At 40.5% G+C, this 115343-nt stretch carries 109 protein-coding genes and 1 riboswitch (2 of these 110 cut by a window edge); of the genes, 16 read left to right on the forward strand and 93 right to left on the reverse strand.

What is annotated here, in order from left to right:
- The 8 genes from AWH02_RS09715 to tmk all read right to left on the reverse strand — a co-directional run.
- Positions 1-73 carry the 5' end (the start) of a hypothetical protein gene (locus AWH02_RS09715; protein WP_053794483.1) on the reverse strand. It extends 422 nt beyond the left edge of the window, so 73 of the gene's 495 nt are visible here — the first part of the coding sequence; its start codon is at positions 71-73; the stop codon falls past the left edge of the window.
- Between the two features lie 316 nt (positions 74-389).
- Complete coding sequence (locus tag AWH02_RS09720; RefSeq protein WP_060554180.1) at positions 390-845, reverse strand: hypothetical protein; 456 nt, start codon at positions 843-845, stop codon at positions 390-392.
- A gap of 487 nt (positions 846-1332) precedes the next feature.
- Positions 1333-1686, reverse strand: a complete 354-nt coding sequence (locus AWH02_RS09725) for an arsenate reductase family protein (RefSeq protein WP_060554179.1) — start codon at positions 1684-1686, stop codon at positions 1333-1335.
- Between the two features lie 9 nt (positions 1687-1695).
- A complete protein-coding gene (locus AWH02_RS09730; RefSeq protein ID WP_060554178.1) occupies positions 1696-2193 on the reverse strand; it encodes a methylated-DNA--[protein]-cysteine S-methyltransferase in 498 nt (165 codons plus the stop codon).
- A 47-nt stretch (positions 2194-2240) separates the two neighbouring features.
- Entirely contained in the window at positions 2241-3095 is an 855-nt protein-coding gene (gene rsmI, locus AWH02_RS09735) for a 16S rRNA (cytidine(1402)-2'-O)-methyltransferase (protein ID WP_060554177.1), read from the reverse strand.
- 2 nt (positions 3096-3097) lie between these two features.
- Positions 3098-3421 carry a DNA replication initiation control protein YabA gene (yabA, locus tag AWH02_RS09740; RefSeq protein WP_008809472.1) on the reverse strand — a complete coding sequence of 108 codons (324 nt, stop codon included), beginning with the start codon at positions 3419-3421 and terminating at the stop codon, positions 3098-3100.
- A gap of 14 nt (positions 3422-3435) precedes the next feature.
- Positions 3436-4335 (reverse strand): DNA polymerase III subunit delta', encoded by a 900-nt coding sequence (locus AWH02_RS09745; protein ID WP_060554176.1) that lies wholly within the window; start codon positions 4333-4335, stop codon positions 3436-3438.
- Positions 4332-4970 carry a dTMP kinase gene (gene tmk / locus AWH02_RS09750; RefSeq protein WP_060554175.1) on the reverse strand — a complete coding sequence of 213 codons (639 nt, stop codon included), beginning with the start codon at positions 4968-4970 and terminating at the stop codon, positions 4332-4334. The genes AWH02_RS09745 and tmk overlap by 4 nt, the downstream gene beginning before the upstream one ends.
- Positions 4971-5223: 253 nt before the next feature.
- Between tmk and AWH02_RS09755 the strand changes: the two genes are divergently transcribed.
- Entirely contained in the window at positions 5224-6087 is an 864-nt protein-coding gene (locus tag AWH02_RS09755; protein ID WP_045773159.1) for a YitT family protein, read from the forward strand.
- A 42-nt stretch (positions 6088-6129) separates the two neighbouring features.
- Here AWH02_RS09755 and AWH02_RS09760 read toward each other — a convergent pair whose 3' ends face one another.
- The 16 genes from AWH02_RS09760 to AWH02_RS09835 all read right to left on the reverse strand — a co-directional run bounded on the left by AWH02_RS09760 (position 6130) and on the right by AWH02_RS09835 (position 24013).
- Complete coding sequence (locus AWH02_RS09760; protein ID WP_111705876.1) at positions 6130-6549, reverse strand: F0F1 ATP synthase subunit epsilon; 420 nt, start codon at positions 6547-6549, stop codon at positions 6130-6132.
- 7 nt (positions 6550-6556) lie between these two features.
- Positions 6557-7963, reverse strand: coding sequence for a F0F1 ATP synthase subunit beta (gene atpD, locus AWH02_RS09765; RefSeq protein WP_012130613.1), 1407 nt, complete (start codon positions 7961-7963; stop codon positions 6557-6559).
- Positions 7964-8000: 37 nt separating this feature from the next.
- On the reverse strand, positions 8001-8882 hold the full coding sequence (locus tag AWH02_RS09770) for a F0F1 ATP synthase subunit gamma (protein ID WP_008809478.1): 882 nt from the start codon (positions 8880-8882) through the stop codon (positions 8001-8003).
- A gap of 15 nt (positions 8883-8897) precedes the next feature.
- Positions 8898-10403: a F0F1 ATP synthase subunit alpha gene (gene atpA, locus AWH02_RS09775; RefSeq protein WP_008809479.1), complete on the reverse strand. Its 1506-nt coding sequence runs from the start codon at positions 10401-10403 to the stop codon at positions 8898-8900.
- 14 nt (positions 10404-10417) lie between these two features.
- Entirely contained in the window at positions 10418-10954 is a 537-nt protein-coding gene (locus AWH02_RS09780) for a F0F1 ATP synthase subunit delta (protein ID WP_060554174.1), read from the reverse strand.
- Positions 10954-11448: a F0F1 ATP synthase subunit B gene (gene atpF, locus AWH02_RS09785; RefSeq protein WP_045503861.1), complete on the reverse strand. Its 495-nt coding sequence runs from the start codon at positions 11446-11448 to the stop codon at positions 10954-10956. Before atpF ends, AWH02_RS09780 begins: the two co-directional genes overlap by 1 nt.
- 18 nt (positions 11449-11466) lie before the next feature.
- Positions 11467-12183 (reverse strand): F0F1 ATP synthase subunit A, encoded by a 717-nt coding sequence (gene atpB / locus AWH02_RS09790; RefSeq protein WP_045503863.1) that lies wholly within the window; start codon positions 12181-12183, stop codon positions 11467-11469.
- Between the two features lie 35 nt (positions 12184-12218).
- On the reverse strand, positions 12219-12419 hold the full coding sequence (locus AWH02_RS09795; RefSeq protein WP_045503865.1) for a F0F1 ATP synthase subunit C: 201 nt from the start codon (positions 12417-12419) through the stop codon (positions 12219-12221).
- A gap of 305 nt (positions 12420-12724) precedes the next feature.
- Positions 12725-13225, reverse strand: a complete 501-nt coding sequence (locus AWH02_RS09800; protein ID WP_048777481.1) for a phosphatase PAP2 family protein — start codon at positions 13223-13225, stop codon at positions 12725-12727.
- Between the two features lie 152 nt (positions 13226-13377).
- Positions 13378-15774, reverse strand: coding sequence for a glycogen/starch/alpha-glucan phosphorylase (locus AWH02_RS09805; protein WP_060554173.1), 2397 nt, complete (start codon positions 15772-15774; stop codon positions 13378-13380).
- 214 nt (positions 15775-15988) lie between these two features.
- Positions 15989-17419 (reverse strand): glycogen synthase GlgA, encoded by a 1431-nt coding sequence (gene glgA / locus AWH02_RS09810; RefSeq protein ID WP_060554172.1) that lies wholly within the window; start codon positions 17417-17419, stop codon positions 15989-15991.
- Positions 17416-18555: a glucose-1-phosphate adenylyltransferase subunit GlgD gene (gene glgD, locus AWH02_RS09815; protein ID WP_060554171.1), complete on the reverse strand. Its 1140-nt coding sequence runs from the start codon at positions 18553-18555 to the stop codon at positions 17416-17418. Before glgD ends, glgA begins: the two co-directional genes overlap by 4 nt.
- Positions 18545-19687, reverse strand: coding sequence for a glucose-1-phosphate adenylyltransferase (locus AWH02_RS09820; protein ID WP_060954932.1), 1143 nt, complete (start codon positions 19685-19687; stop codon positions 18545-18547). The genes glgD and AWH02_RS09820 overlap by 11 nt, the downstream gene beginning before the upstream one ends.
- A 166-nt stretch (positions 19688-19853) precedes the next feature.
- Positions 19854-21758: a 1,4-alpha-glucan branching protein GlgB gene (gene glgB, locus AWH02_RS09825; protein ID WP_060554169.1), complete on the reverse strand. Its 1905-nt coding sequence runs from the start codon at positions 21756-21758 to the stop codon at positions 19854-19856.
- A gap of 256 nt (positions 21759-22014) precedes the next feature.
- Positions 22015-23748, reverse strand: coding sequence for a phosphoenolpyruvate--protein phosphotransferase (ptsP, locus tag AWH02_RS09830; RefSeq protein WP_060554168.1), 1734 nt, complete (start codon positions 23746-23748; stop codon positions 22015-22017).
- Position 23749: 1 nt separating this feature from the next.
- Positions 23750-24013, reverse strand: a complete 264-nt coding sequence (locus AWH02_RS09835) for a phosphocarrier protein HPr (RefSeq protein WP_006596636.1) — start codon at positions 24011-24013, stop codon at positions 23750-23752.
- A 446-nt stretch (positions 24014-24459) separates the two neighbouring features.
- On the opposite strand from AWH02_RS09835, the gene nrdH reads away from it, so the two are divergent.
- The 3 genes from nrdH to nrdF all read left to right on the forward strand — a co-directional run bounded on the left by nrdH (position 24460) and on the right by nrdF (position 28048).
- Entirely contained in the window at positions 24460-24678 is a 219-nt protein-coding gene (nrdH, locus tag AWH02_RS09840; protein WP_045503882.1) for a glutaredoxin-like protein NrdH, read from the forward strand.
- A gap of 84 nt (positions 24679-24762) precedes the next feature.
- The gene (nrdE, locus tag AWH02_RS09845; RefSeq protein ID WP_060954933.1) at positions 24763-26922 is read left to right on the forward strand and encodes a class 1b ribonucleoside-diphosphate reductase subunit alpha; all 2160 of its coding nucleotides are present in this window, start codon (positions 24763-24765) and stop codon (positions 26920-26922) included.
- Between the two features lie 166 nt (positions 26923-27088).
- Entirely contained in the window at positions 27089-28048 is a 960-nt protein-coding gene (gene nrdF / locus AWH02_RS09850; RefSeq protein WP_048777486.1) for a class 1b ribonucleoside-diphosphate reductase subunit beta, read from the forward strand.
- A 185-nt stretch (positions 28049-28233) separates the two neighbouring features.
- Here nrdF and AWH02_RS09855 read toward each other — a convergent pair whose 3' ends face one another.
- The 26 genes from AWH02_RS09855 to AWH02_RS09975 form a co-directional block, all read right to left on the reverse strand.
- Positions 28234-29151, reverse strand: a complete 918-nt coding sequence (locus AWH02_RS09855; protein WP_048777487.1) for a diacylglycerol/lipid kinase family protein — start codon at positions 29149-29151, stop codon at positions 28234-28236.
- 157 nt (positions 29152-29308) lie between these two features.
- Positions 29309-29977, reverse strand: coding sequence for a CPBP family intramembrane glutamic endopeptidase (locus AWH02_RS09860; protein WP_060554166.1), 669 nt, complete (start codon positions 29975-29977; stop codon positions 29309-29311).
- Between the two features lie 4 nt (positions 29978-29981).
- Complete coding sequence (locus AWH02_RS09865) at positions 29982-30515, reverse strand: DUF3267 domain-containing protein (protein ID WP_060554165.1); 534 nt, start codon at positions 30513-30515, stop codon at positions 29982-29984.
- Positions 30516-30533: 18 nt separating this feature from the next.
- Positions 30534-31253 (reverse strand): DUF3169 family protein, encoded by a 720-nt coding sequence (locus AWH02_RS09870; protein WP_223358743.1) that lies wholly within the window; start codon positions 31251-31253, stop codon positions 30534-30536.
- A 17-nt stretch (positions 31254-31270) separates the two neighbouring features.
- Entirely contained in the window at positions 31271-31513 is a 243-nt protein-coding gene (locus AWH02_RS11020; protein WP_060554164.1) for a hypothetical protein, read from the reverse strand.
- The gene (locus tag AWH02_RS09880; protein WP_008809497.1) at positions 31510-31713 is read right to left on the reverse strand and encodes a helix-turn-helix transcriptional regulator; all 204 of its coding nucleotides are present in this window, start codon (positions 31711-31713) and stop codon (positions 31510-31512) included. Before AWH02_RS09880 ends, AWH02_RS11020 begins: the two co-directional genes overlap by 4 nt.
- A gap of 11 nt (positions 31714-31724) precedes the next feature.
- Positions 31725-32054: a hypothetical protein gene (locus AWH02_RS09885; protein WP_060554163.1), complete on the reverse strand. Its 330-nt coding sequence runs from the start codon at positions 32052-32054 to the stop codon at positions 31725-31727.
- 146 nt (positions 32055-32200) lie between these two features.
- The gene (locus AWH02_RS09890) at positions 32201-33343 is read right to left on the reverse strand and encodes an acetylornithine transaminase (protein WP_060554195.1); all 1143 of its coding nucleotides are present in this window, start codon (positions 33341-33343) and stop codon (positions 32201-32203) included.
- A gap of 2 nt (positions 33344-33345) precedes the next feature.
- Positions 33346-34083, reverse strand: coding sequence for an acetylglutamate kinase (argB, locus tag AWH02_RS09895; RefSeq protein ID WP_060554162.1), 738 nt, complete (start codon positions 34081-34083; stop codon positions 33346-33348).
- Between the two features lie 11 nt (positions 34084-34094).
- On the reverse strand, positions 34095-35288 hold the full coding sequence (gene argJ, locus AWH02_RS09900) for a bifunctional glutamate N-acetyltransferase/amino-acid acetyltransferase ArgJ (protein ID WP_060554161.1): 1194 nt from the start codon (positions 35286-35288) through the stop codon (positions 34095-34097).
- A gap of 17 nt (positions 35289-35305) precedes the next feature.
- Positions 35306-36328 (reverse strand): N-acetyl-gamma-glutamyl-phosphate reductase, encoded by a 1023-nt coding sequence (argC, locus tag AWH02_RS09905; RefSeq protein WP_060554160.1) that lies wholly within the window; start codon positions 36326-36328, stop codon positions 35306-35308.
- Between the two features lie 228 nt (positions 36329-36556).
- Positions 36557-39175 (reverse strand): alanine--tRNA ligase, encoded by a 2619-nt coding sequence (gene alaS, locus AWH02_RS09910; RefSeq protein WP_060554159.1) that lies wholly within the window; start codon positions 39173-39175, stop codon positions 36557-36559.
- Positions 39176-39209: 34 nt separating this feature from the next.
- Positions 39210-39695, reverse strand: a complete 486-nt coding sequence (locus AWH02_RS09915) for an LURP-one-related/scramblase family protein (protein ID WP_008809505.1) — start codon at positions 39693-39695, stop codon at positions 39210-39212.
- A gap of 229 nt (positions 39696-39924) precedes the next feature.
- A complete protein-coding gene (gene prsA / locus AWH02_RS09920) occupies positions 39925-40854 on the reverse strand; it encodes a peptidylprolyl isomerase PrsA (RefSeq protein ID WP_012130637.1) in 930 nt (309 codons plus the stop codon).
- Positions 40855-41056: 202 nt separating this feature from the next.
- Positions 41057-41743: an O-methyltransferase gene (locus AWH02_RS09925; protein WP_060554158.1), complete on the reverse strand. Its 687-nt coding sequence runs from the start codon at positions 41741-41743 to the stop codon at positions 41057-41059.
- Position 41744: 1 nt separating this feature from the next.
- Positions 41745-43547 (reverse strand): oligoendopeptidase F, encoded by a 1803-nt coding sequence (gene pepF, locus AWH02_RS09930; protein ID WP_060554157.1) that lies wholly within the window; start codon positions 43545-43547, stop codon positions 41745-41747.
- Positions 43548-43735: 188 nt separating this feature from the next.
- The gene (locus tag AWH02_RS09935; RefSeq protein WP_060554156.1) at positions 43736-44122 is read right to left on the reverse strand and encodes a DUF1310 family protein; all 387 of its coding nucleotides are present in this window, start codon (positions 44120-44122) and stop codon (positions 43736-43738) included.
- Between the two features lie 201 nt (positions 44123-44323).
- Complete coding sequence (locus tag AWH02_RS09940) at positions 44324-44728, reverse strand: DUF1310 family protein (protein WP_060554155.1); 405 nt, start codon at positions 44726-44728, stop codon at positions 44324-44326.
- Between the two features lie 154 nt (positions 44729-44882).
- The gene (locus AWH02_RS09945; protein ID WP_060554154.1) at positions 44883-45869 is read right to left on the reverse strand and encodes a competence protein CoiA; all 987 of its coding nucleotides are present in this window, start codon (positions 45867-45869) and stop codon (positions 44883-44885) included.
- A gap of 92 nt (positions 45870-45961) precedes the next feature.
- Positions 45962-47317, reverse strand: a complete 1356-nt coding sequence (gene celB, locus AWH02_RS09950) for a PTS cellobiose transporter subunit IIC (RefSeq protein WP_060554153.1) — start codon at positions 47315-47317, stop codon at positions 45962-45964.
- Between the two features lie 20 nt (positions 47318-47337).
- Positions 47338-47823: a hypothetical protein gene (locus AWH02_RS09955; protein WP_060554152.1), complete on the reverse strand. Its 486-nt coding sequence runs from the start codon at positions 47821-47823 to the stop codon at positions 47338-47340.
- 27 nt (positions 47824-47850) lie between these two features.
- Entirely contained in the window at positions 47851-48168 is a 318-nt protein-coding gene (locus AWH02_RS09960; protein ID WP_060554151.1) for a PTS cellobiose transporter subunit IIA, read from the reverse strand.
- 16 nt (positions 48169-48184) lie between these two features.
- On the reverse strand, positions 48185-50137 hold the full coding sequence (locus AWH02_RS09965) for a BglG family transcription antiterminator (RefSeq protein WP_060554194.1): 1953 nt from the start codon (positions 50135-50137) through the stop codon (positions 48185-48187).
- Between the two features lie 90 nt (positions 50138-50227).
- Entirely contained in the window at positions 50228-50542 is a 315-nt protein-coding gene (locus tag AWH02_RS09970; protein WP_060554150.1) for a PTS cellobiose transporter subunit IIB, read from the reverse strand.
- 110 nt (positions 50543-50652) lie between these two features.
- Positions 50653-50892: a SemiSWEET transporter gene (locus tag AWH02_RS10805; RefSeq protein WP_061602171.1), complete on the reverse strand. Its 240-nt coding sequence runs from the start codon at positions 50890-50892 to the stop codon at positions 50653-50655.
- Between the two features lie 89 nt (positions 50893-50981).
- Positions 50982-52415, reverse strand: a complete 1434-nt coding sequence (locus tag AWH02_RS09975; protein ID WP_060554149.1) for a 6-phospho-beta-glucosidase — start codon at positions 52413-52415, stop codon at positions 50982-50984.
- A 199-nt stretch (positions 52416-52614) separates the two neighbouring features.
- Here AWH02_RS09975 and AWH02_RS09980 point away from each other — a divergent pair, with 199 nt between their 5' ends.
- Positions 52615-52980, forward strand: a complete 366-nt coding sequence (locus AWH02_RS09980) for a hypothetical protein (RefSeq protein WP_060554148.1) — start codon at positions 52615-52617, stop codon at positions 52978-52980.
- 47 nt (positions 52981-53027) lie between these two features.
- Here the strand turns inward: AWH02_RS09980 and AWH02_RS09985 are convergent, their stop codons facing one another.
- The 3 genes from AWH02_RS09985 to AWH02_RS09995 form a co-directional block, all read right to left on the reverse strand.
- On the reverse strand, positions 53028-54200 hold the full coding sequence (locus AWH02_RS09985; protein ID WP_060554147.1) for an MFS transporter: 1173 nt from the start codon (positions 54198-54200) through the stop codon (positions 53028-53030).
- A 98-nt stretch (positions 54201-54298) separates the two neighbouring features.
- A complete protein-coding gene (locus AWH02_RS09990; protein ID WP_060554146.1) occupies positions 54299-55681 on the reverse strand; it encodes a DUF1958 domain-containing protein in 1383 nt (460 codons plus the stop codon).
- A 139-nt stretch (positions 55682-55820) separates the two neighbouring features.
- On the reverse strand, positions 55821-56528 hold the full coding sequence (locus AWH02_RS09995; protein ID WP_060554145.1) for a glucosamine-6-phosphate deaminase: 708 nt from the start codon (positions 56526-56528) through the stop codon (positions 55821-55823).
- Between the two features lie 307 nt (positions 56529-56835).
- Between AWH02_RS09995 and queA the strand changes: the two genes are divergently transcribed.
- Positions 56836-57864: a tRNA preQ1(34) S-adenosylmethionine ribosyltransferase-isomerase QueA gene (queA, locus tag AWH02_RS10000; protein WP_060554144.1), complete on the forward strand. Its 1029-nt coding sequence runs from the start codon at positions 56836-56838 to the stop codon at positions 57862-57864.
- Between the two features lie 11 nt (positions 57865-57875).
- Positions 57876-58346: an arginine repressor gene (locus AWH02_RS10005; protein ID WP_012130653.1), complete on the forward strand. Its 471-nt coding sequence runs from the start codon at positions 57876-57878 to the stop codon at positions 58344-58346.
- A 34-nt stretch (positions 58347-58380) separates the two neighbouring features.
- On the opposite strand, the gene AWH02_RS10010 is transcribed toward AWH02_RS10005, so the two are convergent.
- The 16 genes from AWH02_RS10010 to AWH02_RS10085 all read right to left on the reverse strand — a co-directional run bounded on the left by AWH02_RS10010 (position 58381) and on the right by AWH02_RS10085 (position 74877).
- Complete coding sequence (locus AWH02_RS10010) at positions 58381-59715, reverse strand: dipeptidase (RefSeq protein WP_060554143.1); 1335 nt, start codon at positions 59713-59715, stop codon at positions 58381-58383.
- A gap of 18 nt (positions 59716-59733) precedes the next feature.
- Positions 59734-61248, reverse strand: a complete 1515-nt coding sequence (locus AWH02_RS10015) for a YfcC family protein (RefSeq protein ID WP_008809516.1) — start codon at positions 61246-61248, stop codon at positions 59734-59736.
- Between the two features lie 168 nt (positions 61249-61416).
- Positions 61417-62364 carry a carbamate kinase gene (arcC, locus tag AWH02_RS10020; RefSeq protein WP_060554142.1) on the reverse strand — a complete coding sequence of 316 codons (948 nt, stop codon included), beginning with the start codon at positions 62362-62364 and terminating at the stop codon, positions 61417-61419.
- 175 nt (positions 62365-62539) lie between these two features.
- Positions 62540-63556: an ornithine carbamoyltransferase gene (gene argF, locus AWH02_RS10025; RefSeq protein WP_012130656.1), complete on the reverse strand. Its 1017-nt coding sequence runs from the start codon at positions 63554-63556 to the stop codon at positions 62540-62542.
- Positions 63557-63606: 50 nt separating this feature from the next.
- Positions 63607-64836: an arginine deiminase gene (gene arcA, locus AWH02_RS10030; protein WP_060554141.1), complete on the reverse strand. Its 1230-nt coding sequence runs from the start codon at positions 64834-64836 to the stop codon at positions 63607-63609.
- Positions 64837-65094: 258 nt separating this feature from the next.
- Positions 65095-65781 (reverse strand): Crp/Fnr family transcriptional regulator, encoded by a 687-nt coding sequence (locus AWH02_RS10035; RefSeq protein WP_060554140.1) that lies wholly within the window; start codon positions 65779-65781, stop codon positions 65095-65097.
- A 76-nt stretch (positions 65782-65857) separates the two neighbouring features.
- Positions 65858-66355, reverse strand: a complete 498-nt coding sequence (locus AWH02_RS10040) for a DUF1648 domain-containing protein (protein WP_060554139.1) — start codon at positions 66353-66355, stop codon at positions 65858-65860.
- Positions 66342-66623, reverse strand: coding sequence for an autorepressor SdpR family transcription factor (locus tag AWH02_RS10045; RefSeq protein WP_012130660.1), 282 nt, complete (start codon positions 66621-66623; stop codon positions 66342-66344). Before AWH02_RS10045 ends, AWH02_RS10040 begins: the two co-directional genes overlap by 14 nt.
- Positions 66601-67389: a YhfC family intramembrane metalloprotease gene (locus tag AWH02_RS10050; protein ID WP_060554138.1), complete on the reverse strand. Its 789-nt coding sequence runs from the start codon at positions 67387-67389 to the stop codon at positions 66601-66603. The genes AWH02_RS10045 and AWH02_RS10050 overlap by 23 nt, the downstream gene beginning before the upstream one ends.
- Positions 67390-67593: 204 nt before the next feature.
- Complete coding sequence (locus tag AWH02_RS10055) at positions 67594-68667, reverse strand: serine hydrolase (RefSeq protein ID WP_081041949.1); 1074 nt, start codon at positions 68665-68667, stop codon at positions 67594-67596.
- A gap of 111 nt (positions 68668-68778) precedes the next feature.
- Positions 68779-69384, reverse strand: coding sequence for a superoxide dismutase (locus tag AWH02_RS10060; RefSeq protein WP_045503938.1), 606 nt, complete (start codon positions 69382-69384; stop codon positions 68779-68781).
- A 72-nt stretch (positions 69385-69456) separates the two neighbouring features.
- A complete protein-coding gene (gene holA / locus AWH02_RS10065) occupies positions 69457-70494 on the reverse strand; it encodes a DNA polymerase III subunit delta (protein WP_060554137.1) in 1038 nt (345 codons plus the stop codon).
- A gap of 90 nt (positions 70495-70584) precedes the next feature.
- The gene (locus tag AWH02_RS10070; protein WP_060554136.1) at positions 70585-72825 is read right to left on the reverse strand and encodes a DNA internalization-related competence protein ComEC/Rec2; all 2241 of its coding nucleotides are present in this window, start codon (positions 72823-72825) and stop codon (positions 70585-70587) included.
- Positions 72809-73474, reverse strand: coding sequence for a helix-hairpin-helix domain-containing protein (locus tag AWH02_RS10075; protein WP_060554135.1), 666 nt, complete (start codon positions 73472-73474; stop codon positions 72809-72811). Before AWH02_RS10075 ends, AWH02_RS10070 begins: the two co-directional genes overlap by 17 nt.
- A 96-nt stretch (positions 73475-73570) precedes the next feature.
- Positions 73571-74098, reverse strand: coding sequence for an HXXEE domain-containing protein (locus AWH02_RS10080; protein WP_060554134.1), 528 nt, complete (start codon positions 74096-74098; stop codon positions 73571-73573).
- 38 nt (positions 74099-74136) lie between these two features.
- Positions 74137-74877 carry a lysophospholipid acyltransferase family protein gene (locus tag AWH02_RS10085; RefSeq protein ID WP_060554133.1) on the reverse strand — a complete coding sequence of 247 codons (741 nt, stop codon included), beginning with the start codon at positions 74875-74877 and terminating at the stop codon, positions 74137-74139.
- A gap of 129 nt (positions 74878-75006) precedes the next feature.
- On the opposite strand from AWH02_RS10085, the gene AWH02_RS10090 reads away from it, so the two are divergent.
- From AWH02_RS10090 to AWH02_RS10100, 3 genes are all read left to right on the forward strand, one after another.
- Positions 75007-77376: a cation-translocating P-type ATPase gene (locus tag AWH02_RS10090; RefSeq protein ID WP_060554132.1), complete on the forward strand. Its 2370-nt coding sequence runs from the start codon at positions 75007-75009 to the stop codon at positions 77374-77376.
- Positions 77377-77480: 104 nt separating this feature from the next.
- Positions 77481-78227, forward strand: a complete 747-nt coding sequence (locus tag AWH02_RS10095; protein ID WP_060554131.1) for a tRNA1(Val) (adenine(37)-N6)-methyltransferase — start codon at positions 77481-77483, stop codon at positions 78225-78227.
- Complete coding sequence (locus AWH02_RS10100; protein WP_045503955.1) at positions 78217-78483, forward strand: GIY-YIG nuclease family protein; 267 nt, start codon at positions 78217-78219, stop codon at positions 78481-78483. Before AWH02_RS10095 ends, AWH02_RS10100 begins: the two co-directional genes overlap by 11 nt.
- Before the next feature lie 16 nt (positions 78484-78499).
- Here the strand turns inward: AWH02_RS10100 and AWH02_RS10105 are convergent, their stop codons facing one another.
- Both AWH02_RS10105 and AWH02_RS10110 read right to left on the reverse strand, forming a co-directional pair.
- Positions 78500-79246, reverse strand: coding sequence for a DeoR/GlpR family DNA-binding transcription regulator (locus AWH02_RS10105; protein WP_060554130.1), 747 nt, complete (start codon positions 79244-79246; stop codon positions 78500-78502).
- 306 nt (positions 79247-79552) lie between these two features.
- A complete protein-coding gene (locus tag AWH02_RS10110; protein ID WP_045773117.1) occupies positions 79553-81124 on the reverse strand; it encodes a DEAD/DEAH box helicase in 1572 nt (523 codons plus the stop codon).
- A gap of 358 nt (positions 81125-81482) precedes the next feature.
- On the opposite strand from AWH02_RS10110, the gene AWH02_RS10115 reads away from it, so the two are divergent.
- The gene (locus AWH02_RS10115; protein WP_045773116.1) at positions 81483-81881 is read left to right on the forward strand and encodes an Asp23/Gls24 family envelope stress response protein; all 399 of its coding nucleotides are present in this window, start codon (positions 81483-81485) and stop codon (positions 81879-81881) included.
- 27 nt (positions 81882-81908) lie between these two features.
- Here AWH02_RS10115 and icd read toward each other — a convergent pair whose 3' ends face one another.
- The 9 genes from icd to AWH02_RS10160 form a co-directional block, all read right to left on the reverse strand.
- Positions 81909-83120 carry an NADP-dependent isocitrate dehydrogenase gene (gene icd / locus AWH02_RS10120; RefSeq protein WP_060554129.1) on the reverse strand — a complete coding sequence of 404 codons (1212 nt, stop codon included), beginning with the start codon at positions 83118-83120 and terminating at the stop codon, positions 81909-81911.
- A complete protein-coding gene (locus AWH02_RS10125; protein ID WP_060554128.1) occupies positions 83107-84225 on the reverse strand; it encodes a citrate synthase in 1119 nt (372 codons plus the stop codon). The genes icd and AWH02_RS10125 overlap by 14 nt, the downstream gene beginning before the upstream one ends.
- Before the next feature lie 2 nt (positions 84226-84227).
- On the reverse strand, positions 84228-86891 hold the full coding sequence (gene acnA / locus AWH02_RS10130; RefSeq protein WP_060554127.1) for an aconitate hydratase AcnA: 2664 nt from the start codon (positions 86889-86891) through the stop codon (positions 84228-84230).
- A gap of 215 nt (positions 86892-87106) precedes the next feature.
- Complete coding sequence (locus AWH02_RS10135) at positions 87107-88015, reverse strand: magnesium transporter CorA family protein (protein ID WP_008809540.1); 909 nt, start codon at positions 88013-88015, stop codon at positions 87107-87109.
- A 246-nt stretch (positions 88016-88261) separates the two neighbouring features.
- The gene (locus AWH02_RS10140; RefSeq protein WP_045635075.1) at positions 88262-89008 is read right to left on the reverse strand and encodes a CPBP family intramembrane glutamic endopeptidase; all 747 of its coding nucleotides are present in this window, start codon (positions 89006-89008) and stop codon (positions 88262-88264) included.
- 31 nt (positions 89009-89039) lie between these two features.
- Complete coding sequence (locus tag AWH02_RS10145) at positions 89040-89288, reverse strand: hypothetical protein (protein WP_048809533.1); 249 nt, start codon at positions 89286-89288, stop codon at positions 89040-89042.
- Between the two features lie 314 nt (positions 89289-89602).
- On the reverse strand, positions 89603-91147 hold the full coding sequence (locus AWH02_RS10150) for a peptide chain release factor 3 (RefSeq protein WP_045635074.1): 1545 nt from the start codon (positions 91145-91147) through the stop codon (positions 89603-89605).
- 538 nt (positions 91148-91685) lie between these two features.
- The gene (locus AWH02_RS10155) at positions 91686-94382 is read right to left on the reverse strand and encodes a cation-translocating P-type ATPase (RefSeq protein WP_045635073.1); all 2697 of its coding nucleotides are present in this window, start codon (positions 94380-94382) and stop codon (positions 91686-91688) included.
- A 220-nt stretch (positions 94383-94602) separates the two neighbouring features.
- On the reverse strand, positions 94603-94989 hold the full coding sequence (locus tag AWH02_RS10160; RefSeq protein WP_045635072.1) for a YwiB family protein: 387 nt from the start codon (positions 94987-94989) through the stop codon (positions 94603-94605).
- 104 nt (positions 94990-95093) lie between these two features.
- Between AWH02_RS10160 and AWH02_RS10165 the strand changes: the two genes are divergently transcribed.
- Genes AWH02_RS10165 through AWH02_RS10180 form a run of 4 tightly spaced genes read left to right on the forward strand, consistent with a single transcriptional unit; the run spans position 95094 to position 99670 of the window.
- Positions 95094-96395 (forward strand): HD domain-containing protein, encoded by a 1302-nt coding sequence (locus tag AWH02_RS10165; RefSeq protein WP_045635071.1) that lies wholly within the window; start codon positions 95094-95096, stop codon positions 96393-96395.
- Between the two features lies 1 nt (position 96396).
- A complete protein-coding gene (gene yidA / locus AWH02_RS10170) occupies positions 96397-97206 on the forward strand; it encodes a sugar-phosphatase (RefSeq protein WP_045635070.1) in 810 nt (269 codons plus the stop codon).
- Positions 97206-98420, forward strand: a complete 1215-nt coding sequence (locus AWH02_RS10175) for an aminoacyltransferase (RefSeq protein WP_045635069.1) — start codon at positions 97206-97208, stop codon at positions 98418-98420. The genes yidA and AWH02_RS10175 overlap by 1 nt, the downstream gene beginning before the upstream one ends.
- Before the next feature lie 14 nt (positions 98421-98434).
- Complete coding sequence (locus AWH02_RS10180) at positions 98435-99670, forward strand: aminoacyltransferase (RefSeq protein WP_045635068.1); 1236 nt, start codon at positions 98435-98437, stop codon at positions 99668-99670.
- Between the two features lie 62 nt (positions 99671-99732).
- On the opposite strand, the gene AWH02_RS10185 is transcribed toward AWH02_RS10180, so the two are convergent.
- The 13 genes from AWH02_RS10185 to AWH02_RS10245 all read right to left on the reverse strand — a co-directional run bounded on the left by AWH02_RS10185 (position 99733) and on the right by AWH02_RS10245 (position 114636).
- Positions 99733-100389: a CBS domain-containing protein gene (locus AWH02_RS10185; protein WP_008809552.1), complete on the reverse strand. Its 657-nt coding sequence runs from the start codon at positions 100387-100389 to the stop codon at positions 99733-99735.
- Between the two features lie 450 nt (positions 100390-100839).
- Entirely contained in the window at positions 100840-101550 is a 711-nt protein-coding gene (locus AWH02_RS10190) for an ABC transporter ATP-binding protein (protein WP_008809553.1), read from the reverse strand.
- A complete protein-coding gene (locus AWH02_RS10195; protein ID WP_008809554.1) occupies positions 101550-102314 on the reverse strand; it encodes an ABC transporter ATP-binding protein in 765 nt (254 codons plus the stop codon). Before AWH02_RS10195 ends, AWH02_RS10190 begins: the two co-directional genes overlap by 1 nt.
- Positions 102314-103267, reverse strand: a complete 954-nt coding sequence (locus tag AWH02_RS10200; RefSeq protein WP_060554126.1) for a branched-chain amino acid ABC transporter permease — start codon at positions 103265-103267, stop codon at positions 102314-102316. The genes AWH02_RS10195 and AWH02_RS10200 overlap by 1 nt, the downstream gene beginning before the upstream one ends.
- A gap of 3 nt (positions 103268-103270) precedes the next feature.
- The gene (locus tag AWH02_RS10205) at positions 103271-104140 is read right to left on the reverse strand and encodes a branched-chain amino acid ABC transporter permease (protein WP_008809556.1); all 870 of its coding nucleotides are present in this window, start codon (positions 104138-104140) and stop codon (positions 103271-103273) included.
- Between the two features lie 158 nt (positions 104141-104298).
- Positions 104299-105465, reverse strand: coding sequence for an ABC transporter substrate-binding protein (locus AWH02_RS10210; protein WP_060554125.1), 1167 nt, complete (start codon positions 105463-105465; stop codon positions 104299-104301).
- 89 nt (positions 105466-105554) lie between these two features.
- Positions 105555-105824, reverse strand: coding sequence for a YlbG family protein (locus AWH02_RS10215; protein ID WP_045504002.1), 270 nt, complete (start codon positions 105822-105824; stop codon positions 105555-105557).
- 77 nt (positions 105825-105901) lie between these two features.
- Positions 105902-106519, reverse strand: a complete 618-nt coding sequence (locus AWH02_RS10220; protein WP_256262209.1) for an ATP-dependent Clp protease proteolytic subunit — start codon at positions 106517-106519, stop codon at positions 105902-105904.
- Between the two features lie 172 nt (positions 106520-106691).
- On the reverse strand, positions 106692-107321 hold the full coding sequence (upp, locus tag AWH02_RS10225; RefSeq protein WP_002903228.1) for a uracil phosphoribosyltransferase: 630 nt from the start codon (positions 107319-107321) through the stop codon (positions 106692-106694).
- 97 nt (positions 107322-107418) lie between these two features.
- A complete protein-coding gene (mgtA, locus tag AWH02_RS10230; protein ID WP_060554124.1) occupies positions 107419-110079 on the reverse strand; it encodes a magnesium-translocating P-type ATPase in 2661 nt (886 codons plus the stop codon).
- Between the two features lie 271 nt (positions 110080-110350).
- A riboswitch (M-box (ykoK) riboswitch) is annotated at positions 110351-110507 on the reverse strand.
- Positions 110508-110590: 83 nt separating this feature from the next.
- Positions 110591-111757: a MalY/PatB family protein gene (locus tag AWH02_RS10235; protein WP_060554123.1), complete on the reverse strand. Its 1167-nt coding sequence runs from the start codon at positions 111755-111757 to the stop codon at positions 110591-110593.
- 1 nt (position 111758) lies between these two features.
- Positions 111759-112853, reverse strand: coding sequence for a cystathionine gamma-synthase (locus AWH02_RS10240; RefSeq protein ID WP_060554122.1), 1095 nt, complete (start codon positions 112851-112853; stop codon positions 111759-111761).
- A gap of 151 nt (positions 112854-113004) precedes the next feature.
- Positions 113005-114636: a putative polysaccharide biosynthesis protein gene (locus AWH02_RS10245; protein WP_060554121.1), complete on the reverse strand. Its 1632-nt coding sequence runs from the start codon at positions 114634-114636 to the stop codon at positions 113005-113007.
- Between the two features lie 97 nt (positions 114637-114733).
- Between AWH02_RS10245 and AWH02_RS10250 the strand changes: the two genes are divergently transcribed.
- Positions 114734-115343, forward strand: partial view of a UDP-N-acetylmuramoyl-L-alanyl-D-glutamate--L-lysine ligase gene (locus AWH02_RS10250; RefSeq protein ID WP_060554120.1) — the 5' portion only. Its footprint extends 836 nt past the window's final position; only the first 610 of its 1446 coding nucleotides appear in the window; its start codon is at positions 114734-114736; the stop codon falls past the right edge of the window.

Genomic DNA, 115343 nt, shown 5'->3' on the forward strand with positions numbered 1-115343 from the left:
ATTCGTCAGGTAAATAAATTCTATAAGTTTGTTCTATCTTTCTAAACGTTCTATCATTAAATTTTTTTGACATTATATTCTCCTTATTTTATTCTTGTGAAAGTTTGATAGTGATCTTGAGTATACCAAACAGAACCATCCTCACCTATAACAATTATTTCCATCCCGCTTGATACTCCTTATACCTAATTCCAACAGGAAGGAGTTACTTACCATTTAAAGGTTTACTATTCTTCTTCATCATCAATCAAAAAGAAATCATAATCTTTGAAAAAAAGTATAGATGCCAATCTGTAACCAAGACAAACCCGTCAACCAGTTCGAAATAGAGGATCAAATATTCGTCACAAAGAAACCTATATTCTAGGAAACACTATATTAGTTTCACATCATTTAAATTTAGGTTTGAGCCAAAATTCTTGGATATTGCCATGCCCATCAATACCAGCAATAGTATTTCTGAAAAATTCAACATGGTTAAGATCTTCCCTTGAAATTTCAGAACCGATTTTAAGCCAACCTGATTGCTCATCATAATACGTTTCCCAATTGTAAGCATAGTCAATGCGAAAACTATCTCCCCCATTAATATCATTATCTGTAACAACAATAACACCTTTATCAAATTTAGGAGGCACCAAACTTCTTTTTATCCAAGAAAAGTCGTTATGATACCCCAAAAATTGAGTGGATTCCATATTTTCTGAATTAAAACCTAAAAATAAATATATAAAACTAAAAGTAATATCACTAGCTATTGTTGGAGTAGCTATTAATTCCTTTGTATCCGTTTTATATATTAACTTCTCTTGCTGATTATATTCTTTTTTTATTATTTTAAACATATTTTCCTACCTATTAATAAAATCAAGGTGTACAATTTGATTTGTATCTAAATCAACAACTAATTCACATAAATATAATATTTTTTCACTAACCTTCTCTAAAAGATCGATATCGTATTTTAAAAGATAGAAACATTATAATTCTTCCTCATCTTTAATAATATAGACCTCAAAATTCTTGGACTTACCTACCTACATATGTTTTTCAACATCACTTTCCCGGCAAGGGGGGAGATCATCTTACAAAATATCAAATGAAATTGTTTAGAAGCCTTATCCACAGCTTCAACAAACTGGTAAGAAATTCTATGTTAGAAAAAAGAGGCTTTCAATCCATTCGCCTCTTTACCTGTGACTAAATCTTTCCTATTTCTTGATTTCAGTCTGTTTTTTTATTATCTAACACAATTGGATGTTCTCTATTTCATTTTGTCGTTCTATTTGACTACAGATGAATATAATAGCTTTTTTATCAAGCCTTATCTTATCATAACCCCAACTCTTCATACGCCTTTCGGTAGCCAATCTGCAAGATTTGGTTATCTCGAACCAAGAGCGGCCGTTTAATCAGCATGCCGTCTGTCGCTAGTAAATCAGCTGCTTCCTGAGCTTTCATATGTGGAACTTTTTCTTTGAGACCCAGTTCACGGTATTTGAGTCCGCTGGTATTGAAAAAGGCCTTGATCTCAAAATCAGAATTCTGGATCCAGTCTAGGAGTTGGTCCCGGCTAGGTGTATTTTGGACAATATCCACCGCCTCAAAGTCCACTCCTAATTGATTGAGCTCAGCCTTGGCCTTACGGCAGGTAGAGCATTTTGGGTATTCGATAAATTGTAACATGGTTCACCTCTATTTTTTTCTATCAATCTTTGCTGCTTCATGGTTTAAAAGCCAGAGCTTTTTGTCTATACCACCAGCGTAACCTGTCATTTGTCCTTGACTTCCCAAAACGCGATGGCAAGGAATGATAATGGAAAATGGATTCCGACCAACAGCTCCTCCGACCGCTTGAGCAGAAGCAACATCAAGGTCTCTGGCAATTTGCCCATAAGTCACTGTCTTCCCTTTAGGAATCTGACTCAAATAGCTCCAAACGCGCTTTTGAAAATCAGTCCCTGCATCTGCTAAAGTCAAACTTGAGAAATCTACATCCTGACTAGCAAAGTAGGCATCAAGGAGCTGAGCAGTCTGCTCGAGAAAGGGATTGCTTGCTTCAATTACTTGTCCACTTAGACCACGCTCAAAATATTTCTGGCCAACAAACCAAGCACCTCTCAGTCCGCTTTCATCCGCAACCAAAGAAAGAGGACCCAAAGGAGAATGATAGATCATTTTATAATAAGTCAACTTTTCTAGTCCCTTTCTTGTCTTTTAGCTCTCAATCACTTGTCAGATTACTGATGATAAGTGGAGTATAAGTCACTCTTATTTAAACCATATTTTTTGGCAACTTCTTTGATAGCCTTGCTTTTTTGACTGCCGGTTTCAATGAGAAAATCAATTTCAGCCAATAATTCCTCTTCTGACTTCTCAGCTTTCTCCTCACTAGCACCATCTACAATTAGCAAGCATTCGCCCTTGAGTGGCTCATCACCAATGGCTTCCAGTAATTCAGATATCAGTCCCCTCTGGTATTCTTCATAAATCTTCGTCAACTCGCGAACTAAAACCACCTGTCTATCTCCATAGACTTCCAGCATATTTTCCAAAGTCGACTTGACCCGATGGGGGGATTCATAAAATATCTGCGTCTCAGGATAAGCCTTCTTGCTTTCAAAAAAATCTTTTTGCTGACCTTTTTTTCTAGGAAGAAAACCAAAGAAAATGTGGGGTTGAGGAGCCAAACCACTAGCAATCAGTGCAGAAATTCCCGCCGAAGGACCTGGCACTGGTACGACAATGATGTTTTCTGCAATGGCAGCTTTTACCAAGTCGTGACCCGGATCCGAAATACAGGGAAGACCAGCATCTGATACCTGGGCAAGATCATGACCTTCTTTTAAAAGAGCAATGATTTCTGGGATCCTGGCTCTGGAATTATGGTCATGAAAACTAATTAGCTTGGTCGAAATATCGAAATAATCCAACAAGCGACCAGTATTACGTGTATCCTCTGCCGCAATATAATCCACTTTCTCAAGAGTTTCTAACATACGAGTGCTAGCATCCTGCAGGTTACCAATCGGTGTCGCCACCAAATAGAGCTTACCATAGGATGACGTATCTTTAAAACTTCTCTGAATTTGCATAGCTACTCCCTAAACAATAATTCATTACAAAAAGCGCATTCTTCTTCGTCATTATCTCGTCTTTGACCATAGAAGTCTGTGCATATATGAAAACCATCCAAATAAATCCGTTCAAGATTCTCGCGTCCTTGACCGCCACCTTTACTTGGTCCTGTTTTTTCCACTTCTCCGAGTCGTTCTCTTAACTTGTCATTCTCCAAGCGTAGAACTGTATTTTCTTCAATAACACTCTTTAGATTTTTTTTTATTGCTTCTACTTCAGCCAGAGTTAGCATTAGATTTTGTGAAAAATCATCTAAAGCGTCAAATATTTCTCTTTTATCCATATCTATTTTTCTCCTTAGCTACGCTTTGCTGGCTGTATGATCATATATTCCAAAGCATTTTGGAAACTCACATTTGCCCGCCACATTTTTCGAGATTGAAACAATCTATCTAAAGAAGTCCGACCACTTTCTTTCTCTATATGTTGAGAAAATAAAATCTCTAGAATCCTAAAAATCTGATCCTGTTTCTCCTTATCATCAGCCAAACTGCTTAATCTAGCAACCTGTAAAAAGGCCAAATCCTTCTTAGCAAGACAAAGATCAACAAAGCGCTGACAGACTTGTGTTACATCAAAGAAGGATTTGCTAGTCTGCAAGTTTTGAGCTTCCTCTAAAGTCTGGCTATAAGCGGCAAGAAGCTGCGCCTGGTCCTTAAGCAAGCCAGACTCTTCCAATTTCGCTACTAAGTAATCTTCATTTTTGGGGAAATGAAAGACCTGGGTCCGACTTTTAATCGTAGGTAAGATCAAATTTTCATCACTGGTCAGAAGGAAAATATATACCTCACTTTGAGGTTCTTCTATCATTTTTAAGAGAGAATTTGCCGCATTCAGGTGCATTTTTTCTGCCTCACAAATGATAAATACCTGCTCATTACCTTCTACTCCGCTCTGCGAAAAATTCTTGAGTAGCTCTCGTATACGTTCTGTTTTGATGATTTGATTTTGTGGGCGAACCACTGTAACATCTGAAAAATCTTCCTCAGCAATCAGACGACAAGACCGGCATTCACCACATGGCCAAACACCCATCTTATCCTGACAGAAACGGCTCTGGGCTAATTTCTGGGCCAAATCAAAGCTGGCAAAATTTCCTGTAAAAAGATAAGCATGGTTAAGCTTATCTTGCTCTAGAATTCGTTCAAAACGATCAACAATTTTAGGTTGAAGTTCCTTTAGTTCATTCATTTTCATGATTTACTGTTTAAGTGCTGGTTTAGGACAGCTAGGCTATCTTTCACAACTGCTTCTAAAGCCTGGCTGGCATCAATTTTAACTAGACGTTCTGGATCTTTTTCCAAGCTATAGAGGTAACCCTGACGGACTCGTTGATGCATTTCCAGTCCCTCTAAGTCAAGACGGTTGACTTCACGATTCTTATTTTTAGCGATGCGAGCAAGACCTTCTTCGACATCTAAATCGAAATACAAGGTTAGATCTGGCTTAAGACCATCCGTTGCAAATTGATTGAGCCATTCAATATCAGCTACATCTAAACCACGGCCAAAACCTTGATAGGCAACAGAACTATCAATGAAACGATCCATGATAACTAATTTACCAGCTTCTAAGGCAGGAAGCACTTTTTCTATCAAATGCTGTCTACGACTGGCAATATAAAGTAAAAGTTCTGTCTTCCCATCCATCTCTGTATTATTCTGGTCCAATATCACTTCTCGAATAGCCTCTGAAATTGGCACACCACCAGGCTCTCTAGTCGTCACTACTTGATGCCCTTTGGCTTCTAAAATCGGTACCAGAGCTTCTAAAACGCTAGATTTTCCAGCTCCATCCGGACCTTCTAGCGAAACCAACAATCCTCTTTTCATATGTTCCTTTTCTATGCTTATAGAGCAAGGAATACTCCTATAATGCTCTTATCTGCCTGACAGTTCATTTATCTTCCCTATAGTTTTTATGCAAACGTGGGAAACTTACAGATTCCTTACTGCCAGAAAGCAATACTCGTTCTATTTTTTTACAATTCTTTTACTATTTTATCAAAAAAAATCATTAAATTCATTACATAAGTTAGAAACATTTGATACAATATAAAAAGGAAATTTTTTGGAGGAGATTCTTATGCTGAGATTAAAAAACATACTTTGGATTATATTTGGTGCAGGCCTTTTTTCTTTTGGGATCAATTATTTAGCTATTCCCAATCATTTATTTGAGGGTGGAGTCACTGGGGTTACCCTCATTACCTACTATTTATTTAAACTTCCGGTTTCCGTTATGAACCTAGTGATCAACTTCCCTCTCTTCTTCTTTGCTTGGAAGATTCTGGGGAAACAATCTTTCTACTACAGCCTAATTGGAACATTCTCTGTATCAGCTTGGCTGGCCATTTTTGAAAAAATTCCTTTTGTAGTAGATTTAGACGGAGACTTGGTCATTGTGTCTTTGATAGCTGGTATCATCCTCGGAGCCGGACTAGGAATCATTTTCAACGCCGGTGGAACAACCGGAGGTTCCGATATTATTGCTCGTATTTTAAATAAATACACCCATATTTCTATCGGAAAACTCATGTTTGCCGTTGACTTCTTTGTTCTTTTCTTAGTCGTGATTGTCTTTAAAGACTTGCGTCTTGTAACTTATACACTGGTATTTGTCTTTATTGCTTCCCGAGTTATTGACCTTATCGCTGAAGGTGGTTATGCCGGTAAAGGTTTCTTAGTCGTTACTGGAAAATCTGAAGAATTAGCACAGGCTGTTGTTGAAGAACTGGGTCGAGGTGTGACCTTGCTAAATGGTACTGGTTACTACACAAAGCAAGACTACAAAGTCATCTACTGCGTCCTAGCTCGAAATGAAATGCAACAGATGAAGGAAATTATTCATCGAATTGACCCTCACGCCTTTATCACAATTACAGAGGCTCACGAGATTTTGGGAGAAGGTTTCACCTTAGACGAAAACAAACAACCAATCGCTCGTTAAATAATATCCACACAAAAAGGAATCCAAAATTTGGATTCCTTTTTATTTGCTTCCAACGTTAATCCGGTTAATCGCCCGTTGCAGAGCAATCTTAGCCCGACGTTCTTGGTCAATCAAGTGCTTGTCGTGTGCTTCTTCGATTTCTTGCTCAGCCCTGAGTTTAGCTCTCTCAGCCCGGCTGATATCAATATCTCGCTCACGCTCAGCTGAGTCCGCCACAATGGTAATGACATTATCTGCAATTTCAATGATTCCGCCATTGACTGCTATCCAGTCGATATGTTTATCATCATCGACCCGGCGTACCTTGACCTGATCTACTTCTAAAACAGCGATGGTATTGATGTGTCGTGGTAAAATCCCCAACTCTCCATCAATGGTCTTTACGGAAACAAATGCAGCATGGTGGTCATAAACGAGACCGTCCGGAGTAACGATTTGTACTGTCATTTGAGCCATCATTCACCTCTTAGAATCCCATTTTTTCTGCTTTAGCCAGAACATCCTCAATAGAACCAACTCCACGGAAGGCATCTTCTGGTAACTTGTCGTGTTTTCCTTCAAGAATTTCTTTGAAGCCACGAACTGTTTCAGCAACTGGTACATAAGAACCAGGTTGACCTGTAAACTGCTCAGCCACATTAAAGTTTTGTGATAGGAAGAATTGGATCCGACGTGCACGTGCAACCAAAGTCTTTTCTTCATCAGACAATTCATCCATACCTAGGATGGCAATAATATCTTGCAATTCGTGATAGCGTTGTAAGACTCGCTTAACTTCAGCAGCTACCGCGTAGTGCTCTTCTCCGACAATCTCAGGCGCCAAGGCACGAGAGCTTGAAGCGAGTGGATCAACGGCTGGGTAAATCCCCAATTGTACCAACTTACGTTCCAAGTTTGTCGTTGAATCCAAGTGGGCAAAGGCTGTTGCTGGTGCAGGGTCAGTATAGTCATCCGCCGGCACATAGATAGCCTGGATAGAGGTTACAGAACCCTTCTTAGTTGATGTGATACGCTCTTGGAGTTGCCCCATTTCTGTCGCAAGTGTTGGCTGGTAACCAACCGCTGAAGGCATGCGACCCAAAAGGGCAGATACTTCAGAACCAGCTTGAGTAAAGCGAAAGATGTTATCGATAAAGAGAAGCACGTCTTGGCCTTCTACATCACGGAAATATTCGGCAATTGTCAAACCAGTTAGGGCAACACGCATACGTGCTCCTGGTGGTTCATTCATCTGACCAAAGACCATGGCAGTTTTCTCAATAACGCCAGATTCTTTCATTTCCCAGTAAAGGTCGTTCCCTTCACGAGTCCGTTCTCCAACACCAGTAAATACTGAGATACCACCGTGTTCTTGGGCAATGTTGTGAATCAATTCTTGGATCAAGACGGTTTTACCAACTCCGGCACCACCGAAGAGTCCAACCTTCCCACCTTTTAGATAAGGTGCTAGAAGGTCGATAACCTTGATTCCTGTTTCCAGGATTTCAGATGAAGTTGATAACTCATCAAAGGTCGGTGCTTTCTTATGAATTGGTTGACGTTCTGCATCATCCCCAAACGGTGCATCCAAGTCAATAGTGTCTCCAAGAACATTGAAGACCCGACCCAAGGTTTCTTTACCAACCGGTACAGAAATCGGACGACCTGTGTCAAGAACCTCCAAACCACGTGTCAAACCATCTGTTGACTCCATGGCAATAGTCCGAACTACACCGTCACCAAGCTCAAGAGCTACTTCAAGGACGATTTTTGATTTTTTCTCATCATTTTTATAGACTACAAGTGCATTATTTATCTCAGGTAGCCTATCTCCAGCTGCAAACGCAACGTCTACGACTGGCCCGATTACCTGAGTAATTTTGCCTGAGCTCATGTTATTTTCCTCGTTTAATTTCTAATTAATCAGTGGCCTATTCTAGGGCACTAGCACCCGCCACAATTTCAGTAATTTCCTGTGTAATGGCAGCTTGCCGAGCACGGTTGTACTGAATCGTCAAATCACTGATGACTTTTTTAGCATTATCAGTCGCTGTCTGCATGGCTGTCATGCCGGCAGCATTTTCAGCTGTCTTAGCATCAATAATAGCCCCATAAATCATGCTCTCAGCAAACTGAGGCAACAATTGGTCCAAAATAGCTTCACGACTAGATTCTAATTCCAAATTAACGGTATAATCCTCGTCAGCTTCATTTGGATCCAAGTCAATAATCGGTAGCATTTGCTCAATCCGCATCTGACTAGTCAGACTATTGACATGATGGTTGTAACAGACATAAAGCTCATCAAAGAGTTCATTTTGATACATCTCAATGGCCTTACTAATAATCTTACGAACCTCATCAAAGCTTGGTTGATCGGGTAAACCACGCAGTTCATAAACTGGCTGAACCCCTCTAGCTCGACAAAAGTCCGCACCAACACCTCCAATACAGAGAATCTCAAAATCATCTCCCTTTGGATGGTATTCTGCCTTCAGCTCCATCATGGCTTTGAGAATGGTGGCATTGTAGCCACCAACCAAGCCACGGTCAGATGTGATAACAATGTAACCTGTTTTTTTGACTGGTCTACTTGTCAGCATTGGATGGTGTTTAGCATTTTCTGCCTCATGTCCATGAAGCAAATCCGTTAAGAGTTTCCGAACCTTGGAAGCATAAATTTGAAAGTTCTTAGCTGCTTCCTCGGATTTTCCTAACTTAGCCGCTGATACCATTTGCATAGCATTAGTGATTTGACTGGTGTTTTTTGTGGATGCAATTTTATTTTTGATATCGTTCAATGAAACTGCCATCTGACACCTCTATTCTTATTTAAAGCTAGACTGATTGACAAACTCAGTAATAGCGGCATCCAGAACTTCCTCACTCGGAAGATCCTTAGTCGTCCGGATTGTTTCATAAATACCTTCTTGATGTGCATCAAAGTAGGCAAATAATTCTTCCTCAAAGCGAAGAATGTCATCAACCGGAACACTGTCCAAGAAGCCATGAGTCAAAGCATAGAGAATGACTACTTGCTTTTCCACAGGAAGTGGCTTATGAACTGGCTGTTTCAATACTTCTACTGTTCGACGACCACGGTTTAGTTTTGCCTGAGTCGCAGCATCCAAGTCGCTACCAAATTTGGTAAAGGCTTCTAGCTCGCGATAGGAAGCCAAGTCAATCCGCAAGGTTCCGGCTACTTTCTTCATAGCCTTGATCTGAGCTGATCCCCCAACCCGTGATACAGAAGAACCTGCATCAATCGCTGGACGAACACCAGCATTGAAAAGGCTGTCGCTGAGGAAAATTTGTCCGTCAGTGATTGAAATCACGTTGGTAGCGATATAGGCTGAGATATCCCCCGCCTGAGTTTCAATAAATGGCAGAGCTGTGATAGAACCTCCACCTAATTCATCAGAAACCTTAGCTGAACGCTCTAAGAGACGACTGTGAAGATAGAAGACATCCCCTGGGAAGGCTTCACGGCCTGGTGGACGACGAAGAAGGAGGGACAATTCACGATAGGCTACCGCTTGTTTTGACAAATCATCATAGACAATCAAAACATGCTTGCCATTATACATAAACTCTTCCGCCATTGCTACACCAGCATAAGGAGCAAGGTAAAGCAAAGGAGAAGGTTGTGAAGCTGAAGCTGTCACAACAATTGTATAGTCAAGTGCACCATACTGACGAAGAGTTTCTACCTGTGTACGAACTGTTGATTCTTTTTGACCAATGGCCACATAGATACAGATCATATCTTGGCCTTTTTGGTTTAGAATCGCATCGATAGCAATGGTTGTCTTACCAGTCTGACGGTCCCCAATGATCAATTCCCGTTGACCACGACCAATCGGAACCAAGGCATCGATCGCCTTGAGACCAGTCTGTAAAGGTTCAGAAACTGATTTCCGTTGCATAACACCTGGAGCAGGCGTTTCGACTGGTCTTGTTTTATCTGTTGCAATATCACCCAGACCATCTACCGGCCGACCCAAAGGATCCACAACCCGTCCAATCAAGGCTTCCCCTACAGGAACTTCCATGATTTTACCTGTACGGCGGATGGTATCCCCCTCACGAATGTCGGTAAAATCTCCTAAAATAATAATCCCAACATCATTTGATTCTAAGTTTTGCGCCATTCCGTAAGAGCCGTTTTCAAAGACTAAGAGCTCTCCACTCATGGCATTATCCAGCCCATGCGCACGCGCAATTCCGTCACCAACATAGGTTACTACACCTGTCTCAGTAACATCAAAATCCGGCTGGAAATTTTCAATTTGTTGCTTAATTAAAGCGCTGATTTCTTGTGCGTTAATTGCCAAAAGAACACCACTTTCTATTTCAATTTTTCTTTAACTGCTTTCAACTGACGCTTAATGCTTGTGTCAATTATCTTATGATTGGCTGTAATGGCAAAGCCTCCAATCAAGCTCCTATCCAAATTTCCCTTGATGGAACGAACCTTGAGGTTCATCTTCTTCTCAATCACAGGAATAAGCCGAGCTTTCTGCTCTTCTGATAATCCCTCCACTGAATGGATAGTTACCTCAAATTCATTGGTTTCCTTCTCGATTTTCTTCAAGATATCGAGTAAGATTGGATAAAAGAAGTCTTCTCGTCCGTTTGTAATTAGGACTTCAATCAGGTTATTCACCAAGACCGAATCACATGTTTGAAACAAACGAAGAACCTTACTTTTTTCAGCTTGACTGACGCCAATATGCGATAAAAAGTCAGCAAGATGGGTTTCTTCAAAAATCCCCTTAATCTGACTTAGTTCTCTAAATACATCTCTTTGCTGATTTTTTTCAAGCACTATTTGGACAAATGGAGCAGCATACTTTTCAATGATCGCATCGCTTCTCTTGTCCATTAGGCATCTCCTAGCTTGTCGATATAACTGTCAATCAATTGACTTTGAGCTTCCTTGTCTAAGGTTTGGCCAATAATCTTACTAGCCAAATCAATTGACAAATCTGCCACATCACCCTTGATTGATCTTAAAGCTTCTGCCTTTGATTGAGCAATTTCTTGATTTGCCTTTTGCTTCAATCGGCTAACTTCTTCTGTCGTGTCAGCTAAAATACTCGCTTTGTTTTTCTCAGCTGTTTCTTTAGCTGTTTCAACAATAGTAGCAGCTTCTTCACGGCTTCCTGCCAAGGCTTCTTCACGCTTTTGCGCTAAATCTTCTGCCTTTTTGCGAGCAGATTCTGCTCCATCAATATCGTCTGAAATCTTTTGAGCACGCTGGTCTAAAATCCCAATAATATTGCCCCAAGCAAACTTCTTAATGAGAAATACTAAAAGAAGAAAGGAGCCGGCAATCAGGATAAAGTTGCCAATAATTTCACCTACGGTTATATTCATTTTATCTATCCTTTCTTTTTATTCTTCCTCACCATTAATTTTCTTACCAAGATACATAGATGTTAGCATGGTAAAAACATAGGCTTGGATACAGGAAATGAAGATTGAAAAACCAGTCCAAACCATGTTCATAATAAAGGCAATTGGATACCAATACGCTGCTTGATGTGCCCAAGTCAAGAGCAAACCAGCCAATACTTCACCTGCAAAAATGTTTCCATAAATCCGCAAGGCTAGCGAAGCAAAATTGGTAAATTCTTCCAAGATATTCATGGGTGTCATGATACCTGGAGTCACAAAACCTTTTAGATATCCTTTTATTCCTTGACGACGGATTCCCTCAACGTGACAGAATACCGTCACTAAAAGAGAGAAGCCCAAGTCAAAAGCGAGATTGGCGGTCGGCGATGTCCAGAGATTGAAACCATTGGTTGTCTGAACCTTGGCCATTAATCCCAAGTTATTAGCCACCGTTACGAAAAGAAAGAGGGAAAATAGAAAGAGCGAATAATTCTTCATATAATGCTCACCAACATTTCCCTTGGTAAAATCTATAACGAAATCATAGATGTATTCCAGAGCATTCTGCTTTCTTGACGGTTTAATCGTCATTTTTCGACTTGCCCAATAAACAAGTCCAAAAGTTACAAACACCGTTAGCAGAGTCATGGCCAGCAGGGTCAAATCAAAGGTCACAGGACCCACATTGATAGTTGGATTAATACTTTCTTCCAACAGATGACACCCCCTTTTCTAAAGAGAATACTTTCTTATTTGATAACAAAGGACATAGCCAACGTTACAAAGAAAGTACCTTCAACAAAGGCTACTCCCAAGATTAGGAGACTTCTCAATTGACCGATAATTTCTGGCTGACGAGACGCCGCCTTAAATAGATTACTCATAATCATACCTTCAGCAAGCGATACGCCAAAGCAGGCCAAACAAAGTCCTAAATATGTTAAATTCATGATGAATTCTCCTTTTGTGTTTTTAAAATTACTTCCTTAGTTTAGTCCTAAAAAACTGTTTTGTCAAATGTTTTTACACATTGTAAGCGATTTTAATTTATTAGCCTTTTCTTCATTAAATATGGTAAATAAAACAAGCTTTTTTTCGCCATTTCTTTCTTGTTTTTTCTAAAAAATAACTATCAAATAGGACAAAAGTGCTAAAAATGTTCTTCTTTTTTAAATCAATAATAATAAATTGACGACTGCTACTAAGTATTTTTAGTTAAATTAGCGGTAGAAAAATCGAAAGTCCCTTAGGCATTTTATAATAAGAAAAGAATACTTCCCCAGAAAATTCCACAAAGATAGCCGACTAGAACATCCTTTGGATAGTGTACCCCGCCAATCACGCGCACCGTAGCTAAGCCTGCTGAAAGCAAGAGGCAGAGGAGCCCCGGTAGCCAGAAAAAGTAGAGCAAGCACATGGATATCACTGTCGCCGAAAAAACATGGCGGCTGGGCATGGACTTGCCTGATGTATCCTTGGCCAGCAAAGGTTGAATAGCCCATTTTTCGTAAGGACGTGCTTGATTCAGCCGTTTACGAATAGCCGACAACAGAGCAAATCCAATAGCTGGTAGGAGTATAAAAGCAAGCAATCCTTTCCACCCTTTATTTAGATAGGTACTAAGCAGGACTAGTCCATAGACTAAGGGCATGAAAAGTGTCATCGCCCGATTAAAACAAGCAAATCCCTTCACCCACTGAGGACGACTACGAAAGGGAGCCGTTAATTGTTGATAGAAAATTGTGTAGTCTTTCAAAACTTATCACCGTTTTTCAAATAAGTTAAGCTCATATGTTCTTTCTAATTTCGGTTTTAATTTTGGCAGTTTAAAATGAGAGCCCAGTTGAATACCAAAAGAGACTAAGCACAAAGTCTCAATCTCTTAATATTCATAATTGCCAAAGAATACTACTTCTCTAAGTTCCAGATTTCCTTGGCATATTGCTCAATGGTATCATCTGAGGTGAACTTGTCAGATGTAGCGATATTGATCAAGCTCATGCGAGCCCATTTTTCTTTGTCACGATAGAGAGCATCAATCTTCTCTTGAGCTTCTACATAGGCATGGAAATCTTCCAAGAGGAAGTATTCATCATTGTGGGTGATGAGGGCTTCGTAGATTTCAGAGCCTTCTTCACGAACATTTGGAATCGTTCCATTGACAAAGGTATCAACTACCCGACGAATGTCTGGATTGCTCTCATAGACACCGCGTGAGTAATAATCATGGCGAGCATAGTGCTCGTAAACTTGGTCCTTGTCCATTCCGAAGATGACAATGTTGTCGTCCCCGACCTCGTCCTTGATTTCGATATTAGCTCCATCCAGAGTAGCCAAGGTAATGGCACCTGTCATCATGAACTTCATGTTAGAAGTACCAGAAGCTTCCTTGGAAGCCAGAGAAATCTGCTCAGACACATCTGCTGCTGGTATGATGAGCTCAGCCAGGCTGACCCGGTAGTTTTCTAGGAAAACAACCTTGAGTTTGTCTTGCAGGCTTTCATCCTTGTTGACCAGATTGGCCACTTCATTGATCAGTTTGATAACAGACTTGGCAAAGTGGTATCCTGGAGCAGCCTTGGCACCGAAAATAAAGACACGTGGCACCATATCCTTGTCAGGATTGTCCTTGAGATCCCAGTAGAGCTTGATGATATGAAGCAGGTTAAGCAGCTGACGTTTGTAAGCGTGGAGGCGTTTCACCTGCACATCAAAGATAGCTTCTGTAGAAACTTCTACTCCTGTTGATTCCTTGATGAAGTCAGCCAGACGAGCCTTGGCTTCTTGCTTCACTCGGTAGAAATCACCCAGCACTTGCTGATTGTCCTTGAATTCCAAAAGCTTACGCAGCTCATGGATATCACTTCTCCAGCCTTTACCAATTAGCTTATCAATCTCAGCTGATAAAGGCTCATCCGCAATCTGCAACCAGCGACGTTGGATAATTCCATTGGTTTTGTTATTAAATTTCTCTGGATAGATTGTATAAAAATCACGCAGGGTATCTTCTTTAAGCAGTTCTGTGTGAAGCTTAGCAACCCCGTTAATTGAATGACCGCCAATGATCGCCAAATGAGCCATGTGGATTTGATTGTCTTTGACGATCCGAGTATTTTCAATGATTTGCGGAGCAAGGCCACGTCCAGCCATCTCCGTCACATAGCGGTTATCAATTTCCAAGATAATTTGATAGACCCGAGGCAGGACATTCTTAAAGAGTTCAGCATCCCATTTTTCCAAAGCTTCAGATAAAATAGTGTGGTTGGTATAACTCATGGTCTTAACCGTTGCATTCCAAGCATCTGCCCATTCAAGACCATATTCATCCATCAAAAGACGCATAAATTCAGCTGGTGCAACAGCTGGATGGGTATCGTTGATATGGACAGAAACCTTCTCATGAATATCTTTTAAAGACAAACCTTGCTTCAAATAAGAAGTGATAATAGTCTGCAAACCAGCACTGGTCATAAAGTATTCCTGAATCAAACGCAGTTCTTTACCTTCATGACTAGAATCATCTGGATAGAGAATAGCTGTAATATCCTGCACACGGCGACGAGCTTCGATCGTCGGATAGTCTAGCTCATATTCTTCTGGAATCTCAACATCCCAAAGTCGCAGGTTATTGACATTATCATTGCCAAAACCAATCTGAGGTACATCATAAGGCACCGCACGCAAGGTTTTAGAATTCTCATAAACCGGTACAATTCTTCCTTCTTCGTTAGCACGGAGATAAACATTACCGAAAATTTTAACGTCTACAATATCATGATCCTTTCGAGTCTCCCAGACATTCCCCAGTCTTCCAAACCAGTCATCGGGAATTTCAACCTGGTATCCATCTACGATCCGTTGTTTGAAGAGGCCATAGCGATAGCGAATCCCATTTCCAAAACCAGGATAACCCGTCGTAGCAAGAGAATCCATAAAGGCAGCAGCCAAACGACCGAGACCGCCATTTCCTAAGGCCATGTCATGCTCAGCATTTTTTACAGCTGTAAAATCCACGCCCATTTCTGCAAAACCATCTTTGACAGTATCAAGGATCCCAAGATTGAGTAGGTTAGTTTCTAACATACGACCCGGTAAAAACTCAATAGAGAAGTAATATGCTGTTTTTTGGCGGTGTTCGACCAACTTTTTACGGCGTTCCAACCATAGTGGAGTAATATACTTACGGACAGTATTAGCTAGAGCTTGGAAGAGTTCTCTCGGCGTTGCATCAGCTACTTTTATTAATTGTCTTTCATGTAAAATATCCTTAAAATCTCGGATAAATTGCTCTTTTGTCAGTTCCATTGTGGACGATAATCTCCCTTTCTTGATAGCGGGAAACAGTTTTTTAATGTAGAAATACTTTTTTCAATCAAGATGGGAAATACTCGCTTCAGCTACCGGCTAAAAACAAAGCTCCAAAACAGCATGATAATATATAAAAATGTAATTCTCACGGAAATCCTCCCTTGTCCCATGGTCAAGAGAGGATTTGCTTATACTGATTCCAAAGTAAATGTTATAGAAGTGATTGGTACAAATCACTATATGCCAAACTAGCCGTGTCCCAAGAAAAATCTCTTTCCATGGCCTGTTCTTGCATGGATTTCCATGCCTCCTTATCGTGGGTATAGAGGTTAAGAGCTTCTTTAAAAGTCCAGCTCAACCAATAACCAGAAAAATTATTAAAGCTAAATCCAGTTCCTTGACCTGTATAAACATTATAAGGTTCTACTGTATCGCGCAGACCGCCAACTTCATGTACCAAAGGCAAGGTTCCATAACGCATAGCCATCATTTGAGATAGACCACAAGGTTCGAAGCGACTAGGCATCAGGAAAATATCACTGGCAGCATAAATCTCTTGGGCTAATCCCACATCAAAGAGAATGTTAGCCGAAAGCTTGTCTGGATAAGCTTGACCAAACCAAGCAAAGGCTTGTTCAAAAGCTGGATCACCTGTACCCAAAAGGACGATTTGTACATCTTGCTGAAGAAAATTATGCAACTCTTCAACCACTAAGTCAAAACCTTTCTGCCGAGTCAGGCGTGATACAATTCCGACAAGTGGAACATCATCTCTAACAGGCAAGCCTACGCGTTCCTGTAAAGCTCGCTTATTTTCTAGTTTACCAGATAAATCAGATTTGTCAAAGTGATGGGCTAGCAAGGGATCTGTTTCAGGATTATAGATATCTGTGTCAATACCATTAACAATACCCACAAGCTTACCGGATTCCATCCGCAGGATCTGATCCAAATTGCAACCAAATTCTGGAGTCCGAATTTCACCAGCATAGCTTGGAGATACAGTCGTCACTCTGTCTGCGTAGAGAATACCAGCCTTCATCCAGTTGAGACAGTCATTCCAACGCAGAGTTCCATCTGCATAGCGCTCATAGCCCACTCCGAAGAGCTCCCAAAGCATACTGTCAGGGAATTGACCTTGGAACTCCAAGTTGTGGATGGTTAGAACTGTCTTGATATTGTTATAAGCTTGAATCCAACGATATTTCTCTTTCACCAAGAAAGGAATCATCGCAGTATGGTAATCGTGAACGTGGAGGACATCTGGGATGAAATCAATCCGCTCCATCAACTCAACAGCTGCTAGTTGGAAGTAGGCAAAACGTTCCCCATCATCAAAGTCCCCATAAACATGGCCGCGGAAGAAATAATGCTGATTATCAATGAAATAGAAGGACACACCGTTCAAAACCAGGTGCTTAACCCCAACATACTGACGTCGCCATCCAACGCTGACCTCAAAGTAGAAGAGATCCTCTACTTGATCGCCGAATTTAGCATCCGTCATATCATAATAAGGAAGAATAACACCAACTTGGTGACCATGTTTAACAAGTGATTTTGGGAGAGCGCCGATAACGTCCCCCAAACCACCTGTCTTCGAAAATGGTGCTCCTTCTGCTGCTACAAATAAAATCTTCATCGAATTATGTCCTCTGTTACTTTTTGACCTTTTTTAACAACAATTGGATTATCTTCTGTTCCACGTATTACGACGCCTTCTGCAACCTCAACACCCTTGTCAAGGATGGCATATTCAACTGTTGCATTTTCCCCAATTTCAGCTCGAGGAAATAGAATGCTATTTTTTACTTGACTACCAGCTTTGATATTAGTGTTACGTGAGATCACTGAATTAGCAACTTCCCCTTCGACAATACTTCCAGATGCAAATTGGGCGCGAGACACCTTTGAAGAAGGAGCATAATAGGTAGGTTCCTCATTCTTAACCTTGGTATATATTTTTTGATTTGGGCTAAAGAGTGAATAGAATTTTTTGCTTTCTAACATATCGAGGTTAGCCTGATAGTATGTTGCTACAGAGTAGATATTTGCCAAATAGCCAGTATATTCATAGGCAAAAGCACCTTCTTCAACCGCTAAATCACGTAGGACATAGCGAAGCTTTTGAGGGTGTTCTTTCTTAGCCTCTTCCTCCAACTTTTCAATTAACCATGGAGTATCCACTACAAAAATATCCGTAGACATATTGAAGAGTTCTGCATCTTCCCGCTCATCAAAGAGCTTATGACCTCTGACGTGGTCTGTTTCATCAATATTTAAAACAGAGTTTACTTCAGAAATATTTTCTTTATGCAGTTTCTTATAAACAACTGTGATCGGTTGCTGCGTTGTATTGTGTAAGTGGAAAACCTGATTGAGATCTATATTGATCAAAATATCACAGTTGAGAGCAACCGTTTGGTTGGAACCAGAACGTTTAAGATAGGTCAAGAGCTGTTCATAGTATTCTTCGCCCACTGTAGAACTTTCCACACGAGTGTTGTAGATTCCCAAATAATAGTGACTGAGGAGAGTAGATAGCCCCCATTCACGACCTGAACGAATATGGTCAAATACTGAGCTAATGTTGTCCTGTTGGAAGATACCAAAGACGCTACGAATTCCTGCATTAGCCAGACTTGAAAGCGGGAAATCGATCAAACGGTATTTCCCACCAAACGGAAGACTGGCCACTGGACGATGATCTGTCAAAGTAGACATATCGTGGAACCCGACAGTATTTCCTAAAATCGCTGAATATTTATCAATCTTCATCTTTTGGTACCCCCACTTTCTCGTTGTATCCGACAACAAATACTTCCTCTGTGCCATCTATCTCTACACCTTCAGCAATGATGGCTCCTTCTCCGATAATAGCCCGCTTAATCTTAGCACCCTGACCAATAATAGCACCACTCATGATGACAGAGTCCTCAATTACAGCATCCTTTCTAACTTGAGCCCCAGTAGAAAGAATGGAGTGTTTAACAGTCCCATCAACTAAGCAACCATCAACAACCAGAGAATCTTCTACTTTGGCATTTTCACTGAGGAAGTTTGGCGGAGAAATCAAGTTACGAGAATAAATCTTCCAGCGACGGTTACGGCTATCCAAAGCATTTTCTGGATTGATATATTCCATATTAGCTTCCCAGAGAGACTCAACCGTACCAACGTCTTTCCAATAGCCTTCAAAATCATAAGCATAAACACTTTCGCCAGATTCTAAGTAGTTAGGGATAACATTTTTACCGAAATCGGACATATCTACATTGTTCTTTTCAGCTGCCACCAGCATATTGCGCAGGCGTTGCCAATCAAAGATATAAATCCCCATAGAAGCCTTAGTTGACTTAGGATTTTCTGGTTTTTCCTCAAATTCAACAATCCGATTATTAGCATCTGTATTCATGATACCAAAACGGCTGGCTTCTTTGAGAGGTACATCCAAAACAGCTACTGTCAAGCTGGCATTATTGTCCTTGTGAGACTGGAGCATATCATCATAATCCATCTTGTAAATATGGTCTCCAGATAAGATCAAGACATATTCTGGATTGATGCTGTCAATGTAATCAATATTTTGGAATATTGCATGACTAGTTCCTTCAAACCAGCGATTTCCTTCACTAGCAGAATAAGGCTGAAGAATGGACACCCCTGTATTAATGCCGTCTAATCCCCAGCTGGACCCATTTCCAATATGGCTATTCAAAGCCAGAGGCTGGTATTGAGTAATGACACCGACATTGTGAATGCCGGAATTAGCACAGTTAGACAGGGCAAAGTCAATAATACGATAACGTCCACCAAACTGTACCGCTGGTTTTGCAATACTCTGTGTGAGCTTTCCGAGACGAGTTCCTTGCCCGCCGGCAAGAATCAAAGCTAGCATTTCATTCTTCATAGACTACTCCTTGCTAAGGTTCGAGTGCATAAAACATCCTATAGAAAATCTATCCATGTTAGAATACTCCAGAAAGACTATTCTTAGAGACTCCTCATTTCTGTTTGCAAAACTACGATTTTCTCTGATATTTTAATACGAGTTCAATTACAACAAATGAATTTTTCTACTTTTTTTCAGTTTTAGTCGACTTGGTTTTAACCCGACGCTTGATCTTCCAGATGCTGGCTCCAAGAGCTGGGAGTGTAAAGGTCAAGGTCTGTGGATAATCTTTCCAAAGTCCTTCTTGAGACTGAACTGTTTCGTTATGTTCCTTCCAAACACCTCCCCATTCTTCTAATTCAGTGTTCCATACTTCTTCATAAATGGCTGCCACAGGAACACCGATGGTAAAGTTCTTCCGCTCTACCGGCGCCATATTGAATACACAAACTAACATATCTCCTTTTTCCGTCTTACGGATAAAGGAGAGAACACTTTGATCGGTATTATCCGCATCAATGATTTCGATGCCATCATAGCTCAGATCAATCTCCCAAAGCGGACGATTGTCCTTATAGAAGGCATTGAGCGCAGCAGTAAAGCCCTGCATCTTCTTATTCATTTGATCGTCCAGATTAGACCATTCTAGTTGCTCTTCTGACTTCCATTCTAGGAACTGACCAAATTCTGAGCCCATAAAGAGCAGTTTCTTGCCTGGATGGCAGATTTGATAGGTCAGCAAGTTGCGGAGCCCCGCAAATTGATTGTAACGGTCACCCCACATCTTGTGCATGAGACTCTTCTTGCCGTGAACTACTTCATCATGCGAGAATGGCAGGAGGAAGTTTTCAGAGAATACGTACATAAAGCTAAAGGTTACCAGATTAAAATCGTACTTACGATAAATCGGATCTTCCTCGTAGAAACGAAGAATATCATTCATCCAGCCCATATTCCACTTGTAGTCAAATCCTAGACCACCCAGCTCTCTCATACCCGTAATCTTAGTACCTGAGGAACTTTCCTCTGCAATCATCATGACATCCGGATGGGCTAGCTTAATAACCGTATTGAGGCGCTGAAGGAAGTAATAACCTTCATAGTTGCGATTGCCACCATCTTTATTTGGTTGCCAAGGTCCGCTATCATAGTCCAGATAGAGCATATTGCTGACAGCATCAACCCTAATCCCGTCTAGATGATAGAAATCAATCCAGAATTTAATACTGGAAATCAAGAAAGACTGAACTTGATTCTTGCCTAAATCAAAGTTGAGAGCACCCCAACCATAGTTATGGGCCCGATCATGATCCTGATACTCGAAAGTCGGTGTCCCATCATAGTAGGCTAAAGCATCATCATTAATAGTGAAGTGACCTGGTACCCAGTCTACAATGACACCGATATTGTTCAAGTGACATTCTTCAACGAAGTCTTGAAATTGCTCAGGCGTCCCATAGGTATGCTCAAAGGCGAAGTAGCCCATAAGCTGATAGCCCCAGCTAAGCCCCAGTGGGTGAGCCATAAGCGGCATGAATTCCACATGTGTGTAGTTCATCTCCACCAGATAAGGAATCAAGTCTTCTTTTAACTGGGCAAAGCTATAAGGACTACCGTCTTCATTGCGTTTCCACGATCCGGCATGCACTTCATAGATATTGACCGGCCGAGAGAAGAAGCCCCAACGTTTCCGGCGTGCCAACCAAAGACCGTCTTTCCACTTCTTCTCAGGAATAGTTCGGATAACTGCTCCAGTACCCGGACGCTCTTCCAGATAGATAGCCAGCGGATCAATTTTCAAAATTTCCTGACCACTGCTGCGCTTGATATTGTACTTGTAAATATCTCCTTCCTTAGGTAGCTCTGTGAAAACTTCCCAAACGCCCGCTTCATTCCGGACCATAGGAATTTGATTTTCATACCAGTTTGTGAAATCACCAATCAGATGCACACTCTGGGCATTAGGCGCCCAAACGCGGAAAGAGTAGCCGAACTTGCCATCCACTTCCTCTTGGTGCGCTCCCAGATAATGCTGCAAATGAAAGTTTTCGCCAGTTGTAAAGGTTCTTAGTGCTTCGTTTTTATCCATGCAAGCTCTCCTTTTTGTAAGCGTTTTCTATTATTCTATTCTACCTTATTTTCGTTCCTTTTTCAAGTAAATTTCATAAATACTGCCACTTTTTTCCAGAATCCGAACATAATGTTTGCCTCTGTTTTTTCCTGTAGCAATTTCTTATATATTTGTTTTATTTCAGACGAAAGCACTTTTTAAAACGAACTAAGAGTAGCATAATGCTCCAGGTTATGAAAAAGAGCGGTTTCCCGCTCTATTAAAGTAAAACAAATTAGTCAAAGTCTAGATACTCTTTTTCAAGCTCAAGAACTTCTTCCATCGTTGCACATTCAGTCAGTGCACGCTGAGACAGTTCTTCCATCTTCTTCGTATCCAGCTTCTTCATGAGGCTACGAGTCCGTAGGACAGAAGTCGCACTCATAGAGAATTCATCCAAGCCCATACCTACGAGCAATGGCACCGCTGTTTGATCACCAGCCATTTCTCCACACATACCTGCCCACTTGCCTTCAGCATGAGCCGCCTTGATAACATTGTTGATCAAGCGAAGGATAGATGGGTTATAAGGTTGATAGAGGTAAGAGACTTGTTCATTCATCCGGTCAGCTGCCATAGTGTACTGGATCAAGTCGTTGGTACCAATTGAGAAGAAGTCAACTTCCTTGGCAAATTGATCCGCCAACATAGCTGCTGCTGGAATTTCAATCATGATACCCACTTGAATGTTATCCGCTACAGCAACACCTTCAGCTTGCAATTTCGCTTTTTCTTCTTCGTAAACTGCTTTAGCCTTACGGAATTCTGTTAGAAGGGCTACCATTGGGAACATGATACGTAATTGTCCATGTACAGACGCACGTAAGAGAGCGCGGATTTGTGTACGGAACATAGCATTACCAGTTTCAGAGATAGAGATACGCAAAGCACGGAAGCCAAGGAATGGGTTCATTTCATGTGGCATATCGAAGTAAGGGAGTTCCTTATCTCCACCAATATCCATCGTACGAACAACCACTGGTTTTCCATTCATTCCTTCAAGAACAGCTTTGTATGCTTCATACTGCTCATCTTCTGTTGGGAAATCTTGAGAATCCATATAGAGGAACTCAGTACGGTAAAGACCGACAGCTTCTGCACCATTTGCATTTACACCTTCAACGTCTTTTGGTGTACCAATGTTAGCCGCCAACTCGAAGTGTTTGCCATCTGCAGTTACAGTTTCAGCATCCTTAAGCAATTCCCATTCAGCCTTTTGTTTTGCATAAGCTTCACCAGCTGCTTTGAAATCTGAAATTTGATCTTCAGTTGGGTTGATAATCACTTCACCAGTGATACCATTCGCTGCAATGATATCCCCGTCTTTTACCAATTCTGTAATATTATTAGTACCGAGAACTGCTGCAATTTCAAGCGTACGAGCCATAATTGCTGAGTGACTAGTCCGTCCACCGATATTTGTTACAAAAGCCTTAACAAAGTTTTTATCAAGCTGTGCTGTATCAGATGGAGTCAAGTCATGTGCAATGACAACCACTTCCTCATTAATAGAAGCTGGGTTTGGCAATTTTTTACCCAAAAGGTTTGCAAGAACACGTTTTGTAACGTCACGAATATCCGCTGCACGTTCCTGCATGTACGGATTGTCTTCCATACCTTCAAAAATTGTGATAAACATATCCGTTACTTCTTTAAGTCCCGCTTCAGCGTTCACTTTTTTCGTACGGATTGTTTCTTTAATCTGACCAACCATTTCAGGGTCAGAGAGAACCATTAAGTGAGCATCAAATACTTGGGCTGCTTCTTCACCAAGGCTACCTACTGCCTTCTCGCGGATAACAGAAAGCTCGTTCTGTGAAGCTTCAAGAGCTGCATCCAAACGAGCCTCTTCTGCATTCGTATCTTCGACTGAAACAGTCTCAAATGACAAATCCGGTTGGACTAATAGATATGCCTTAGCAACAGCAACACCATCAGATGCCGCAATTCCTTTAAGCATTTCTGTCATATTATGCCAATCCTTCTTTTTCCATTGTTTCTGCAATTGCTGCAAGTGCGTCGTCAGCGTCTGCACCTTCAGCAGAGATAACTACGTCTGCACCTTGACCAACACCAAGGCTCATTACGCCCATGATTGATTTTAAGTTTACTGATTTACCTTTGTATTCAAGAGTGATATCTGAAGCAAATTTACTTGCAGTTTGAACCAACAAAGTTGCTGGACGAGCGTGAATACCTGTTTCTGCCACAATGTGGAAATCTTTAGAAGCCATAATTAGACTCTCCTTTAAATAATTCTTTTTTAGGATATTTTGATAACCCTTACAATTTCTGATTATATCATTTTTTGAAATCTTTTTCAAGAATCAGTATTAGTTTTTTCAAATTTCAACAGCATTTTTCAATCTAAAATCTTATCTGGCACCTTATTTTACAAGATCTATCTAGCGATGTCTCCAGCTAACTTTTTATTTGAGAATCGTTAGAACAATTTTCAAAAATATTAGAAAAGAATTTTATTACCTATGTAAAAACCTTGATAAATCAATCTTTAAGATGCTTTCTCTCTTTTTCCTTCCCTTGCAAAACACCATATCTTGTATTCTACACTGTGTTATAATAAAATATAACACAATATTTAGTCTAATCCATTGACAAGATTTTTTCTTTGAGATATACTAAGAAAGAATTAAATTTTTAATAAACAGGAGTTCCTTTTATGGTAACGATTTACTCAAAAAATAATTGTGTTCAATGCAAAATGACCAAACGATTCTTGGATACAAATCATGTGGAATATAGAGAAATTAATCTTGACGAACAACCAGAATACATCGAGCACGTCAAAAACCTAGGCTTCAATGCTGCTCCGGTTATCCAAACAGCAACTGATGCATTCTCTGGTTTCCAACCAAATAAATTAAAACAACTATCATAAGAATAGCAAGACAAAAAGAAGGAGGAGCTTCTATAGTATATAGGAGCACTTTCTTTTGCAGAAAAAAATATAAAGGAAACGATTATGGGTTTAAAACACTTAGAAGACGTTACTTACTTCCGTCTTAATAATGAAATTAACCGTCCTGTCAACGGTCAAATCATGCTTCATAAAGACCAAGAAGCATTGGAAGCTTTCTTTAAAGAAAACGTTGAGCCGAATACTAAACAATTTTCTTCAATTACAGAAAAAATTAATTATTTAATAGAAGAAAACTATCTAGAAAAAGAATTTATCCAGCTTTATTCTCCTGAGTACATCGAAGAGCTGGCTGCTTTTATCCATGCACAAGATTTCAAGTTTAAATCTTTCATGGCGGCCTACAAATTCTACAACCAGTATGCACTAAAGACAAATGATGGTGAATACTATCTGGAAGGCATGGAAGAGCGTGTTCTCTTTAACGCCCTATACTTTGCCAATGGAGATGAAGCCATTGCTAAGGATATTGCCAATGAAATCATCCACCAACGCTATCAACCAGCTACACCAAGCTTCCTTAATGCAGGTCGAGCTCGTCGCGGTGAATTGGTATCTTGCTTCCTCATCCAAGTAACAGATGATATGAACTCAATCGGTCGCTCTATCAACTCTGCCCTTCAACTATCTCGTATCGGAGGCGGAGTCGGTATTTCCCTCAGCAATCTGCGGGAAGCTGGAGCACCTATCAAGGGTTATGAAGGAGCTGCATCTGGCGTTGTGCCTGTTATGAAACTCTTTGAAGACAGCTTCTCCTACTCTAACCAGCTGGGACAACGTCAGGGAGCTGGGGTTGTCTACCTCAACGTCTTCCACCCAGATATCATTGCCTTCCTTTCTACTAAGAAAGAAAATGCTGACGAAAAAGTTCGGGTTAAAACCCTCTCACTTGGTGTCGTGATTCCGGATAAGTTCTACGAATTAGCTCGTAAAAATGAAGAAATGTACCTCTTCAGCCCATATTCTGTTGAACGCGAATATGGAGTGCCATTTGCCTACCTTGACATTACTGAAAAATACGATGAGTTGGTCGCTAATCCAAATATCACTAAGACCAAGATCAAGGCCCGTGATTTGGAAACAGAAATTTCCAAACTCCAACAAGAATCTGGCTATCCTTATGTCGTAAACATTGATACAGCTAACCGCTCAAATCCGATCGACGGTAAAATCATCATGAGTAACCTTTGCTCTGAAATCCTGCAGGTGCAAGAGCCTAGCCTTTTGAATGATGCGCAAGAGTACCTCCACCTGGGAACAGATGTGTCATGTAACTTAGGCTCTACTAACGTTGTCAACATGATGACATCGCCTGACTTTGGAAAATCCATCCGGACTATGACTCGCGCTCTTACTTTCGTTACTGATAGTTCACACATTACAGCTGTGCCTTCTATCGATCACGGAAATAGCCTAGCTCATACTTTTGGTTTAGGTGCTATGGGGCTACACAGTTATTTAGCTCAGCAGTTGATCGATTACGGATCAGCGGAAGCTGTAGAGTTCACCAGCATCTACTTCATGCTCATGAACTACTGGACTTTGGTTGAGTCTAATAATATCGCTTGCGAGCGTGGCGTGACCTTCCATAACTTTGAAAAATCTGACTATGCTAGCGGAACTTACTTTGACAAGTACCTGACAGGTGAATTTGTACCTAAGTCCGACCGTGTCAAAGAACTCTTCGCAGGAATCTTTATCCCGTCTGCAGAGGATTGGGCTGAGTTGCGCGACAAGGTCAAGGCTGATGGTCTCTACCACCAAAACCGCCTAGCTGTTGCACCAAATGGCTCTATCAGCTATATCAATGATGTTTCTGCTTCAATCCATCCAATTACTCAACGGATCGAAGAACGTCAGGAAAAGAAAATCGGTAAGATCTACTATCCTGCCGCTGGTCTGTCAACTGAGACTATCCCTTACTATACTAGCGCTTATGACATGGACATGCGCAAGGTTATCGATGTCTATGCAGCCGCAACTGAGCACGTAGACCAAGGACTTTCCTTGACTCTCTTTATGCGCAGTGATATTCCTAAAGGTCTCTATGAGTGGAAAAAAGAAAGCAAGCAGACAACCCGCGACCTTTCTATCCTGCGTAACTACGCCTTCAACAAGGGTATCAAATCCATCTACTACGTCCGCACCTTCACTGACGATGGTGGCGAAGTAGGTGCCAACCAATGTGAAAGCTGTGTGATCTAGTTCTTCTAGGAATCAGTCATCTCGTTTTTACTTACTGACTTGATTACTATCATCAGCTAACAACTCAAAAGTCGGTTCGCCGACTTTTTGTTCGATCCCCTTATAAAATTGTGATAAAATAATAATGATTCTTTATCACATCACAACACATAGAAAGAGATTTCAAATGGAAACTTACTACAAAGCCATTAACTGGAACGCTATTGAAGATGTTATCGATAAGTCCACCTGGGAAAAACTGACCGAGCAATTCTGGCTAGATACGCGGATTCCCCTATCCAATGACTTGGATGACTGGAGAAAGCTATCTCACAAGGAAAAGGACTTAGTCGGCAAGGTCTTCGGTGGTCTGACCCTGCTGGATACCCTCCAATCTGAATCTGGTGTAGATGCCCTGCGTAAGGACGTCCGTACAGCCCACGAAGAAGCTGTCTTCAACAACATCCAATTTATGGAGTCCGTTCACGCCAAGTCTTACTCTTCTATCTTTTCTACGCTTAACACCAAGTCAGAAATCGATGAAATCTTTGCTTGGACCAATACAAACCCTTACTTGCAAAAGAAAGCTGAAATCATCAATGAGATATACTTAAATGGTACAGCTTTAGAAAAGAAAGTAGCCAGCGTTTTCTTGGAAACCTTCCTCTTTTACTCTGGTTTCTTCACTCCACTTTACTATCTGGGTAATAATAAACTGGCTAACGTCGCTGAGATTATCAAGCTAATCATCCGTGACGAATCCGTCCACGGAACCTACATCGGCTACAAGTTCCAGCTAGGTTTTAACGAACTGCCAGAAGACGAGCAAGAAAAACTCAAAGAATGGATGTATGACCTACTCTACACCCTCTATGAAAATGAAGAAGGCTATACTGAAACACTTTATGATGAAGTTGGCTGGACAGAGGAAGTCAAGACCTTCCTACGCTACAATGCCAATAAGGCCTTGATGAATCTAGGCCAAGACCCTCTCTTCCCAGATACAGCTGATGATGTAAACCCTATCGTTATGAACGGTATCTCAACTGGTACTTCCAACCATGACTTCTTCTCCCAAGTTGGTAATGGCTACCTACTTGGTGAAGTGGAAGCTATGCAAGATGAAGACTACAATTACGGTTTATAAGATTATGAACCAAATAAAAACATATTTCATACGTTATAACATATGAAATATGGCGATTATAATTACGCTTCATAAAACAAAGAACCCCTCTTTCCTTCGTTGGAAAGAGGGGTTTTGTAATCTAAACTAGCAAGGAGAACAGATAAAGCAAACATCATCTAGCTTTTCTGATTTTCCCAAAATATTTAGTAATAAACATTCAAGTGGGATGGTAAGACACGAATCGTCACTGGCAGTTGGTCTCCCTCATCTCCGTCAACGTTGACGCTGAGTTCTGCTTTTGCATCAGCCAACTCAACTGTGATTTCCTTAAAGGTTAGATACTCGATATTATCACTTTTCTCACCATTGCCCGAAATCAAATCTGGCACAGAAACCAAGGTGTCAAAGAGATTTTTATCCTTAAGATACAAGAGGTGAAGCAAGCCGTCATTGACAGTGGCTTCAGGGAGAATACTCTCGAAACCTCCGATTGAGTTGGTAGAGCCAATCAAGAGTGTACTGCTCTTTATCGTGCGCTCCTCTCCATCAATCTTCAAATGGAATTCGTAAAAACTAGTATCCATCAACTGCTTGAAACCAGAGATAAAGTAGGCAAACTTGCCCCACTTGGTCTTGTCTTCAGAATCTACATTATTGATCGACTCTGGAATGGTTCCAATGGCAACCACATTCATAAAGTACTGGTCATTAATCTTGCCGATATCAAGCGGCTTGACCTTGTTGATATCCAGATTTTGGATGGCTTCTTCAGCGTCTAGAGGAATGCCGAGAGCACGCGCCAAGTCATTGACCGTACCAAGTGGAAAGAAACCAAAGGTCGGACGATAGTCTAGTTCAGCCAGACCACTGATCCCTTCATTGACTGTTCCATCGCCGCCCATGACAAAGACGCTATCATAATGGTCTTCTGCGGCTTGCTTAGCAAAAGCTGTTGCGTCTCCGCCTTTTTCAGTATGCTTGACTACTACCTCATCGAAACATTCTGCCAGCTTTTCTCTCGCCAAGTCTTCATAGGACTTGGCTTTTTCTCCTCCTGAACTAGGGTTGACAATTAATAGGACTTTGGACATAAGGAAACCTCTTTTCGTTTGATAGCTCATTATACCATCCGGAAAACACTTTCACAACTATTTGAAACTGCTAGCTTTCGAAAGTCCAGAAAAGTAGTTTGGTATTTAAACTCTATTCCAAAGAAAACACTTCTACCGTTAGACTTTTCTGCCTAACTTTAGAAGTGCTGTCTTATATTTCGTTATTCTATTGAAAGAAGACAAAGAGAACAAAGGCAAACAAATTATTGGCCATATGCAAAGCAATCGCATACCGTATATCTTTCCTACATAAATAGCCTAAGGCAAAGATAACTCCCATAATAAAATACGTTAGAAATTGACCTGGGGTTGCTGGTCTATGAAGTAGAGAAAATAAAGTAGAGGAGGCAAGAATATAGAGTAACTTTCGTAAGGAGGTCACTTGCTTTGAGAAAAAAAACTTAGCCATAAATCCTCGAGTCAGCAATTCTTCAACAATCGGTGCAAGGAAAACAACAAAAATAAAAGCAAATGCAGGCTGATAGGCAATTAGCATTTCTACATTATTTTGATTTTCCGACGGATTCGTGGGCATTAATTCTTGGAAAATTATAAAAGCAATCAAAAGAATGACCGGTAGCCAAACAGAAGAGATTATCCTTGTTTTTTTTACCTCTAATTTCAAATCATGCTGATACCATTTCCACAAAGGAATAATATATAAAGCCGATAAGAATAAAAGGATCGGTAGGGCAATATATTGAGAGGTTCCCATCATCAGAGATTCTAAGACACTAGAAATGATGCTTGAAAAAATAACAAAATAAGACAATATAACTAATGAATAAAGTCCTAAATGGGCAAGAAATGTTTTGATGTTCTTTGTATTCTTCATATTTCTAATCCTTTCGATAAATATTTAGACCAACTTCGGTATCTTCAACAAGAATTTCTTCCTTCTGACTAATAAGTATATAAGACAAATAAAAATCACCGATACAAGAGGCTGCATGAATACTAGCCAGAGCAATGTAGGAAGGGCTGGATAGCCATTCAAGTTCACAACAGACTGTTAAAAAGAGACTGATCAAAACAAAGGGTGCCAGAGCAATGATCAACATCTTACCCCTGCTATAAAAACTCCCAGGGCTAGTCGCGTAGGCCATACCGTTTCTAAAACCAAATTTGACCTTCGTTTTTTCATCACCAAAGATCTTGAAGAAAAAGCCATGGATCAGCTCATGTACAACCAGCAAGACGAACAAGTATAAAAAGTCTGTAAAGACGAACAGCCCCTCGTCTTCTTCTAGCAATTCAAGTGCTACCCAAGCAAAGAAAAAGAGAAAAGGAAGGATTAATAAAAGAGCTCCTATATTAAGCCAAAGGTTCGTTTTCTTATCCGTTAAAAAGTCAATCTTTCTCAGTAATTTCATAGTCAATTCTTTCTTCTTTTATTTAAAGTACTTTTTAACCATAGGATAGAACATGACATTGATATAAATGAAAATAATGGTCAGTACGATATAAGCTGAAACAACATTCATCGGAGTCAGTAAGCCCACCAACCACATAAGAACATATAGGCTAGGAATGACCCGCTGATTTAGGTTAAAGAGGATCAAAAAGCTCTGTTCATAGTTAGCTTGTAGTTCTCCCTCGTCAAAGGAAAAAGCAAATTTCTTCATTTCTTCAACGGTAGGTGCTATCGATAGTTTATATTTTCGGATTTTCTGTGTCGTCTTGAGCAATACTATTTGGGCAATTACAAGGGCTAGAAGAATAACTCCATCATATAGATTAATCCAAAACACCGCACCAGCTTCTAATAATGGAAAAACATAGTTTACACCAACAAATAAGGTAAATAAAGTCAAGGCGGAGGTGACATTAAATAAGATCGTCACAGATTCTAACGTTTTAAAGGTTTGACGATAAAGTTCATACTCCTTATCTTCATCCTCTTCTTTCTCCATAGACAGATGATACTTATTTGCTTGGTAGATTAAATAAAAGGTTAAAGGATAGAGGATGGTTAAGCATACACGTCCTATGTTTTGTAGTAGTCCTACATTCAAAAAACTTGGCCAAGAGACATGTTCAATGCGAGCAGCAAAGAAGCCGATTGCTCCTCCAATGATTATGGCTAGAATTAAGAAAATTACATTTCTCATTATTCTTTTTTTCGTTGTCATGATTTTCCTTTCCTATCTCTCAATCTAGAGTTTATACTCGACTTACCGCTAGCTTTTCGTTTATGGCTTATTCTTTTATCTAGGATAGCTGCTAGAGTGAGATAAAACACAACAGCCCATTCTAACCTCAGGGGCAATTCTATTTGAAGTAGCCCTGCATCTTTTAAAACATAAGACAAGACATAAACAATAAACAAAGATAAAAGCAAAAGTTGACTATTATTTCTAAGTTGTTTCATTCTTCCTCGATTCTAAAAACGTTCTCGACAGTTTCTCCAAAAATATGAGCAATTTTCAACGCAATGATGATAGAGGGAGTGTACTCGCCTCGTTCCAAGAGACTGATAGTCTGTCTGGATACTTCTGCTCTCCTTGCTAACTCTGTCTGATTGAGGCCATCTCGTGCTCGCAACTCCTTGAGACGATTCTTTAATTTCATGAAATTCCCTCTCAATTCTCCAGCAATTCAACAGACCGAATATCTTCAATGCGCATAAGTTTCGTTTTTTTCTGGCCTTTTTTATCTGTTTTACTAAGCTTAACCCAGTCTTCATCCACATCCACTACAAGCCAATCATTTGTCCCAATCAATTCACTTGTAATCATTGGTTTCTTTCCAATCATCTCTTTTAAAAATCGTGACATTGTTTTCTCTCCTTTTCTATTTCTTTCTAAAGACTTTAGCCGTCCCTGCATCCGTTTTAACTTATTGAAAGAATCAATCCCAAAGATAAAAACCATAAAAGTCATCGGAAACAAGAACCATAAGAATACATTCATAAGCGTCCCTCCATTTCCTGTTCAAAAGTATTGTAACAGATTCTTTCCTTTTTGACAAGTATCTTTGTCAAAAAAATAATAATCCTTGTCAAAAGTACTATTATCATAGACAAAAAAGAATCCAGCTCAAACTGAATCCTTTTCCTTTATTCATCTACTTCTGAAAATACTTCTTTTAAAACAGTAATCCCCTGCTGGATTTCCTCCCTGCTGATGGTCAAAGGCGGCAAGAGACGGATAACATTCTCTCCGGCGGTCAGGATAATCAAGCCTTTCTGACGAGCAGCTTCAACAATCTTTGACAGACTGGAACTTGTTTCAATCCCGATCATCATGCCTAGGCCTCGAACAGCAGAAATCTTTGGATGGTCCTGAAAGGCAAGCTGAAGCTGCTTCATCAAGATGGCACTCTTAGACCTGACTTCTTCCAGAAAGTCCGCCTCTTTCATGATATGCAAGGTCTCCAAGGCAGCTGCCATGGCTAATTTATTGCCACCAAAGGTGGAGCCGTGACTGCCAGGCCCAAGAGCGGAAGCCAATCTGGATTTTCCTAATAGAGCACCTGCAGGTAGGCCATTGGCCAGACCCTTAGCCAGTGTCACAATATCCGGTATAATCCCATAATGCTCAAAGGAATAAAGCTGACCAGTGCGCCCCATACCTGTCTGTACCTCATCAACAATCAGCAAAATCCCCTCTCGTTGGCAAAAATCAGCCAAAACTTTGACAAAGCTTGCTTCTGCTGGACGAACTCCTGATTCTCCTTGGACCAATTCCAACATGACAGCTGCCGTATCCTGATTGACTAAGTCTTCTACGCTGGCCAAATCATTGTAAACCGCATAGCTGAAATGAGGCACCCCATCACCAAATCCTTCCTTGATCTTATCCTGTCCTGTTGCGGCCATAGCGCCAAAGGTACGACCGTGAAAGGATTGCTGAAAAGTGATAATGCCTTGCTTGCCAGTAGCCTTACGAGCTAGCTTAATAGCTGCTTCATTGGCTTCCGCTCCGCTATTACAGAAAAAAGCCAAATAATCATAAAAACCCGCCAACTCTTGAGCCACCTGCTCTTGCAGAGAGCTAAGATAGAGATTGGGACTGTGCCAGATGCGCCCTGCTTGCTGGATCAAAGCCTGCTGGACCTGGGGGTGAAAGCCAAGATTGGTTACGCCAATCCCCGATGAAAAATCCAAATAAGCCTTTTCCTCACTGTCAATCAGATAGGAGCCCTCTGCTTTAACAAACTCAATAGGCGCCCGCTTGTAGTTTTCAAATAAATAAGTCATCATTATCCCTCTGCTATCAAGGTGCCCGTCAAAAGATTATCACCAATCAGAACCTGCCCGACACCGGAAAGCACAGTCTGGACAGCACTCTCAATCTTAGGAATCATGCCGCCCTTAATGACACCTGTCTGAATCTTCTTGGACACCTGACTGGTCAGAAGTTGAGGCAGGACTTTTTTATCCTCTAAAACTCCTTCTATATCTGTCATCAGGATTAGCTTCTCTGCCTGCAAGCTGCTGGCAACTGCCGCAGCCAGATAGTCTGCATTGATATTTAAGAGATCGCCAGTTACATTTTGTCCTAGCGAAGCTAGCACCGGGACCATATCCGCAGCCAGCAACTGCTCTAGATAAGCAGTTTGAATGGCCGTCACCTGACCGACATAGCCATAGAGATCTTTATCGATAAAATCTGCCGAAACTGTCTTTCCCAAATGTGAAACCAGTTGAAGACTTTCAATATCTGAATCGTTCAGTTCTTGTGTCAGTGTCCGGCCAACTTGACCTAGCAAGGCCTGCTGAATGATAGGCAAGTCAGACTTAGCTGTCACCCGCAACCCCTTAACCTTGCGAGTAGGCAGCTGACGCTCTTTCATAAGTTGGTTAATGACCAGACCGCCCCCGTGAACGACCACGATTTTCTTACCAGCTGCTATCCATTCTTTCATCTGCTTGATAAACTTATCAGACAGCTTTTGCGCAGCAACACCGCCAATTTTTATAACAATCACATCTTTCATTGCATTTCTCCTTAGGTTCTATAGAGGGCATTGATTTTCACATAATCATAGGATAGATCGCAGCCCCATGCCTGAGCTTCAGAGTCCCCATCGTGCAGGTCAATGGTCAAGGTCAGCAGCTCTCCAGCCATGGCATCACTCGTCTCCTCAGAGTCAAAAGCCACAGGGCTAGAAGCCTGCATGACTGGAATCCCCTCAATCCAAATATCAATATTATCTACTGAGACATCTGCTCCCGCATAGCCAATAGCTGCTAAGATGCGGCCCCAATTGGGATCTTGACCAAAGATAGCTGTTTTGACCAGGCTAGAGCCAACGACACTCTTGGCAATCATACGGCCGCTCTGTTCATCCTTGGCATGCCGAACATTGACCTCAATCAACTTGGTCGCTCCTTCGCCATCCTTGGCAATTTTCCTAGCCAAGTCAGCCATAAGATAGCGGAGCATCTTAGAAAACTTTTCAAATTCTTCCGTATTTGGCAGAATTTCCTCATTTTGTTGGAAGCCGTTCGCCATGACTAATACCATGTCATTGGTCGATGTATCTCCATCCACCGTGATTTGGTTGAAAGTCGTCTCAACATGCTGGCTGAGAGCCGCTTGCAGGGTTGCGCTAGAAATATTAGCGTCACAAGTGATAAAGGCCAGCATGGTCGCCATATTCGGATGAATCATGCCCGATCCCTTAGCCACTCCTGCCATAGTCACCAGGTCTGAGCCAAACTCTTCTGTGACTACACAGGTCTTAGTACAAGTATCCGTCGTCAAGATAGCCTCAGCAAAATCTTCTGCCTTGCCACTCACCAGAATCTGTGACAGGCCATTTTTCAGAGCATCCATTGGAAGCTGCTCGCCGATGACTCCTGTAGAAGCCAGACCTACCAAGTCGGGCTCAATCTTCAGCTTTTGAGCAGTCAATCGCTGCATCTCATAGGCAGCATCTAGTCCCTGCTGGCCTGTGCAGGAATTAGCAATACCAGAATTAACCACTATTGCCTGCAATTTCTGACTCTTTTGGATTGAGGCTTTGGTCACTAGAAGTGGAGCAGCAATGACCTTATTCGTCGTATAAACTCCTGCCACACTGGCCGGCACTTCTGATACAATCCAGCCAAAATCCAACTTCTTTTTCTTAAAGCCAGCGTGTAAACCATCAGCCGAAAAGCCTAGCGGACTGGCAATCGTTCCATCAATAATCTTCATATCTAACCCTTTCTCATCTAGACATAGAACGGTTGACTGAGCAGACCATCTGTTTCAGGGAAGACCAGCATCAGATTCATATTTTGAACTGCCTGACCAGCAGCCCCTTTGATCAGGTTATCCAGCACAGCCACTACAGTTAAAATATTTGTCACAGGATTATAGTCAAAACCAATATCTGCATAATTAGTACCAACAACTTGGTGCAGACTCGGCAGAGCTGCTTGAATACGGACAAAAGGCTTGTCCTGATAGCATTCCTGATAAATAGCAGCCAGTTCTTCCCGAGTCAAAGGTTCTTTCAACTTGCTGTAAACCGTCGCTACAATGCCACGATTGACAGGAATGAGAGAAGTTGAAAACTGAATCTGCTGTAATCTCTCATCAAAACGCTGCAATTGCTGTACAATCTCAGGAATATGCTGATGCTGATTCAGCTTGTAAGTCACATAGTTGTCGTGCACTTGAACAAAATGGCTGGATGCAGCTGGATTTTTCCCAGCCCCTGTCAAACCGCTCTTGGCATCGACAATAATGGATTCCAGCTCAATAGCTTGAGCCTGTAGCAAGGGAATCAAGGCCAACTCTGTAGCCGTCGCATAACAGCCGGGATTGGCAATAAATCGCTCCCCCCTGACATCTGTAAACTCAGATAGACCATAAATAAACTTTTTTTGAACATGGTCTTCAGCTGGCTCTTTCTGATACCATTTTTTATAAATATTCCCTGGCAAACGATGATCGCCAGATAGGTCAATAACTGGAAATCCCGCTTCTACAAAATCTTTTGACAAATCTTTAGCCACTCCGCTTGACGTTGCAAAGAAAACAAGATCTGCTCGTCGCATTATTTCCTGACTGTCGAAATCTTCTATTTTCAAGTCGCAAATCCCCTTCAAATGAGGATAAAGCTCTGACACTGGAGCCTCCATACCCTGACTGGCATGAAGGGAAACGACCTCCACCTGCGGATGTTGCAGTAAAATACGGAGGAGTTCCATTCCTGAGTAACCAGTAATTCCTACAATCGAAATTCGCATATTTTTAAAACACCTCCGTATAAATATGCGTTTTATTTTACGTATATTTCTTCACTTTGTCAAGCATTTTTTGTATTTTTATACAAAAAACTTCGAAAATAACATTATTTTTTGAAAAAAACATTCATACTTTCTTTCCTAAAAGCAGAATATCTTCTTCTCATACTGAGAAGTGATGAAGCTGAGAGCACGGAAAAAGACCTATCCAAGTGGATAGATCTTTTTTTCTTACAATTTATCTGCTACTGCATCCAAGAGTTCTTGGATTTTCGCTTGGTTGCTTCCTCCTGCCATGGCCATGTCTGGTTTACCACCACCACGTCCATCGACGATTGGAGCCAATTCTTTAACCAAGTTACCCGCGTGAATGTCTTTGGTCTTGCTTGCTACAAGGACATTAACTTTGTCACCGATAGCTGCAACTAGGACAAGTACGTCAGAGTAGTCTTTTTGTTTCCAGTTATCCGCAAATGTACGAAGAGCACCTGCATCTGATACAGAAACTTGACTAGCAATATACCGGTGGCCCTTGACTTCCTTCACATCTTTGAAGACATCGCCTGCTGCTGCAGCTGCAGCTTTTTCTTTCAACTCTGCATTTTCTTTTTGCAATTGACGGAGTTGCTCTTGAAGTCCTTCGACTTTGTGAGGTACTTCCTTGAGTTGAGGTGCTTTCAAGGTAGCTGCTACTGCTTTCAGAGCGTCTTCTTGCTCACGGTAAGCTTCAAAGGCTTCCTTACCAGTTACCGCTAAGATACGGCGAGTACCTGAACCAATCCCTTCTTCTTTGACAATCTTGAAGAGACCAATCTCAGAAGTGTTGCCAACATGGGTACCACCACAGAGTTCCACTGAGTAGTCGCCGATGGTCACAACGCGGACTTCCTTACCATACTTCTCACCAAAGAGGGCCATAGCTCCCATTTCTTTAGCAGTGTCAATATCTGTCTCAACAGTTTCCACTGCAATTGCTTCCCAAATTTTCTCATTGACCTGCTGTTCAATAGCACGCAATTCTTCAGGAGTTACGGCTTGGAAGTGCGTAAAGTCAAAGCGAAGGAATTCTACTTCGTTCAGAGAACCTGCTTGAGTCGCATGGTGACCAAGGATATTGTGAAGAGCTGCATGAAGCAGGTGAGTCGCTGTGTGATTCTTCATCACACGAAGACGACGGTCAGTATCAATCGCTAAAGTGTATTCTTGGTTCAAAGCAAGTGGTGCAAGAACTTCAACAGTATGAAGCGCTTGTCCATTTGGTGCTTTTTGAACATCTATCACAGTAGCAACAAGGTTTCCTGTAGCATCCAAGATTTGACCGTGGTCAGCTACTTGTCCACCCATTTCAGCGTAGAATGGTGTCTCTGCAAAGATAAGAGAGGCAGTTCCCTCTGAAACAGCTTCAACTTCAGCGTTTTCAGCTACGATAGCCACCAACTTAGAAGGCAATTGGCTAGCATTGTAGTTGAAGACACTTTCTACAGTGATGTTTTGAAGGGTTTCATTTTGCATACCCATTGAGCCACCTTTAACAGCTGACGCACGCGCACGTTCTTGCTGCTCTTTCATGGCTGCTTCAAAACCTTCTCGGTCTACAGTCATACCAGCTTCTTCAGCGATTTCTTCTGTCAATTCCACTGGGAATCCGTAAGTGTCGTAGAGTTTGAAGACATCTGAACCTGCAATCACTGATTGACCTTTTTCTTTCAAGTCTGCTACGATACCTTGGGCAAAGTGTTGACCTGAGTGAAGGGTACGGGCAAATGATTCTTCTTCGCTCTTCACGATTTTCTCGATAAAGTCACGTTTTTCAAGAACTTCTGGGTAGTAGCTTTCCATGATTTTTCCAACTGTTGGAACGAGTTTGTAAAGGAAAGGCTCATTGATGCCCAATTTTTGACCGTGCATAGACGCGCGACGGAGGAGACGACGAAGGACATAGCCACGGCCTTCATTTCCTGGAAGAGCTCCATCTCCAATAGCAAATGAAAGGGAACGAATATGGTCAGCGATAACCTTGAAGCTCATGTTGTCGCCATCTTGGTCGTAGACCTTACCTGACAACTTCTCAACTTCACGAATGATAGGCATGAAGAGGTCTGTTTCAAAGTTTGTCTTAGCCCCTTGGATAACGGCCACCAAACGCTCCAAACCAGCGCCCGTATCAATGTTCTTATGTGGCAATTCCTTGTATTCGCTACGAGGAACAGCAGGGTCTGCGTTAAATTGTGACAAAACGATGTTCCAGATTTCAATGTAACGGTCGTTTTCGATATCTTCTGCAAGGAGACGAATACCGATATTTTCTGGGTCAAATGCTTCTCCGCGGTCAAAGAAAATCTCAGTATCAGGTCCAGAAGGTCCCGCACCGATTTCCCAGAAGTTGTCCTCGATTGGGATCAAGTGACTTGGATCCACTCCTACTTCAATCCAGCGATTGTAAGAATCTTTATCGTCTGGATAGTAGGTCATGTAGAGCTTGTCTTTGGGGAAGTCAAACCACTCTGGGCTTGTCAAAAGCTCATAAGCCCAAGTGATGGCTTCGTCACGGAAGTAATCCCCGATAGAGAAGTTCCCCAACATCTCAAACATGGTGTGGTGACGAGCAGTCTTCCCCACGTTTTCAATGTCGTTGGTACGGATAGCTTTTTGCGCATTGGTAATCCGTGGATTTTCAGGCTTGATAGTTCCGTCAAAATATTTCTTAAGAGTTGCCACACCTGAGTTGATCCACAAAAGAGTTGGGTCATTTACAGGAACCAAGCTGACTGATGGTTCTACAGAGTGGCCTTTGCTTGCCCAAAAGTCTAACCACATTTGACGAATTTGAGCACTTGACATTTGTTTCATTTATTTTTCTCCTTAAATCTTTTCAATATTTTTCCTATGATGATGAACTTTCCAGCATCTCGACGTAGTCAATAGCCACACAGAGGGAAATGACTAGATCTGCATAAGAGTCCTCAAGGACAGTTACAGTGTAAGTCGAGGTCAAATGGAAAATCTCTTTCTTAATCTCAGCGACAAGTTGATCACGGTCATCCAACAATTTGAAATTTAAATCCCAGATGTTGCCTTCAATTCGAAGCCCTAGTCTATCAAACTCATACTTATCACGCAAGAAGGTCAACTTCTTCCGAATGAAGAAATTCGAACCGTCACGTAGCTGAATATTAAAGCGAGGAAGCAAGGTGAAAATTTCTTTACTGATTTCACTGACTTGCTCTCCATGGGCGTCATAGATGGTAAAGGTCTTAGGAATTTTGAAAAAAGATCCCTCCACCTGATAGTTTATTACTCCTCTATCATCTTTGATATCGAAGCGTTCGCCTCCAAAACGAAACTTTTGTTTCACAAGAAATGTCTTCATAAACACCTCCAAAAAATCAAAAGACAAGTCCATATCACGAAGGGCGAAAAACCGCGGTACCACCTTCATTCAATGAACTTGTCATTCTCATTTCATATTCAATTTTGCAGGATGAGTAGCATGATTTTTCGTCTCAGATGGCTTGCAGCACCGCCAATTCTCTGAACTAAGAACTTGAAAAATCAATTCTCACCATTTCATTATACTTGCTTATGCCTTCTTCGTCAACTTATTTTGATGAAGAAGATGAAGTATTCGTTTGGGTGTATTGAGAAAAGAGATTTTGGAAAGCAGCATCTTTAACTTTGATGTTTGCATCTTTCAATTCTTTTGCTACAACACTTTGGATGAAGCTTGTATTGTTTTGCTTAGCAGTTAAGATAACTTGCTTCAATTTGTCTTTATAATCTTCCCACTTAGAAGACTTCTCTGTCTTGCTGACCAACTTAACGATATAATAGCTTGCTTGTCCTTGATTGCTACGAACAGTTACAAGATCTGAAACTGCATTAGCTTCTAAACCAAAAGCTGCTTTTTTCACAGCATCTGGCACATTAGTAGCTGCAGAGTCAAACTTGATTTCGCCACCTTTATCTTTGGTATCGCCATCGGTTGAATTGTCTTTAGCCAACTGTGCAAAATCAGCTCCTTCAGCTTTAGCAGCTGCCAACACTTCCTTAGCCTTATCTTCACTATCTACCTTGATAATTTGCGCAGTTACTTCTGGTGTATAAGCTTCATATGCAGCTTTATAATTTTCATCAGTAAGTTCTTTTTCTGCAGCTTTTTTAACGGCGTACTCTACAAGCTTATTGGTTCTAATTTGTTCACGATAAGCATCTTCTGTCAAACCTGCTTGAGCCAAGACACGAGCAAAATTATCTCCATAAGCCTTTGAACTCTTTTCATAAGCTTCTTCGACTTCTTTATCAGTCACTTTCTTGCCGTATTGTTTTTCAAATACTTCTTTAATCGTTAAATTCAACAAAACTTGCTGAGCAGAAGGGTTGCTTTTCACTTTATCATAAAACTCAGATACTGTAATAGTATCACCCTTCATAGTAATAATGTCCTTGTCAGAACCTGATGTTTTTCCACAAGCAGCTAAGACAGCTACTGACAAAAGGGTTACTGCCCCAGCGACAATTTTTTTCTTCATTTTAATGAAAACTCCTTTGTAAAATTGTTAGACTTGAAACAATTCATTCCATTGTCTCTATTCTTGATTGAGTTACTGCGTTCTTTATTCTTTAAAAATGAAGTGCACAGCTTGGTTTACTCACTTTTCCTATTGTACCACAAATTAAATTTGATGGCTTAAATTTTTCTAAAAATTAGATAAAATCCTATAAATCTACAGCTTATTTTGATTTTCTAAGCATCAGAAGGCCATCTCCTAACGGTAACAGACTCGCAGTCAGATCAGGACTGTCCAAAGTTGCATCAAAAAGACTATGTAAACCTCGGTAAATAGCCCGTTGGCCGCGTTTAATTTCTTCAAAAGGCTTAGCAACATCTCCGCCTTGGAAGACGTCATCAATAAGGACTAGGCCACCAGGGTTGAGGCGTTTGAGGACCTGAGGCAGAAAGACCACATACTTGGACTTGGCAGAGTCCATAAAGACAAGATCGTAGGAATCCTCTAGTGTCTCAAGCAGATCCATCGCATCACCTTCCAGCAGAGTGATTTGCTGGCGGCTGTCATACTTAGCAAAATTAGCCTTAGCCAACTCAATCATCTCTGGATTGCGATCAATAGTCGTAATCTGAGCTTGAGGTGCATGCTCCGCCATCAAAAGGGCCGAAAAACCAATAGCAGTCCCAATTTCTAAAATCTTCTCAGGCTGCAGGCTTTCAAGTAGCAGGCGGAAGTAAGCCACTGTCTCATGGGGAATCACGGGTACATTTTCGGCTTTAGCAAAATCCTCCAGCTCCTTGAGTCCACCAGTGACCGGCTGGAGACGCCGTCTCATAAAGTCTACAATTTCTTCTTTGACCACTGGCCGGCGCATATTGGGATTAGAGTTTTGGTTATAAGTCTCGACCATCTTATGCTAATCCCAACTTTTCTACCAAAGCTTCAAATTCATCCAAGCGGCGTTCGAAGACTGCAAAGGCAGCATTTAGATAGTCTTCTTTTTCCATATCCACACCTGCTTTTTTGATGACATTGAGAGGATAGTCAGAGTTCCCAGCTTTGAGATAGTCCAGATATTTGTCCTTGTCTTCTTGGCTACCATGGACAATCTTTTCAGCCAAGGCCGAGGCAGCTGCAAATCCTGTAGAGTATTGGAAAACATAATAATTATAGTAGAAGTGAGGAATCCGTGCCCATTCGAACTGAATCTGCAGATTGTCTTCTTTTTTCAAGCCGTAGTATTTCTCGTTTAAGTCTGCATATAGCTCATTGAGAAACTCGCTAGTCAACACTTGTCCTTCTTGGTCAGCCTTGTGGATAGCATGCTCGAACTCAGCAAACTGAGTTTGACGGAAGACCGTTCCTCTAAAGCCATCCAAAAAGTGATTAAGAATCGCAAATCGGGTTGCATCGTCTTCTACTTCTTCCAAGAGCTTCTCTGTCAGGATATTTTCATTGGTCGTTGAAGCAATCTCAGCTAGGAAGATAGAATAGTCTCCGTAAACATAAGGCTGGGTCTCACGAGTATAACTGGAGTGCATACTGTGGCCTGTCTCATGCACCAAAGTAAAGAGATTATCTAGTGTATCCTGCCAGTTAAGCAACATAAAGGCATTGGTATCATAAGAGCCACCCGAGTATGCTCCTGAGCGCTTACCTTGATTTTCATAAACATCAATCCAGCGCTCTGAGAAGGCTGTCTTCACTCGACTCAAATAATCCTCACCCAAAATTGCCAAGACTTCCTCAGACTTAGCCAAGGCTTCCTCATAAGTGAATTTGTAGTCTGTCTCTGATAGTGGTGTATAAACATCGTACATCTTCAAATCAGAAATACCCAAAATCTTTGCTCGCAAGGCAATATAACGTTGTAACAGAGGAAGGTGTTTATCTACAGCAGAAACCAAGCTATCATAGACACTTTCCGGGATAAAGTTAGCCGATAAAGCCGCCTCACGGGCAGATGAGAACTTGCGGACTTTAGCGTTGTAATTTTGAACCTTAACATTTGTCTGCAAGGTCTTAGCATAAGTATGCTGATACTGCTCATAAACACTATAAAGAGCTTCATAAGCTTCCTTACGAACTTCTCGATTTTTAGACTCTACTAGAGAAATATAGTTCCCATGTGTCAACTGGACTTCTTCGCCCTTTTCATTGTGAACTACTGGAAAGACGATATCCGCATTGTCCAAAATAGCAAAGGTTTCACTGGCAGCACCAAAGATTTCTCCAGCACCAGCCAACAACTCCTCTTCACGCTGGGTCAGGATGTGTTCCTTCTTCTGCAAAAGCTTATCAAAATAATGTTGATAAGTTTGTAGTTCAGGTTTTTCAGCCAAAAAAGCTTGGTATTGGTCTTCTGTAATTTCCATGAATTCTGGCTCATAGAAAGCAAAAGTTTGGCCAAACTCACTGTAAATAGTCATTCCTTTAGCTTGGTATTCCTGATATTTTGCCACACGAGTATCCTGGTCATTCTTCATGTGAGCATAAGAATAAAGTTTCTCAATACGGCGCATCAAGTCTAATTGAATTTCCGTTGTTGTCAAAAGACTTTCTGCCGAATCCAGCAGATGTCCTGCTAGATTACTTGCATTTTTTAATTCTTCAGAAACCTGTGCAAGTTCAGTCTCAAAGGCTTCATCTGTAGGGAAAATCGTACTTAAATCCCATGTATATTTTTCTTCAATTTCATTTCTTTGTTTAGCCATAAAAAATCCTCCATTCCTTTTATTTTATCACAAATTCCTTGTTTATATAAAACTCAAGTTTGAAAATGGCTGTATATTTCAATTGATAAAGCATATTAAAAAATCTTTGGACCCGTTTCCCTACGATGTAGGACTCGGATCCAAAGAGGTCGTTTTTCTTATCACTAAATTATTTATCATACGTCATATTATTCTCCTCTCAATTTCTTTGCGAGTTCACCAGAGATTACATAACCTGAATGCTCTAGCTTTCCATCAGGCTCTTCCATCAATGTTGTGGTAATTGTTAATTCCGGGTCATCGTTTATTATAAGATCGACTATTAAGCCACCCATAGGATTATATTTAAGATTTTTTTCATTTATTGTATATTTTTTTATTATCCCCTTTTCTGTCAATGCTTTAGGGTCTTCCTGTCTTAGTAATTCTGCTATTGCTCTCCGACCCTTCTTCCCCTCCACAATCTGAAGCATTTCTTCTTTTTCTGAACCACTGCTTACCACACTACAACTTCCTAAAATCATGCCTGAACTGACAGTTAGAATACTCAGAATGATGACAATCATTTTCTTCATGACGACCCCTTTCGTTTCTTATATTTTATGACTAAACCTATTTTATTTAAAATAGAAAATTGGATTTTTGTTAGCACTATCATAGATTTGAGAAACAGTTGTAGTGTAATTCTTCGTCACTCAATGTTCATATAAAACTATTTTCCTCTTTTATCATATTTCAGTATTGCTACATGACCAATCTCTTTATCAGCAAAACTTTTATTTTGTGTCGCATTTATTTGTTCCATAAATTAGTTTGGTAAACTTGGGCGACCACACTGTCCCATCTCTGTGAAAGTTTCCATTTTCGTCTTCTGTTACAACATATCCTATTGTTACTTCTTTGTCACCATTAATAATTAAATCGAACATTAATCCACCCATTGGGTTATGAGCCAATGAATTTTTATCAATTTTATAGCTTTTAATTTTTCCTTCAGGTGTTAAAGCCTGAGAATCTAACATTTTCAGCCCTTTCTCAATTACACTCTTCATTTTTTTACTTTCCACAATCTGAAGCATTTCTTCTTTTTCTGACCGACTGTTTACCACACTACAAGCTCCTAAAATCATGCCTGAACTGAGCGTTATGATACTAAAAAAGATGACAATTATTTTCTTCATGATGGCTCCTTTTACTTCTGATACCTTTTGAGGCAAAGACTTAATATAAAGTCTAACGTCTTAATCCATTTGGTAGTAAGTTTATTATATTATACACGATTTTGATAGATTCTAGAATAACAAGCAAAAATAGACAATTGGGCTACACCAATTTTCAGCAAGACCAATCTAAATTTGCGTAAAAGGCTGGTGGGTAGACAATCTGGTACTTTTTATCTGGAGAATGTTGATAATAGCGCTGAAAGTTTTCATAATAAGCAGATAGGTCTTGGGAAATCTGACACAAGGGCTGGTCTGAACGAATCGGGCGCACTTGCGGATAAAATTCTTCTTTAGACATGGTTAAAAGATTTTTTTCTTTTTGATAATAGCTGGCCTGTATTTTCATCCACTTGGGATTTCGATAATAGAGTTGCTGTCGGATATAATGGCAAATATCAGGATCTGACTTCACTAAGAAACTACTCATTTCCTGCTTGCTAAAAGGCAAGCGTAAGATATCTAACAATTTCCCTTTTTCAAAAGGAAATTCTTTTTCTTTATACTGGAGTCCCCCATGAAGGTCTTCATGAATCAAATACTTCAGCCTTAGTGTCTTTCTTTCCTCGTCCAATTCCCAGATATGAAAACCCATGTTTTGACTGAAATATAGGAATTGCTTCTGCAAGGGTGTCAGAGTTTGCCTGAGCCAGAGTTTCTTTCCCAGGAGCCAGAGGACTTGATAGCCAGCTTGTCGATATCTATGACTCCGCTCCCAAAGTCTATCTTGAGAAAGACTGCTACACTGAACTTCTAAAGCAAGACGCTCATCAACTAAGACATCCGCTACCTGCTGCAAGTCTCGCAAAAACACTTCGACATCTACTCTTGTCGTTTGATTGGCCCAGCGAAAAAGGGCGGCCTTAAGGTTCAGATGCTCTTTGCTTTCATTTTCAACACTATAATGACAGTCTGATAAACGAATATGTGCAAAATGAGGCTGCATGATTTTCCCCTTTTTCAAACGGACAGGACCTCCGCAGCCTGGGCAAAAATAATCTCCTTTTGAAACGGATGACTCCTTTAATAAATGAAGGACTTTCCCGTCCTTATCACGTAATAAATGAAGGACTTTCCCGTCCTTATCACGCGCTGAAAACATGAACTCCTCCTAAAACATTTACCTTCTTTATTCGTAAAAGAAAAGAGAAACTCGTTATCAAGTTTCTCTTTTTCTATATCTAACTGCGCTTATTAAAGACTTGCTCCTTGTTCTTCTTTAAGAAGCTTCTTGTCATAAGCACGTATGAATGGATAGTAGACTAAGAAGGCTGCTAGGGCACAGACAAGAGCTACTATTACCGCTTTTAAGTCTCCTGTTCCCAAGAAGGCTCCTATTCCGACAGGAGTTGGCCAAGGAACTTGAGCAAAGACTGCCTTGATCAAGTTTAGCTCCATTGCTAAATAGTAGATGGTCGCTGAGGTCATTGGCGCCAAAATAAATGGTACAGCTAGTGTAGGGTTGTAGATGATAGGAATACCAAAAATAAGAGGTTCGTTGATGTTAAAAATACCAGGAACAATTGAAGCCTTACCAATAGCGCTTAATTGCTCAGATTTGGCACGAGTAGCAAGCCAGATACATAGACCTAGAGTCGCACCAGAACCACCTGCAATAACAAACATATTAGAAAACTCGCCGGCTACAATGAAACGGGTTCCCTCTGATGCATTACTTGCCATATTTGCAAGGGCAATTGGACTAACAAAGGCAAAGATAATGTTTGCACCGTGAATCCCAACAATCCATAGCAATTGGGTCAAGAAATAGATGATCATCAAACCAATCCATGAATTGGTTAAGTGAGTTACAAAGCTAAAAGAAATCGCAATCACTTTGAAGATGTCTGTCCCCATCATCACAAGAGCTCCGTTGATGAAGAGAACTGTAAAGGCAACTACAAAACCAGGAATCAAAGCAGAAAAACCACGAGACACACCTTCTGGAACAGCTTCAGGCATCTTGATGACCCAGTTTTTCTTGAGACAGAGACGGTAGAGCTGAACGGTTACCACCGCCATGATAATGGCTGTGAAAATACCTGTTGTGCCAAAACGAGTCACTCCATTACTAATTGCCCAACCATCAGCAATAACAGCACCTTTTTTGAGACTAGTCACTGCTGTCATAGCACCTTTTTCAAAGACAATTTGAGGAATGGTCATGATGAAAGCAAAGAGAGACAACATTGCTCCGTTGAGCGGATTCATGTTTAGACCTTCTTCTTCGGCATAAATTTTTGTCAATTCATAGCCCATAGCTAGAACGAAATAAAGTGATAAGACACCCATTGTTGCATAATTGGCAATCATGTAGAGCGATTGGAACTTATCAAATGAAGCCGCAAAAATATCTGCAACGATTGGCCAGAATGAGAAGGATTGTGGCAGCACACTAAATACTAAAAACATTGAGCCAACAATGGTAAATGGTACTGCCCCCATACCTGCAGCTGTGATTGCCCGCACTATTTTGTACTGAGCAATTTTTCCCATTGGTCCCATGAAATATTTCTCTAAGAAACCAAATAGTCCTCCTTGTTGTTCCATAACGAAACCTCCTTATATTTTTACATTATTTTTTCTAATTGCTGAAGTCTTAACAAAGCTCGATCTCGACCTTCCAAAATTAATCTTATTCTATGAAGACTAAAAAGACTAACCAACAGACCTAACCCCAGTACGAAAGCAATAATCAACTTGCTATTTAGCTTAGCAGTGAAGATAGGGAAGATGATTGAGATTTGATCAGTGCATAATACAAGAGCGATCAATAGAATTTGAACGATTGATTGTAAATTGAAAAACAATCTTGTTTTAGTCAAATAAACTTCTTTTGTGCCATACATTTTAAACTGCTCAGCTATTGCTAGTATAGAAGAAATCAGTAAAATGATAGGAATAACTGCGTATAAAGTCCAGTTAAATAGCTGGACAAGCAACCAGTACAAATTTCCAAAAAACATGGCTGCTAAAGAATATCTCAGCATCAAATAACGGTTGAAATAAGTCGATTTCAGGCTATTTTCTTTCCGTTTTTGCTCTTGTGTTTGCATGTTTCGCTCCCCTTCATCCAGTTTGTCTTATTGTTCAATCTTTCGATATAGATTCAGCATCTCAAGAGCCACTTCCCGAAGCGTCATAGTTGTCATAAGGTGGTCTTGAGCATGAACCATAATGATTTCCATCTTCATCTCAATTCCACTTGCATAATCCTGCAGTAACTTTGTCTGAGCTCGATGGGCTTCTACTAATTCTGTATTAGCTAGCTCTAATTTTTCCTCTGCTTCAGCATAATGACCCTCACGCATTTCCGAAAATGCTTCATGGACAGTCGCTCTAGCATTGCCACTATTCAAAATAATTTCAAAAGCGGCCACTTGTAGCTCTTCTTGATTCATAAAAAGCCTCCTTACGTTATCGAATTCTGAGAAATAGTTTTTTAAAGTCTGTGAAAGTTTGACAGTTGATCATCTGTTTTTGTAGCTCTTCTTGCTCAAGCAAGAGGACAATTTTGGAAGTCAAATCAGCCAATTCTTCGTTACCAAAAATGGAAGGTGAAGGCAGAAATACCAATTTTATCTTTGGATACTCTGGAGACCAGACTACTCCTTCAGGTATGAGCGCAACTCCAATCTTATGGCCATTTGCATAAGCTTTGATTGGATGGGGAACAGCAACAGTGTCAGAAAAAACAATCGAACTCATCATTTCCCTTTGCACAATCAAGTCCTTCATTTTAGGTACAAATTGTTCATCTTCACCCTGGGACATTCTTTGCAAAAGGCTATCTATTACTTGACCTTTACTGACATCATGAAGTACAGCAAAACATTCAGGTGAGAAATATCCATCGAATATTCTCTCTTGATCTGAGTTAACTACATCAGTTTCTTGTCCTAACCCGTATTTTTTTATCGGTTTTAAAAGAGAAATTTTATGTCTGATTTCCCTAATTTCATCTGAATTAAGAAAAATACTGACAGTAAAAACCGGAATATTAAAGACCAGGTTTGATAAATCTATAGAAGATATGATAAAATCAATATTTTTTAGACGTTCATCATTTATTTCATAGTAACCAATCACATCAACAATACGAACTAGATTGCCCAACTCATTATCGATTCGATGTTTAAGCATTTGGGCTGAACCATAGCCAGTTGCGCAGATGACTAGTATATTAAACTTTTGTTTTTCTTTCAGGCGCTCCAAAGAAGTCATAAAATGTAGAGCTACATAAGCCACTTCATCGTCAGACAATTTTTCGTTAGCAAATATCGGCATAGCCGATAAAATATTGCCCGTCATTTCTAAGATTCCCGCATACTGATTTTGGATTTCTGCCAAAAGAGGATTATCCATTTTGACATGATTTTTCAGCCGAACAAATAGGGTAGACAAATGAGCAACCAAATCTTCTATCAATTGAAAATCATTCTTAAAAGGGTATTTATGAGTAAAATTATTTTGCTCGAGAACCGATAATAATTGTTTTCTGATTTGCTGAGCGACATCCTCATTCTCACACTTGTTCATTTGAACATTTCCCTTTGAAACCAAGTGTAGAGTTATATAATCCACTTCTTCTTTTGGAAATTCGAGGCCAGTTGAATGATAGACGCGTTTTAAGATCTTCTCTGCAATTTTGCCTTCTTCCCTATATTCATCCATTGACCAACTATCTAATTGCTTAATCTGAAAGCCTTCTCCAATTCTTTTGAGAGAAAGAGCTATGTGAATGACTAAGTTTTGAATGACAAAATCAGAGAGTTTTAACCGACCTTCCCGACATTCATCAAGGACGATAATCGTTAATTCTTCAAGACTAATTGGTCTACCAGAAACCTCTATCTTGATATAATTATGAAGAATTTGGAAAAATTTGTCATGAAAGAAAAAATCAATAATAAACCGTCTAATATTACGCTCATCTCCTGTGACATAGACACCACGATTAGGCTTACTTTCGATTTGTAAGTCATACTTGGATAAATCATGTCGAATCTTTTTAAAATCAGAAGACAAGGTAGAACGACTAACATATAATTCGTCAGCCAAATCATCACAATAAATGGATTCCTGCTCAAAGAGGAGCTTATTTAGGATATAATTATAGCGATCATCGATACCTTCAATAGCCTCTGTTGACGCTTCTCCCAATACTTCTTTTTGAAGAAATTTTTGGTATACGTCTTTATTATCAATAACGAATCGATAGCCATGCCCCTGCTTGGCAATAATTTTCCAGCCTGTTTGACTAGTAGGCATCCCGACTAAACTTTTGAGGTAGTTTCTAACAGTTCTATCCGAACAGGTTAAGTGTGTTGCCAATTCCATACTAGTTATGTATTGGTCAGCATTATCCATCAAATACTGTAGAATTATTTTTTCTTTTTGATGCAAAACACTTATCCTCCTTCCTTACAAAATCAGTTGTCACTACCTCTAGTTTACCACTTAAATATTTTCTTTAATCAAGTTAGCCATTTTTTCGATCCCCATAGGAATTGGGATATAGGCTTGAGGAGGAATTTGAACGATTGGTTTTCCTACTTTAGCGGCAGCATCTTCAAACTGTTTATAGTACATTTTAGTTTGCGGGCTAATTAAATAAAGATCAAAGTTTGCATCTGCAATAGCTTTACCACCTTCAGTCGCGCTAATGGCATCTACTTCAACATCTTCTCCTTTTGCTTTCAAAAACTCTGTTGTTTTCTTTGCCATTAGTGATGAAGACATCCCTGCTGCACAGATAATTAATGCTTTTGCCATGATTATTCTCCTTTTTAAAATTTTTATTTGTTAACTCAATTATATATGAAAACGCTATCAATCTCCATTTAACCTTTTTCCGTATCGAAACGGAAATGGTTTCTAAACAGCTACTTATATCTTATTTTATAGACTAAAATTATTCCTGAAAGAATAAAAGAAACACTATTAGCTAAAATGAGCGGTAAATCCTGAATGACTAGACAATGTGCTAACCATAAGGCGATTCCTAGAACTTGCATCAGATACATACCAAGCGCTATAGATTCAGTATCCTTGCTTTTGATGACCTTAATGACCTGAGGCAAAAAGGCGAAGGTTGTTAAAACTGCTGCAATACTTCCAATTATGTTTTTCTCCTAATTTTTCTAAAAAAAGAGGCGGAAAACAGCACACTTGCCATCTCCTCCTCTGTATTTTATAGTAATCTCATGCTTAACTATAGATTAGCCCCATTTGATGCAATAACTTCCTTATACCAGTTAAAGGACTTCTTCGGTGAACGTTCATAAGTTCCCTTGCCATTGTCATCCTTGTCGACATAAATAAATCCATAGCGTTTGCGCATTTCACCCGTACCTGCTGATACTAGGTCAATACAGCCCCAAGGCGTGTAGCCCATGAGATCCACACCATCTTCTACTACGGCCTTTTTCATCTCGCGGATATGAGCCCCCAGATAGTCAATCCGGTAATCATCATGAACCATACCGTCCTCTTCCACCTGATCAATGGCACCAAAGCCATTTTCCACAATGAAAAGCGGTAGGTGATAGTGATCGGTAAACCAGTTGAGAGCATAGCGTAAACCTTCTGGGTCAATCTGCCATTCCCATTCAGAAGCCTTGACGAAGTTATTTTTAACCAAGTCTTCAGTCTCTATATAGTCGAAGTAAGGATTATTTTCCCGATGGGAGTCAATAGCAAAGGACATGTAGTAGCTAAAGCCAATATAGTCAACAGTTCCCGCCAGCAAGTCTTCCTGATCCTGCTCGCTGAAGTCTACCTTAATTCCCTTTCTTTCCCAGTATTTGAGAATATGCTCAGGATATCGACCAAAGACATGCACATCTGTAAAGTAATAACGCTTCTGCATAGCTTTCATAGCCATGAGAATATCCTTCGGATTGCAAGTAGCCGGATAAATAGGACACATGGCAATCATACAACCAATTTGGAAGTCAGGATTTATTTCGTGACCAACCTTAACTGCTCGTGCTGAAGCCACTAATTCATAGTGAGCTGCCTGATACATGATTGCTTCGCGATCATCGCCTTCCTTGTAGACAATCCCAGAGTTGGTGAAGGGAGCAAAATCCTCCTGATAATTAGCTTGGTTATTGATTTCATTGAAAGTCATCCAGTATTTGACTTTATCCTTATAACGCTTAAAAACAACTTCTGCAAAACGAACAAAGAAGTCAATCACCTGACGATTTTTCCAACCACCATACTCGGTTACTAGATGATAAGGCATTTCAAAGTGAGACAAAGTGATAACAGGCTCAATACCATATTTGAGACATTCATCAAAAAGGTCGTCATAAAATTGCAGGCCAGCTTCATTGGGTTCCGTTTCATCCCCCTTAGGGAAAATCCGCGTCCAGGCAATGGAAGTCCGGAAACACTTAAAGCCCATCTCTGCAAAAAGAGCAATATCTCCCTTGTAACGATGATAAAAATCAATGGCCTCATGGTTAGGATAGTACTTGCCTTCTAGGACGCCCGGCGTGATTTCTCGGGGAACTCCATGACGAGCCGCGGTCATAACATCAGCCACGCTGATTCCCTTCCCACCTTCTTTCCAGCCGCCTTCTAATTGGTGAGCAGCTACAGCTCCACCCCAGAGAAATCCATCTTTAAATGTTGACATTTTGCATTTCCTCCTAGTTTTTACTAATTCCATTATAGGAAAAGAAAGCGCTATTTTGAATAGCAAGATTTTCCATATCGAAACGGAAAAAGGCTTTTATTTTATCCTTTAAAAAATAGAACAAAAATTTGACAGCGTTTTCAGGAAGTGTTATAATGCTCTCAACATAAATAGACTAAAGGAAAGGTGGTTTAAATTTATGTCTTTCTTAACATTTTTATTTAGCTTTTTAGGTATGGTCATTCTGATACCTGCTATTTGTTATGGCTTTTTTAAGCTATCTATTCTCTTAAAAAGCAATATACTATCGCGGGGGAATGCCTACTATACTCTGATTCGATTTGAGCATTTGGACAGCATTCCTCCCTTACTAGACAATCCAAACTTCCTTAAAACAGGTAAATGGGAATATTTCCCTGAAGCTAATTACTTCAAAGGATTCTCAAAACTCTCAGACAGAGAGCTTCAAAACTGGATAGAAAAGGAATATCATCTGAATCCTGGTCAAGTGCTTGTAACTGTACCAGAAACAATGAAAGTTGCTTCTGCCGCAATCAGATTCTAAATCTTAAGAATAGAAAAAGGAGACTAGGATAAACCCTAGCTCCTTTTTTATGAAAACAACTTCTGGTCTTCTTTTTCGGGTACCTTTAAAAACCAAGCTAAAGCTATTACCAAGACCATTAATCCTGCTAGAAAGAAACTCATCATCTCATATCCCGCTGCATCAATAACAGCCCCAGCAAAATGTTGAATAAAAATGGAGCCAAGGCTTCTAACAGTCTGTACTAGGGCAATAGCAGTCACTAAGTACTTGGAGTCTACAATGGCTGAAACAATCTTTAAGGTGACCATAATGAGAAGCATACCTGAAACATGTTTAGAAGCCAAGGTCAAAATGATTTTCGAGGCTAGTCCCAGATTGAGTCCATAAATTGTGTATTGGACTAACATAATCAGTAAAGGACACAATAAGAGCTTTTTAGCAGATAATTTATCCATAAAAAGATAAGAATAAAAGATCAATGGTGACTCACAGATAACAGAAATTGATACAACTGTTGAGGCCATTCCAACACTCAGACCACTATGCTGCAACATGGCAGGAATATAAGTATGACCTGCATTTCCAACTCCTGAATAAAGAGCAACAATCAGTAAATAGTAGAGATAGGTTTTATTGGTCAAAATCTGACTGATATAAGAGTCTTTCTTAGTTTTTGGAACTTCATCTGATTTGGGAGATTCAGAGCGGATTTTAATGGAAAGGACACCGACAATTGTAATGATCATTGCTCCGATGAAAGCAATAAAAATAGCCATAGGAGAAACATATTGGTAGAGTACACCAGCCAGTTGAGAACCTAAAGCATAGCCAATCGTTCCCCAGATTCGAATTTTTCCATAAGTATAGGGACTTCGTGCAGCAAGTACATCCATAACTGGATTGACACCATTAATCAACATAACCACCAAACTGTATCCAATAGTTAAGCCTAACAAATCTCTAACTTGCATAAAATAGATTGCAATAAAGATAATGGCTCCAAAGCTAAACAGGGTCACCTTCTTGATACTCAAGCGGTCATTCAAAATTCCCATAACCGGTTGAGCCAGCATCGAAGCGAAAAAAGCGACCGATACAACCACAGATGTCTGACCAGCTGAAAAGCCCAACCCCAACATATAAACTGAAATCAAGCTTGAAAACAAGGCAAAGGATAAAAAATAAAAAGTATAAACCAGGACATAAGCAAGATAGCTATTATAAAACTTTTTAAACATCATTCTTCTCATTCTTTTTAATTCTTACATTTATAGAAAAACCATTGAAGGGTATTTCTAACATTACAAAAGGGCTGGGAAACCCCAGCCACTAGATATTATCGCCCATTTCGACGCGAATAATTCTGAGAATCATCTTCCAGGTTATCACGTCCAGCAAGAGGTCGATTCCGTTTTTTTCTTCGACCAGACTCAAGAAAAATAATCACAAAAAGTACCAAGACTGGAACTAATAAAAGCAATTTGGGATCTAATATAAGTCCAGATTTTGCCTTATTTGAAGAATTTGCCCCTTGATCATTTTTAGAATCCATAACTGGTGAGTCTCCATCGTCAGCCAGTTCGACTTTCATTCCATCACTAATTAATGTAGACAGGGTTAAAAGTCCATTATCAACTTCCAAAACGCCATCCTTCACAACTAGCTTTGGATTCGTTCCTTTTTTGACAGTCCCATAAAAATCTTTTTCAAGTTTATAGGTTTTTCCATCAATTTTGTGCTCTCCTGCAGTCAGGAGTTTCTTATATTCGTAATCTGCGTAGGCTTTTTCAATCAAAGCATTTCCAAATGGATGACGATAGTACTCACCATCCTGATCAGACCAATCTCCGACCCCCATAATCACACTGATAATACGTTGTTCACCACGTTTGACAGTTGCAATATAGTTGAAGGCTCCTCTAGGACTGGAACCTGTTTTTAAGCCATCTACTCCTTCCAGTCCATACTTGGCTCCCGGAACTGAGTAATTGTAAGTCTCAAAGGTTTCTTCATAAGGTGTTCCTTTTTTGACAGTAACTACTGGCTTATTTGTGTATTTGAGAATACCAGGATATTTCTTAACAAAATTATAAGCAAGGATAGCTAGATCGCGAGCCGTTGTCTGGTTAGCTGCATTATTATCATATCGTTGAGGAGTGTAGAAGCCTTTAAAGGATGAAGCCGCAGCTCCACTCGCATTGTACCAATGTGTATTGGTCATGCCAAGTTCTTTAGCCTTACTATTCATTTGGTCCAAAAAAGCGTCTGGATCATTATTAGATAAGTAATTCGCAATCATAACCGTCGTTGCATTAGAAGAAGGAACGACTGTCATAGTTATCAGCTCAGATATTGTATAATCTACACCCGCTACAATTTTGTTATTGGAAATTTCATAAATTCCAGCAATATTCTGGTCTGTCTGGCTAGCTTTGATGATGGTATCTTCTGAAAGCTTTCCTTGCCCCATAGCCTCAAACAAAAGATAAAGTGTCATCAATTTACTCATGCTCGCTGGATCTCGAACTTCATCAATGTTATCCTGCCAAAGGACATCTCCCGTGTTCCCATCTATAATCAGTGAAGATCTGGGACGATTGATATCTTTTACATCTGGATAGGCTTTCCGAGTAATATCCATCAGCTCATCTGAACTAACTGTAGCTGCCCCAAATAATAATGTTACCAAGCAAACAAGTGTTATCCATTTCTTCTTCACCAGAAGCCTCCTAATTTTTCATCGTTACTAATTAGTATATCATATTTCCCAAACAAAATAGAAAATATTTTAGAAAATACATCTGAAAAGTAGATATATTTTTTCAAAAAAATCCCACCTGATAAACAGGCAGGAATTTTTAGTTATCTAATAGGCTAAGTGCTTCTGCATCTGCAATAATCGTAACATCCTCATGGCCCTGGAGTACACTGGCCGGCAACTCCTCAGTAACAGGTCCTGCTACTGTTCCAGCAATTGCCTGAGCTTTTCCTTTCCCATAAGCAAACAAGACAATTGACTTGGCAGCCATAATATTTGCAATCCCCATAGAAATTGCCTGGGTCGGAACTTGGTCAATTGTTTCAAAGAAACGAGCATTTGCTTCGATTGTAGACGGAGTTAAATCAACCAGGTGGGTTTGACTATCAAAACTTGTTCCTGGCTCATTAAAACCGATGTGACCATTAGTTCCAATTCCTAAGATTTGGAAATCTACTGGATTCTCCGCTAAAATTCTGTTGTAATCTGCTGTCTCTTCTTCAGCATCCTCAGCTCTTCCATTTGGTAAAAAACTCTTTTTAAAAGGTTTATGAGAAAAAAGGTTTTCATTCATAAAGTAATGGTAAGATTGGGGATCATCAGCCTCTAAGCCAACATACTCATCCAGATTTACACTGACTAAATCAGAGAGATCAATATCGCTTTCAATTAATTCCTTATAGAAACTAAGCGGACTACTACCAGTAGCTAAACCAAGTGTTTTAGCGCCTTCTGCTAACTTTCTTCTTAAGATTTCTACTGCTACTTTCCCGCCTTCATTTTGGTCAGCTACTTGAATAATTTTCATCAGAATCCTCCTGAACTTTTCTCTAATATTATTATATGGTATAGACCAATTTTTGTCAAGATAGAAATTTTCATATTTTAAATTTTGCCAGCAAAGAAAGATAAAATCGTGATATAATATAAGAATGTTACTGTATTTATTACTTTTATTTTTACTGGGTGTTGTCTTTCTCGTACTCAGCCTATTTTTTAGAGCCATCAAAACATTAAGAATGATAGCTCTTTGTATTGGAATTTTACTAACTAGCCTTCCAATTTTATGTTGTGCTTACTTTTTATGGATTATATGGACTGTTTAAGGAGAAATAATGAACACTGCCGATTTTGACTTTCACTTACCAGAGGAGCTTATTGCCCAAACTCCTCTTGAAAAACGCGATGCCTCCCGTTTATTGATTGTAGACCGATCAAGCGGAGAATTTTCTGACCAGCATTTTGACTCAATTATTGATCAACTCCAGCCTGGCGACGCCCTTGTCATGAATAACACTCGGGTCCTGCCTGCTCGTCTCTACGGTGAGAAACCTGGAACTGGTGGTCACGTTGAACTCTTACTTTTAAAGAATACTGAAGGAGATCAATGGGAGGTCTTAGCAAAACCAGCTAAACGTTTGAAAGTTGGTGCTCAAGTTTCCTTTGGGGATGGTCGACTGACAGCTACGGTTGTGGATGAACTAGAACACGGGGGACGAATTGTCCGCTTTGACTATCAAGGGATTTTCTTAGAAGTGCTAGAGAGCTTGGGTGAAATGCCCCTGCCTCCTTATATTCATGAAAAATTAGCAGATCGCGAACGCTACCAAACTGTCTATGCTAAAGAAAATGGCTCCGCTGCTGCCCCAACAGCTGGACTTCATTTTACCAAAGAACTGCTTGCACAAATTGAAGCCAAGGGAGTTAAGTTGGTTTATCTGACCCTTCACGTCGGACTTGGCACCTTCCGACCAGTTTCTGTTGACAATCTAGAAGAACACGAAATGCATTCTGAGTTTTATACTTTGTCTGAAGAAGCCGCCTCTACTCTCCGCGAGGTTAAGGCAAATGGTCACCGTATTATCGCTGTCGGAACAACTTCAATCCGAACTCTAGAAACCATCGGAAATAAGTTCCAAGGCGACATTCAAGCTGATTCTGGGTGGACCAATATTTTTATCAAACCAGGCTACCAGTGGCAAATTGTTGATGCCTTTTCGACCAATTTCCACTTACCTAAATCAACTTTAGTTATGCTAGTCTCAGCCTTTGCCGGACGAGACCTAACCTTAAAGGCTTACGAACACGCTATTGCTGAGCGCTACCGCTTCTTCAGCTTTGGAGACGCTATGTTTATCAAATAGTAGGTAATTTTATGAATAAAATAGAAAGTAGACATCGTTTAATTCGTTCCCTGATTATGGAGAAAAAAGTCCATACTCAACAAGAACTTCAGGAACTCCTTGAAGCCAACGGTGTTATTGTTACCCAATCAACCTTGTCTCGTGATATGAAGGCCCTCAACCTGGTCAAGGTCACTGAAAACAATATTTCTTACTATGTTATAAATAGTATTGCTCCTTCTCGCTGGGAGAAGCGCCTGCGTTTTTATATGGAAGACGCCCTCATCATGCTACGGCCCGTTCAGAATCAAGTTGTCATGAAAACTCTCCCCGGACTAGCCCAGTCTTTTGGAGCAATTCTGGATGCACTGGAATTACCTCAAATTGTTGCAACTGTCTGTGGAGATGATGTTTGTTTGATCATTTGTGAAGACAATCCATCTGCCATTGAATGTTTTGATAAGCTTAAAGAATTTGCCCCACCATTTTTCTTTAGTAAATAAGCAAAAGGAGTTGAAATTTTCAACTCCTTTTATTTTATTCTCCAGCCAAACGGAAGATCGTTTCCGCATAGATATCCATTGCCCGGTAAAGGTCATCTAGTTTAGCTCGTTCATTAGCCTGATGTTCCGTCTGCTCTGCTCCTGGGAATAAGGCCCCAAAGGCTACACAGTTTGGCATGGTACGAGCAAAGGTTGCTCCTCCTGATGACATAGCTGGACTATCGTCACCAGTTTTTTCTTGATAAATACTCATCAAAGTACTTACCAACTTGCTATCTTTTGGTACATATAAAGGCGCTAGATAATCAAACTCCTCATAAACCAAGCGATAATCAGATGCCTTGTCTGTTAATGTTTGAACTAATTTTTCTTTGTCTGCTAAAACAGGAATTCGAATATCAATTCGGATTTCTGATTTTTCGGAACTGACTGTCAATCCGGCAATATTAAAAGATAAACTTCCGGATGGTTCATCTGAAACGGGACCAAATAAGTGGGCTCCTGTTGCATCTTCTCCTACCGCTTCGGCAATAAAAGCTAAAGCAGGATGTGGAGCAAGAACTTGGAGTACCTTAGCCAGTCGAACAATTGCATTGACTCCCTCAGCAGCATCTTTAGCATGTTTTGGAACACCAAGAACTGTCACCTGATTAGCCGATACTTCGTAATCAAAGCCTGTCGCTCTTAGACCCGCAATTACTTTCTCTAAGAAAGGACCCTGGTAACTAGCTTTAGCTGGTACAACATTAAAAGCATCCCCAGCTTCAAGTTTGATAAAATCGGACCCTGGTCCATGCAACTTGACCTGTAAAAGTCCCTTTTCAGCATAGGTCAATGGAAAGGATGAATCAGGAGCGAAACCAAGAGTCGCCCTTTCTTCCAATTCATTGTATCTACCCATGCAACGCCAGAGTGTCTCCTCATCTGTTCCGAAAATGAAACGCACCCGTTTTTTGAAGCGAACTCCACTATCCAGCAATGCTTTAACTGCATACAAAGCTGCCATTGATGGTCCTTTATCATCTTGAACACCGCGTCCAAAGAGATAGCCATCTTTTTCAGTTGCCTCAAACGGTGGTGTTTGCCAATCTGCTTCTTCACCTGATGGAACAACATCCAAATGACAGAGAACGGCCAGGAGTTCTTCTCCCTGACCGATTTCTGCATATCCATAATAACCTTTAGGATCGAGATAGGTTGTAAAGCCTATTCCTCGACATATTTCTAAAGTTTTTTCTAGGACATCTTGAATAGCTTGTCCAAAAGGTGTTCCATTTTCATTTTCATTAAGAACAGATGGGTAGGAAATAAGAGTTTTCAAAGATTCGAGAAATTCTTTTTTTACTTGTTCTGTTAGATAATTTTTCATGGAAGCACCTCACATCTCTTAACCAATAGCTGGAATGAAGGTACCCAAGAGAAGCAACAAAATGCTGACAACGATAATGGCTACAATCAATTTACCAATGAATTTCCACCAAGTACCAAGGCTGATACGGCCAAGAGCAAGAGCTCCCATAACGATACCTGAAGTTGGTGCTACCAAGTTAAGAACACCTGAAGCTGATTGATAAGCAGTGATAATCAAGCTTCCTTTCACATTGACAAACTCTCCTAAAGGTGCCATGATACCCATTGTTGCGCTGGCAAGACCAGATGAAGATGGGATTAAGAATGACATTGGCAAGTAGAAAATGTAAGTCAAGATAATGAATAGTTGAGATGACAGACCTTTAAGTCCTTGTTCACCCCAGTGAAGGATAGTTGCAGTAATCATACCATCGTTCATGATAACTTGGATACCACGCGCGATCGCTACGATAAGGGCAACACTGAGCAAGTCAGCAGCACCATTCATGAAGGCTGAGATAATCTTGTCTTCTTTAAGACCATAAACGATACCAATCAAGATACCCATAAAGGCAAAGAGCATTGCGCCTTCTGGGAAGTACCAAGTACCTAAAGCCCCAGTTGAAGAACCAATAATTTTACCAATTACAGGAAGACCTGTTAACCAAGAATTAAAGTTTTCAAAAAGATTGATATGAAGGTCTGTCCAAGGGATAAAGCTGGCAACCATGATAACAAATGTTGCAATGAAGAGATATAAAACATGTTTTTGTTTCTTACTCAAGACAGAAGGTGCATCATCGTTATCCGTTACATTGAAGTGTTTCAAATCTTCTTCTCTTTGGCTATATACCAAAGATTTGGTAGGATCTTTTTGAATCTTATCCGCATAACGATAAACAAAGTAAGTGCTCATTGCAACCATTACAAACCAGAAGATAAGGCGTAGCACAATACCATCTGCTGTCGGCACGCCTGCTGTATCCGAAGCGATAACTGTTGCAAATGGATTTAGAGTGGATGCCAAACATCCAATTTGAGATCCAAGTAAGATAATGGCTACGGCGGTAATACTATCAAAACCAACCGCCATCATTACAGGAACAAGAAGTGGGTAGAAAGCCATAGTTTCTTCACCCATACCATAAGTTGTACCACCAAGGGCAAACAGAGGCATAAGGATGACAATCAACATTTTTTCACGGCCTTTGTACTTCTTCACGATAGAAGCAATCCCTACATCTAAGGTTCCAGTTTCATTAACAACACCAAGGAAACCACCTACCATCAGGATAAAGAAGGAAACGTCAATCGCTGCCTTTGTAGGTTCGTGTCCAAGCATCGCACGAATCGGTGCCATGAGAACATCCCAAATCCCTTGAGGGTTAGAAGCAACCTCTTTATATGTTCCAGCAATCAGGTTTCCTTCTTTGTTGACATCATACTGACCAGCCGGAATAATCCAAGTTAGTGCTGCCATAACAGCAATGATAATAATCAACACGGTATAGGAAGAAGGCATCCTAAACCCTTTTTTTGTTTCTTCACTCATTGTTTTCTCCTCCTAAAATCTAACAAAGTGCAAAAAACCAAGCTCTCTCCTTGAATAAATATCCAAGAAAATGTTTATTTATCACCTATATTTTATCATATTGACATGGAAAATACCAGTGTTTTTTAGAGCAAAACTTTTAAACTAGTCTATAGTTCAAAACTTATTTCAGTCTTTTTGAATAATTGTTCCGCTTTCAGATTCAATCAAAGCACCCAGATTTTCTAGTGAAGTAATAACCGCTTTACCCTCTGGACGACCGTTAACGAAGGCAATAGCTGCTTCAACTTTTGGAAGCATACTTCCTGGAGCAAATTGATCTTGTTTGATATATTCTTCCAACTGAGCAACATTCACATGTTCTAATTTTTCTTGATCAGGTTTATTGTAATTTACAAAGACATAGTCTACTCCTGTCAACACGATGAAGAGATCAGCTTCCACTAACTCAGCCAAACGTTGAGAAGCAAAGTCTTTATCAATAACAGCTTCAACTCCTGAAAGATGACCGTTGTCTTCCTTAATGACAGGAATACCGCCACCACCAGCAGCTACCACCACTTGGCCATCATTTAAAAGAGTACGAATTGTGTCAATTTCTTTAATGTCAACCGGTTTTGGTGAAGCAACGACCTTACGCCAACCACGTCCAGCATCTTCTTTGAAAGTTGCACCGCTCTTTTCAGCTTCTGCTTTTGCTTCTTCTTCTAAATAGAAAGGACCGATTGGTTTGCTGAGGTTAACAAAAGCTGGGTCGTTCTTATCTACAACCACTTGTGTCACTACTGAAGCAACGTTTTTGTCAATTCCTTCATCCAAGAGAGCATTTTGCAAAGCATTTTGCAACCAGAAGCCGATGCTTCCTTCTGTCATGGCTACGAGAGAGTCGAGTGGAAAAGCAGGATTCTTTTCAGAGTCTGCTGCCAAATGTTGCAACAAAAGATTTCCTACTTGAGGACCATTCCCGTGAGTAATGATGAGGTCATCTCCATTTTTAATCAGTTTCACCAAATGCTTGGCAGTCTCCACCAAGGCTTCCTGCTGTGCTTTTGCTGATGGATCAGATGAAAGGATGGCATTTCCTCCCAAGGCTACAACGATTTTACGATTTGCCATATAATTCTCCTTCAACGCAAGGTAAATGCGTTTTAATTTTGATTATAATAATGTCCTCCAGTTTGTTTTTCAATTTAGAAAGACAAACTGTTTGACTATTAAAAATGAGGGCGGACTAAAGCTATTAGTCGCAGCCCTCATAGCTGTTGGTATTACAGTTTAATTGTTTCTAAGGTTATACTTTTGGAATGTAAAGATTACCTAAGGTTGCAGCCATAACTGCTTTAATTGTATGCATACGGTTTTCAGCTTGGTCGAAATGACGAGCATATTTACTGCGGAATACTTCGTCAGTTACTTCCATTTCTTCTACGCCAAATTTTTCAGCAACATCCTTACCATAAACAGTATTTGTGTCGTGGAAAGCAGGCAAGCAGTGCAAGAAGATCAAGTCTTCGTTATCAGCTTTCTTAACCAAATCCATGTTTACTTGGTATGGTTTCAAAAGAGCAACACGTTCTGCAAATTTATCTTCTTCACCCATTGATACCCAAACGTCAGTGTAAAGTACATCAGCACCTTTCACAGCTTCGTCAGCATCTTCAGTGATTAAGATGTGAGCGCCACTTTCTTTCGCAAATCCTTCTGCCAATTCAACAATTTCTTGTTCTGGGAAGAGTTCTTTTGGAGAGAAGATGTGAACGTTAACACCAAGAATTGCACCAGTCACTAGTAAGCTGTTAGCAACGTTGTTACGTCCGTCACCACAGTATACCAATGTCAAGCCTTCTAGGCGACCAAAGTTTTCTTGAACTGTCAGGTAGTCAGCTAACATTTGAGTTGGGTGCCATTCGTCAGTCAGACCATTCCAAACTGGAACACCTGAGAATTCTGCCAATTCTTCTACCATACGTTGGCTGAAACCACGGAATTCAATACCATCAAACATACGGCCCAAAACTTTAGCTGTATCTTCAGTTGATTCTTTTTTACCAAGCTGAATATCATTAGCACCAAGATATTCTGGGTGTGCGCCAAGGTCGATAGCTGCTGTAGTAAAGGCTGCACGCGTACGAGTAGATGTTTTTTCAAACAAGAGAGCAATATTTTTACCAGCAAGGTAACGGTGCTCAATGTTACGTTTTTTCAAATCTTTCAAGTGAGCTGAAAGACCAATAAGGTATTCTAACTCTGCACGGGTAAAGTCTTTTTCTGCAAGGAAGCTACGTCCTTGGAATACTGAATTTGTCATTCTTTTATTTCCTCTTTCTATCTATTAGAATTTCTTAAGATATTGAACGTTTAGATTTCTTCACGTTCGAATGGCATTGACATACAACGAGGTCCACCACGACCGCGAACCAATTCACTTCCGCGAATCTTAATCAAACGTAAGCCGTATTCTTCTAGTTTCTTATTAGTAACTGTATTGCGGTCATATACAACAACAACACCTGGAGCGATTGTAAGTGTGTTTGAACCATCGTTCCATTGTTCACGTGCTGCAGCAACAACGTTGCCATCTCCACATGGAATCAATGATACTTTTTCAACACCAAGGTTTTCAGCAAGAAGTTCTGCTAAATCTCCTTTTTCTTCAACGATCTTCAATTGTTCGTTTTCATAAGTTACTGTGAAGACGCGAAGATTGCCTTGGATTTCTGGGTGAATAGTAAATTTATCGTAGTCTACCATTGTGAAGACTGTATCCAAGTGCATGAATTTACGGTTGTTAGCAAATTCGAAAGCCAATACTTTCTTGAAGCCAACGTTTTTCTTGAAGATGTTAACCAACAATTTTTCAATTGATGCAGCATCAGTACGTTGTGAGATACCAACTGCCAATACATCTTTAGAAAGAACCAACTCATCTCCACCTTCGATACGAGTATCTTCTTCACGATTGTAAACAAGTTCAACATTTCCACCGTAAACTGGGTGGTATTTGAAGATATATTTACCATACAAAGTTTCGCGGTTACGTGTATCTGCGTACATGTGGTTGAGTGATACTGCATTACCGATTGTAGCAAATGGGTCACGTGTGAAGTAAAGGTTTGGCATTGGATCGATAGCGAATGGATAGTCTGATTCTACCAAGTCAGTCAAGCCTTTTGCTTCTTCTGGAATTTCTGGCAATTCAGCTTTTTGTACACCAGCCATCGTTTTTTCAACCAACTCTTGGTTATCTTTAATACCTTGAAGCAACTCACGAATAGCCACTTTAGTTTGGCGTCCGCGGATATTTGCTTCATCAAGATATTCTTCGATGAATTGGTTGCGAATTTCTGGTGAAGTCAAAGACTCAGCAGCCAGTTTTTCTAGATATAGCACTTCGATACCTTCATTGCGAAGCGCTTGAGCAAAGTTGTCGTGTTCTTTTTGTGCATCTTCCAAAAATGGAATATCATCAAAGAGAAGACGTTCGAGATAGTCTGGCATCAAGTTTTCCAACTCTTTACCAGGTCTATGTAACATAACTTTTTTCAGTTTTCCAATTTCTGAGAAAACATGAATTGGATGTGTAGACATCTACTTTCCTCCTTATTCTTTGCGGTTTAGGTTTTCCTAAGCCCGTTTACATATATTATTCTAGCATTTTTTGAAAACACTTACACAAAAAAACTGACACTCTAAATGCCAAATTTTTATCACTTTTAGATTTTTTTTTAATATTTTTATGTTTTGAAGCGTTTTCTTTGCATATTTTGTATCTTTTATGATTTTTGCGAATATTTATTTTTTTATAAAATCTTTGTTTATACAAAAAAAGAAAGTCGGTCCAGTAGACTAACTTTCTTTGAAATATTTCATAAAATATTCTCTATCTGTAAAAACTAGCTGCTTGTGCTCATAGCTAATACGACCTTCTTCTCTTAACTTTTTGAGGACCTGATTAACTGTTTCACGGGTTGTTGCTCCTAGCTTAGCCAACTCCTTCATACTAATTGGAAATGGCAAAACATCCCCTGTTTTGCATAAATCCATACATAAGATCGAAAGGGACTGAACAACTCTGTCTGTTGCACTGACCGCAACAACATTTCGCAAGCGTAATTCTTGAAACTCCAAGATTCTGGATAGTTTCTGCGTAATAAACAACAGCTGATTCACATTTTTCTTAGAAAAATCTTCAAACAATTTCATAGGAATACTAAAATATTCCACCTGTGTCACAGCACTTGCAGTATAATGATAGCGCTCATCAAAGAAGATGCCACCATAAGGGAAAACATTCCCCTTTTTTATATAATCAGTATAAGAAAAAGTATCGGTAGCATCATACTGTTCTATTCGAGCATATCCTTGATAGAGAAGAAAAAGGCGATCACGCCGATCTCCAGAAAAAAAGATAATTTGACCTTTAGAAACCTTATGAAATTGAATTTCAATGGCTAATTTATCAAAAGACTCTACTGGAAAATTCTCAAATGCAGGATGCTGGCGGATAAACTGATAATGTTCCTTATTAATCATAATAACCCTTTTTTATTTGATAATGACAGTATATCATAAATACGCTTACAAATAAAGATATATCTATGTATTCAGCTTACAAATAGAAGATGGCAATTATAAACAATAAAAATCCGATTCCTACAAAAAGATAAGCCAGTTTTCTATTCAGGGGTTGTCTGTTTTCTTGTACTTTTTTTGGCAAGTAATTGCCTACAATTATGAAAACCAAAGCAACCACCATGGCTGCTATTTTACGGATATCAAATTCCTCATTTAACCCCCGATAAATGGTAGCTAGATATAGCGAAACAAAGGAAAAAGGGATTATCCAGCGAATAAGGTGCTTAAAGGTTCTATTCAAGATATCTTTGGCAATGGTTGTCCAGTAAATCATAACTTCTAGCAGCATCATGACAATTGGAAAAGCCGAAACTACTAAAAACTTAGGTAAAAAAGCATTTCCTTTTCCAGATAAGTCAAAATGAATAGCCAGGTTTTCTGGTAATGTTTGATAGACCCATACGGCATATAAAACTGGCAAGAGCGTGACGCCAAGTGCCCAACCTAATTCTTGTAAACTATTTTTTTTCATTTCCATTTCCTCCTCCGAGAGATTGGAACCAAACTAAAATTTCCTCAAAAACTGTGATATCTAAACTATAATAAATAAAGTTTTTCTTTTTTTCTTCTAATAATAAGCCTGCCTTTTTCAGCTGCGATAAATGGTAGGACACTGTGGCAGGAGTTAGCTCAAAAGCTTGAGCTATTTCTCCCGCCGACTTAGGGCCCTGTTTAAGCATTTCTAAAATATTTCTCCGGACTGGATCCGCTAAAGCTTTAAGTGTTTGATTGATTCCCATGATAAGAACCTTCTTTCAGATAACTCTTCATTATTTTCTTGGTCAGATAAGCTAGACCAACTACTTCAATAAAGAATATGGCCTCAACAACTAGAGGTGAAAGCAACTGAATCTGTCCCAGTGCAGGAGCTAGATCAATCAAAGCATGGAATCCTAGAGCAGCTAGAAAATAAATCGGGGCCTTTTCTTTGACTGACTTCCAAGCCCAAAAGCTTAGTAAGACTTGACAGATCACTGCCACGATGCGTTCAAAAACCAAAAGATAGATGCTTCCAGCACTCAGAGACTTAATATAGTCAATCGTTGCTTGAGGAACTTTCGTCACTAACTGCGCATTTCCCTGAGTCACTGCTTGAGCTATAATCCAAAAGTTTAAGAGACTCACAATTCCAACAAACAGAGCCTCAATACCGCCATGCCCCAAGCCATAAGCCAAACCATCGCTAACTGTCATTGGGCGCTTCTTTTGTAACAAGTAAAAGACGATCCATCGGGCTGTTTCTTCAAAAATAGCTGCCACAGCAACACCATAAAGGACATATAGCCAAGGATTTCCCGTCTGCAAAGCTATGCTTCCATCAGCCTGAGGCTGTAAAACAATCCAGTGCAAGATTTTTTCAAGAACTTGGCTTGATAAATAAAAACCAACTCCTCCTAAAAAAAAGACTACTAGAGAAATGTGCTTGCTCTTTTTGAAATAAATAACAGGAACTAAGACTGCCACTAGAATAAGCAACATAGAAATCATAATATGTGTAGTAATCATAGTCATTCTCCCAAAGTATTTCGATTGTTTTCTAAATAGAATTATACACCTCTATCTTTTAAACGTCAAGGATATTTCGATATTTTTCTAAATAGGTTCCGTTATCAGTTTTACTTATACTATTTAAAGTATCATTCATTATAAGAAAAATATGCTCAGATCTGTATCTAAGCATACTTTTAAAATTTTATCATTCATTGTCAATCAATTCTTATTAACCCGATGCCATTCATTGATAACATAGGCTAGTTGGCCCACCTGCTCAATTCCAAGTCCGCTGATTTCATCACTAGATTCAGTACTGCCTCCTAAGTAAGCCGTATAGAGAGCTACAATATAGGGTTTCTCCTCCATAACTAAAGCATCAACGTTTAGCGCTTCACGAACATAACCTGGCTTTTGATAAATAGTAATATCGCGTAGATAGCGCTTATAATATTCACCAGGGAAGGATTCGCCAATATAGTAAAGAATATCCTTATATTTCTCTTGATTTTTAGAAAGATATTCTAGTACTTGGATATAATAATCCGTTGTGGTCTTATTATTTTCACGACTAATAGTTTTCAGATCGCCCTTGGACTGACCGTAGCGGCTGAACATCTCATAGGCCTTGTCCATCCCACCTAGGCGCTCGGCTAAAGCGTAGGCTGGTGTATTTTCAGAATAAACCAAGGAATACTCTTGCATATCAGGAATCGACATGGCACCATTAAAAGCTGCAACATAATTATCATGTTCTCCTTGATACTCAAAGTGAGTTTGGGTAATATCAAAGCGCTCTTCCATTGATAATTTCCCCTCTGCCACCTCATCTACTACCAACATATTGAGTGGTAGTTTGTAAGTTGAGCCGGCTGTCATAGGCTGAGTATCATTCATGGCAAATGTTTGACCTGTCGTCAGGTCTTTATAAGAAAAGGCAATCTGCGATTGTTCAATTCCCGCTTCAGCTAAATAAGCCTGAATGACCTGAGTCAAATCCAAATTTGCATAGTCATAACGTAAACCTAAAGCATCCATAGTCGGCCCATCCGCCTCCATGACTTTTTGCTTTTCTTCAGGACTTTTTTGAACAGGCTTGGTTTCTTCTGGTTTTTCTATAGTCGCTTCTTTGTCTTTTTGACTCTGATGACTAGCAGAGCTTGTAGATTCAGCATTAATCCGACTTTGTTTCTCATAGGCCATCTTCCACTCAATAGCAAAGAAGATAAATAAACAGATCAAGCAGAGGCTGGAAATGACAGCAACGGCAATTGTTATATATTTTTTAGTCAAATTTTTTCTCCTAATTTTTAGTATTATAAAAAAATATGAGAAAAATAACAAGTCTAAAGGGCAAAATAGTAACTAAAAAAGCGAATCTACACGATTCACTCCTAATTTATATTATTTAGCTGCTGCATAAAGTTCGTTAACTTTATTCCAGTTGATCACTGAGAAGAAAGCTTTGATGTAATCAGGACGAACATTACGGTATTTAACATAATAAGCATGTTCCCAAACATCCAAGCCCAAGATTGGAGTTTTACCTTCTGAGATTGGAGTATCTTGATTCGCAGTTGAAACCACTTCTAATTTGCCTTCTTTATTGACAACCAACCAAGCCCAGCCTGACCCAAAACGAGTTGTTGCTGCAGTTGTGAAAGCTGCTTGGAAATCTTCAAAGGATCCAAAAGTAGCATCAATGTCAGCCGCTAATTCTGCAGAAGGTGCTGTCTCTTCTGCTGTCATCAATTCCCAGAAAAGAGCGTGGTTAAGGTGTCCACCACCATTGTTGATAACTGCTTGACGGATATCAGCTGGAATAGACTCGACATCAGCCAATAATTTTTCTAAATCTTCGCCAATTTCAGGGTGTTTTGCAAGTGCTGCATTGACATTTGTTACATAAGTATTATGGTGTTTGTCATGGTGCAAGTGCATAGTTTCTTCATCGATATATGGCTCCAATGCATCATAAGCGTAAGGAAGATCAGGTAAAATAATTGCCATTTGCAAAACCTCTTTTTCTTTATTTATTATGAAAATGATAACGCAATCATGTTTTTTTTTCAACTATTTTGCTTACAGATTTCCAGTTGCAATCCTAAGCAATGCAAGATCAAATAGATAATCCTTTTCGTAAAGTCCAGATTTAATCTGATAATCTGTTTCAATCAAGCAAGCCATCGTTTTTTTCAAAAAGGATAGATCCAAGGAACGGGCATCCTTTAAGGCAAACTTGACTTGATAAGGATTGACCTTTCGCCCCAGATAATCAGATAAGTCCGATACAATCTGGCTTTCAGCTCGGCTCTTTTCAGCTAATAACTTAACCTGGGTAAAAATACGGAACTGCCCTAACATGATGGCAATCAGTTTGATTTCATCTTCTCCTTGTAGCCTTAGATCACTAACAAGACTTCGAGCTTCATCAACCCTTTGCTTTAGGATTAACTGAGTCAAGTCAAAAATATTGTCCTGCAAGGTCTTTGGAATAGCTTCTGTAACATCTTCAAGCTCAATTTGACCATCTGGCTTATATCCCTTTAAAAAAGATAAATTCTTACTAATTTCGCTAAATTGAAAGCCCGATTTAATCAAGAGTTGATCAAACACAGTCGGAGCAAACTGAAGATTCTTTGCTTGAGCTACTTTACTAAAATAGGACCTTAAATCCTGTTCTTTCGGCTCTGATGCTTCAAAAATCTCTGCATCTCGTTTTAAAAGCTTAACAATTCTACGTTTGCTGTCTAACTTTCCTTCTGCAAAGATAATTAGCTTGGTTGTCTCAACTGGATGTTCCAAATACGTCTCAAAAGACTTCAATTCATCATCTGACAAATTTCGCTTTTTAGCAGTTGTGATATCTATAAAATGATCTAGAATAATAATTTTTTCATCTGAGAAAAAGGGAAGACTCACCAAGTCTAATTCCACTTGCTGGTACTCCACTTCCTTCATGTCAAACAGCGCATAATTCAAGTCAGCTGCATTAAATTCAATTTGCTTCAACAACTGTTCTTTCAGCAATTCGAACTGTCCCAAATCATCTCCTGTTAACACAGTAAGGGGAGGTAGATTGGATAGATTTATTTTTTTGATGGCTTCAATTGCTAACAAGAAATCCTTCTCCTAGTTTGTCTTATTTTGGTTCTCTATATTATACCACACAGCTTAAGATAATGCCTGTCCAATCTCATTCCTAAGTGGCTAGCGAACTGTTTCTATCTTCCAAGAACTCCATCCTTTAAATCGAATAGCACCCTGCTCATCTGTCCGTAAAATCTTGGTCTGGATTTTTTCAAATCTTTCTAAAGTTTCCTGATGCGGATGCTGGTAGCGATTGTTTTTACCAGCTGAAATCAAGGCCAACTTAGGCTTAATATGCTCTAGAAATTCTGGACTAGAAGATCCTTTAGAACCATGATGCCCAGCTTTGAGCACATCTACTCTTAAATCTGGATAGGCTGTCACCATCTGACCTTCACCTGGAGCTTCTAAATCTCCTGTGAAAAGAAACTTGGTCCGGAAAAATTCACCATACAAGACAATTGAATCATCATTACCTCCATCTCCTTGAGTAAGCGGGTAGAGCACTTCAAGAGCCGAATCAAAAATAGGAAGCCGATCTCCCACCTCGACTACATGAACTTTAGCTTTCATCTTCTTTAACTTGCCTACAAAATCAGACTGAGTCATACTTCCTTTGGAAACATAAATTTCTCGGATAGAAAAATGCTTGGCTAAGTCCAACATATCTCCCATATGGTCTGTATCTGTGTGAGTCAGGACTAATTGATCCAAGTGATCCACTCCTCGACTTTTTAAATAAGGGATTAAGGTCGTTTCCGCATTGCTTTTTCTCACGCGCTCTTGCCAAGCCTCTTTTTTACCAATCTCCACCCGTCCTCCTGTATCAATTACAATGGTTCGGCCTCTGATATCTCTCAGAAATATACTATCTCCTTGTCCAATATCAACCACTGTGATTTCATTTTGCAAGGGATATTTACTTAGGAAAAATAGCAAGATTGCTAACAGACTCAGACCAGCCTTAATCTTTTTTTGTTTTCTAAAATCATAGAGTAAGGCTAAAGCTAGTAGAAGAAGAATAAGCAAAGTCAGATTGGGCTGACCTAAAACTATTGGCCTTGTTGACAGACCAGCTACCCAACGTATAACTATTTCCAGCCATTGGAAAAAGATATTAACTTGAGTGATGGCAAACAAAGGCGAAAGGACAAAAATTAGACTCAAGAGAGGCAACATAAATACATCAAAAACGATTGAAAAAAGGAAGGTCAAGAGGATAGACCAAGGCTGGAATTCTGCAAAATAATAGATAAGAATTGGTAAAATACCTAGCGAGATGCTTAAACTCTCTAGCACTGCTTTGCGAAAACCACTAGAATCTTTAAAGTCCAACATCGTGATGATAAAGGCATAAGCGCAAGATAGGACTCCGCCTGTTGTCAGGAGAAAGCTTGGCATAAGAAGCATTAAGACCAGCATGGTCATCGCAAAATTATCCAAGCGCCTCACTCCAAATTGAGACAACAACTTTTGCACTAAACTTCTCACTACTGACACAGAAAATCCGGTCAAACCAGCATAAATAAAGGACAAAGGGAATTGCAACCAATCTACTGTTTCCATTCTTAAGCCAATGCGTAGAAGAATTTTTCGAAAGACATCCATAAAAAAGCCAACTTGCATTCCTGATAAAGCAAAAAGATGGATAATTCCTAAACTTGAGTACAAGTCATTCATCTCTGCAAAATCAATATCTAAATCACCAAACAAGAGTCCTGTCATGTAGTGACTCATCGGGCTTGGAAAAGTAGACTTAATGAAAACCAAGGCCTTCCTACGCCAAACAGACAGCCAATCAAATGGATTAGCAGACTGACTAGAACGACTAGAGATAATCCCACTGACCTTAACCGTCCGATAGATTCCCTGACTTTTTAAATAAGCCTGATAGTCAAAGCCAGAGAAATTGCGCTGTCCTTCTGCTAGATTGAACTCCGCTTCTATCTCTAAAGTGACCAAGTCAGTTAGTTTTTGAAAAGTTTTTTTCTCTCTTGGACTTGCTAATTTGTAGTAGAGCTGATAGAGTCTGCCAGCTATTCTACCACGGAATGACAGGGAATCTCCATTTACTTTAATTGTATCTGGTAAAACTAAGACTTGTCTTGCTGGAGCTGGTTGAGACTGAAAGGTTCGCTCCGTCAACTCGCGTCTAGCATAAAAAAAGATAGCAAAACAGGCTAGGATAGCCAAAGTTGGCAACCATTTCTTTCTTGGATAATGCCAGATTAGGCGAGCTATAAGCAGAAAAACTCCCAGATAAGCGAGCTTTTCCCCACTATAAATAGCGAAGTAAAGCCAAACCAAAAGAAAGCACAAATAGATTGGTGAAAGGGGAAGTTTTTTAATCCACTGTGACATATTCTTTTAATTTTTCCAGAGTTTTGGCCCCAATACCTGATACATTTTTTAGATCATCTACAGACTTAAATCTACCATTGGCTTCTCGGTAAGCAATAATATCCTGAGCTCGTTTTTGTCCGATGCCTGAAATAGTTTGAAAGTCTGCTTCTGTTGCTGTATTTAGATTGACCAGCGCGGATTTCGCCTGGCCCGTTCCTGATGTTGCACTTGCAGGGGCACTCGTCGTAACATCTACAGCATTTTCTCCGACCTTGGCTACATATACTACCGCCTCGTCGCTCAGTTTCTGAGCCTGATTGACGGATTTTAAGTCAGCTTCGTCAGTTAAACCACCTGCCTTTTCTAAAGCATCATGAACCCGACTATTAGACTGCAACTGATAGACACCAGGCTTTTTTACCGCACCCTTGACATCAACTGTAACCAACTGATCTTCTGTCTCGGCTTGACTGATCTCATTACTCTTGTTACTTTTTTCATTCATATATGAACTAGAGGAAGAAGTTTGCTCTGTCAATTGCTGAACATCTGTCCCCCCTTGGTCTCTTCCCTGTAGTAAAATAAAGCCTGCTGCAATCACCCCCAATAGACCAAGACCTAGAGCAATTTTATATTGCTTTGCTTTTTCTATCAAATCTTCTATCATCATTTCTCCTTTAGTAAAATTAAGTATTACCTATTTATTCGTAAAAGAAGAAAAAAAGCCAAGTAAACTTGACTTTTGATAATTTTAGGATATTTCTTAATTTCTTTTACTGATTCTATAAATCCAAGCATGAATGGTTGGAGCCTGTTTATGTAGAAAAAGCAGATTACCTAAGAGAGCTAGCATGACTAGAATGCTGAGCAGAATCAGTAAAACCCAAGAAACTGAATTCTGAGATAAATAGACCGCTAAAATCACTAACAAGATTGGAAAGGTTAGAACTGCAGTCAGTCCACCTGGAAGCAAAGAGCGAAATTTTATAACCTGACTAATGTGGCCCAATAAATGCAAGGTATGACAGATAGTAATTGCTAAGGCTAACTCAGAAAATCGGCAGAGAATTGCTACTAAGAGCAGGAGGAAAGCTAAAATAAATTCCTCAGCAATCATCAAGGCTAAGCTCTCGGCCGAAGGATAACTTGACTTTCCTGCAATGAACATTTCCTTCTGATAAGCAGGGTGGTCTTGATTCTGTTTGATCCAAGGTTTGACAAGTATAATTTCATCAAACTCATGAATCATAAAAAGCGATAGGACGATAAAAGACAATAAGGCTAGTGACATAGCTTCTCCTTTCTCCTAAAAGAAAATGACAACTAATCCTATTTTTTATGTTTATCCGGATCCCAGACGAAGCTAGCTAGGAAGCTAAAAAGAATAGTTAAGAGACCAATGATAGCTGCTGGAACAAAGGCCAACAAGCGCAATACACGCCATAAGATGTTTGGCGCTTTAGCTTTTTGATAAGGAGCAACCTCTGCATCTAGTCGATCAAACTCTGCTTGAATCCGTCTTGCCACTTCTTCAATCCCTGCGTCATCCATCCGCTTAATATCAGAAATATCAATTGGATTACCAAAATTCATATCCACCCGTTGACCAGAAGCTAATCCCTTAAGAGACATAGGACCAGCGTAAATGGCTGGCATAATCCGAACCTTGGCCATCTTGGCAATAACAGCAACACCACCCTTAACATCCGTTGAATGACGACTGCCACTTGGAAACATGATCAAGGAACGATTGCTCTTTTTCAGCATGTTGACAGGGTATTTGATAGCTGAAGGTCCTGGATTTTCACGATCAATAGGGAAGGCACCACACATCCGAATCCACCAGCCGAAAATACGATTTTTAAACAACTCTTTTTTAGCCATAAAGATAAATTGCTTAGGCTTGGTAGCAAAAGCCATATAAACAGGATCCCACCAGGTCCTGTGTGGTGCGACTAAAATATAATTTTCATCCTTAGAAGGAATTTTATCCAAATTGTGATAATGGGCGTTTCCATTTAAAGCCCATAGAATAAACATTACTAATCCTCTTAAATAGGTATAAAACATAATCACAAACCTTTCTATGCATTCACTTTTCCATTATACCTCAACCTTCTATCAACTGCAATGTTTTTCATTTTTGCTTGGAGGCAGATTCCATTAGAAATTTTCCCTAAAAAATGATATGATAGCGACATGGAAAATATGAAAAACGTTACTGGTTTAACATCTGACCAGGTGTCTGAAAAAATCCAACAAGGCCTAACTAACGATTTTACGGCTAAGACCAGCTCCAGCACTTGGGATATTATTAAACGCAATGTGTTTACACTATTTAACGCTCTAAACTTTGTTATTGCTCTTGCGCTGGCTTTTGTTCAAGCCTGGAGCAATATGGTATTCTTTGCAGTCATATCATTCAATGCCTTAACTGGTATTATGACTGAACTTCGGGCAAAACGAATGATTGACAAGCTGAATCTTATGACTAGAGAAAAGATTAGCGTGATTCGAAATGGCCAGCAAGAAAAGATAGATCCTGAAGAAATCGTTTTAGAGGACGTGATTCAGTTGTCAGCTGGAGAACAGGTTCCCAGTGATGCTATTGTACTAGATGGCTTTGCAGAAGCTAATGAAGCCATGCTTACTGGTGAAAGTGATCTCGTACTCAAAGAAATTGGCGATCAATTGCTGTCTGGTAGTTTTTTAGCCAGCGGACAGGTCTTAGCCCAGGTATCTCAAGTAGGGGCTAATAACTACGCTGCTAAACTGATGCTAGAAGCCAAAACTCTTAAGCCACTTAACTCTCGCATCTTGGATTCATTGAATAAAATCGCTGCTTTTACTGGAAAAATCATCATTCCCTGTGGTTTAGCGCTCTTCTTTGAAGCCTTACTTATCAAACAGCTTCCTGTCAAAGACTCTGTTATCAATTCATCAACAGCCCTGTTGGGTATGCTTCCAAAAGGAATTGCCCTGTTGACTATCACTTCGCTCTTAACAGCTGTTATTAAACTGGGGATGCGCAAGGTCCTGGTCCAAGAAATGTACTCTGTCGAAACTCTAGCGCACGTAGATACTTTATGCTTGGATAAAACAGGAACTATTACTGAAGGTAAGATGAAGGTTGAGCAAGTTTATCCCTTGTCAGAATCTATTTCAGCAGAGACCATCTCAGATATTTTAGCAAGCTATATGGCCAACAGCGAGGATAAAAATCCTACTGCGCAAGCTATTCGTAAACGATTCCCTTCAGCCCTAACAAAATACCAAACATCAAATATCATCCCCTTCTCCAGTGATCGAAAATGGGGAGCCATGGAAATGGAACCCTTTGGGACTATCTTCCTGGGGGCGCCAGAAATCTTGCTTCATCAGCAAAACCTAAAACCAGTTCAAGAAGCCCAAGAACGTGGTTCTCGTGTTCTGGCTCTGGCTTCTAGTACTGATAAACTTAACCACCAGCACATGACGCTTCCCCAACAGATTGAAGTTCTGGCTGTCTTAGAAATTACAGATCCTATCCGGCAAGGGGCTGCTGATACACTCGAATACTTGCGATCCCAAGACGTTAATCTGAAAATCATCTCTGGTGATAATCCAATTACTGTTTCAAATATTGCCGCCAAGGCAGGCTTTGAGAACTATCAAAACTATCTTGACTGTTCGACTGTCTCAGATACTGACTTGATTGCTACAGCTGAAGAAACGGCTATCTTTGGCCGTGTGTCTCCTCACCAGAAAAAACTCATTATTCAGACTTTGAAAAAAGCAGGCCATACAACAGCCATGACTGGTGACGGGGTAAACGACATTCTAGCCCTGCGCGAAGCAGACTGCTCAATTGTTATGGCTGAAGGAGATCCTGCGACACGGCAGATTGCTAATCTCGTTCTTCTCAACTCAGACTTTAATGATGTCCCCGAAATTCTCTTTGAAGGTCGGCGCGTGGTAAATAACATTGCCCGTATCGCTCCTATTTTCTTGGTGAAGACCATCTACTCCTTTATCTTGACCATGATTTGTATCGCCAGCATTTTGTTAGGAAATAAAGAATGGCTTCTAGTCTTTCCTTTCATTCCAGTGCAAATCACCCTCTTTGACCAATTTGTTGAAGGATTTCCTCCTTTCGTACTTACCTTTGAGCGCAATATCCGTCCGGTAGAGCCTAAGTTTCTAAAAAAGGCAATTTTCAAAGCCCTACCAAGCGGACTCATGGTTGTCTTCAGTGTACTCTTTGTCCGAATTTTTGGTACTTATAATGGCTGGAGTTCTCTTGATATGTCTACAGTATCTTACTACTTACTAGGAACCATTGGTTTTCTTTCTGTTGCTCGTGCCTGCATTCCACTCAATCTTTGGAGAATTCTTCTCATCATCTGGTCTATTGGAGGATTTTTCGGAACAGCCTACCTCCTTCGTTCCTTTATCGAAATTGGAACCTTGACCAGTCAAACTACCCCTATCTTCCTTATCCTGGCCTTGGTCTTCAGCCTTATTTTTATCTTGGTCAATTACCTCCAAGAAAAAAATGAACGGCCTTCTAATGGCCAATTCAGCAATTGAAGATAGAATTACAAAATATTCATTAAAGTTCTAACATTTTTCTAGTTAGAACTTTTTTCTATTCAAGATTGAATTCGTCCTTTGACTCGTGCTATAATAACACTATGGAAAAAGCAGTATTAAAAGAAGGAGAACGGCTGGATCAGCTCTTTTCTACTGACGTTAAAATCATTCAAAACCGAGAGGTCTTCAGCTATTCTGTTGATAGTGTTCTGCTCTCTCGCTTTCCAAAATTACCCAAGAGTGGCTTGATTGTAGACCTCTGTGCCGGCAATGGTGCTGTCGGCTTATTTGCCAGTGCCCACACTCAGGCTAAGATTATTGCAGTTGAGATTCAGGAACGGCTGGCAGATATGGCGCAACGCTCCATCCAGCTCAATCAACTTGACCAGCAAATGCAAGTCATTCACGATGATTTAAAAAATCTCCCTCACTATATTCCTTGTAGTAAGGTGGATATGATCTTTTGTAACCCCCCCTATTTCAAGGTTGACAAACATTCCAATCTCAATGAAAGCGAGCACTATCTTCTGGCCCGACATGAGATTTCAACTAATCTTGAAGAAATCTGTACTGTCGCCCAACGAGTTCTCAAGTCAAATGGGCGCCTTGCTATGGTTCACAGACCCGACCGCTTCTTAGATATCTTAGATACTATGAAAGCTCACAACCTAGCACCAAAAAGAATCCAATTTGTCTATCCCAAGATAGGTAAAGGAGCCAATATGCTTTTGATTGAAGCTATTAAAGATGGCTCAAGGGACGGCTTAAAGATACTACCACCTCTCATTCTGCACGAGGAAGACGGTAGCTATACTCCAGAAATATATGAGATCTACCATGGAAACTAAAGCCTATATGTATGTCTTGGAGTGCACTGATGGTACTCTCTACACCGGTTATAGCACGGACGTGCAAAAGCGTTTGGCTGTCCACAATGCAGGAAAAGGTGCAAAGTATACTCGTGCCAGACTGCCTGTTAAACTGCTTTATCAGGAAGAATACCCTGACAAATCTTCTGCCATGTCAGCAGAAGCTCTCTTCAAACAGAAAACTCGTCAAGAAAAATTGGCTTATATTGAAACACAAAAAAATGCCCAACACTAGTTTGGCATTTTTGTTTTTATAAAACTTTTGTATAAGATTGATACTTATCTTTCATTCTCTGAGAAATATTGTCATCCGTTACAATAGCATTTACATCATCTAAGCGATAAAAAGTGTAGAAAGAATAACTGTCAAATTTGCTATTATCAGCGACAATATATTTTTCAATCGCATTGTTAAGGATAATAGCATCCGCATTTCCTTCTTCTTCATTAGCTGTTGTAATATTGTGACCATCAATTCCATTAGCCCCAATAAAAGCCTTAGAAACCTTGATTTCTTTGAGTAAATTAACGGCAAATTGTCCTACAAAAGTTTGCGTTTTAACCCGATAACGACCACCAATCAAAAGGATATCATAGTGAGGATTATCCTTTAACTTTTCAAAGATTGGCAAGGAATTGGTAACAATATTAACAGTCTTATCATCAAGGAAATCTCCAATCAAAGCTGTTGTAGTACCTGAACCGATAAAAATTGTATCTCCTGAAGAAATGAGATCTGCACATTTTTTAGCAATCACTTCTTTTTCTTCCGTGTTGATCATGATTTTTTCAGTATGGGGAACTTCCACTAAGCCATCTCTAACTTTTTTATGTGCCCCTCCATGAACCCGAATTAAAAAACCTTGCTTCTCAAGATCAATTAAATCGCGACGAATGGTCATATCCGTTACATCCAAAAGATCCTTTAATTTCCTAACTGATACCAAACCCGCCCGGTCAAGCTCCTGCAGAATAATTCTATGTCTACCTTCCTTCATTTACCTGCTCCTTTTGTTTATTGTTAAAATGAGATGGCAGCGCCTAATCTTCAACATTATTGGTTAACCCGTATTCAATGTAATGCCTATCTTAATATGAGTAGGATTTCTACGCCTATTATACTACACTTTTTGAAAAAAATACACATAAAAATATGAAATTTAGTTATTTTTGTTAAAAAATGTTTTACTTTGTTAAACTTGAGCTTGTCTTTTACTACAAAAAACAAAAACTCTTTACAAGGGTATCTCACAATTCTAGAACAGAAAAAGACCACTAGTTTTAACTAGCAGTCTTTCAATTGTTTATTTATCACCCTTATTACGGATAACAAAGCCGGTTTTCTTTTCACTAGAAGTATTGCGTGGTTTCTTGTGGTCCTTGCGGTAGCGATTTTCTTTGTCAAAACGCTCTTCTTTACGACCTTTCTTAAATTGGTCGCGACGGCCACCTCGGTCACGGCGATTGTCATTGTTGCGACGGTTGCCATTTCCGCCACGACTTGCCTTGCCTTTTCCGCCAAAGCCGCCGCCAGACGGTTTAAATGGCAATGGTTTTTCACGGGCAATTTCTACTTCAGGAAGAGCATCTGGATCCTGCACCGTCAAGCTGAGGATATACATAGCCAGCTCTTCTGGGCTGAATTCTGCTGCCAGCTTGCGAGCATCCTTGCCAAATTTCTCAAAGTTAGAACGGATGCTTTCGTCAGCAAAATCACGTTCAATCTTCTTAAGAGCAACTTTTTTCTTAGCTTGGAAAGCTTCCTCTGCAGTCGCAGGCTTAAGGCCTTTCATACGCTTCTTGGTCAGATTTTCGATGATCTGCAGATAGCCCATTTCATTTGGCGCTACGAAAGTGATAGACTGACCTGACTTACCAGCACGACCAGTCCGACCAATCCGGTGAACATAGCTTTCTGGATCCTGTGGAATGTCGTAGTTGTAGACATGTGTCACACCAGAAATGTCCAATCCACGTGCAGCTACATCTGTCGCCACCAAGACATCCAGATTGCCGTTTTTAAAGTCGCGCAGAACGCGGAGGCGCTTGCCTTGGTCCAAATCACCATGGATACCCTCTGCTCGGAAACCGCGGATTTTCAGGCCACGAGTCAGCTCATCCACCCGGCGCTTGGTCCGACCAAAGACGATTGACAGCTCAGGCTGCTCCACATCCATCAGGCGAGTCATAGTATCAAATTTTTCATTTTCTTTGACACGGATATAATACTGGTCTACTAGCTCAGTCGTCAACTCTTTAGCAGCAATCTTGACATGCTCAGGCTCCTTCATAAACTTGACACCGATACGCTTGATAGCATCCGGCATGGTCGCTGAAAAGAGTAAGGTCTGACGTTCTTCTGGCACACGAGAAATGATCGACTCAATATCTTCCAAAAAGCCCATGTTAAGCATTTCATCCGCTTCGTCCAAGATTAAGGTTTCAATCTGATTCAGCTTAAGCGCCTTACGTTTGATCAAGTCCAAGAGACGGCCAGGTGTTCCTACGACGATATGAGCACCTGATTTGAGGGCCTTGATTTGCTTTTCGATGCTGGAGCCACCGTAGACTGAACGCACCTTGACCCCCTTGCTGCGGCCAAAACGGAAAAGCTCTTCCTGACTCTGCACGGCCAATTCGCGGGTTGGAGCGATAACCAACGCTTGCACAGCAGGATTATCTGTATCAATCTTCTCCAAAGTTGGAAAGCCAAAGGCTGCTGTCTTTCCTGTCCCTGTCTGTGCCTGACCAATAACATCCTTACCTGCCATAGCAAGTGGAATCGTCTGCTCTTGAATAGGGCTTGCTTCTACAAAGCCAGCTTTTTCAATCTCTGCTAATAATTCAGTAGATAAATGTAATTCATTAAATTTCAATGTTCTTCTTCTTTCTAAAGGCGGTGCGAAGCCACCTTATAAGGCTTTTGATACTCAATTATCGAAACATACCAAGTGCTTTTCTCTTGCTAAATCTCGATTTTCTGAGAGTATTCGCTCTTCTCTTCATAAATATGGTCTCTCAAGTCCAGGCACTAAAAAAGCGCCGACTCGGTCGCTAGTTCCCACTGAATAGAAAAACTGTAAGTTTTGCAACCTATCCAGTATACCATAAATAAGGTTAAAAAGATAGAACTTGACTGTAAAATATTTTATTAGAGATTTCTTTTGTAAAAAATAGAAACTTGAAAATCATTTTCAAAAGCATTATAATCTACAAAGAAGAAAGGAGACAGGTATGAATAAATTTTTACGAGTGATTTTCATTTTACTAATCTTAGCTATGCTGGGCGCGGCTATGATCCAGATATTCCAGCCCCAGCTCTTGGGCAATGAGTCCATCTATGGTCTAGCTCCCTACTGGCAGCGGGAAATTGGTTTCTGGAATCTGGCTATTCTTCCTTTAGTCATTGCTGTAAACATGAAGTATGATTGGTTCTATCTGCGTATGACCCTACTAGCACTGATTCTGGGTGGGCTGGGCTTTGGCACCAACCATCTGCTAGGCTATCTGGAAAAGGCGAATCAAGCGAATCTACTGGGCTGGATTGAAAATTATCTGCTAGTCTTCTGCTGGATCATCGGCTGGGGACTGGAATATCGAAAAAGACAAAAAAGTGATGAAGAGACTGTCTAGATAGGCAGATTCTTCATCCTTTTTTCATTATAGACACTTTTCTATATTAGCTACCAGCTCCTCAGCAAATTGACTAGTAGTTTGAGCTGCTACTCCTTCCAGCTGACTGGCAAAATCGCCTGTCACTTTTTGCTCAAAGAGAGCCTTCTCAATAGCCTTAGTCAGGAGTTGAGAGACCTCCGGCCAACCAATGTAATCAAAGAGCATGGCCCCCGATAAAAGAAGAGAACAGGGATTAGCCCTATTTTGACCCGCTATATCTGGCGCCGTCCCGTGAGTCGCTTCAAAAATAGCATGACCAGTCTCGTAATTAATATTAGCCCCTGGAGCGATACCAATCCCGCCCACCTGAGCAGCCAAGGCATCGCTAGCATAGTCACCATTTAAATTGGTCAAGGCAACAACATCAAATTTCTCGGGATAGAGCAAAATCTGTTGCAGAAAATTATCTGCAATGACATCCTGAATAACTAGTTTTCCAGAAGCCAGCTCGTCCGCATACTCTCTTTGAGCTAGTTCATAGCCCCATTTCCGAAAACCACCTTCTGTAAATTTCTGGATATTGCCCTTGTGAACCAGAGTGACACGCCTCAGTCCGTTAGCTAGTGCATAGTCAATAGCCGCCCGTATCAGCCGCTCACTGCCCTGCTTAGAAATAGTCTTGATCCCAATAGCAGAGCTTTCTGGGAAGCGAATCTTGCCAACCTGCATATCCTCCTGCAGGAAATCGATAACTTTTTTGACGGCATCCGTTCCACTCTCCCACTCGATCCCTGCATAGATGTCTTCTGTATTTTCCCGAAAAATCGTGATATCTGTCTTCTCTGGGTGCTTGAGCGGACTGGGAACTCCCTTGAAATAACGAACCGGTCGCAGGCAGGCGTAAAGGTCCAATTCCTGTCTCAGGGCGACATTCAGCGAACGAATCCCTTCTCCAACTGGAGTTTCTAACGGGCCCTTAATAGCCACTAGATGGCTCCTAATCGTTGTCAGCGTTTCATCCGGTAGCCAGTCACCTGTCTGGTCTGCTGCTTTTTTCCCAGCCAAAACTTCCTTCCAAACAACCTTTCTCTGACTTCCATAAGCCTTTTCCACTGCCTTATCAAAGACCAGCCGGGCATTCCTCCAGATATCACCCCCAATCCCATCACCTTGGATGTAAGGAATAATCGGAGTATCCGGTACCAGCAATCGCCCTTTCTCAAACAAAATCTTATCTGCCATTTTATCTCCTTCCAATGGGAAGATACTCCAAACCTTGAGCACCAATATAGTTAGAACGTGGCCGAATCAGTTTATTGTTCTTGCGCTGTTCCTGAATATGGGCAATCCAGCCAGCCACCCGACTCATGGCAAAAATCAGGGTATAGATACTGCTGTCAATGCCCAACACATGGTAAACCGTAGCCGAATAAAAATCGACATTCGGTATCAGATGCTTGGTATGCTTCATATAGGCTTCAATTTCCACTGAAAGCTGATACCAAACCTCATCCTTGGTCCCCTGTGTCAAATCCTTAGCCATTTGACGCAGGTATTTTTCACGTGGATCTTGGGTCTTGTAAACTCGGTGACCAAAGCCCATAATCTTCTCATGAGAGGCCAGTTTGCGGTCTAGATAGGCCTGGCAATTCCCTTCCTCTCTGATCTCTTTCAGCATATCAAAGACACATTCATTAGCACCGCCATGAAGGGAACCCTTGAGCGCTCCAACAGCTGCTGTCACGCAGGAATAAATATCGGTCAAAGTCGAGGCGCAAACACGAGCCGCAAAGGTTGAAGCATTGAGTTCATGATCGGCATGGAGCACCAAGGCACAGTTAAAGGCTTTGACTTCAAGCTCGCTAGCCTCTTCTCCCTTGAGCATATAGAGGAAATTAGCCGCAAAGCCCAAATCCTCCCGCGGCTCTACCGGAGTCTGACCTGACCTCAGTCTGGCAAAAGCCGCAATAATAGTCGGCATCTTTGCCATAAGCTGGATACTCTGCTCATAGGTCGCTTCTAGAGAAGTTTCCTCAGCATGGACATTATAAACCCCCAAAAGACTGACCGTTGAGCGCAAGACGCTCATGGGATGAAGGTGCTTACGGGACTGGATAAGGATGCACTGCTCCACCGCATCGCTAATGGCATAATTAGTTCGCAGATCTTCTTCAAAATGCTTGAGCTCAATCTGAGTCGGCAAATGCAAATGCCACAGCAGATAAATCACCTCTTCAAAACTTGCATGGTGCTCTACTAATTCAGAAATATTGTAGCCTGCATAAGACAAGGAATCATCCACAATCTGGCTAATCCTGGTATCACAGGCAATGGTATCTTTCAAACCGTCCGTCTGACTCATGCTCACACCTCCTCTAATTTCTTTCTAACGACCATTGGCAAAATCCCCCCATTTTCATAGTAACGAATATCCGCCTCTGCATCAAAACGCAGCCGAGCTTGAAAAGCTATTTCTTCAGCACCCTTTCGAGCTATCACATCAACTAACTGCCCAACTTGAGGATTCTGTGGCAGATTGATGTCGAAAGTCTCCTTGCCTATTAAGCCTAGGCTATCCGCATCTTCGCCCTCTAGATACTGCAAAGGAAGAATCCCCATCATGACCAGATTGGACCGGTGGATCCGCTCAAAACTCTCTGCCAACACCACCTTGACGCCCAAAAGATTAGCTCCCTTGGCTGCCCAATCTCGACTGGACCCCATACCGTAGTCTTTACCAGCTAGGACAATGGTATCAATTTGCTCTTCCTTGTAGCGCATGGCCGCCTCATAAATGGATAGTAGCTCTCCTTTATAATCTGTGTAACCACCAATCTTTCCATCTGCCAGTTCATTTTTAATCCGAATATTGGCAAAAGTCCCCCGCATCATGACCTCATGATTGCCCCGACGGCTACCATAGGAATTAAACTCTTGGTAATCCACTCCGTGCTCCAGTAAATAGGAAGCCGCTGGGCTGTTTCTGGCAATATTTCCTGCTGGGGAGATATGGTCTGTCGTCACCGTATCCCCAAATTTTGCCAGCACTGCAAGATTTTTCAGTGGCTGAATGGCTAAATCATCAGCTAAACCATCAAAGTAAGGTGGATTTTGAATATAGGTCGAAGCCTGATTCCACTGATAATTTTGAGAAGAGGCTGTCGGAATCTGATTCCATTTTTCATTGTCATCAAACACATGGGCATATTCTTTTTCAAAAAGCTGGCGCGTCACATATTTTTGAACATAGTCTGCAACCAAGTCGTGCTCCGGCATCAAATCCATCAAATAAACCGGCTGCCCTTTTTGATCATAACCTAGTGGCTCGCTGGTCAGATCGACATTGGTATTTCCAGCCAGAGCATAGGCGACCACCAAGGGCGGACTAGCTAGGAAATTGGCCTTGACCAGTGGATTGATCCGCCCTTCAAAATTCCGATTTCCTGAAAGAACAGCACTAGCCAGCAAGTCAGTATCCGTAATCGCCTGAGCCACTTCCGGTCGGAGATTTCCTGAATTTCCAATACAAGTAGTGCAGCCATAGCCGACTACATTGAAACCAAGCTGATCCAGATAGGTCTGAAGACCACTCTTCTTGAGATAGCCTGTGACCACCTTGCTGCCAGGAGCCAAAGAAGTCTTGACAGTCTTTGAGACCCGTAAACCTTTTTCTACTGCTTTCTTGGCCAAAAGCCCTGCCGCCATCAGGACATAGGGATTGGATGTATTGGTACAGCTAGTGATAGCAGCGATAGCCACATGACCGGTCTTAATTGTCTCCTCATGGTCAGAAAACTGAACCACTGCAGACTTTTCCAGCTCGCTCTCATCTAATCCAAAGCCTCGGACCCCCGCTTCTCTGACTAGACTAGCTTGAAACTCTTCTTTAGCAGCTGTTAATTCAATCAAATCTTGAGGTCGTTTAGGTCCTGAGATACTCGGCACAATGCTGGACAAATCAATTTCGACTACTTTGGTATAAATTGGCTCAACCTTTTCATCATAGAAGAGGTAATTTTTTTGAGCGTAGAGACGGGTCAGCTCAATATGATCTTCTGACCGATTGGTCAGACGCATGTAATTGAGCGTTTCCTCATCTATCGGAAAATAACCACAGGTAGCTCCGTATTCCGGCGCCATATTAGCCACTGTCGCCCTGTCGGCCAAACTTAGATTTGATAAACCAGGTCCAAAGAACTCGACAAATTTACCAACAACATTTTCCTGCCGCAAAATTTGCGTGACCTTTAAAGCCAAATCTGTCGCTGTCGCAATCTTAGGCAGCTTTCCCAAGAGACGAACACCAATCACCTCGGGAACTGGGAAATAAGAAGCCTCACCTAACATGGCAGCCTCAGCCTCAATCCCACCGACACCCCAGCCCAGAACACCAATACCATTGATCATAGTCGTATGACTGTCCGTCCCAAACATACTATCTGGATAGAGTTGCCCATCCTTTTCAATGATGACATCACTGAGAAATTCGATATTGACCTGATGGATTATCCCAGTAGCAGGGGGAACCGCTCGGTAATTATCAAATGATTTTTCTGCCCACTTGAGAAATTCGTAGCGCTCATTGTTACGGACAAACTCTTGATTCATATTGGCCTCTAGAGCTGTGTCACAGCCATAAAAGTCCACCTGAACACTGTGGTCAATGACTAAATCAACCGGAATTTCTGGATTAATCTGATCGGCCTGACCTCCCTGGCCAACAATCGCATCGCGCATACTAGCCAAATCCACCACGACAGGAACACCCGTAAAATCCTGGAGAATAACTCGACTAGGCTTAAAAGGAACTTCTCCGCTTGGTGATTTAGCTTGATAATGCATCAAAGAATAAATGTTATCTTTAGTTACATCAATTCCGTCTTCTTTACGAAGGACACTTTCGAATAATATGCGAATAGAATAAGGAAGTTTTTTTATATCTCCTCCTAGTAAAGCCGAGGCTTTCTTCAGATCTATATATCGGTATACATTGCCTTTGTAATTTAAATCGCTTAGGTATTCTGCCATATTTCTACCCCTCACTTATTTTAAATTGTTTTATATTATACTTTATTATGTAATTTTATGCAATAAGATTTCTTGACAATACGTTATGTTTTCTAACATAAAAATACAGTTTTTTAAATAAAGACAAACTGTACCAATTATTTTCTTTAGCAATCAAGAAAAAAACAAGCACCATCTCGGTGCTTGTTATAGAAAAATAATTTGATTTCAGAAATTTACTTCTTATTGGCCAACCATTTTAGCAGCTTGGTCAGAAGTCCCCAAATGACTAGACTAATGATAACAATATAAATCCAGGCATTTTTATCATTAGACAATGGCAAAGGAACATTCATACCAAAGAAACCAGTGATAACTGCAAGTACTGCTAGAAGGACCGAAATAATAGTCAGGACAGTCAAATTGTCATTCAGATTGTTGTTCAGGATATTATTGTAGGAGCCTGAGAGCTGACTGAGAACTTGAGCAATCAGATCAGTCATCGAAACGAGCTGACGAGCCTCAATCATGGCATCCTCAAACTGTTCAGTTTCTAAGTCGTCAAAACGGCGGTAAATACCATGGCTTTTGATATGTTCTAGAAGCATGCGGTTCTGCTTAGCCGCAGCAACTAAATAGACCATTGAGGTTTCCAAGTCTGACAGGGCAAATAAGTGCTTTTTGGTAGTTGTCTGGCGCAGAAGAGTATTAATTTCGTCCTTACGCTTGTCCATCCGCTCAACGACTGGATAGTAAGAATTGGAGATCAACTCTAGACTCGCAAAGAGAAATTTATAGACCGATACTGGCTCATGACGCTCAGTATAGGCCTTCATCATATCAACAACATAGGCATTGTCCTGGTTACTGATAGTAATGAGCCTCCCCTCCTGAGCCACAAAGGTCATCGGAATCGTCTCATAATGTTCCTTATCTGTCGCAAGATTGAGGACATTGTAGATAAAGACAACTGTTCCATTCTCACGATTATAGTCCATATGGGCCCGTTCGTTCTTATCGAGTGCATACTCGATAGTTTCTTTGTCAATTTCATAATCTTGATAGATCTGCGCAGTCTGCTTAACATCATCAGAATCAATATTAATCCAGACATCCTGACCTTTTAGTTTTCTTTCCAGAAACATGAAACTCCTTTCTTAACATCTAGAATGATTTTCTAAGAACCCATGCCTAACTCCCTAAACTGTTCTTGCATTCAAATATGCTATGTCAAAACAAAAAACCAGTCAAAACAACTTCCTTGCTCAGTACGATTGATAAAGTGGCCAGTTTGTCTATCTTATCTATTACGATATAAATTGTTACGAATTAAAATTCCCCTAAAAAATTGATTAGTGAAGCGTCTAGTCAGAGTCCAGTAGAATTTGGTGCTAGTCATTTTTATTTTGCTCTCTAATCGAAAGAACAGTTGCCATTACTATAATAATTATTTTACAAGCATAAGATATATTTTGATTACCACCTACTGCTAATTGTGAGAAAACATTTATTACCGAATGTGTCATAACACATATCCACAAACTGTTTGTCTTTATAAATAATGCGGATAAAATAAAGCAATTAGTCAACAATCCAAGCAAAAATCCAAATACCTGTACCTGTGGCAATGTGCCTTCAATATAGAAATAAGAAAAATGCCATATTCCCCATGGAACAAAAGTAAATAAAGTTGAACTAATATAACTATGGCGTTCCATCATAATTGGTTGAAAAACATATCTCCATCCAACTTCTTCAATTCCACCAAAAAGGATTGCTTTAAGAAATAAGATAATAGGAATATACCACGTATTAAACGCTAATTCCCCATCAAATGCAACATAGCAAAAATCCAAAAACAAGAACACAATAACGAATAAGTAACTGCTTCTGTTTTGCTTTATAGTGAAAAAATCCTTGAATATTTTCTTCGTACTGTACTTTTTATATTTAACTGCAATAATAGTTCCCCATAGAGCAGATGAAACGCCACCTATGCCAATAGCAAGTATTCCCATTGGCGTCCTATAATCTACCACCATACTTAAATGACGCAATACAAAAACTATAATAGATATCAGCCATATTTGACCTAGGGTCCCTAATAAATAAAGGAAGATCGCTTTTTTTCGACTCATAACTTTCTCCTAAATTTTAATTTACCCATTTCTATCTTTTAACTGATTTAGTTGCAATATAAGTTTTAATATTCAGTTCATAAAGCCTACCAGAGCCATTCGTATCTTCATATACATCAAGTAAAGTGAACCCTGCCTTCAACTGTCCACCTATCTGCTCTGTTATATTGTAAGAAAATTGCATTCCTGCATTTCCTTTAATCATATACTCTTTAGCTGCCTTGTCTTTTAATGAATTAAAAGGCATTTTCCATATAATTTCTTTTCCCTCATTATCCACAATATAGTTGACTTTATTAATTATATTCCTTCTATTAATTACAACATGAAATCAAACAAATAGAGTCAAATTACTCGACAAAATTAGTAAGATAGCTAGACAATCACCATAGCGATTGCCATCAACTGACTAGCAACTTTTGATTCAGATTCAGTCAATGAATCAGTCTAAATCAGGCAAACAATGCGTTACGACACGGAGTTTGGCAAATCGATTTTATTTGCCAAACGCAGTTAGTAAGGTACTTAGCCATGGTCCCATAGGACATGGCGTAGATTGCTTAGATTACTATATAGCCAAGCAATCTTAGTACGCTACATCTTCTCTTCCAATTTGACATCCGGATACTTGTCCGCAAACCAGCGCAGGGCAAAGTCGTTTTCAAAGAGGAAGACTGGCTGGTCAAAGCGGTCTTTGGCTAGGATGTTTCGACTAGATGACATACGCTCGTCCAGGTCATCTGGAGAAATCCAGCGAACAGTCTTTTTACCCATCGGGGTCATGACTACCTCAGCATTGTACTCACCTTCCATCCGGTGCTTAAAGACTTCAAATTGCAATTGACCGACAGCACCTAGCATATACTCACCTGTCTGGTAATTGGTATAAAGCTGAATTGCTCCTTCTTGCACCAATTGCTCAATCCCCTTGTGGAAGGATTTTTGCTTCATGACGTTCTTAGCAGAAACTTTCATAAAAATCTCTGGTGTAAAGGTTGGCAGTGGTTCAAATTCAAACTTGTTTTTTCCAACCGTCAAGGTGTCTCCAACCTGATAAGTACCGGTATCGTAAACCCCGATAATATCACCTGCCACGGCATTAGTGACATTTTCACGGCTTTCAGCCATAAACTGGGTGACATTTGAAAGTTTGGCTCCCTTACCAGTGCGAGGCAGATTGACACTCATACCGCGCTCAAATTCACCAGATACGATCCGAACAAAGGCGATACGGTCACGGTGACGAGGGTCCATGTTGGCTTGGATTTTAAAGACAAATCCTGAGAAGTCCTTGTCATAAGGATCCACAATTTCTCCGTCTGTCTTCTTGTGTCCATGTGGTTCTGGAGCAAATTTCAAGAAAGTCTCAAGGAAGGTCTGCACCCCAAAGTTTGTCAGGGCTGACCCAAAGAAGACTGGTGTTAATTCTCCAGCAAGAATAGCTTCTTCTGAAAACTCATTTCCGGCTTCATTTAGAAGTTCAATATCCTCTTTCACTTGCTCGTAGAAAGGATTGCTACCAAAAAGCTTATCCCCATCTTCTAGACTAGCAAAACGCTCATCACCTTTATAAAGTTCCAAGTGTTGGTTATAGAGGTCATACAAGCCCTCAAAAGCTTTTCCCATCCCGATTGGCCAGTTCATAGGGTAGCTCGCAATGCCCAAGACTTCTTCCAGTTCTTGCAAGAGGTCCAGTGGCTCACGTCCATCACGGTCCAGCTTGTTCATAAAGGTAAAGACTGGAATGCCCCGGTGTTTGACAACCTCGAACAATTTCTTGGTTTGAGCCTCAATACCCTTGGCAGAGTCCACTACCATTACCGCAGCATCCACCGCCATCAAGGTACGATAGGTATCTTCTGAGAAGTCCTCGTGCCCTGGTGTGTCGAGGATGTTGACGCGTTTTCCGTCATAGTCAAACTGCATAACGGATGAAGTAACCGAAATCCCACGTTGTTTCTCGATATCCATCCAGTCAGACTTGGCAAAAGTCCCTGTTTTCTTCCCTTTTACAGTACCAGCCTCACGAATCTCTCCCCCAAAATAGAGCAACTGCTCAGTGATGGTTGTCTTACCTGCGTCCGGGTGGGAGATGATGGCAAAGGTACGGCGTTTCTTGATTTCTTCTTGTAAATTCATTTTCTTCTCTTTCTCTCATTTTAGGATAATGGTGAATGTTCATTTTTCTTCTATTTTACATCGGAATAGCCCAATCCTTTCAACCTACCTATTATAGCGGATTTAAGCCTTTTTTTCAATTATCTAGAAAAGATAAAAAAATCGCCCTTTCGAGCGATTCTATCCATTTTGTCAATAAAATTTCCTTTAAAACCTGACAATGAAACTACTAAAGAGGAAAATTGCAAAGAGTAAGATTAAACCCAGTAAATAGAGCAGGCGTTTTTTCTGGTTTCCAGTTCTTCTTTTTCTTCGATTGTCATGATAAAACAGCTTTGTTCCGTTTTTAGAGATAGAGGATAAAATCTTCTATCTTCATTTCACTCTTTTCATGCCTAAAATCTATTTTTTTGACATTGACTTACATCATGGACAAATCATGTAAAAAAATTTTCTCATTCCGTGATTTTATCTTAAACTATATTTACAGCAGTAGATAATGTAAAGAGAGGGAACCTTTCCGATTCCCCCTCAATGATATTTATTATTAAACCAAGTTTTAAATCGCGTTTTTATCCAATCCCATTTTACGTTGAACAAACTTAACAATTTCTACAATGATAATCATAGAGAAGCTACCCAAGAGAACAACCGCCCATTGTGATAAGTCAAGCTTGGTTACATGGAAGATGCTTTCTAATGGATCGATAACAATCGTTGCTGCTAGTAAAATGAAGGATACCAAGATTGACCAGTTAAAGGTTTTAGATTTGAATGGACCAACTGTCAAAATAGACTGGTAAACAGATTTCACATTATAAGCATGGAAGAGCTGAATCAATCCAAGAGTTGCAAAGGCCATTGTAAGCGCATCTGCGTGAATAGCTGTATGATCTCCCGCATGAACTGGATTCGCAATGGCATAACCATAAACAGACAGAACCAATGCTCCTTGTAAGACACCTTGATAAATGATAGAACTCAAGACACCACCTGAGGAGAAGCTAGACTTACGTCCACGTGGTTTATGAGTCATGACACCGGGTTCAGCTGGCTCAACACCAAGAGCGATAGCTGGGAAGGTATCCGTTACTAGGTTAATCCAAAGCAAGTGAACTGGCTGCAAAACATCCCATCCAAATAAGGTGGCTAGGAAGATGGTTAAAACTTCAGCAGTATTAGCTGAAAGGAGGTATTGGATAGTCTTTTGAATATTAGAGAAGACCTTACGTCCTTCCTCTACGGCAACGATAATAGTAGCAAAGTTATCGTCAGCTAGGATCATGTCAGAAGCACCCTTAGATACCTCTGTACCGGTAATCCCCATACCGATACCAATATCCGCTGTCTTCAGAGCAGGAGCGTCGTTGACACCATCACCTGTCATAGCAACAACCTTACCTTGATTTTGCCAAGCTTTGACGATACGAACCTTGTGTTCTGGAGATACACGTGCATAAACAGAGTATTGGCCAACTACTTTTTCAAATTCTTCATCTGAAAGTTCGTTGAGCTCAGCACCTGTCAATACATGGTCTTCAGAATCATTTTCATCAATAATTCCCAAACGTTTGGCAATAGCTTCTGCTGTGTCTTGGTGGTCACCAGTGATCATGATTGGACGGATTCCCGCTTCTTTAGCGACACGAACCGCTTCTGCTGCCTCTGGACGCTCAGGGTCAATCATCCCAATCAAACCAGTGAAAATCAAATTGTTTTCAAGTACTTCAGAAGTTAAGTTTTCTGGAATACTGTCAATAATCTTGTAGGCACCAGCCAGCACACGCAAAGCTTGGTGAGCCATTTCTGAGTTGTTAGACTTAATCAGATGCGAAGTTGCATCATCAATCGCTGCAACATCTCCAGCCTTATCACGGGTAACACAGCGTTTCAAGAGTTGATCTGGAGCACCCTTTACTGCCACAAGGAATTTCCCATCTGGCAATGGATGGACAGTAGACATGAGCTTACGATCCGAATCAAATGGCAGCTCAGCTACACGAGGGTATTTCTCTAAGAAGGCCTTCACATCATAGCCCTTGTCCAGAGCATATTGGATAAAAGCTGTTTCTGTTGGGTCACCAATTAGCTTCCCTTCCTGGTCAATCTTGGTATCATTGGCCAAAACAACTGAACGAAGAAGAGGCATATCCAAGCCCAGTTCAATCTCATCAGCTGAGTCATGTAGAACTGCATCGTAGAAGACTTTTTCAACCGTCATCTTATTCATAGTAAGAGTACCAGTCTTATCAGAAGCAATAATTTCTGTTGAACCAAGTGTTTCTACTGCTGGTAGCTTACGTACAATCGAATTTCGCTTAGCTAGAACTTGAGTACCGAGGGCAAGAACGATAGTTACGATAGCAGGCAGACCTTCTGGAATGGCAGCAACAGCAAGCGCAACAGACGTCATCAACTCACCCAGCGGATCTTTTCCTTGTATAAAGACACCAACTACAAAGGTAACTGCTGCAATCACCAAGATAGCGTAAGTCAAAACTTTAGAAAGGTTATTCAGATTTTGTTTGAGTGGGGTATCAGTCTCATCGGCATTTTGTAGCATACCAGCAATATGACCCACTTCAGTATACATACCAGTATTTACGACCACACCAATCCCACGTCCATAAGTGACATTAGAGTTTTGGAAGGCCATATTAACACGATCACCGATACCAGCATCTTCAGCAAGTTCTACAGACAAGTCTTTTTCAACAGGAACAGATTCACCTGTCAGAGCAGCTTCCTCGATTTTAAGAGAGTTGACTTCAAAGAGACGTAAATCCGCAGGAACAACATCTCCAGCTTCTAAAATGACAATATCACCAGGGACCAGTTCTTTTGAATCCACTTCGGCTACATGACCATCACGAAGAACACGCGCTGCTGGACTAGACATAGATTTGAGGGCTTCAATAGCTTCCTCAGCCTTACCTTCTTGGTAGACACCAAAGGCAGCGTTGATGATAACAACGGCCAGGATAATGATGGCATCTGCAATGTCTTCTCCACCAGATGTAACAACTGAAAGAACAGCAGCTACTAGCAAGATAATAATCATCAAATCCTTGAACTGCTCGATAAATTTCACGAGGAGGGATTTCTTTTCACCCTCATCCAATTCATTGCGACCATATTCAGATAAGCGTTTTGCTGCTTCACTGCTGGTCAATCCCTCTTTAGACGTTTCCATCTCTTGCAAGACTAAGTCTTGATCCTGAGTATAGAAAGCTTGACGTTTCTGTTCTTTAGACAAATTGTCTCCTCCTTTTTATAGGGTCTCTTTAAAATAGAAAAAGAGACCTGTTTATTAAACAAGTCTCGCTATTTCATACAAGGCCGGAAATTGCTTTCGTATTGACGACCATGTAACGGTTATTCCGTTAGCTACTCCCTTGAGTTGTTTATCATTGTATCAAAATTTCTCTTTTTTCGCAAGAAAATCTTCTAGCTTCTTTGAAAATATTTCATATTTTTTACAACCAAGAAATTTCCATCTGGTAATCAGCAAATAATCGTTCTCCATCAGGTGTTTTAAGCTGGTAATCCAGAAAAATGATTTGCTTATCTATATCCAGATGATATCGTTGAGTATCCGTCATCAAGGTCTGTATCCCCATAGGAGTAGGCACCCCAACCAAGGCTCTGTCATCTTTGATGAACCGCATCAGAGTTTTAGGATTAGAAAAGCGGGTCATGGTCAATTCCGTATCATGAAATTTAAGCACCACTTTCTCGTCTTCCTCGTTTTTAAACAGTAAGTAATGATAAGATCCTTTTTGAGTCCATTCTGCATCATAAATTTGATCAATTAATTCTGTCTGACCATCTAATTGAATCTGGTTTTTCATCCGAATCTTCATAAGTTTTATCTCTCAATCTAGTCTTTTTCCTTTCTATTTTAACAAATTTTATCGGTTTTTTCTTCTTCTACTCTCTACAAAGCCATTTGTGTTATAATAGAAGCATGATTGAAAAAGTATTTCGTGATCCAGTTCACACCTATATCCATGTGGACCACCAAGTTATCTACGACCTAATTAATACTAAAGAATTTCAACGACTACGCCGCATCAAGCAACTGGGAACATCTGGTTACACTTTCCATGGTGGTGAGCATAGCCGTTTTTCGCATTGTCTGGGGGCCTATGAAATCGCTCGACGGATTACCAAAATCTTTGATGAGAAATATCTTCAAACCTGGGACAATCACGAGTCTCTTTTGGTAATGGTCACCGCCCTCCTGCACGATGTAGGACACGGAGCATACTCTCATAGTTTTGAGCGTTTATTTGATACCGATCATGAAGAAATCACACGGCAGATTATCACAAGTCCTGAAACCGAGATTAATCGGGTTTTGACTCAGGTTTCACCAGATTTTCCTGAAAAAGTAGCCAGTGTCATCAACCACACCTATCCAAACAAGCAAGTGGTCCAGCTGATTTCCAGTCAGATTGATGTGGACCGGATGGACTATCTCTTACGGGACTCCTTTTATACCGGCGCTTCTTATGGTCAATTTGACTTGACAAGAATTTTACGGGTCATACGACCTGTTGAAAACGGAATTGCCTTCCAACGTAATGGTATGCATGCTGTAGAGGATTATGTGGTCAGTCGTTATCAGATGTACATGCAAGTTTATTTCCACCCAGCTAGTCGAGCCATGGAAGTTTTGTTGCAAAACTTACTAAAAAGAGCAAAATTCCTTTACGAAGATCAGAAGGATTTCTTCAAATTGACTTCGCCAAATTTACTACCTTTCTTTGAAAAAAGATTTAGTTTGCAAGACTATTTAGCTTTGGACGATGGAGTCATGAACACCTACTTCCAAAGCTGGATGACCAGTCCTGACACCATCTTATCTGACCTTGCTCAGCGATATGTCAACCGAAAAGTTTTCAAATCTATGATTTTTTCTGAGGAAAATGAAAAACATCTGGATGTCCTACGGCAACTCGTCAAACAAGTTGGTTTTGAACCTGATTATTACACCGCTATTCACCGTAATTTTGACCTTCCTTATGATTTTTATCGTCCAGACGTTGAAAAGCCACGTACTCAGATTGAAATCATTCAAAAAGACGGTAGCTTAGCTGAACTGTCTAGCCTTTCCCCAATTGTCCAATCCCTAACGGGTACACGTCAAGGGGACAACCGTTTCTATTTTCCTAAAGAAATGTTGACAGATGCTGGTTTGTTCAATGAAAAAAGCCAAGCTTTTCTAAGCTATATGAAAAACGATACTTTTATTTACGGAGAATAAGATGTCCATTAAACTAGTCGCCATCGATATTGATGGCACCTTATTAAACAGCAAAAAAGAAATCACTCCAGAAGTCTTCAGTGCTATCCAGGATGCCAAGGCTGCTGGTGTCAAAATAGTCATTGCAACTGGACGTCCTATTGCCGGTGTTCAAAAACTCCTCGAAGAGCTAGAGCTTAATCAGCCAGATAACTATGTCGTTACCTTCAACGGCGGGCTGGTGCAGGATACTGTTACAGGTCAAGAATTAATCAAAGAAACACTGACCTATGACGACTATCTGGATATCGAACTGCTCGGGCGAAAATTAGGTGTTCACATGCATGCCATCACCAAGGACGGCATTTATACAGCCAATCGCAACATCGGCAAGTACACTGTTTACGAGTCCAATCTGGTCAGCATGCCTATCTTCTACCGTACACCTGAAGAAATGGCTGATAAAGAAATCGTTAAGTGCATGTATATTGATGAACCGGAAATTCTAGATGCGGCCATTGCCAAGTTGCCACCGGAATTAGCTGAAAAATATACACTGGTTAAGTCAGCTCCTTTCTATCTGGAAATTGTCAAAAAGACTGTCAATAAAGGAGCTGCTATCCTTCATCTGGCTGAAAAACTTGGCTTAAACAAAGGGCAAACTATGGCAATCGGCGATGAAGAAAACGACCGCGCCATGCTAGAAGCTGTCGGCTCTCCTGTTGTCATGGAAAACGGCAAGGAAGAACTCAAGAAAATCGCCAAATACATCACCAAATCGAACGACGAATCCGGCGTAGCATACGCCATTAGAGAGTGGGTTTTAAAATAATGTTTAGTTACAAAATTGGAATTTCAGCTCAAGAACACGACGATTTTGTCACGGCTCATCCCCAGGCCAATCTCCTGCAGAGTTCAGCCTGGGCTCAGATCAAAGATAACTGGGCTAATGAGCGCTTGGGCTTCTATAAAGACGACCACTTGGTTGCTGCAGCCAGTGTCCTGATTAAGCCACTGCCTTTGGGAATGACCATGCTTTATATCCCTCGCGGTCCCATCATGGACTATAGTGACAAGGAGCTACTGACCTTTGTTTTGGCATCTCTTAAGAAATTTGCCAAGGAGAAAAAAGCGCTCTTTGTCAAGTTTGACCCTAGCCTCTTTCTGGCAGAAAGCAAGATGGGAGGCGAATTACAAGACAAGACAGAGACGGCTAAGCTGATTCAAGAGCTGCAGCAAGCTGGAGCCGTCTGGGTCGGACGGACTGAGTCTCTGGACGAAACCATCCAGCCTCGCTTGCAGGCCAATATCCATAAAGAAGATTTCAGCGAGGATTTGCTTTCAAAGAGTACTCGGCAGGCTATTCGCACAGCCCGTAACAAAGGCATCCAAATCCAATTTGGTGGAGCTGAATTACTGGAAGATTTTTCAGGCCTGATGAAGAAAACGGAAAATAGAAAAAATATCCACCTGCGTGGCAAAGACTATTATCAAAAACTCTTGGATACTTATCCTGACAACTCCTACATCACCTTGTCCAGCATTGATCTAAAGGCACGATTGGAAGACTTGCAGGCTCAGCTGACTAAGACACTCAAGGAAGCAGAGAAATTTACTGAGAAAACCAAACCCGGCAAGATTGAGAATAACCAGCAAGAGCAGAAACGCCTCCAGGAAGAGATTGACTTCCTACAGGACAAAATCAGCCAAGGTGCTACTGTCGTTCCCCTGTCTGGCACTCTGGTCTTGGAATACGGCAAAACCTCTGAAAATATCTATGCTGGAATGGACGAGCAATACCGTCGTTATCAGCCTGCCATCATCACTTGGTACGAAACAGCCAAACATGCTTTTGAGCGCGGAGCAGATTGGCAAAATATGGGTGGAATCGAAAACGATCTTAAGGGCGGTCTCTACAGCTTTAAATCCAAGTTCAATCCGACCATTGAGGAATTCGCTGGTGAGTTCAACCTGCCAACTAATCCTCTTTACCACCTCTCCAATCTGGCCTACACTCTCAGAAAGAAACTGCGCAGCAAGCATTAACAGAAAGGAAGCCTATGACCTTTAAACTTCTCAGTCAAGAAGAATTCATCCAGCATACCTCAGCTAGCTCCCAACGCTCCTTTATGCAGACCGTGGAAATGGCAGAGCTGCTGAGCAAGCGTGGCTTCAGTACCCAGTATGTCGGCTACACTGACCCACAAGGGAAGGTAGTGGTGTCAGCTGTCCTCTACAGCATGCCTATGACTGGCGGCCTTCATATGGAAATCAACTGCGGTCCTGTCTCTACCAATGCTCAATACCTGACCCCCTTCTATCAAGCTTTGCAAGCCTATGCTAAAAAAGAAGGTGCCCTAGAGCTCATCATCAAGCCCTACGAGACTTATCAGACCTTTGACAGCAGTGGCCAGCCCACATCTGATGAAAAGGTCGAGCTTATCCAGCAACTGACTGATTTGGGCTTTGACTTTGACGGCCTGCAGACAGGCTATCCAGGCGGGGAGCCTGATTGGCATTATGTCAAAGATTTAGCTGCTCTGACGGAGAAAGACTTGCTCAAATCCTTCAGTAAAAATGGTAAGGCGACAGTCAAAAAGGCGAATACCTTTGGTATCAAGCTAACAAGGCTGGAACGTGACCAACTCAGCATTTTCAAAGACATCACAGCTGCCACTTCTGACCGGCGGGAATATGATGACAAGCCACTAGACTACTATCAAGATTTTTATGATAGCTTTGGACAGCAGGCTGACTTCATGACAGCTAGTCTCAACTTCAAGGACTATCTTCAGAACTTACAAAAAGACCAAGAGAAACTGGGCCAGAAAATCCAGAAACTACAGGCTGACTTGGAAAACAATCCTCAATCTGAAAAGAAGCAAAACCAGCTGCGAGAGCTTTCCAGCCAGTTTGATAGCTTTGAAACCCGCAAAGCAGAGGCTCAAGATCTGATTGATAAGTACGGCGACCAAGACCAAGTTCTGGCTGCCAGCCTCTTTATCTATACTCCTCAGGAAGCAACCTATCTCTTCAGCGGCTCCTATCCTGAGTTTAACAAATTCTACGCCCCTGCCCTGCTGCAGGAATACGTTATGACTGAGAGCATCAAGAGAGGCATTCCATTTTATAATTTCCTCGGCATTATGGGAATTTTCGATGGTTCTGACGGTGTTCTGCGCTTCAAACAAAACTTCAACGGCTTCATAGTTCGAAAAATGGGAACTTTCCGTTATTATCCTAATCCTCTTAAATTTAAAATCATTCAGCTCATAAAGAAAATTTTAAGACGTTAAGATGCGTAAATCTAAAATATACAAAAGGACCGGGAACATGATTCCCAGTCCTTTTGTATATTTTATAAGGCTTTCGCTTCTGTATGAACGATGCTATCCACATGAATCTGATTGTCTTCAAATTTTTTCTTGAGCGCTTCTAAATCCACCTTGCCATCAATTTGAACTTCAATGACAACTTTACCATCTTTTCTCGGTATATTAACGGTATTTGAAATGTTCAGGTTTTCTTCCACCAATAAGCGAACAATATGTTCCAAAACACCGACTTCATCTTCAGTAACAAAGCGCGCTCGAACTCCTTCTTCTCCGTAACCAGATACTTCTAAAAAGGCTTTAAAGATATCTCGATCCGTTATCACACCATAAACTTGCTCATTGTCCACGACTGGAAGAATGCCGACTTTATTTTTCAACATCAGGTAAATCGCATCTTCTAGACTGGCATATTGGGATACCGTGATGACCTTTCGAATCATGACATCCTTAATCTTTGTTTTGTTGAGGAGGTAGTTCATCTCATAAATGGATAGACTAGTTGCTTTAGATGGGCTAGCTTCAGCAATTGTCCCTTCTGTCACAAGACCAACCAATTTATCATTTTCAATAACTGGCAATCTGTGCAAACCTTGCTCTCGCATAATATCTGCTGCGTGAGCAACCGTCGTATCAGGACTAATATAAACGACTTTGCGTGTCATAAAATCTTTTACTGCCATAAGAGTCTCTCCTCTATTTTTCTTTCTTTTATTATACTGTTTTTTTTTCGTAATTTCAAACGCTTTCATCATTTTTCTTACTTTTTCAAAATTAAGAAAAATCCAGCTATTGGCAAAATTGGAAGAACCTCAATAAAAAACTACTGGAGAATTACTCAAGTTTCTAAAAATTATCTGGCTTAAGCTTAAGACTCATTCCATTCAAAATCACATTTTTAAATATAAATAATCTTATAACCAACCTATCCATTCTAATATATAAGAGTATTCTTCAAAACTTTGTGATTTCTCCTGCTTATTCAAATTAAATTAATAAAAAGCAGAATATGAAAGATATACAGTCAATTCTATCCTAACAACCAAGATCTTCAACCTGAAACAATCCACCGGAAATTCTTACGAAAACTTGGTTTTCTTTATCTGCAACTTAAAAAGGTCCATTGGACCTTTTTAACCACCTAGATATGCTTTGCGGACTTCGTCTGAAGCGAGGAGTTCTTGTCCAGTGCCAGAAAGAACAATCTTACCAGTCTCAAGAACGTAGCCACGATTTGCAATCGAAAGTGCTTTATTGGCATTTTGCTCAATAAGGAGAACTGTTGTCCCTTGTTTTTGAATATCTTGAATGATATCAAAAATTTCTTGAATGAAAATAGGTGCCAATCCCATAGAAGGCTCATCCAAAAGAAGTAGTTTAGGAGTAGACATCAAGGCTCGTCCCATCGCTAACATCTGCTGCTCACCACCAGAGAGAGTTGCAGCATCTTGATTTTTACGCTCTTCCAAGCGCGGGAAACGAGAAAAGACCTTCTTCAAGTTAGCTTGATTTTCTTCTCGGTTTGTTTTTAGGAAGGCTCCCATTTCTAGATTCTCCATAACTGTCAAACCTGGAAAGACATGACGGCCTTCTGGAACCTGAGAAAGACCAGCTGCTACGATTTTCTGAGCTGGGACTTTCTGGATTTCGTTTCCTAAAAATTCAATTTTACCAGCACTCGGACGAACCAAGCCAGAAATCGTCCGAAGGATGGTTGTTTTACCAGCACCATTAGCACCAATCAAAGAAACAACCTCTCCTTCATTGACTTCAAAGCTGACATCACGGACAGCCTGAATCATGCCATAGTGAACGGATAAATTCTCAACTTTTAACATAGTCATCAGGCTTCACCTCCTAGATATGCTTCAATAACTCGTTCGTTGCTCTTGATTTCATCAGGTGTACCATGAGCAATCAAACGACCATATTCCAATACATAGATTCGTTCAGTAACTTCCATAACCAAGCTCATATCATGCTCAATCAACATAATGGTAATGTTGAATTCGTTTTTGATACGGCGGATTAGCTCGGTCAATTCTGCCGTTTCTTGTGGGTTCATACCAGCAGCGGGCTCATCCAAAAAGAGAATCTTTGGCTCCGTTGCCAAAGCCCGAACGATTTCCAAGCGACGTTGTTGACCATAAGCTAAGTTCTTAGCCAAAGTCTCAGCTTCCTTATCCAAGTCAAAAATCTTCAGCAAATCCAAAGCCTTATTTTTTAAGTCTTCTTCATTTTTATAGAAAGCTGGTAGGCGGAAGAAGGAGGCAAAAGTATGCGGCTTGTGGTGATTCCCAAAAGCAATCAAGACATTATCTAAAACAGTTAAATCTTTAAAGAGACGGATGTTTTGGAATGTACGTCCAAGTCCGAGCGATGCAATTTTATATGGAGCTTTGCCATTTAGCAAGTGACCATCTAAAGTCACCGTCCCTTCACTTGGCTCGTATACCCCTGTCAATAAATTAAAGAGTGTTGTTTTACCAGCACCATTCGGACCGATAAGTCCAACTAATTCACCTTCATTAAGCTCTAAAGTCACATCACCAACAGCTGTCAGACCACCAAAATGTTTCGTTAAATTTTTTACATCAAGAAGTGCCATTATTCTTTGACCTCCTTATCTTTTTTTAAAAAGCGCGACAATTGCAGCTCCCAAGTACCTAGAAGTCCACCTGGACGGAAGATCATAACTAAGATAAGAGCGAGTGAATAGATAATCATTCGAATGCTTGAGAACTCTTGCAAGAGCATGTTCAAGACACCTAACACAATTGCTGCGATAATTGTTCCAGTCATAGATCCTAAACCACCAAATACTACAATGATTAGGACATTAATTGTATTGGTAAAAGAGTAATCCTTAGGCACAACTGCTCCGATAAAACCAGCCTTCAAAGCACCTGCAATTGATGCAGTTATCGCCCCAAAGACAAAGGCAACGACTTTAGCCTTAGTTGTGTTAACACCTACAGACTCTGCCGCAATCTCATCTTCACGGACAGACAAGGTTTTACGACCTAGAGGACTCCGCAAGAAGTTCAATGTGAACAAAGTCGTAATAACAACAAAGAAATAAACCATCTGCCAGCTAGTAAAGCCAGGAATACTTAGAATACCAGCAGCACCATTAGTAACTTCTCCACCATTTACAATCAAGATACGAATAATTTCAGATACTCCAAGAGTTGCAATGGCCAAGTAATCTCCTTTTAGTCGAAGCGTAGGAATCCCAACTCCCAAGGCAACAAGTCCTGCAATGAATGCCCCTAGTATCATAGCAGCAAAAAAGGCAGGATAGGTTGGAGATTTTGTTCCGATGATTGCAACCGCATAGGCACCAATAGCCATGAAACCAGCATGGCCTAGAGAAAACTGCCCTGAGAATCCAACAATTAGGTTGAGACCAACAGCTAGAATAATGTTAATACCGATTTCTTCTAAGATTTGCAAATGGAAGGCGTTCAGTATTCCACCACCAGCTAAAACCGTAATTAAGAGGTAGCCAGCAAGAATCAAAGCAAGCCAGAGAACATTTACTTTTAGATTTTGCTTCATATCTTACACCTTCTCTTTCACGTTTTTCCCAAGGATTCCCGCAGGACGAATTAACAAAATAATAATCAAAATACCATAGACAATCGCATCACGGAAGTCTGACATACCAAAAGCTGTTGCAAAGGTTTCTAAAAGACCAATAACAAAACCACCCAAGGCAGCCCCTGGAATAATTCCGATACCACCCAAAACAGCAGCAACAAAGGACTTAATACCTGGAGTCATCCCCATTAAAGGTTCTAATGAGTTATAGTAAAGAGCGATAAGGACACCTGCTGCTCCTGCTAGTGCAGAACCCAATGCAAAGGTGAAACTAATGGTCCTGTTGACATTAATCCCCATTAATTGAGCAGCATCACTATCTACCGAAACTGCCCTCATGGCTTTCCCCATCTTGGTCTTTTGTACAATAAATTGCAAAGCCAACATCAAGAAAATAGAAATCCCTAAAATCATCAACTGAATATTTGAGACTGTAATAGGTCCTAAGTTAAAACGAACAGTTGGAATTACCTGAGGGAATGGTAAGGTACTTGCACCAACAAAATAAACCATGAGATATTCCAAAAGGAAGGAAACCCCAATTGCTGTAATTAAGGCAGCAATACGAGTCGAATTTCGTAATGGGCGATAAGCCAGAAATTCAATGACAACCCCTAAAATAGCTGTTCCAATCATAGCCACAATTAGAGCTAAAAAGAAATTTAATTTCAATGAATTGATGAGGAAATACCCCATAAAAGCACCCATCATATAAATATCACCATGGGCAAAATTGATGAGCTTAATAATACCATAGACCATGGTGTAACCTAAGGCTAGCAGTGCATAGACACTTCCTAGAATTAAACCATTGACAAGCTGTTGGAGCATAAGACACCACACTTTCTAATATAATAAAATCGGGCAAGAGACAAACTCAATCCTAGAAATTGAATTCATCACCTCACCCGCAGAAAGGAACTGTATTCTGATTTAAATACAATTCCTTTTCCTTCTTTTGTAAGATTCTAGAAATTCAGTTGAATTGCTTAGTTTGGTTTTACTGTTTCCACAGTATCAACTTTACCATCTTTCAAGCCAATCATCAAGGCTGACTTAACTGGGTTATGATTTTTATCCATCGTGATAGAACCAGTCACCCCTTCGAAGTCTTTCAACTTAGCAAGGTTTTCTTTGATATCAACTGAGTTTTTCGCACCCTTAGAAGCTTCTGCTACCATATAAACAGAGTCATAAGCAAGAGCAGAGAACATTGATGGTTCTTCATTATACTTCGCTTTATATGCTTCCAAGAATTTCTTGGCTTTAGCTGTCATATCTCCGCTAGTTGAGTAGCCAGATACGTAGTAAACATTAGTTGCAGCTGCTGGAGTTGCTTGTGAGATAAATTCTTCACTGTTAAATCCATCTCCACCAACAATTGGTTTGTCAATTCCGATACCACGAGCTTGGTTTACGATTTTACCAGCTTCAGTGTAGTAACCTGGAACAACTAGGGCATCAAAGTCTTTACCTTTGAATTTAGTTAAAGCTGCTTGGAAGTCAGTATCTTTTGACGCAAATGTTTCAGTTGCAACGATTTCTCCCTTGTACTCTTCTTGGAAAGCCTTGGCAATTCCTTTTGCATAGTCACTTGAGTTATCGTAGTAAAGAACAACTTTTTTAGCTTTCAAATTGTCTGTGACATATTTGCTAAGAATTTTTCCTTGGAAACTATCGATGAAAGTTGCACGGAACAAGTAGTCTTGACCTTTTGTCAAATCATCCTGAGTACCACTTGGAGTAACCAAAGGAACAGAAGCTTTGGCAGCATTTGTAATCGCTGCACCAGTACCACCTGAAGTCGCAGGGCCAATGATGGCATTTACCTTAGCCTGGGTCACCAAGTTTGTAGAAACTGTAGAAGCTTCACTCAACTCAGATTTATTATCCTTATCTGTAACTTCAATTTGTTTGCCGTCTACTCCACCAGCTTTATTGATTTCATCAACAGCTAACTTAGCAGCTTTTTGTTCAGCAGTTCCATAGGAAGCAACGTCACCAGTTTCTTCGAAGTTGAAACCAATTTTAAGTGTCTTGCCAATCTCAGTTCCTGAAGCAGAGCCAGAATTTCCTGTTGTAGAAACCTCTCCACAGGCTGCTAGCAATGCAACACTTGCAAGACTAACCAAAGTTAATGCAAATTTTTTCTTCATCAAAATGTTCTCCTTTATGAGTATTCAAAACTATATAGTAAGAATATACCGAATTATCAGAAAATTGTCAATATAAAAACGAACGCTTTTTAAATGATAACGTTTTCCTCTTGACGATATAGACTACCAACGAAGTTTTTGTCCAATTCCTGAATATGACAGGCACGAACTTTTTTTACAAATTTTTCCTGTCCCAGCTTCTTCTGCAAGTCTTCCGCCTGAGTTTTTGGTACATAAAGCTGAAGATACCGACGTTTTTTAGAATGGTAAACTATATCTCCAAAAGCAGCAACTTTTTTTACGTCACGATTATAATAAAGATAAACAATTATTCCAACTCGTTCTTCTTTTTGATACATAAACGATCCTTCCCAAACTAGAACTACTTACTGATTATATCAAAAAAGCCCCTTAGGGGCAATTTGATTTTATATGATTAACTCAAATTATTGTTAGCCATGATCTCATCAATGAATCCATAAGCAAGAGTTTCTTCAGCACTCATCCAATAATCACGTTCTGCATCAGCATGGATTTGCTCAACTGTTTTACCAGAATTATCAGCAAGAATTTGCTCTAAAGTTTTCCGAGTCTTCAGCAAATGTTCTGCAGCAATAGCCATATCCGTTTGCTGAGTACCACCACCAGTACCTCCCATTGGCTGGTGAATCATGTATTCAGCATTTGGAAGCATGAAACGTTTGCCTTTGGCACCGCTTGATGCGATGATGGTTCCCATGCTCGCCGCCATACCCATAACGATTGTTTGGACATCAGATTTAATAAAGTTCATGGTGTCAACAATAGCCAATCCTGCTGAGACTGAACCACCTGGTGTATTAACATAAAGGTAGATATCCTTGGTGCTATCTTGTGCATCCAAGAAAAGAAGCTGAGCAATGACTGAATTAGCCATGTTGTCCTCGACCGGTCCAGTCAACATAATAATACGATCTTTTAATAGACGTGAGTAAATATCATAAGAACGTTCCCCACGGCTTGTTTGTTCAATAACTACAGGAATCATAGTTTTCTCACTTTCTGTTAGTTGGATTTTCTATCAAATAGGAAATAGAATATTCAAAGGATGAATCCATTATAACTCTTTGGTCAATAAAGGTCAAATTTTTGAATCGATTAGGAAGTATATTGACCTTGAGAATCCTATTCTTCAAAACAACTCTACTTTCCTATTCTTAGATTTCGGATCCGCCTTCAGCAAAACATTATTTTGTTCCGAACAAGCGGTCTCCAGCATCTCCCAATCCTGGTACGATATAACCATGGTCATTTAGATGGTCATCCAAGGCAGCCGTGAAAATATCGACATCTGGGTGTGCTTCCTGCAAGGCCTTTACTCCTTCTGGTGCAGAAACTAAACATACAAATGTAATGTGGCTAGCACCACGTTTTTTGAGAGAATCCACAGCCAAGATCGCAGAACCACCTGTAGCTAGCATCGGATCGACAACGAAAATCTGGCGTTGGTCAATATCTTCTGGTAACTTCACTAAGTATTCAACTGGTTTCAAAGTCTCTTCATCACGGTACATTCCGATATGGCCGACCTTAGCTGCTGGAACCAAGCTTAGAAGTCCATCGACCATGCCAATACCCGCACGAAGAATAGGAACAATTGCTAATTTTTTCCCTGCAATCTGCTTTTGAATGGTTTTCGTAATCGGTGTTTCAATTTCTACATCTTCAAGTGGTAAATCGCGCAAGACCTCATATCCCATGAGCATTGCGATTTCATCAACTAATTCACGAAAAGCTTTGGTAGAGGTATCTGTACGACGCAAGATAGACAATTTATGCTGAATTAGTGGATGAGCGATAACTTCAAGTTTTCCCATGATTGGATTTCCTTCTTTCAATTTATTCTTCTTATTATATCAAAAAAAGAGTGAAAAGGCTTGCCATAAGCAAACCTTTTCAGAGATTTTCTTGGTTCTAAAGCCATTCCTTATAACGCTTGATATACAAGTGTTTAACAAAGGTTACACTAACCATGTAAAGCACAATAATCAATAGGAGGAAAAGGAAATATGCTCCATTGAGCGGAGCTGTTTTGAGAACAGACGCAAAAAGGCTGTATGGCAAGGAAGTAACAAAGAGAACAGCCGCCATGGTGGTAACAATGACAGACAAAGCAGGACGACTTTGCACAAAAGGCAGCTTAGGGGAGCGTAACATATAAATAACCATAGTCTGGGTCCACATAGACTCAATAAACCACCCTGTTTGGAAAAGAGTGATAAAGGTTGCCGCTTGCTCAGTACCAGCTTGATAACTACTTCCTGTTATCATAGGAACAATGATAAAGTAAAGGGCCAAGTAAGTCAAAACATCAAAAATGGATGAGATAGGCCCAATCCAAGCCATAAAGCGGGTAATAGAGTTAGCAGACCAAATCCGTGGTTTCTTAAGAAATTCACTGTCAACGTTATCGAAAGGCAAAGCTATACAGGACAGATCATAAACCAGATTAAGAACAATCAGATGAACTGGTGCCATAGGCAGAAAAGGTAAAAAGATGCTGGCAAAGAGGAGAGAAAAGATATTCCCAAAATTGGAACTGACCGTCATCTTAATGTACTTAGTCATGTTGGCATAGACCTTGCGTCCCTCTACCAACCCTTTCTCCAGAACCATGAGGTCCTTATCCAGCAGAATGACATCTGCCGTTTCCTTGGCTATATCGACAGCTGTATCAACAGAAATCCCAACATCTGCTACTTTCATCGAAGGAGCATCATTGATGCCATCGCCCATGTAGCCAACCTTGTGTCCATTGGCTTTGAGTTGAAGGATGATCCGGGCTTTTTGGTCAGGAGAGAGCTTGGCAAAGACCGTTGTATTCTCTACCGCTTGGCTCAATTCCTCATCTGATAAAGCATCTACCTCTACGCCTAGCAAGATATTTTCTACATCAAGGCCAACCTTTTCACAGACTGCCTGAGTAACCTTTTCATTATCGCCGGTCAAAATCTTAGTGGCAACACCGTACTCAGCCAAGGTTTCAATAGCTGGAGCCGCAGATGACTTAGGCGGATCCAGAAAGGCCAGGTAGCCCGTCAAAATCATATCAGACTCATCCTTGACCTCATAGTCATAATCTTCTTCTAGGTCTGACTTGTAGCTAACACCAAGCACGCGCAATCCTTGCTCATTGAGTTGAGCCACTTCCGCAAGGATTTCCTGACGAATTTCCTCAGTCAGTTCCGTAATCCGATTCTTGTATTCCACATAACTAGAGATCGCCAGCATTTCCTCCAAGGCACCCTTGGTCACCATGCTGATAACATCTTCATCATCCTTGACAATGACACTCATGCGACGGCGTTCAAAGTCAAAGGGCAGTTCATCAATTTTCTTAAAGGTTTGGTCTAAGTCACGAACAAGCTCATGCTTTTCTGCTTCTTTCTCTGTCCGATTGATAATGGCCCGATCCATGAGATTTTTAAGGCCCGTTTGGTAATAGGAATTGAGAAAAGCGCGACGAAGCACTGCCAAATCTAAATCACCATGAATATCCAGAGGGTATTCCAAGACAATCTCGTCTTGGGTCAGTGTACCCGTCTTATCCGTACAGAGGATATCAATAGCTCCTAGATCTTGAATAGCATTCAATTTTTTGATCACGACCTTTTCCTGAGCCATGATAATAGAACCTTTAGCCAAGCTCGCTGTGATAATCATCGGTAGCATTTCTGGAGTCAAGCCAACCCCAACGCTGAGAGCAAATACCCCTGCTTCCAACCAGTCTCCATCTGTCAGACCATTGATGAAGAAAACCACTGGCACCATGACGAGCATCAGGCGAATCAAAAGCCAAGAAATGCTATTCATATCACGCTCAAAAGAGGTTGGCTCATCGTAGGTGTTAAGCGTCTGTTCAATGGCTCCCATCATGGTCTCGTCACCAACCACCAGCACCAGAGCTGTTGCTCTTCCGGAAATAACGTTGGTTCCCATGAAAGCCAGCGACTCTGTTTCTAAAAGGCTATCAAGATTTTGCCCATCTGCCTTAGACAAACATACCTTTTCTACTGCATCGCTCTCCCCTGTCAGGCCAGACTGCTGAACGAAAAAATCTCGCGATTCCAGCAACAAGACATCTGCAGGTATCATGTCTCCAGCACTAAGCTTGATGATATCTCCTACAACCAGCTCATCAATGGGAAGTTCTTGTTCTACTCCTTCTCTGATGACTGTAGCCGTGTTGACAATCAGCCGAGATAGATTACTAGCAGCTCGGTCACTCCGCAATTCCTGAATAAAACGAATACCTCCAGAAATCAAGACCAGAACGACAATGATGATGGAAGTTGTCGGATCTTCCTCTCCGGGCTTAGCCAGCCAGACATTGGTCACTAAGGACACCAGAGCAATTACTAGTAATATAACCGTAAAGGGGTTGATAATAGATTCGTAAATTTTCTTTAGAATAGAGTCTTCCTGACCCTTTGTGATGATATTTTCCCCATAGAGGTCACGATTTTCTTCGATCTGCTCTTCTGTCAGGCCACGAAAGGCGGTCTTGTAGAAGGCCAAGGTTTCTTGCACAGGAAGCTGCAAAGCAGCAACTAATCTTTCTTTTACTGTTTTCATTGGTTTCTCCTTTATGTATGAATAATCAAGTTCATACACAGAGACCAATCACTTTATAAGGACCGAACGACACAAATCAGCGATTGGCTGTGTATGTGCGGTTCCGGATGATCGTCAATTTGCATCGCGTGTCTCCTTTCTTTTGCTTAAGTAGCAGGCAATCAACTATTTGTATACTTGAAAAATTTTCAACAAAAAGAATACCCCGCCAATTCTCGGCAGGGTTGTTTGCATGTCAGGTTATTCGCCTCATTGTTTTAAACACAGATAAAGCAAGTATTTACCGTTCAAGCTTTAACTCCATAAGGCAATGAAATGAGCATAGTCTTGACCTTGGCGATCAGGACTGTTGACCAACGAGTAGTGTCTCCACTGCTTTGCGGTAGTCATCCGTATCCTTATGGTAGCCTCACCTACCGATTTTCCATTCTTACTATACTCCTCTTTGAAAGGATTGTCAATAAAGAAATCACTAATTTAAAAATTTTTTGCAAACCTATGCTAAAACCGACTACTTAGGCAAAACAGCTCCAATACGTTTACAAATTTCTACAACCATATCCTTTGGTGCTGCTGCATTCAGTCGAGCATGGCTCTTTCCTTCTTGACCAAAGTCGCTTCCCCTATTCAGGACAACCTTAGCCTCTTCTCGCAGCAACTGGAAGAGTTGATCATCCGTCAGACCATAATCTGAAAAGTCCAACCAAATTAGATAGGTTCCTTGTGGCTTCATAACCCTCAAGCATGGTGCCTCTTTGGCAAAATAATCAACCACAAAATCGATATTTTCCTCCAAGACTGTCTTAAGTTCTGTCAACCAGGATTTACCATAACGGTAAGCAGCTTCTGTTGCTACAAAACCAAGGCCTGAAATTTCATGTTGGTTGTTAGCCAGTTGGCGCTTTTTAAACTGATGGCGCAGGCTAGGATTCTCAATCACAGCATAGGAATTTTTAGTTCCAGCAATATTAAAGGTCTTAGTTGCACTGGATAAAATCAGGCTAAAGTCCTTAAAGTCAGGAGAAACAGTATTGAAAGACTGATGTTCATGGCCAAACAGCGTCAAGTCTTGGTGGATTTCATCTGAGACCACGAGGACGCCGTACTTTTGACAGAGGCGACCAATTTTTTCTAACACTTCCCGTTCCCAAACTCGCCCTCCGGGATTATGAGGATTACAGAGAACATAAATCTTGACTTCATTATCTACTATATCCCGCTCCAGTTGTTCAAAATCAATCTGAAAGAGGCTATCTTGCTCTATCAAAGAGTTGGTAATCAGTCGACGATTATTGAGCTTGATAGAGCGAGCAAAAGGTGGGTAAACAGGAGTGTTGATTAGAACGGCATCACCTTCCTTAGTAAAGGCTTGGATAGCCGTTGAAATAGCAGGGACAACTCCTTCGATAAATACCAAGGCATCCCTATCAAAAGCGTAGCCATGCTCATCCCGTTCCCAATCTAGCACAGCCTTAATCAACTCCTCACTAGCATAGGTATAGCCATAGACTAAGTGATCTGCGTAATCATGAACAGCCTGTTGAATTTCAGGCAGGACTTCAAAATCCATATCTGCAATCCAGGCGGGAAGAACATTCCTATCCTCTTCAGCTTCTTTCCATTTATAGGTATGATGGCCAAAACGATTAGGGGCTGTTTCAAAATTATATTTTCCCATACTAGTCCTCCAAGGCAGCTCGTAAATCAGCCACTAAATCTCGGCTGTCCTCAATCCCAATTGACAGGCGTAGCAAATCATCTGTCAATCCATAGGAATGACGTACTTCAGCTGGAATATCTGCGTGGGTTTGGGTCGTAGGATAGGTAATCAAGCTCTCCACTCCACCCAAACTTTCCGCAAAAGTGAAGACTTTAAGACTATTTAGAAGATGAGGGATCTTTTCTTCATCTCCAATCTTGAAGGAGATCATACCACCCTTACCTGGATAGAGAACCTCTTTTACTGCAGGAGATTTCTTCAGAAAAGCAACCACTTCCTGGGCATTCTGAGTAGATCGCTCCATGCGGAGAGCTAGTGTCTTGAGACCACGCAAAAGTAGATAACTGTCAAATGGAGAAAGGACTGCACCAGTTGTGTTCAAATTATAGAAAAGCTTATCATAGATATCCGCGTCATTGGTCATAACGGCTCCAGCCAAGACATCATTGTGCCCGCCTAGATACTTGGTCGCAGAGTGCAGGACAATATCAACACCATCTTCCAGCGGTCTTTGGTAAATGGGACTGTAAAAAGTATTGTCTACTATTACTCTTGCACCTCTTGCATGAGCCACTTGAGAAATGCGAGCAATGTCAAACTCCACCATAAGAGGATTGGTTGGTGTCTCGATATAGATAATATCTATATCTTCTGTCAGATTGTACAGAAGCTCTTCTTCCGTATTGGCATAGGTAAAGGTGAATCGGCCTTCTGCTTCAGCTTGGGCAAACCAGCGGAAAGAGCCACCATAGAGATCTCGAACAGCCAAAACTTTACTTCCGACTGGAAAAGCACTAAAGGCCAGCACAATAGCCGACATACCAGAACTAGTTGCTAGAGCATAATCAGCACTTTCGATAGCAGCTAGAGTCTCCTCAAGGCTAACACGTGTTGGATTCTTGGTCCGAGTGTAGTCATAACCAGTTGATTGACCAAACTCAGGGTGCTGGTAGGTCGTTGAAAAATGCAGGGGTGTTGTTAAGGCACCAGTTGTTGCATCCGTTTTGACCCCAGCTTGGGCCAGTATGGTATTCAAGTTTAATGCTTGACTCATTTCTTATTCCTCACAATCTCGTAAATCTTATTCTATTGTAACATCTTGCGAAAGTTCTGCGCTTTGTTCTTTTCAAGAGCTAGATATAGTCTGAAACTATATAAAAACCCCGACCTTCAAATAGCCGGGGCAAATACTTATGAATTAACATTTAAGAAATATGGAATTTCCTTCTCAAACTGCTTGCTTTGGCCTCTCCTACGAAGCGATCAAGCAAACGAACACGCAAGGCCAAGCCACCATAAACTGCAATACCAACTCCACCAATTAGAACCAAATAAATCATACTTGAGACACGTCCAGCTGGATGGAAAAAGAAACCAAGAAGCAAATCAGCTAATGCAATGACAACTATCATTAAAAGCGTTAAAATACAAGTCAGTAAACTACGTTTGATCAAGTTTTGAGGATTGAGTCCTGTGATATCACGAATTTCACGATACATAAAGACGATTGGAACAATCAGACCAATTGTCGTTGAGAGCAGAGGCCCGTAAGCTCTGAATAGCCAAATCAGAGGAATTTGTAAAATCAACTTTACCACAACACCGTATAAGAAATAAACAATGGCCTTACGGTTTTGGAAGAGGGCTTGGATCATGGGAGCTAGCACTGTATAAAAGCTCAAAATAATTGTCTGTATAAGAGCAAATACAAAAAGTCCCAAAGCAAGTTTATCTGGCTGACCATAAAAGACCGTATAGAGAGGCCGAGCAACCAGAACGGCACCAATCGTTGCAGGTAAGATAAACAAAAGCAACATGGTTAGGTTGTCCTGAATCAAACGAGCAGCAGCCTTAAAATCTCCCTTGACATAATTCTCTGTCAGAAGCGGAATCCCAACCCCACCAATAGAAGTCGCTACAGCAATCAAAATCATAGTTATTTTATTGGGATTAGCCGAGAAGTAACTAAACATGACTAAGAGCTGGGTATTAGTGTAATCCGTAAACCAACTCATTACATGGATGAAGGTCATCTGGTCAATAATTTGGAAGAGCTGGATAGCCGATCCAGTGATAATAAAAGGAATGGCTTCACGAATTGTATCCCAAAGCAATGCTCTGGTATCAATACTGCTTCCGCTTGGTGATTTTTTGAAGATTGCTTGGAGCATATTTTCCTTAGAAAGGAAATAAGCCAAAACTCCTACACTGGCAATCATCCCAATAAAAGCTGCAAATGTTGACTGGGTGACAGCAGAAACATAATTTTTTGATCCGAAATTCATGATAAAGAAGGTCGCAAGAAGCATCCAAATAATCCGAATCAACTGCTCTGCCACTTGACTGATTGCATAAGGTTTTAAATTGTTAAAGCCTTGGAAAAATCCTCGGATAACACTCATAGAAGGGAAAATCAGCACCGCCCATGAGAGACTTTGCATGATTGGAATCAAATCTTTCCCGCCACCAGATAAACTAGCAAAGAGAGGAGATAGAAGATACATGATTACTCCAAAAACAGCACCAAGAAATAACATGAACTTGAGAAATTCTCTGATTAGGGTAAAACTATGCTCCCTTTGATCAATCGTATTGTATTTAGCCACTTGCTTGGCTACAGCAACTGGAATTCCAGCTGTTGAAATCAGCAAAAACCAAGCGTAAATGTTGTAGCCCATAGTGAAAAGACCATTAGCCTCCGCACCATGCTTGCCCATCCAAATATACCAAGGAATAATATAAATAGCCCCCAAAAGACGGCTAATAAAGTTTCCAGCAGTCAGCCAGGCAGTTCCTCGCAGCATCTGCTGTTGCTGACTTGTCGTTTCTTGACTCATACGATCAAACCTCATCTTATCATTTAATAGCTTTTATCTTATTATAAACTTTTCCTTTCCTCTTGTAAAACCCAGCCATTAAGTTTACAATAAGATTATGATAAAAATTGAAACAATAATAGATATTTTAAAAAAAGATCATAATTTTCGTGAAATCATCAAAGACGGCCACTACTTCTTTCATGATAGTGGACTGACTTTTGACAAAATCAGCTATGATAGCCGTAATGTGACAGATACGACCCTCTTCTTTGTTAAAGGCGAAAACTTCAAAAAAGAATTCCTAGAAGGTGCTGTAGAGTCTGGTCTGAAATTTTATATCAGTGAGAGCGATTTTGAAGTAGGAATCCCTGTACTTGTTGTTAATGATATCAAGCAGGCTATGAGCTTGATTGCCATGGAGTTTTATGGTAATCCGCAAGACAAGCTTAAAATTTTAGCCTTTACAGGAACCAAGGGAAAAACAACGTCTGCTTACTTTGCCTACCAAATCCTATCGCAAAGTCACCAACCAGCCCTCCTATCCACCATGAATACCACCTTAGATGGCAAGAACTTCTTCAAGTCCAGCCTAACAACGCCAGAGAGCTTAGATTTATTTGAAATGATGGCCCAGGCTGTAGCTAATGACCGCACTCATCTGATTATGGAAGTTTCCAGTCAAGCCTATCTAAAAAAACGTGTTTATGGTTTAACTTTCGATGCCA

Origin of the sequence: Streptococcus gordonii (assembly GCF_001553855.1) — a bacterium.
Classification (GTDB): Bacteria; Bacillota; Bacilli; order Lactobacillales; family Streptococcaceae; genus Streptococcus; species Streptococcus gordonii.

Excerpts from the sequence above, each read along its gene's own strand:
- AWH02_RS10005 (WP_012130653.1), top strand. The coding sequence starts at position 57,876 with ATGAATAAAATAGAAAGTAGACATCGTTTAATTCGTTCCCTGATTATG.
- ptsP (WP_060554168.1), bottom strand. The coding sequence starts at position 23,748 with ATGACAGAAATGCTTAAAGGAATTGCGGCATCTGATGGTGTTGCTGTT.
- rsmI (WP_060554177.1), bottom strand. The coding sequence starts at position 3,095 with ATGCAAATTCAGAGAAGTTTTAAAGATACGTCATCCTATGGTAAGCTC.
- AWH02_RS10015 (WP_008809516.1), bottom strand. The coding sequence starts at position 61,248 with ATGAGTGAAGAAACAAAAAAAGGGTTTAGGATGCCTTCTTCCTATACC.
- AWH02_RS09960 (WP_060554151.1), bottom strand. The coding sequence starts at position 48,168 with ATGAATCAAGAAGAGCTACAAGTGGCCGCTTTTGAAATTATTTTGAAT.
- AWH02_RS10135 (WP_008809540.1), bottom strand. The coding sequence starts at position 88,015 with ATGTTTCTGGAAAGAAAACTAAAAGGTCAGGATGTCTGGATTAATATT.
- AWH02_RS10045 (WP_012130660.1), bottom strand. The coding sequence starts at position 66,623 with ATGGGAATCAATCAAACACTTAAAGCTTTAGCGGATCCAGTCCGGAGA.
- AWH02_RS10125 (WP_060554128.1), bottom strand. The coding sequence starts at position 84,225 with ATGAGTCAGACGGACGGTTTGAAAGATACCATTGCCTGTGATACCAGG.
- AWH02_RS10050 (WP_060554138.1), bottom strand. The coding sequence starts at position 67,389 with ATGATTACTACACATATTATGATTTCTATGTTGCTTATTCTAGTGGCA.
- yidA (WP_045635070.1), top strand. The coding sequence starts at position 96,397 with ATGTCCATTAAACTAGTCGCCATCGATATTGATGGCACCTTATTAAAC.
- AWH02_RS09745 (WP_060554176.1), bottom strand. The coding sequence starts at position 4,335 with ATGAAAATGAATGAACTAAAGGAACTTCAACCTAAAATTGTTGATCGT.
- alaS (WP_060554159.1), bottom strand. The coding sequence starts at position 39,175 with ATGAAACAAATGTCAAGTGCTCAAATTCGTCAAATGTGGTTAGACTTT.
- AWH02_RS11020 (WP_060554164.1), bottom strand. The coding sequence starts at position 31,513 with ATGAAACAACTTAGAAATAATAGTCAACTTTTGCTTTTATCTTTGTTT.
- AWH02_RS10240 (WP_060554122.1), bottom strand. The coding sequence starts at position 112,853 with ATGAGTCAAGCATTAAACTTGAATACCATACTGGCCCAAGCTGGGGTC.
- AWH02_RS09925 (WP_060554158.1), bottom strand. The coding sequence starts at position 41,743 with ATGGTCGAGACTTATAACCAAAACTCTAATCCCAATATGCGCCGGCCA.
- pepF (WP_060554157.1), bottom strand. The coding sequence starts at position 43,547 with ATGGCTAAACAAAGAAATGAAATTGAAGAAAAATATACATGGGATTTA.
- AWH02_RS09760 (WP_111705876.1), bottom strand. The coding sequence starts at position 6,549 with ATGATGGCTCAAATGACAGTACAAATCGTTACTCCGGACGGTCTCGTT.
- AWH02_RS09935 (WP_060554156.1), bottom strand. The coding sequence starts at position 44,122 with ATGAAGAAAATGATTGTCATCATTCTGAGTATTCTAACTGTCAGTTCA.
- AWH02_RS09970 (WP_060554150.1), bottom strand. The coding sequence starts at position 50,542 with ATGGCAAAAGCATTAATTATCTGTGCAGCAGGGATGTCTTCATCACTA.
- prsA (WP_012130637.1), bottom strand. The coding sequence starts at position 40,854 with ATGAAGAAAAAAATTGTCGCTGGGGCAGTAACCCTTTTGTCAGTAGCT.
- AWH02_RS10215 (WP_045504002.1), bottom strand. The coding sequence starts at position 105,824 with ATGTATCAAAAAGAAGAACGAGTTGGAATAATTGTTTATCTTTATTAT.
- atpF (WP_045503861.1), bottom strand. The coding sequence starts at position 11,448 with ATGAATATAACCGTAGGTGAAATTATTGGCAACTTTATCCTGATTGCC.
- AWH02_RS09885 (WP_060554163.1), bottom strand. The coding sequence starts at position 32,054 with ATGAATGTATTCTTATGGTTCTTGTTTCCGATGACTTTTATGGTTTTT.
- nrdE (WP_060954933.1), top strand. The coding sequence starts at position 24,763 with ATGGGTTTAAAACACTTAGAAGACGTTACTTACTTCCGTCTTAATAAT.
- AWH02_RS10075 (WP_060554135.1), bottom strand. The coding sequence starts at position 73,474 with ATGATAGAAGATTTGATAGAAAAAGCAAAGCAATATAAAATTGCTCTA.
- arcA (WP_060554141.1), bottom strand. The coding sequence starts at position 64,836 with ATGTCTACACATCCAATTCATGTTTTCTCAGAAATTGGAAAACTGAAA.
- argJ (WP_060554161.1), bottom strand. The coding sequence starts at position 35,288 with ATGAAGATTATTGATGGAACGATTGCCAGTCCGCTAGGCTTTTCGGCT.
- AWH02_RS09955 (WP_060554152.1), bottom strand. The coding sequence starts at position 47,823 with ATGCAAACACAAGAGCAAAAACGGAAAGAAAATAGCCTGAAATCGACT.
- AWH02_RS09770 (WP_008809478.1), bottom strand. The coding sequence starts at position 8,882 with ATGGCAGTTTCATTGAACGATATCAAAAATAAAATTGCATCCACAAAA.
- glgA (WP_060554172.1), bottom strand. The coding sequence starts at position 17,419 with ATGAAGATTTTATTTGTAGCAGCAGAAGGAGCACCATTTTCGAAGACA.
- AWH02_RS10095 (WP_060554131.1), top strand. The coding sequence starts at position 77,481 with ATGGAAAAAGCAGTATTAAAAGAAGGAGAACGGCTGGATCAGCTCTTT.
- AWH02_RS10190 (WP_008809553.1), bottom strand. The coding sequence starts at position 101,550 with ATGACTATGTTAAAAGTTGAGAATTTATCCGTTCACTATGGCATGATT.
- AWH02_RS10245 (WP_060554121.1), bottom strand. The coding sequence starts at position 114,636 with ATGAGTCAAGAAACGACAAGTCAGCAACAGCAGATGCTGCGAGGAACT.
- mgtA (WP_060554124.1), bottom strand. The coding sequence starts at position 110,079 with ATGAAAACAGTAAAAGAAAGATTAGTTGCTGCTTTGCAGCTTCCTGTG.
- glgD (WP_060554171.1), bottom strand. The coding sequence starts at position 18,555 with ATGAAGATTGATAAATATTCAGCGATTTTAGGAAATACTGTCGGGTTC.
- AWH02_RS09975 (WP_060554149.1), bottom strand. The coding sequence starts at position 52,415 with ATGTCAACATTTAAAGATGGATTTCTCTGGGGTGGAGCTGTAGCTGCT.
- queA (WP_060554144.1), top strand. The coding sequence starts at position 56,836 with ATGAACACTGCCGATTTTGACTTTCACTTACCAGAGGAGCTTATTGCC.
- AWH02_RS10235 (WP_060554123.1), bottom strand. The coding sequence starts at position 111,757 with ATGGGAAAATATAATTTTGAAACAGCCCCTAATCGTTTTGGCCATCAT.
- AWH02_RS09755 (WP_045773159.1), top strand. The coding sequence starts at position 5,224 with ATGCTGAGATTAAAAAACATACTTTGGATTATATTTGGTGCAGGCCTT.
- AWH02_RS10080 (WP_060554134.1), bottom strand. The coding sequence starts at position 74,098 with ATGTCACTAGCCTTATTGTCTTTTATCGTCCTATCGCTTTTTATGATT.
- AWH02_RS10100 (WP_045503955.1), top strand. The coding sequence starts at position 78,217 with ATGGAAACTAAAGCCTATATGTATGTCTTGGAGTGCACTGATGGTACT.
- AWH02_RS09985 (WP_060554147.1), bottom strand. The coding sequence starts at position 54,200 with ATGTTTAAAAAGTTTTATAATAGCTATCTTGCTTATGTCCTGGTTTAT.
- AWH02_RS09890 (WP_060554195.1), bottom strand. The coding sequence starts at position 33,343 with ATGACTTATTTATTTGAAAACTACAAGCGGGCGCCTATTGAGTTTGTT.
- upp (WP_002903228.1), bottom strand. The coding sequence starts at position 107,321 with ATGGGAAAACTTGAAGTTATCGCTCATCCACTAATTCAGCATAAATTG.
- AWH02_RS09725 (WP_060554179.1), bottom strand. The coding sequence starts at position 1,686 with ATGTTACAATTTATCGAATACCCAAAATGCTCTACCTGCCGTAAGGCC.
- AWH02_RS09855 (WP_048777487.1), bottom strand. The coding sequence starts at position 29,151 with ATGAGCTATCAAACGAAAAGAGGTTTCCTTATGTCCAAAGTCCTATTA.
- AWH02_RS09945 (WP_060554154.1), bottom strand. The coding sequence starts at position 45,869 with ATGTTTTCAGCGCGTGATAAGGACGGGAAAGTCCTTCATTTATTACGT.
- nrdH (WP_045503882.1), top strand. The coding sequence starts at position 24,460 with ATGGTAACGATTTACTCAAAAAATAATTGTGTTCAATGCAAAATGACC.
- AWH02_RS10195 (WP_008809554.1), bottom strand. The coding sequence starts at position 102,314 with ATGGCACTTCTTGATGTAAAAAATTTAACGAAACATTTTGGTGGTCTG.
- AWH02_RS09865 (WP_060554165.1), bottom strand. The coding sequence starts at position 30,515 with ATGAAATTACTGAGAAAGATTGACTTTTTAACGGATAAGAAAACGAAC.
- acnA (WP_060554127.1), bottom strand. The coding sequence starts at position 86,891 with ATGGCAGAATACCTAAGCGATTTAAATTACAAAGGCAATGTATACCGA.
- AWH02_RS10175 (WP_045635069.1), top strand. The coding sequence starts at position 97,206 with ATGTTTAGTTACAAAATTGGAATTTCAGCTCAAGAACACGACGATTTT.
- AWH02_RS10035 (WP_060554140.1), bottom strand. The coding sequence starts at position 65,781 with ATGATTAATAAGGAACATTATCAGTTTATCCGCCAGCATCCTGCATTT.
- AWH02_RS10140 (WP_045635075.1), bottom strand. The coding sequence starts at position 89,008 with ATGAGTCGAAAAAAAGCGATCTTCCTTTATTTATTAGGGACCCTAGGT.
- AWH02_RS09940 (WP_060554155.1), bottom strand. The coding sequence starts at position 44,728 with ATGAAGAAAATAATTGTCATCTTTTTTAGTATCATAACGCTCAGTTCA.
- AWH02_RS09780 (WP_060554174.1), bottom strand. The coding sequence starts at position 10,954 with ATGGACAAGAGAAGCGATGCGATCATTGAAAAGTATGCTGCTCCATTT.
- AWH02_RS10010 (WP_060554143.1), bottom strand. The coding sequence starts at position 59,715 with ATGAAAAATTATCTAACAGAACAAGTAAAAAAAGAATTTCTCGAATCT.
- AWH02_RS10150 (WP_045635074.1), bottom strand. The coding sequence starts at position 91,147 with ATGAATTTACAAGAAGAAATCAAGAAACGCCGTACCTTTGCCATCATC.
- AWH02_RS10090 (WP_060554132.1), top strand. The coding sequence starts at position 75,007 with ATGGAAAATATGAAAAACGTTACTGGTTTAACATCTGACCAGGTGTCT.
- nrdF (WP_048777486.1), top strand. The coding sequence starts at position 27,089 with ATGGAAACTTACTACAAAGCCATTAACTGGAACGCTATTGAAGATGTT.
- AWH02_RS10060 (WP_045503938.1), bottom strand. The coding sequence starts at position 69,384 with ATGGCAATTATTTTACCTGATCTTCCTTACGCTTATGATGCATTGGAG.
- arcC (WP_060554142.1), bottom strand. The coding sequence starts at position 62,364 with ATGGCAAATCGTAAAATCGTTGTAGCCTTGGGAGGAAATGCCATCCTT.
- AWH02_RS09995 (WP_060554145.1), bottom strand. The coding sequence starts at position 56,528 with ATGAAAATTATTCAAGTAGCTGACCAAAATGAAGGCGGGAAAGTAGCA.
- AWH02_RS09795 (WP_045503865.1), bottom strand. The coding sequence starts at position 12,419 with ATGAATTTAACATATTTAGGACTTTGTTTGGCCTGCTTTGGCGTATCG.
- AWH02_RS09915 (WP_008809505.1), bottom strand. The coding sequence starts at position 39,695 with ATGAAGACATTTCTTGTGAAACAAAAGTTTCGTTTTGGAGGCGAACGC.
- atpD (WP_012130613.1), bottom strand. The coding sequence starts at position 7,963 with ATGAGCTCAGGCAAAATTACTCAGGTAATCGGGCCAGTCGTAGACGTT.
- AWH02_RS10115 (WP_045773116.1), top strand. The coding sequence starts at position 81,483 with ATGAATAAATTTTTACGAGTGATTTTCATTTTACTAATCTTAGCTATG.
- glgB (WP_060554169.1), bottom strand. The coding sequence starts at position 21,758 with ATGGATAAAAACGAAGCACTAAGAACCTTTACAACTGGCGAAAACTTT.
- AWH02_RS10205 (WP_008809556.1), bottom strand. The coding sequence starts at position 104,140 with ATGCTCCAACAGCTTGTCAATGGTTTAATTCTAGGAAGTGTCTATGCA.
- AWH02_RS10070 (WP_060554136.1), bottom strand. The coding sequence starts at position 72,825 with ATGTCACAGTGGATTAAAAAACTTCCCCTTTCACCAATCTATTTGTGC.
- AWH02_RS10085 (WP_060554133.1), bottom strand. The coding sequence starts at position 74,877 with ATGTTTTATACCTATTTAAGAGGATTAGTAATGTTTATTCTATGGGCT.
- argF (WP_012130656.1), bottom strand. The coding sequence starts at position 63,556 with ATGACAAATTCAGTATTCCAAGGACGTAGCTTCCTTGCAGAAAAAGAC.
- celB (WP_060554153.1), bottom strand. The coding sequence starts at position 47,317 with ATGGAACAACAAGGAGGACTATTTGGTTTCTTAGAGAAATATTTCATG.
- AWH02_RS10180 (WP_045635068.1), top strand. The coding sequence starts at position 98,435 with ATGACCTTTAAACTTCTCAGTCAAGAAGAATTCATCCAGCATACCTCA.
- AWH02_RS10105 (WP_060554130.1), bottom strand. The coding sequence starts at position 79,246 with ATGAAGGAAGGTAGACATAGAATTATTCTGCAGGAGCTTGACCGGGCG.
- tmk (WP_060554175.1), bottom strand. The coding sequence starts at position 4,970 with ATGAAAAGAGGATTGTTGGTTTCGCTAGAAGGTCCGGATGGAGCTGGA.
- AWH02_RS10210 (WP_060554125.1), bottom strand. The coding sequence starts at position 105,465 with ATGAAGAAAAAATTTGCATTAACTTTGGTTAGTCTTGCAAGTGTTGCA.
- AWH02_RS09820 (WP_060954932.1), bottom strand. The coding sequence starts at position 19,687 with ATGAAGAATGAAATGCTAGCTTTGATTCTTGCCGGCGGGCAAGGAACT.
- argC (WP_060554160.1), bottom strand. The coding sequence starts at position 36,328 with ATGCGAATTTCGATTGTAGGAATTACTGGTTACTCAGGAATGGAACTC.
- AWH02_RS09870 (WP_223358743.1), bottom strand. The coding sequence starts at position 31,253 with ATGAGAAATGTAATTTTCTTAATTCTAGCCATAATCATTGGAGGAGCA.
- yabA (WP_008809472.1), bottom strand. The coding sequence starts at position 3,421 with ATGGATAAAAGAGAAATATTTGACGCTTTAGATGATTTTTCACAAAAT.
- AWH02_RS10165 (WP_045635071.1), top strand. The coding sequence starts at position 95,094 with ATGATTGAAAAAGTATTTCGTGATCCAGTTCACACCTATATCCATGTG.
- AWH02_RS09835 (WP_006596636.1), bottom strand. The coding sequence starts at position 24,013 with ATGGCTTCTAAAGATTTCCACATTGTGGCAGAAACAGGTATTCACGCT.
- AWH02_RS09805 (WP_060554173.1), bottom strand. The coding sequence starts at position 15,774 with ATGGAACTGACAAAAGAGCAATTTATCCGAGATTTTAAGGATATTTTA.
- AWH02_RS10160 (WP_045635072.1), bottom strand. The coding sequence starts at position 94,989 with ATGAAGATTCGGATGAAAAACCAGATTCAATTAGATGGTCAGACAGAA.
- AWH02_RS10040 (WP_060554139.1), bottom strand. The coding sequence starts at position 66,355 with ATGAAAAAAAATAGTTTACAAGAATTAGGTTGGGCACTTGGCGTCACG.
- AWH02_RS09965 (WP_060554194.1), bottom strand. The coding sequence starts at position 50,137 with ATGGATAATGCTGACCAATACATAACTAGTATGGAATTGGCAACACAC.
- AWH02_RS09720 (WP_060554180.1), bottom strand. The coding sequence starts at position 845 with ATGTTTAAAATAATAAAAAAAGAATATAATCAGCAAGAGAAGTTAATA.
- AWH02_RS09980 (WP_060554148.1), top strand. The coding sequence starts at position 52,615 with ATGTCTTTCTTAACATTTTTATTTAGCTTTTTAGGTATGGTCATTCTG.
- argB (WP_060554162.1), bottom strand. The coding sequence starts at position 34,083 with ATGAAAGATGTGATTGTTATAAAAATTGGCGGTGTTGCTGCGCAAAAG.
- AWH02_RS09860 (WP_060554166.1), bottom strand. The coding sequence starts at position 29,977 with ATGAAGAATACAAAGAACATCAAAACATTTCTTGCCCATTTAGGACTT.
- AWH02_RS10185 (WP_008809552.1), bottom strand. The coding sequence starts at position 100,389 with ATGGCAGTAAAAGATTTTATGACACGCAAAGTCGTTTATATTAGTCCT.
- AWH02_RS10200 (WP_060554126.1), bottom strand. The coding sequence starts at position 103,267 with ATGAAGCAAAATCTAAAAGTAAATGTTCTCTGGCTTGCTTTGATTCTT.
- AWH02_RS09880 (WP_008809497.1), bottom strand. The coding sequence starts at position 31,713 with ATGAAATTAAAGAATCGTCTCAAGGAGTTGCGAGCACGAGATGGCCTC.